We start from the raw sequence: 113570 nt of genomic DNA, 5'->3' as shown, positions 1-113570 counted from the left end.
ACATCTCGACATCCACTGCCGAGATGATGGGAGGCCGGCCACTCATAGGCTGGACGATCTGCGCATCAAAACTCAAGTGTTCATTGGCATAAGCCAGGTAACTGCCGGTGGGAATCAGTAGCGCCAAGGCACTCTTCGGTTGTTTGGCACGCACAAAGAAGACGATGTATTCCTCATCCAGCCCCTGCGTAGTTTGTTTGTTATTGTCTGCCCGCAGCCGGATGGCATAGACGCCACTGCGCAAATCGTCGGGAATGCGCAGGCGCTTGGTTTGTTTCCAATTGCAGTCGATCATGGCATCGGCATGAAACTCGACCCCGCCATATTCCTGCGGCGCCAAGCGGAAGCTGTCATTGCGACCACTCCAGTTCCAGCCGGTCTGTCCACGGACTGGGCGGTTGTATCCATGTGCATGCAGGCCATTGCCCGACACATCCACGACGGTGTCCCCTATCCCGTTGTCGGTGTAGCCTGCCGTGGTGTCCCAGTGTGCGAGCAGACCTTCTGTTAAAGGTGGTTTGCCCGACTTGAGTTCATCGAGCTCGGCGCGCGATAGCGCCCTGCCATACATACCGGGCCGGTCTATTTTCCCGCAGTAGGTCTGGTTGACAAAATGTCCGCGGAGCTCATGCCAATCCTGGGAACCTGCTATAAGAAAAGGAACCTCTGGAATATTCCTTGCCCTGAAGCGCATGACCTCCATCACATGCGAGCGATAATCCATCGGCACGACCTTGCCAAGCAGGCTGTTGTAGCGGTTAGCCACGCTTTCCTGATACAGGGTGGCCTTACCAGTCGAGGCGTCATAGCTGACCGCCACGAAATACCACATCTTGGCAATGAGCGGCACTTCCGCTGCCACATAATCCACTTCCTTGCCATCGCCTAGCCAGAATTCGAGCACCCCCTGCTTGTTGATGCCCAGGCAGTAGCCCTGGTTGTGATAGCAATCCCAGCGCCCCAGCAGCGCCTGCCTCAGGCCAATGGTGGGCAGCGTGGGCCAGATATAGGCATAGAGGGTGAAGCTGCCGTCATGCGCCAGCTTGTTGCCCGGATCCGCCACCCTGAGAAACGAGCCGACCTGGGTGAACTGCTTTTGCACATCCCACTCACCATTGACGGGACAAGGCACTTCCTGCTCGATGAAGCCAGGGCCGTCCGGGTGGGCATCCCCATGAATCAGCCTCACCAGTTGCGCAGTGACTTTTTTCGTGCCATCGACACTCACATGGAATCCGATCTCATCACCAGGCTTAACGGAGATTTTGTCGGTATAGCCAAATATCTTGATTTGAGACATACATATTTCCTGACTGAAGAAAGCGTTTTAGAACCGCTAACCCTGCAGCCTGGAACCATCATCGATGGTCCCAGGCTGAGCAGTTAGAACTGCAGCTGGAGACCAACGACGAACTTGTCGTAGCTATCCTGGTTTTCCGTCTTGTTCTTGGTGTAAACACCACTGATGCGGGCATTGTGGCCATCGATGATGTAATTCAGCCCAATGTCGTATTCCCTGACATCCAGGCTGGCATTGCCATCGGCCGCGAACTTCTGGTAGCGGGTATAAGGCTGGAACCTTCCCCACCCAACCGTCTGCGGAAACATCCAGGACAGAACTCCGAGGTAGGCCTTGCCCGCCTGGACGCGGCTGACGCCATTGATATCCATGCCTGCCAGCACGGCATCATTGTCAAAGTCATAGCGGTAAGCCGCTGCCTCGATGTCCAGCACGCCGCCGGGCAACACTTTTTCCAGCAGGAAATCGACGTTATAGCCTAGGTAATCATCGCGGGCGATTACGCTGCCGACAGCATCTTTCTGGTAGCGGCCCGAAAAGCCCAGGGACAGTACATCCTTGCCGAAATAGGCGCTGCTGGTGTAGAAACCTGGGTCCAGGTTGGCCTCCCAGAAGTCATACTGCAGGCGCCCCGCGTACATGAGATTGTCGCTGCGGTTAGGGTCCAGAATATTGTTGCCGGCAAATGCAGAAGCCTGGTTGCCTTCATAAATGCCGGCGGAATACACCAACCGCTTGTCCAGCACTTTCCCCCAGAACAATATGCCATTGTCTCGCCCGGTCTGCTTGTTCTGGTATTGCGACACAACGCCGGGGAAACTCCAGCCATTCATGAAAAAATGCCCATTCATATTGACGCGATCGGAAGGCGGCAGCAGCAGGCCAACCCAGATATTGAACTCGGGCATGAATTCCAGTTGCCCATAGGCATCGATGACCCTGAAGTCATCGTCTCCTATCTTGTCCAGCGTCACCGTTCCCTTGATATATTGGTTCAACGAGCCAGAAAGGTAGATCCGGGCGATATCCAGCTCGAAATCCTTGCTTCTGGAGCTCGCATTGGGGGCGGCATCTTCCGTACTGGTGAACGTGGTCCGGATACCAAAACCCAGTGATATCCACTTATCCTCACCAAAATTGATGGTGCCGCCTGCTTGCGCAGTCGAGACGAAGCCCATACTGCAGGCCAACATCACGGAGGGTAAGATATTGCTTCCAAGCCTGTTCTTCATCACAAAATCCTTCAAAAATTAACGTGGTTGATTTGCAGATTTTGTTTTAGGCACTAACTCTCCATTAAGTCCTGTACACGGCGCACGAACACGGCATGCAAGGCCTCTGATTCTGATTTATAGATTTTGTCTTCCACGACGCGGGGCGGTACCCCTCGCTGTCCAGACATCGCAATGATGCGGTAGGACTTGAAGGGCTCGATGGCTTCGAGGGCATACTTGTCGCTTTGCGGCTGCCGGCGGAAGTAATTCAGCAGGCGCTCCAATGCCTCGCTGTGCTGCCCAAGCGGGCTGCGCCTGTGTTCCTCGATGACTTCTTCGGATACCAGGGTCTTCAGGAAATCGCGCTGCATCTTGTCGAAGCGACGCAGGAATATCTGGTCTTTGTCATGTGTTTCTGTAGCTTCTTCAGGTAACATTTCCCCACCTTTTTCTGCACGAGTTGAACGGTTTTCACTTTTCTTCTTGTTGCGCCAGGCGCGAAACTGCTGCTTGATCCCGAAGACCCCGCCCTTCAGGAACAACACCACCGACAGCATGATCACGCCGATCAGGATCAATCGCAGCGGGCCCCAATCGATGAAGACCTTGTCGATCATCACGACGACCAGGGTGCCGAACACCGCGCCTTCCGAACGTCCGATCCCCCCGATCACCAGCATGGCCAGGCCAAGCAGAACGGAATCCATGGAAAACAGCGAAGGAGATGCACCGTGGAAGTGGCTGGCATACACCCCGCCCAGCGCCCCCAGGACCACCGAGGTAATGATGAAGACCTGAATGCGCGCCCAGCGGAAGTTCACGCCTGTGGCCTCGGCAAAGGCCTCGCGCTTTTCGGGCGCCATGCGCAGAATCCGTCCCAGACGCTTACCCTGGATGAAGCGGAACATGAAAAGCACCGCAAGCATGACGGCAAAACAGACGTAGTAACTGATGGTCAGGCCGCTGATTTCACTGATGCCGTCGGGCAGGTAGCTGTCTGCACCATAGACGCCGCCAGTGGCTGAGCCGAAGGTGCGCGACTGGATCACGTACACACGGCACAGTTCCACCAGACCCAAGGTGAGCAGCGCGTAATAGAAGCCTTCCAGCCGCGTTGCCGGCAATGCGATCAAGATACCGAACACCAGGCCGATCACCGACCCCACCATGGGCAGCGACCACCACGGCAGCCCGTAAGTCAGGGATAGGTAGGCAGCCCCGTAGGCCCCGGCGCCGACAATGGCCATCGATGCCAGGGAGAAAATCCCTGCAGTGCCGATCACCAGCGTCCAGCATAGGTTGATGGCAGCGTAGATGAAGAACACGGCCCCCGCATTGAGCAGGGTACTTTCGAGCCCGCCGGGCATGAGCAGGGGCGCAATCACCATGGCGATGAAACTCAGCATCCAGTAGACCGGGCGGCGGTCAAGAATGGTTTTTTCCCGGCGCAGGCTCTTGGCGTTGTACTCACCCCGGATGTTCAGGATACGCCTGCGGGTGAAGGGATAACGCCAGCGGTGCCAAGTCCTGGCGCCATGTCCGGGGAATTTGTAGTAGTAGCGCAGGCGCCCTACCTTGTATAGTTTTTGTTTCGCCTTGATTGTCTCAATCCAGGGCTTGATAGGAGAGGTCCATGGAATGGTCGGCACATTGTCCGCCTCTCCCTTGATGCTCCAATTGGCGACGGGATTTTTCCAGATATTTGCCATGATTACGCCTCGCGTTGTTTATCGAGAATGCCGGCGATACCGCGCGGACGGATGATCAGCACCAGTATGATCAGCAGGAACTGGGTGATCAGGATGTATTGGCCACCGAGGATATCGGCCGTCAGCGCCTCATTGACGCCGATCATGACCGCAGCAATCATGGCGCCGCCGACGCTGCCCAACCCGCCGCACAAAGCCACGCTCAAGCCCTTGATAAGCGGCGTGACGCCAGAAAACGGGCTGACGAAGTAAGTTTGCGACAGCAGGACGGATGCGAGGCCAGCCAGCCCGCCGGTCAGGGCCATGACATAGAATCCAGTACGCCTGACGCCTATGCCTACCAGCGAGGCTGCATGCGGGTTCATCATCATGGCGCGAATTTCAAGCCCGCGGCGACTGGAGCGCAGCCACCATAAGGCCAGGGTAAGCATCAGGATGGAGGTCAGAATGGCGCCGCCCTTGTCGGCAGTGAGCACCACTTCGCCCAGCTCAAGTTCCCAGTCGCCAAACAGGGGCGGCAGCGTTTTCGATTGTGGCCCGAAAAAATAAAGTAGGGCCTGGGTGCCGATCAGGCTCAACGCCAGCGATGCAATCAACCCGCGTACCGTAAAATTAGGCTTGTCGTGGATAGGGATGAAGGCCACCGCGCATACCAGCACCCCGACCAGCGCGCCGGTCAGGATGCCGCCAAGGATCACGACCGGGCCCGACGAGGAAATATACTCACTGACGAGCCAGGCGCCGTAACCTGCTGTCGCGAAAGTAAATCCGTAACTCATATTGATTAAGCCCAGGCTGGACCATGTGATCGACACCCCGATAGCCAGGGTGCCGTATATACAGGCCAGCGTGACCGCCGTGATGGCAACAAAACCGATATCAATGTCCATGGCCCTATATCTCCCTCTTCATTTCATGGGCAAGCGAAGTGGATGCCTCGCCTTTCAGTTTCCCCACATGCATGCCGATCACCCTGTCGACCTGCCCTTCGAGCAAAGCCATGTTTTGCTCTGCAATGATCATGGCGGAATTGCCCAGCTCGATTTCCATCAGAGCCTTCATCACCCCCTTGCCGATTTTGGGGGCCAGCCCCAGCGAGGGCTCATCCACCAGCAAGAGAGAGGCATCCGACATCAACCCGCGTCCGAGCGACACCATGCGCCGCTCGCCGCCTGACAAACGCCCGACCGGCGTACTCATCAACTTCCGCAGTGGCGGGAAGATCTCCAGTATCTTTTCCTTGCGCGCCTTGCGGTCGCGCCATGCCGCCGGCGTGAAGGCGCCACTATCCAGATGCTCTTCCACGGTCAGGCCGGTAAATATCTCATCGCCCTGCGGCATGAGCGCCAATCCCTGCCTCACCACCAGGTGGGTATAGCGCCCCGGCCCCTGGCTGCGGGTGCCGCCTACCTCCTTGCCGTTGAGCTTGATCGAACCTCGCTGCCAGTCCGTCATCCCGGCAATCGCGGAAAACAAGGTCGATTTCCCATGGCCGTTCAAACCCACGATGCCGATACGCTCGCCGGCATACACCACCAAGTCGAGGTCATGAATGACCCGCATAGGTCCCCAGCCGGCGGAAAGCCCCTGGATATTGAGGATTTCTCTTCGCTCACTCACCGCAAGTCCCCCATTGAATATCTCCGTTCATCAGCTTGTTCATGCCTTTACTCGACATTCTCGAAATAGGCGGCATGGACTTGTGGGTTGGCGAGGACACTGGCAAGAGAGCCTTCGGCAATCTGCTCGCCCGCGTCCATTACCATGACCCGGTCTGCAATCATTTCCAGCAATTCCATGCGATGCTCCACGATGATGATGGACACGCCCATTTCCTTTGAAAGCATGCGCATCAGGTGATCCAGCTCATCGACTTCGGAATTGATCAGGCCTGCGGCCGGTTCATCCAGCAACAGCAATGGCGGACGCCTCATCAATAGGCATGCCAATAACAATTTGCGGCGGTTCAGCGTTTCCAGCTCGCGGGCATACTGGTCAAAATCCACCTGCAGATTCACCAGGTCCAGCCCCCACTCGGCGTCATGGCTGGTGAGGTAAGGCAGATACGCCTGGCGTGCAGCCTTCAGCACCTCTCCTACCCGGAGCTCGTCCGGGACCAATGGCGTCTGGTAGGTACGCCCGATACCAAGGCGCGACCGCTTGAATAACGGCATGGAGGTCACATCCTGTCCCTGGAACATCACCTGGCCGCTCTTGGGGAATATGCGGCCGCTCAACACCTCAAACAGGCTGGTCTTCCCCGCCCCATTGGGGCCGATGATGCCCATCACCTCCCCTTTTTCCACCGAGAGGGAAATACCCTTCAGGATTTCCCTGCCGCCCAACTCCAGCTTGATGGCCCTGCCTTCAAATAAAGCTGTCATCACTCATACCCATCGAATCGTTTGTGAAAGCCCGGGTTACATCCATGGCGTTGGCTTGAAATCGACTTCCTTGAGTTGCGGGGGATAAATGATCTTGTGTTGTCCGCCCTGAACCTGGAAATAGAGCTGGCTCATGCCGCTATCGATACTTTGCGTACCCAGCGGAAAATGACGGGCTTCCTGTCTGGCATTGCCCATGTAGGACCAGCCGCAGACGCCACGGAATGCGGTTTTGCGGAGATAGTCGTTCACGGCCTTGAAATCATCGGGATTGCCCACGGCATTCCAGGCCTGGGCCAGCATATTGACGATATCGTAGCCGCCGCCGGTGTAGCACAGCCCCATCGTCTTTCCCGGAAAGCGCTTCTGGTATTTGTCGCGGAAAGCCTGGCCTTTCTTGTCGGCATACACCCCGAGCACCGTGCTCCAGACAAACCCTTCCGCCGCTTTCCCGGTCAGCTCCAGGAACTCAGGCTGCGACGGGCCGTATTGCAGGTAAATCAGTGTTCCCTTGAGCGGGTTGGCACGGAACTGCTTGCAGAATGCGGCATACTCGGCAGCCACCCAATGATCCATCATCACCGTACCGGCGCCGGTCTTCTTGATATCCCTGATCACGCTACCCCAGTCCTGCACCGGGTACTGGATATCCGTCACCTTGGCCAGCTCGAAACGGCTGTTTTTGAGCGCCGCCTGGCAAGCGCGGGAAATGGTCTGGCAATAGGCGATCTGCTCCTGAACGATATGCACCTTGTTGTTCTTGGGCTTCCAGCTACCGCTGGCTTCAAGGCTCTCAAGAAACACAGGGAAGGTTTCGCCATAGAACACCTCGGAAGGATCCATCTGGAATATGTGGTTGTACTTTGCAGGGTATTTGGCTACCAGGTCGGTCGCAGCCCGTTGGGTATTGCCATTGACATAGGGACACTTGTAGTTGACCGAGGCGTCCATCGCAGGAATCGGCACGAACAGGAAAGGCGAGCTGATCGCATGCACTTTCAGGTCAACCAGCTTGCGGATGGAAGCTTGGCAGCTTTCTGCCGACAGGAGATCGACATCAATTGGCCGAAGCTCCAACGGGCGGCCGAGAATGCCGCCATTGGCATTGATCTCTTCCTGAGCGAGAATCGAGCCGTTCATGTGGTCGGCATGATCCGCAACCCCGGCAGCAGCGGTTGTCGAAATCGTCAGGCCAAGTACGATAGGCTTGCCAGTGGGCTTCTTCGGCGCACTGACATCAGCCGTCGCCGCAATGGTGCCAATAGGAACCGCGGCTGCGGCCGACGCCGCCGCCAGCATTTGCATGATTCTCCGGCGCTCAAAATTCGTATCCATACTGATTTCCTCGCTCATGACTTGAAATAAGATGAGTCAAAGTCTAGCGAGCGGAAAATCAGAAAAACACCGTACAAATGTACGGTTTGTGTGCGAAAAGTAGAGAAAACCGGGGTAGCGCGACCAGGAAATGGCGCCTATGCACCACGCAATGATAAGAAGACGGGCGGATAGAGCGGCGCCAGGCCACCTTCTGGCCGCTGCCGGTGCAGGGATAAGGGCTTACGGGACGCTAGCGGCGCTGCCATCATTCCTCTGGTGAAAGATCGTCCCGCCGGAAGGTTCCCCCTCTTCGATGACCGCGCCAGTCAGCAAGCGGCATATGCCGATCATCCCGCCGGGTGAACCTTGCCGCTAGTGTTGCCCCAGGCACGCGCCGACTTGTTCGATGCAAGGCCCAGCAACCGCTGTCGTGCCATACAAACAAGAAGAGAAGGCCGGGGATGATCTCTCCAGATGGTCAAATACCTTCGACATAAACTGGACTGAAACGGCTTGCAGGCGCAACACCCACCGGACATTGCGCCTTATTGGCTCCTTAAGCCGTCATCCCATTATGCCTCAGCAAAGCATCAATGCTCGGCTCCCGGCCCCTGAACGCGATGAACGATTCCAGCGCAGGGCGTGAGCCGCCTTGCGCCAGTATCTCGTTCCAGAAGCGCTTGCCGGTTTCCGCGGATAGCACGCCGTTTTCCTCGAACATGCTGTAGGCGTCGGCGGAAAGCACTTCCGCCCATTTGTAGCTGTAATAGCCAGCCGCATAACCGCCCGCGAAGATGTGCGAGAAGTTGTTGGGGAAGCGGTTCCACTTGGGCGGACGCACCACGGCGACTTCGTCGCGGATGGCTTCGATCAGGGTGAGCGCCGTGCTGGTATCGTATTCGCTGAAATCGGAATGCAGGCGCATGTCGAACAGGGAGAACTCGATCTGGCGCACGGTCTGCATGCCGGCCTGGAAGTTCTTGGCGGCGACCATCTTGTCGAAGAGCGCCTTGGGCAAGTGCTCGCCGGTATCGACGTGCCTGGTCATGTGGCGCAGCACGTCCCATTCCCAGCAGAAGTTCTCCATGAACTGGCTAGGTAGTTCCACGGCATCCCATTCCACGCCCTTGATGCCTGACACGCCGTAATCCTCGACGCGGGTCAGCATGTGGTGCAGGCCGTGGCCGAATTCGTGGAACATGGTGATGACTTCGTCATGCGTGAACAGTGCAGGCTTGCCGCCGACCGGCGCGGAGAAGTTGCAGGTGAGGTAGGCCACGGGAATTTCGACGCTTTGGCTCTTCCTGCGGCGGGTGATGGCTTCGTCCATCCAGGCGCCGCCGCGCTTGTTGTTGCGCGCGTAGAGGTCGAGATAGAACTGACCGACCGGCTCGCCTGCCGGGGTGGTGATTTCGTAGAAACTGACGTCCTTGTGCCAGACCGGCGCTTGCTTCTTGCGCACCTGCAGGCCGAAGATGGTCTCGGTGACCTTGAACAAGCCTTGCAACACTTGCTGCTCGGGGAAGTATTGCTTCACTTCCTGGTCGGAGAACGCGTACTTTTCCTCGCGCAGTTTCTCGGAGGCGTAGGCGATATCCCAGGCTTGCAGTTCGGCCAGGCCCAGCTTCTCGGCAGCGTATTGCCTGAGTTCCTGCATGTCACGCTCGGCGAAGGGTTTGGCGCGCTTGGCGAGGTTGTTGAGGAATTCTTCCACCTGGGCCGGGGTTTCCGCCATCTTGGTGGCGAGCGAGGTTTCGGCATAGTTGCTGTAGCCCAGCAATACGGCGGCCTCATGGCGCAGCGTGAGGAGTTTGCTGATGATCTCGGTGTTGTCCCACTCCGGCTTGCCGAACTCGGAGGCGCGGGTGGCGTAGGCGCGGTAAAGCGTTTCGCGCAGCTCGCGGTTGTCGCAGTATTGCAGCACTGGCATGTAGGAAGGGAAGTGCAGGGTGAATTTCCAGCCGGTTTTCTCATCGGCCTTGGCGGCTTCGGCCGCGGCTTGCAAGGCGTCTTCCGGGATGCCTTTCAATTGGGCTTCGTCCTCGATGAACAAGGCGTAGTCGTTGGTGGTGTCGAGCAGGTTTTCCTCGAACTTGGCGGCCAGGGTGGAAAGCTCTTCCTGAATCGCCTTGAAGCGCGCCTTTTTGTCTTCCGGCAACTCGGCGCCGCCGAGGCGGAAATCGCGCAATTCGTTATCGACAATCTTGCGCTGGGCGGTGTTGAGCTTGTCGTAGTCCGCGCTGGCACGCAAAGCGCGGAACTTAGCGTACAGGCGCTCATCTTGCGAGAGGTCGGCATAGAACGCGGTCAGCTTGGGCAGGTTCTCGTTGTAGGCTTCGCGCAGTTCGGGGCTGTTGACGACGGCATTGAGGTGGCCGACTTGCGACCAGGCGCGCGAGATCTGCTCCTCGAAATCTTCCAGCGGCCGCACGAAGCTTTCCCAGGTAGGCGGCGCGGCTTCCGCCACCAGCGTTTCGACCAGCGCCTTGCCCTTTTCCAGCAAGTGGTCTACGGCGGGGGTGACGTGCTCGGCCTTGACTTGGTCGAATTGGGGCAGGCCGGAAAAATCCAGCAATGGGTTGTTGGCAATGCTCACTTGGAATCCTTAACTAATCAATCGCAATGTAAACGGGTAGCGGTATTCCTGCCCCTGGCTCGCAGCAATGGCGGCCAGCACGCAGAGGATAAGGTTGGCGATCCAGAGGATGCCAGCCAGCACGAAACCGACGAGTATCACCATCAATATGGAGCTGATGGCGTACCCTATCAAGAGGGTGATCTGGAAATTCAGCGCTTCGCGCGCTTGCTCGCCGATAAAGGGGCTGCTGTCCTTTTTCAGCAGCCAGACGAAAAGTGCGGGAAACAGGCTGAACACCGTGCCCGCTAGATGGGTGACCACGGCGATGTTCTTTTCGTCCGCGCTGGGAACCGGAATCAGGTTGCTCATGGTGGAATCCCCTCAGAAATGAATGACCGGAACAGCAGTATATGGACTACTGATTGAGTTTTTCCAGCAAAGGTTCGATCTTGTCCATATCGTAGGCGTTCATGATCTTGCGGGCCAGCGCGGCAATGGCCTGCAGTTCGGTCTGCAGCACCTGCCGCTTGATGGTCAGCACGTGCGACGGGTGCATGGAGAACTGGCGCAGGCCCATGCTGAGCAATAGCCGCGTGAAATGGATGTCGCCCGCCATCTCGCCGCACACCGATACCGGCTTGCCCAGCTTGTTGCCGGCCTTGATCGTCATCTCGATCAGCTTGAGCACGGCGGGATGCGAAGGCTTGTAGAGATGCGACACCGAGTCGTCCGTACGGTCGATTGCCAAAGAATACTGGATCAGGTCATTGGTGCCGATGGAGAGGAAATCTAGTTCGCGCGCAAAGGCCTCTGCATTGATGGCCGCGGCAGGAATTTCGATCATGCCGCCCAGCTTGATTCCTTCGTCGAACGGGACGTTTTCCGCGCGCAGGCTTTCCTTGGCGCGCTCCAGCAAGATGGTCGTCTGCCTCAATTCCAGCAGCGACGACAGCATGGGAATCAGGATCTTGATCTTGCCGTAATGCGATGCGCGCAGGATGGCGCGCAACTGGGTATGGAAAATCTGCGGCTCGGACAGGCACAGGCGGATGGCGCGCAAACCCAAGGCGGGATTGGTGCAGCTGCGCGCGGCATCCGGGTTCATCTGCTTGTCGGCGCCTAGGTCGAGGGTGCGGATCGTCACCGGCATGCCCTTCATCATTTCCGCCACCGTGCGATAGGCCGCGAACTGTTCTTCCTCGTCCGGCATCTCGCGCCGGTTCATGAACAGGAACTCGGTTCTGTAAAGCCCGATGCCGGTAGCGCCCACTGCCTTGGCCTTGGCAACGTCGGAAGGCACTTCAATGTTGGCGTGCAGCTCGACTTCAACCCCGTCCAGGGTCACCGCCTTGGTCAGCTTGAGGCGCTTGAGCTTTTGCTGCTCCAGCTCCCATTCCTCCTGGCGCAGGCGGTATTCGGCCAGGGTATCCTTGTCCGGGTTGACGATGACGATGCCATGGTTGCCATCGACGATAATGAGCTCGCCGTCGCGAATCAAGTCGCGAGCGCGGTGCAGCGCCACAATCGACGGGATGCTCAGGCTACGCGCGAGAATGGCGGTATGCGAGGTCGCGCCGCCCACGTCGGTAATGAACGCGGCGAACTGGTGGTGCTTGAACTGGATGGCGTCGGCAGGCGAGACGTCGTACGCCACGAGTATCTGCGCGCTTTCGTCCGGGCGCACCGCCTCGCTGGGATGGCCAAGCAAGACCTTGATGATGCGCTCCACCACCTGCACCACGTCCTGCTTGCGCTCGCGCAGGTACTCGTCCTCGATCAGCTCGAATTGCGCCACCAGTTCGTGCATCTGCTGCTTCAATGCCCATTCGGCATTGCACAGCTCCTGCTCGATGATGGCTTTGGGCTCTTCCGACAAGTGCTTGTCGGCCAGGATCATCAAGTGCGTGTTGATGAAGGCCGCCAGCTCGGCCGGCGCATTGGCCGGCAACTGCTCGCGCACCGTTTCAAGGTCGTGCCTGACGCGTTCCAGCGCTTGTTCGAAGCGGATGATTTCGGCGACGAGCGCCTTTTTCGGGATCTGATAATGCACCACCTCGACCAAGGCGTTGGTGACGAGGTGGGCGTTGCCGATGGCGATGCCACCCGACACGCCGACGCCGTGCATGGAGAAACTGACCTTGCTGCTCTGGGCCATGGCAGGTTATTCCTGAGGGGGGAAGAAAAACATGGTCGGAACGTTATTCCGGCTCACCGAAACGGTCGTTGATGAGTTTCACGAGGGCATCCATGGCGGCCTGTTCGTCGCTGCCGTTGGTTTCAAGCGTCACCTTGCTCCCCTTGCTTGCCGCCAGCATCATCACGCCCATGATGCTCTTGGCGTTGACCCGCCTGCCATTGCGCTCGATCCAGATTTCGCAGGCATGCTGGCTGGCCGTCTGCGTGAGCTTGGTCGAAGCGCGGGCGTGCAAGCCCAGTTTGTTGATGATTTCTATTTCTTGTTTAATCATGATGCTTACATGCGTCCTTGGAAAAATGTACCACCCCGTCTCGCCCGCCGCTGATGGATTTCTCCACCAGGGTCATGATGCCGTTGCCCTGCCGGTAGGTAAGCGCACGCACCAGCATGGGCAGGTTGACCCCGGCCACGCCTTCGACATGGCCCGGGATCAGCAACTTCGTCACCAGGTTGCAGGGCGTGGCGCCGTAGATATCGGAAAGTATCAGCACCCCCTGCCCCTCGTCTAGCTCCCTGATCATTTGCTGGGCCTGCGGCAGCAGCCCGCCCGGGTCGTCATGGGTGCCGACACCGAGCTGCCTCAACAGCGGCGGGCGCGAGCCCATGACATGGCTTGCACAGTGAATCAGGCTTTCGCCCAGCGTTCCATGGGCAATGATGAGTATACCTATCATGCTTTGTATCCCGTATCCTCAGGAGCTCTCCGGCCGGCGACGCCAGCCTAGTTTTTCTCCAGTGACCTATGCCGTACCAGCACGCGGTATTGCTGATGACGAAAATGCGCCGCAAGGCGCTCTGCGAAATAGACCGAACGATGCTGGCCGCCCGTGCAGCCAATCGCCACGGTCAGGTAGCTGCGGTTGTCGGCAATGAAGCTGGGTAGCCAGCGCTCGATAAAACCACGGATATCGTCGTACATGCCGTGCACGCTGTCGTGACATTCGAGAAAGTCACATACAGGCTTGTCTTGCCCCGTCTGCGGCCTGAGCTCCAGATCATAATAGGGGTTGGGCAGGCAACGCACGTCAAACACGTAATCCGCGTCCAGCGGAATGCCATGCTTGAAGCCGAATGAAGAGAACAGCAGGATCAGTTCGCCGTTCTTCTGCGTCACGAATTCCTTGACCCAGTTGCGCAAGGCGTTGGCGCTGAGGCTGCTGGTATCGATGCGCAACCCCAGGTCCACCAACGGCTCCAGCAAATGGCGCTCGTGGCTGATGCTTTCGGCCAGGGTGCTGGTATCGCTGCTCAACGGATGGCGGCGGCGCGTTTCGCTGTAGCGCTTGACCAGGGTCTCGACATTGGCCTCCAAGAAAAGCACCTGTACTTCGATACCCTCGCCCTTGAGCTTGCGGATGTTGCCGGGCAGCGCCTCGAGCGAGGCGCTGCGGGTATCGATGCTGATCGCCACCCGTTCGTGGTTGCCCTGGCTCAGGTGCTCCGAAGCCTGGGGCAGCAAGGTGGCAGGCAGGTTGTCGATGCAATAGTAGCCGCTGTCCTCCAGCATCTTGAGTACGATGCTCTTGCCTGAACCCGAAAGACCGGTCACGATCACAAGCTGCATGGCCTATTCCGCCTCTGGCTTGAGTTTCCGGGAAGTACGCGCCATTTCTCGGTGCTGGCGCTGCATGAACTGCTTGGTGCCGTTGATGCCGCGCAGCAGCAGCATGTGGTTGCGCACGGCCACCTCCACCAGCACGGCGATATTGCGCCCGGCGGCCACCGGGATCACGACCTTGGGAATTTTGACCTCAAGGATTTTTTCATGCTGGGATTTGATCTTGAGCCGGTCCAGCGGCACCATGGTATCGGCCATTTCCAGTTGCACGATCAAGTCGAGCGGCTTGGTCGGCTTGACGGCGTTGTCGCCGAACAAGGCGCGGATATTGAGTACGCCCAATCCACGCACCTCGAGGAAATCCTGCAGCAACGGCGGGCAACGCCCTTCGAGCCGGTCAGGGGCGATACGGTAGAAATCGACGATATCATCCGCCACCAGGCGGTGCCCACGCGAGATCAGCTCCAGCGCCAGCTCGCTCTTGCCGATCGCCGGGGTGCCCTTGATCATGAGGCCGAAGCCCTGCACTTCCATGAACACGCCGTGCAGGCTTTCCGATACCGCCACGGCCTGGGCAAGATAGTGGCTCAATACATCCATGAGGCCGGGGCTGCGCAAGGGGGAGGTAAACAATGGGGTGCTGAACTCGTCGGAGGCGGCCACCAGTTCGTCCGGCGCTTCTTCGCCATTGGCCACGATGATGGCCGCCAAGTCGGCTGAGAACAGGTTTTTGATGGCCTGGAACAATTCTCGCGCCTTGAGGCTGCGCAAATAATCCATCTCTGCGCACCCCAGCACCTGCACTCGGTTGGGATGCACGAAATTCAGGTGACCAACCAGCGCCAGGGATGGCTTGGTCACGGTTTCACTGGTCAGGGGGTTATCGCCGCCGGCTAACCCTGCTACCCATTTCAGCTTGAGCTTGCGGCGCGTATCCTTGTAAAGCTGGGTAACACTGATTTCAGCCATGTGTGCTTAATACCTTGGGAATGAACAAGCGGAAGGATATGCTGCAAGAGCGCCAAATCCATGCATGAAAAACAGACTTGGCACTCTTTTGCAGCATTTCACGAGGAGGTTACTCGACCGCCTGGTGCTTCAGACCTCCGGATGCCTGGTTGTGGTTGCTGACTTTTTCCTTATGCTTCACTACCTGGCGGTCCAGCTTGTCCGCCAGCGAGTCAATCGCGCTGTACATGCTTTCCGCCCCGCATTCCGCGTGCAGGTCGTTGCCCGGCACATGCAGGGTGGCTTCCGCCTTTTGCACCAGTTTCTCCACGCTCAGCGTGACCTTGAGGTCAATCACATGGTCAAAGTGATTGCTGAGTCGGGCCAGCTTGGACTGCACATATTCGCGCAGGGCTGGGGTAACGTCGAGGTGATGTCCGGTCAGGTGCAAATTCATAACGCTCTCCTTACTTGAAAACGCGCAAATCAAAGCGACTTGCGCTGGTTGGCCGCGGGTATCTGTAGAGACTCGCGGTATTTCGCTATGGTTCTTCTTGCAACAACTATGCCTTGTTTGCCGAGGATGTCGGTAATCTGGTTGTCAGACAGCGGCTTCTTCGGGTTTTCCTCGCTCACCATCTGCTTGATCAACGCGCGGATCGCCGTGGCGGAGCAAGCACCGCCAGACTCCGTCGCAACATGGCTGCCGAAGAAATACTTCAACTCGTACACGCCGCGCGGTGTGAGCATGTACTTTCGCGTCGTCACGCGCGACACGGTGGATTCATGCAGGCCCAACTCGTCGGCGATCTCGCGCAGCACCAGCGGACGCATGGCGACTTCGCCATGCTCGAAGAAGTTGCGCTGCCTGTCCACAATCGCCTGCGACACGCGCAGGATGGTGGAAAAACGCTGCTGGATGTTCTTGATCATCCATTTCGCTTCCTGCATCTGGCTCATGAGGTATTGACTGGAGCTATCGCGATTACGTTTCAGGATGCCGGCATAAAGCTGGTTGATGCGTAGCTTGGGCACCACTTCGTCATTGAGGCTGGCGATCCAGATACCCTTGACCTTCTTCACCACGATTTCGTGCTGGATGTAGTGGTCCGAGGTGATATGGCTGAACTCGCCGCCCGGGCGCGGGTTGAGCTGGATCACCAGCTGCTGCACCGTTTTCAGGACGTCGTCGTCGCAATGCAGCAGCTTGCGCAGGCGCGTGTAATCGCGGCTCGCCAGCAAAGGCAAGTGTTGCTCTGCAACCTTGATCGCCAGATCAACAAAAGGCGTTTCTGCGGGCAGGGCGCGCAGTTGCAATGCCAGGCACTCCGCAAGGTTGCGGGCGCCAATACCAGGGGGATCCAGGTTCTGGATATGCTTGAGCGCGGTTTCGAGTTCGAGCAGGTCGATTTCGAGCTCTTCCGGCAGCAGCTCGGCCAGCTCTTCCAGCGACTGCTCGAGGTAGCCGTCGTCGTTGATGGCGTCCACCAGCACCATTGCCAAGGTCTGGTCGCGTTCGGACAACGGCAGCAGCTTGATCTGGCTCAATAGGTGCTCGCGTAGGGTAAGGTTGACCGCTTCCTGGAAGCTGAAGTCGTTGTCGTCGTCATTGTTGGCGCCGCCCTCTTCCCAGCGGTTGCTGCCCTGGAAAGATTCGAAGTAATCGTCCCCTCCGCCGAATTCGTCAACGCGCGGCAACTCCTCGCTGGCTGGCGCAGGTGCCTCGCTGGCGGGAGCGGCGACCGCGGCATCCGGAGCGGGACTGTAGCTTTCGGACATCTCGGCAGCCCCGTCCGGACCGTCTATGCGCTCCAGCAAGGGGTTGGCCTGCAGCAGCGACTCCAGCTCCTGGTTGAGTTCCTGCGAAGACAGCTGCAACAGCTTGATCGACTGCTGCAACTGCGGCGTCAATGCCAGGTTCTGGGAAAATTTTAGCTGTAGACTTTGTTTCATCTCTCTAATTCTGCGTTGACTACAGGCGGAAATCCTTGCCCAAGTAAACTTCTCTTACACTTTCGTTATGTATGATCTCGCTGGGCTTCCCCGATGCGAATACGCGGCCTTCATTCACGATGTAGGCGCGATCGCATATGCCCAATGTTTCACGGACATTATGGTCCGTGATCAGTACCCCGATATTGCGCTCGGTCAGGAAACGCACGATCTTCTGGATGTCCAGCACGGCAATCGGGTCGATCCCGGCAAACGGCTCATCCAGTAGGATGAAGCTGGGATTGGTCGCCAGACATCGGGCGATTTCCACCCGGCGGCGCTCGCCGCCCGAAAGGCTTACCGCCATGTTGTTGCGTATATGGGTGATATGGAGCTCCTGCAGCAGGGATTCAAGCTGTTCCTTCTGCTGCTCGGCCGTCATGTTCTGCAATTCGAGGATGGCCTGGATGTTTTCCGTCACGGTCATCTTGCGGAAGATCGACGGCTCCTGCGGCAGATAGGCCAGGCCCATGCGCGCGCGCTGGTGGATGGGCATCCGGCTCAGGTCCTTGCCGTCCAGCAATATGCGTCCGCCATCGAGTGGCACCAGGCCCACCATCATGTAGAAACTGGTGGTCTTGCCCGCGCCGTTCGGCCCGAGCAGCCCGACCACCTCGCCGCTGTTGAGCTGCAGGGAAATATCCTGCACCACGGTGCGAGACTTGTATTTCTTGCGTAAGCTTTCTACGATCAATTCACTCATTTATGCAATATCTATCGATGCCGTCTCTATAAAGCGCAGTTGCTTCGGCCTGCATCAAGCACAGGCCCTCCAATAGCCATCGAGCTCAGGGAGTTTCTGCCGCGGGTTTCTTCTTGGGCTGGATAATGGCACGCACTCGGCCAGTGGGTGTTGCAGGTGTCGCCGCTTGCGAGCCGCCGCTGATGACTTCCGCATATTCGGCATTGGCGTCATACATGATGTAGTCGCCATGCACGATATCCTCGCCGCGCTTGACCCATGCCTTGGTAAACAGCTGCACCTTGTCCATGCGTCCATCATACTCTATCCGCTGGGCGCTGCCCTCCATGTATTCGTTCTTGCCGTCGCGCTTCTGCCTAAAGGTGGTGGGATTGCCGTAGGACGTGCTGTGCTGGAAGCCTTCCTTGTCCTCGCGCACGATCAGCCTGTCGCCGCGGATCACCAGCGTGCCCTGGGTCAGGATAACGTTGCCGGTATAGGTGCTGGTCTTCTTGGCATCATTGACCTGCACGGAGTCGGCCTCCAGCTCGATCGGCTTTTCCCGGTCGGCCTTTTCGGCATGTGCCGTTGCAGACAGCATGCCGGCCAACATGGCAAGCAATAATGAATAACGCAGGTTGCGCATAGGGTCTCCGCTGAAGAATGTCGTTCTACTTGGTTTTAGTGGGCTGCTTGGCATTGTTGCTGTTACCGGATGTCGTCTTGCTGTTCTTGGAAGCCGCAGGCTTGGCTGCCGCCTGCTTGGTCTTGCTTGCCGCTTTTGGCTTGCTGCTCGTGCGCTTGCCGGCGGCCGGGCGCTCATAATGGCTGCGCACCCGCTTGTTGAGCTGGATGGTCTGGTTCTTCTTGTCGTAGACCATCCCGACCGCGCGCACCACGCTCTTTGGCCCCTGGGTAATCACCACAGGCTGGTCGGTCGACGCGATCTCGCTATCCGGCTCCACGCGCAGGTATTCCGTCGTCAGCGTCATTTCCTGCCGGTCGCCGAACGCCGGCCGCACCACGCGCACGTCATCGCGGAACTCCACGACATCGCCCTTGCTGGACACATGCCCGCGCTTGCCCTCTATCGTCGTGGTGGGCTTGCCCACCCCAAACTGGGTGAAATGCGGGTTTTCCAGCTCGGTAGTGTCGTCGTCCGGGTAATGCCGCATTTCAGAAGCCTTGAGGATGTGGCTGATCGACCCTGTCGCATCCGTCTTGGTCGTGACGAAATTGTTCAGGATGTAATCAGGGTCGTGACGCGTCGTCCCATCCACGCGCAGCTCCGGCGGCTGCACCGTGCGGTCGATCCACAGCGTAATCAGGGCCAGCAGCCCGAGTACGGCAAGCGGAAACAGGATGGTATTGCTACGTCCTTGCATATCTCGTATTTACTTTAAATAAGGCGCCATTTGCGCATCGAAGGTGCCTTGCGCCTTCATGAGCAGTTCGCAGACTTCGCGCACGGCGCCGAACCCGGCCTGGCGCTCTGTGGTGTAATGGGCATACTCCTTCACCAGCGGCATCGCGTGCGGCACGGTAATCGCCAGCCCGGCGCGGCGCATGGGCGGAATGTCGATCACGTCGTCCCCCATGAACAGGCACTCCTCGGCGGACACTCCCTGCTTCTCGAGCAAGTCGTTGAAAGCCTCGAGCTTGTCGTCTATGCCCTGGTAGATGATCTGCACGCCGGTATTCTCGGCGCGCTTCACCACAACATTGGACTTGCGGCCCGTGATGTAGGCCATGCGGACGCCGGTATGCTTGAGCATCTTCATTCCCAGGCCGTCCTGGGAATGAAACACCTTGTATTCCAGCCCGTCATCCCCCAGCATCAAGCCGCCATTGGTCAGGACACCGTCAACGTCAAACACTGCAATTTTGATGCGCTTTGCGCGTTCTTCTAAGGAAATCAACTTCTAAACCACCTTTGCCATGAGTAAGTCGTGCATATTAAGTGCGCCGACCAGGTTGCCCTGCCGGTCGACGACCAGCAGGCTGCTTATTGAATATTGCTCCATCAAGGCCACGGCATCGACTGCCAGTTGCTCCGGGGCAATGACCTGCGGATGTTCATGCATGACGTCGCCCATGCTGGTGCCGTGGATGTCGATCCCGGCTTCGAAAGCCCGGCGCAGGTCGCCGTCCGTGAATATGCCGACCGGCTTGCCTGCCGCATCCAGCACCGCGGTCATGCCCAACCCCTTGCGCGACATTTCCAGCAGGCCGTCCTTGAGGCTGCTGCTGCTTGGTATGCCGGGGATGTCGTTTCCGCTGCGCATGATGTCCTGCACATGCAGCAGCAAGCGCCGCCCGATCGAGCCGCCAGGATGGGCCAATGCGAAATCCTCGCGCGAGAACCCGCGCTGGTCCAGCAAGGTCACGGCCAGGGCATCGCCCAGCGCCAGCGCTGCGGTCGTGCTCGCCGTGGGGGCGAGCCCCAGCGGACAGGCCTCCTGCGATACTTGGGCGTCGAGGAAAATCGCAGCCGCCTTGGACAAGGTCGAGTGACGGTTGCCCGAAATACTGATGATGGGGGCGCCGATGCGCTTCAATGGCGGCAACAGCGCCAGCAGTTCATCCGCTTCGCCGGAATTGGACAGGGCGATCACCACGTCATCCCGGGTGATCATGCCCAGGTCGCCATGGCTCGCCTCGGCGGGATGCATGAAAAAAGCCGGCGTGCCGGTACTGGCCAGCGTGGCGGCGATCTTGTTGCCGATATGCCCGGACTTGCCGATGCCGGTCACGACAACTCGGCCCCGGCATTGTAAAATAAGCTCGACTGCGTTGACGAAGTTCTCATCCAGGCGCTCGGCCAATGCCTGCACTTCCCGCGCCTCGATGGACAAGACCTCGCGCGCAAGTTGCAGTGGTGCGGTTGCGCTATTGCTCGTCTTTAACTTGGAAATTCCCATATGCGCCAAGTATAAAAGGGAATGTTCCCTGAATAAAGGATATGCCGGCAAAGTCGGCATAATTTTTGCGTGATTAATTTATTCCAGCCTAGCCGCCTCCATACTCCCATCCCCCGGAAGCACACATCATGAGCCAGCACGTACTGATCGCCGGCGGCGGCATCGTCGGCTGCCTCACCGCCATGGAACTGGTTTCCCGCGGCTGCAAGGTCACCATCGTCGAGCGCAACAAGATCGCAAGCCAGACATCGGGAGAGTCCTCCTGGGCAGGCACGGGCATCATGTTCCCGCTGTTGCCATGGATGTATTCGGACCACGTCAACACCCTCACCCACTATGGCGCATCGCGGTATACGGAGATCTGCGCACGCCTGTTCAGCGAGACCGGCATAGACCCGCAAATGCTCAATTCCGGCTTCCTGCTGCTGCCGCCATTCGACCGCGAGGCGGCGCTGACCTGGTGTAACCGTTACCAGCTCAAGGCAGAGGCGACCAGGGCCGGAGACTTTGGCGTGCAATCTCCCAGCGGGCAAGATGCGCTGTGGCTGCCCGAGGTCAACCAGGTCCGCCCTCCTTGCCTCATGCATGCCCTGCGCACATGGCTGGAGAACAACGACGTGCGGCTGCTGGAGCACACCGAGCTCATGCCGCTTTCCTCCGATGTGACCAAACTCGCCGCGTGGCGTACCACGGCGGGTGAATTGCTGGAGGCCGACCGCTTCGTCGTCACCTCGGGAGCGTGGAGCTTCGACCTCCTCAAGGAAGTCGCCAGCAAGCTGCAGATCAAGCCCATGCGCGGGCAGATCCTGCTCTACAAACCGGAACGCAACCCGGGCGCCGTGGTTTTCCGCGAGGATTTCTACCTGGTGCCGCGCCGCGATGGCTACCTGCTGGCCGGCAGCACCCTGGAAGACGTCGGATTCGATCCATCCGTGACGGATGCGGTCCGCGACGAAATCCGCGCCAAGGCCGAAGCCTTGATGCCGGAACTTGGGGCGCTCCCCATCATCAAGCACTGGAGCGGCCTGCGCCCCGGCACACCCGAGAACCTGCCCGTGATCGGTCCGCACCCAGGCGTGGAAAACCTCTACCTCAATACCGGGCATTTCCGCTACGGGCTGACCATGGGTCCTGCAAGCGCCAGCCTGGTAGCAGCGTTGATCTGCGGCGAAACGCCCTGGACCGACCCGGCTCCCTTCTCCCTGCCTCAATAACCCACAGCGCAGATATAGATCAAGCGCCGACCTAGCCGCCACCTGATTGATTTCGAGAATGATTCGCTCTACCTCAGCTATTTTCTTCTTATGGCAAAATGCCGGCCAAATCCTATCAACCCAACAAAAAAAGGAATAAGCATGGCGCATCAGCTCCCTCCATTACCGTACGCCAAGGATGCCTTGGAACCCGTCATTTCGGCCGAAACCATCGACTTTCACTACGGCAAGCACCACCAGGCCTATGTGACCAACCTCAACAACCTGATCCAGGGAACCGAGTTCGAGAACGCCAGCCTGGAAGAGATCGTGAAGAAATCCTCCGGCGGCATCTTCAACAATGCGGCCCAAGTGTGGAACCACACCTTCTACTGGAATTGCTTCAAGCCTAACGGCGGCGGCGAGCCTACCGGCGAGCTGGCAGCGGCGATCGACAAGGCGTTCGGCTCTTTCGAGGAATTCAAGAAGCAATTCACGCAAAAAGCCATCACCACATTCGGCGCCGGCTGGGCATGGCTGGTCAAGAACGCGAACGGCAGCTTGAGCCTGGAAAGCACCAGCAACGCCGAGACTCCCTTGACCAAGGGCCAGACCCCGTTGCTGACCATCGACGTCTGGGAGCATGCCTATTATGTCGATTACCGCAACGCGCGCCCGAAGTATGCGGAAGAGTTCTGGAACATCGTGAACTGGGACTTTGTGGCCGCCAACTTCAAGGCATAAAGGCTCGCAACCAACGCGCGTCAACCGCCCGGAGCCGCTAAATTCAGTGCGGCAATTCTGGCTAGGCACCCTTCCTAGGCAGCAGAGGTGGTAAGGCAAGGCAGTGCAACAACGCCTGAAGGAGTTTGTTAACGGTCCCAAGGCAAAAAACGGCTAGGCCATTCTTGGTGCTAGCCGTTTCTTTTTTTCACGATAGCCTGCTAAAATCGCAACCATGTTGCGCAAAATCCTGCTTGGTTATGTACTTTCGTTCTTGCTGCTATTCAGCCAGCAAAGCATTGCCGCGCACGAAATTTGGCACATCCACGACCAGCTTACCCATGCCAAGGACCAGGCGCCGCAGCACAATGCCTGCGAACAATGCCTGGGGCTAGGCAGCCTGGAAAGCTTTATTCCCGCAACGCAGCCAGCGCTCCATTTCAGCGCCAGCCACACCGGTTTTGTTGCGCATGCCAATATCGAACTACGCAGCGAACGCACTGTTGCCTATGTCTCGCGCGCGCCGCCAGCAATCTCCATCTAGCCAGCCCCGGCATATCCTCGCCTGAGTCAAAGGATATGCCTGCCATTGCGCTTCCCCGGCTTGGGGAAGCCGCGGTCGTGCTTACGCACGGCCTGTTGAATAGATTGAAATGCGAGATTCGAGATGCAGAGCCCTGAGACAAAAACCATCAATACAGCAGTTGCGCCCGCACCAATTGCGCCAAAGAAAATCCTAACCGCCATCACCATGGCCTTCAGCAGCACCCTGATCTCCATTCCTGCGCAGGCGGCAGGGGAAATCGAACTGCCTACCGTCGCCGTCACCGCGAACCCGCTAGGCGTCGCCTCCGACGACATGGTCGTCCCGGTCTCCACCTTGAGCGGCCGCGAGCTCTCGCTGCAGCGCGAAAGTACATTGGGCGAAACCCTGAAATCCATTCCCGGCGTTTCCTCCACCTATTTCGGCCCCAACGCCTCGCGTCCCATCATCCGCGGCCTGGATGGGGAGCGCGTGCGCATGATGCAGAACGGCGTCGGTATTTTGGATGCCTCCAGCCTGAGCTTTGACCATGCCGTAGCGCTGGACCCGCTGGTGATCGAGCAGATCGACGTGGTACGCGGCCCTGCGGCCCTGCTTTACGGTGGTAGCGCAGTGGGTGGTGTGGTGAACGCGATTGACCACCGCATTCCAAAGGAGGCTATCGACGGCGTCACCGGACGCAGCGAAGTGCGGTTCGGCGGCGCGGAAAACCAGAAAAATGGCGCGGTCGTCGTCGATGCCGGCAATGGCGTGCTCACCGTGCACGCGGATGCCTACAAGCGCAAAACCGACGATCTCGATATCCCTGGCTACGCCATGTCCCGCCGCAAGAGCGAGCAGACCGGGGAGGCGCGGGAACACAAGGGCCGCCTGGTTAACAGCGGCTCGGATGCCGACGGCGGCGCGATCGGCGCTTCGATAGCGCTGGAAAACGGCTATGTCGGCATGTCCTACTCCACCTTCAACAGCAAATACGGCACGGTGGCGGAACCGGATGTTCTCATCGATATGAAGAGCGACCGCTGGGACTTTGCCTCCGAACTGCGCGACCTGGGCAGCATCATCAGCAAGGTCAAGGTGCGCATGGCCTATACCGACTACGAGCACCAGGAGCTGGAAGACGGCGAAGTGGGCACCACCTTCAAGAACCGCGGCGTGGAAGGCTCGATCGAAGCCACCCACGGCAATATCGGCCCGCTCAACGGCGTGGTCGGCATGCAGTTCCACAACTCCCGCTTCCAGGCGCTGGGCGAGGAAGCCTTCGTGCCGTCCAACCGCACCAATACGCGTGCGGTCTACCTGTATGAAGAGCTGCCGCTGGACGCGCTCAAGCTGACTTTCGGCGGCCGTGTAGAGCACGCCAAGATCGAATCCAAGGGCGGAGACGAGTTCGGGCCCAGCCAGTCGAAATCCTTCACGCCATACAGCTTTGCCGCCGGCGCGCTGTTCAAGCTGGACGAACAGTGGTCCGTCACCGCCAACCTGTCGCACAACGAACGCGCGCCCAGCTACTTCGAACTGTATGCCGACGGCGAGCATGTGGCGACCGACCAGTATGAAGTCGGCTCCAGCGACCTCAAGAAAGAGCGCTCGAACGGCATAGACGCCCAGTTGCGCTGGAAGCAGAACCACGACTCCTTCCACATTGGCGCCTATTACACCCGGTTCAGCAATTTCATCGGGCTGTTCAACAGCGGAGAGCTGGTAAACGAGGACGGTATCCCGGGACAGGCCGATTCCGAAATAACCGAAGCGAGGTTCACGGGCGCCAAGGCGACATTCAAGGGCCTGGAGGCCGAAGGCAAGTTCCGAGTCTATGAGCAGGTCGGCTCGCTGGACCTGAACCTGCGCGGCGACTACGTGCGCGCCACCAACCGCGACACCGGCGATTCGCTGCCGCGCATCTCGCCATTGAAGCTGGGCTTCGGGCTGGATTACCGCTTCAACCGTTTCGGCTCACGCCTGGACGTATTGCGCGCCTTCAAGCAGGACCGCACCGATGCGAACGAGCTCGCCACGGATGGGTACACCCTGGTCAACGCCACGCTGACCTACAAGCTGCCCACCTCGCAATATTTCCAGCTAGAGGCTTTCGCCAAGGCATACAACCTGCTGGACCAGACCATACGCGACCATACCTCCATCCTCAAGGACATCGCGCCCATGGGCGGCCGCTCGCTGCTGGTCGGCCTGCGCGGGGAGTTCTAGCCACAGCGCTGCCCGCGGCCGCGGTATCGCCGCCGCGGGCAGCTTGCGCTATGATGTCGGTCTTGATTCACTTCAACAAAGATCGACATCATGGCACGTACCGTTTTCTGCGTTAAGCTGGGCCGCAATGCTGACGGCCTGGACTTTCCCCCTTATCCCGGCGAGCTCGGCAAGCGTATTTTCGAACATGTCTCCAAGGAAGCCTGGGCCGGCTGGCTCAAGCAGCAAACCATGCTGGTGAACGAAAACCGCCTGAGCCTAGCCGACCCGCAAGCACGCAAATACCTCGCGCAACAGACCGAGGCCTATTTCTTCGGCGATGGCGCGGATACCGCTTCAGGCTACGTCCCGCCCAATAGTTGAACCATTTTTCATTAAAATGTCATATTGCGGGCATACAGTGAGGTTTTCATCATGTTGCCCGTCAAATTGAGTCCCGAATATTTCATCAATCGCGAACTAGGCATCCTGGCCTTCAACCGTCGCGTATTGGCCCAAGCTGAAGACGAAAACGTTCCCCTGCTTGAGCGCCTCAAATTCCTCTGCATTTTCAGCAGCAATATGGACGAGTTCTTCGAGGTGCGCGTGGCGGGCCTCAAGAACCAGATCAAGTACAACTCCCCGCACGTAGGCGCCGACGGCATGCTGCCCAAGCAGGCGCTCGCCAAGGTCAGCAACCTGGCCCACGAAATGGTGGACCACCAATACAAGATTCTCAACGAGGTGGTGCTGCCCCAGCTTGCCGCCCAGGAAATCCGCTTTATCCGCCGCGGGGACTGGAGCGATGTGCAGCGCGAGTGGATCGCGGCTTACTTCTTCCGTGAGCTGATGCCCATCCTCACGCCCATCGGGCTGGATCCGGCGCACCCTTTCCCGCGCGTGCTCAACAAGAGCCTGAACTTTGCCGTCGAGCTGGAAGGCAAGGACGCGTTTGGCCGCAATTCCGGCGTCGCCATCGTACAGGCGCCTCGCGCGCTGCCGCGCGTCATCCGCCTGCCGCGCGACATCGCGGGTTGCGACCACGGCTTCGTGTTCCTGTCCTCCATCCTGCATGCCCACGTCAACGAACTGTTCTCCGGCATGACGGTGAAAGGCTGCTACCAGTTCCGCGTTACGCGCGACAGCGACCTGATCCTGGACGATGAGGAAACCAAGGATTTGCGCCTCGCCCTCCAGGGCGAATTGACCCACCGCCAGTATGGCGATGCGGTGCGGCTGGAAGTGGCCGACAGCTGCCCGACGGAAATGTCCGCTTTCCTGCTGGGGCAATTCGGCCTGAGCCAGGATGACCTTTACCAGGTCAACGGCCTCGTCAACCTCGTCCGCTTGATGCAGATCCCGGACAGCGTGGACCGCCCGGACCTGAAATACCCGCTCTATACGCCCAGCCTGCCGAAGGAAATGGCCAAGGACCCGGACATCTTCAAGGCCATCCGCAAGCAGGATATCTTGCTGCACCACCCGTTCCAGTCGTTCAACCCGGTCGTGGAGTTCATCACGCAGGCCGCCGAAGACCCGCAAGTACTGGCGATCAAGCAGACGTTCTACCGCACCAGCGCCGACTCGACGCTGATGCAGTCCCTGATCGACGCGGCGCAGCGCGGCAAGGAAGTCACCGTGGTCGTGGAGCTGCTGGCGCGCTTTGATGAAGAAGCCAACATCAACTGGGCGGCCAAGCTGGAAAATGCCGGCGCCCACGTCGTCTATGGCGTGGTCGGGCACAAGACCCACGCCAAGATGGCCATGGTCGTGCGGCGTGACGAAGACAAGCTGCGGCGCTATGTGCATATTGCCACCGGCAATTACCACCAGCGCACCGCGCGTCTATATACCGACTTCGGGCTGCTCACCTGCCAGGAAGAAATCAGCGAGGACGTGAACGACGTATTCGCCCAGTTGACTGGCCTGGGACGGGCCAGCAAGTTACGCCATCTCTGGCAGTCGCCGTTCACCCTGCACCAGCGCACGATCAAGGCGATCCAGAATGAAGCCGAGATTGCCAAGTCCGGCAAGAAAGCGCGCATCATTGCCAAGATGAACGCCCTGCTCGATCCCGACGTGATCCGCGCCTTGTACGATGCCTCCTGCGCCGGCGTTCAGATCGAGCTCATCGTGCGCGGGGTTTGCGCCTTGCGTCCCGGCATCCCCGGCGTATCGGAAAACATCAAGGTGCGCTCCATCGTCGGCCGCTTCCTCGAGCATACCCGCATCTTCTATTTCTACGACAACGGCGCCGAGCACATCTACCTGTCGAGCGCAGACTGGATGTACCGCAACTTCTTCCGCCGCATCGAAGTATGCTTCCCATTGCTGGATGCCAAGGTGAAGAAGCGCGTTTTCAAGGAAGGCCTGGAGCCCTACCTCAAGGATAATTCCAACGCCTGGGAAATGCAGCCGGACGGTAATTACGAGCTCAAGCCAGGCCGCCGCGCCAGCTTTTCAGCACAGCAGTTCCTCATGGCGGAGTATGGCCAGGAAATATTGCCTGACGCCTGAGCGAGTACGCATTTTAGTAACAGAAAAGGCCGGAACACCCGGCCTTTTTCTTGTTATTACGCATGTGCAGCAAGATGCTGTCTCAGGAAACCAGCTCCAGGCTCAGGCCGATCTCTTTCCAGTAGGCCACTTCATTGAATAGCTCCGCTTCCGTCAGAGGGTTCTCCTTGAGCCATGCAGAGTCAATATTGAGCTGGTAGCCGGACTTCAGGATCGACAATGCTGGCTCCGGGTAATGGTCGGGCTGTCGATTGCGGTGGAACAGCACGGCCAGTCGCAAAATCAGGATCAACAGCAAGCGGTCATGGTGTCCGATCAGGTCGGCCTCAAGCTTGGCAAGGGAGCGCCGGTGCGCTTTGACCAGCAGGCCCAGCGTCTCCTGCTCCATGTTGGAGAAGCCCGGCATGTCGGCATTCTCGACTATATAGGCGGAATGCTTGTGATAACCCGCATGGGCGATGGAGACACCAATCTCGTGCAGGTATGCGGCCCAGGTCAGGTATTGTGCCGCCGTTTCTTCATCCCATTGCTGCAATTGGCCGGCGCATTGCGCCAGCAGGCGCAATGCCATTTCGCGCACGCGCTCGGCCTGATCGGGCTCTACATGGTAGCGCCGCATGAAGCTTGAAACCGTGATCTCGCGGACATCCTGGTCATGCAGGCGGCCGAGCAGTTCATAAAGCACGCCTTCGCGCAGGGCACTGTTCGCCGTTGTCATGCGTTCGATCTTGAGGGCGTCGAATGCCGCCGTCATGATGGCCAGCCCGCCTGGCAGCACCGCCGCGCGGTCGGCACTCAAGCCAGGCAAGTCGATCTTTTTGATGTCCTTGACCTTGATCAATTGCTCGCGCAGAAACTCCAGGCCCTCCCTGGTAATTTCGCCTTCGCTCAAGCCGCTCAGGCGGATGATCTCGCCCAAGGCCTTGGCCGTCCCGGACGAGCCGACCGCTTCGTCCCAGCCTTCCGCAATGAAATGCTTACGTATGCTCTGGATTTCCGCGGCAGCGGCAATGCGTGCGCGCTCGAATGCATTTTCCGTCAGTTTGCCGTCAGGAAAATAGCGCAGGCTGTAGCTCACACAGCCCATATACAGGCTTTCCATTTCGATGGGATCGATACCCTGCCCGATGATGAACTCGGTAGAGCCACCGCCGATGTCGATCACCAGGCGCTTGTGCGTGGCAGGGGGCAGGCTGTGGCTGACGCCGACGAAAATCATGCGCGCTTCTTCACGGCCTGCGATGATTTCGATGGGGAATCCGAGCGCGGCCTGCGCTTCTTCCATCAGGTTGGGTGCATTGCGCGCAACGCGGAAGGTATTGGTGGCAACCGCACGCACCGCCTGCACAGGCAATCCACGCAGGCGCTCGCCAAAACGCTTGAGACAGTCAATTGCCCGTTGCTGGGCATCGGCACTGAGGTTGTTCTTCGCATCCAGCCCCGCGCCCAGGCGGACGGCTTCACGCAAGGAGTCATGGAAAATGAGGTGGCCGTCTGCAACCCGTGCGAGCTGCAGACGGAAACTGTTGGAACCCAGATCGACTGCCGCGATCTCAGGAAAATCCGATTTTTTGGTAGGCAAGTTCGACCTTCTTGTAAAACGCTAAACCGTTTGCCGCCATCGCGGCGGCTGACATCAGGGTTCCTGAGCTTCGCGCTCCATCTCCTGCACCGTGGTATGGCGTACGTCCTTACCTTTTACCATGTAGATCACGTATTCGGCAATATTCTTGGCATGGTCGCCGATGCGTTCGATGGCCTTGGCGACGAACAGGACTTCCAGCGACATGGAAATGGTGCGCGGGTCTTCCAGCATGAAGGTGATCAGCTGGCGCATCGCGGCACGGAACTGCTCGTCCACCTGCTCGTCCTGGCGTGCCACGTCCACGGTCTTGGTCACATCCAGGCGCGCAAAGGCGTCCAGCGCGGTGCGCAGCATTTCGCGCACATGGCCGACCATGGTCTTGATCTCGTTGAATCGCGGCGTATAGAGGCGGCCGGACTCGGACACTTTCTGCGCCACGCGGGCAATCTTGGTCGCCTCGTCGCCGATTCGCTCCAGGTCGGTAATGGTCTTGACCACCATCATGATCATGCGCAGGTCGCCCGCGGCAGGCTGGCGGCGGGCGATGATGTGGCTGCAGTCCTCGTCCACCTGTACTTCAAGCGCATTCACCTTGTGGTCATTCGCAATCACCTTGTCGGCCAAGGTGAGGTTGACAGTCACCAGGGCTTCCAGCGCATTGACGATTTGCTGCTCGACCAAACCGCCCATTTCGAGCACTTTTGCACGGACTGATTCCAGCTCGGCATCGTATTGCTTGTATGTATGTTCAAATTGCATAACGCGATCCCTTCCGTGATTGAAACTGACCGGACTGCGCTAGTTCCGGCCAGTGTTTTGAGTCAACGTTGTAGTGTAATTGCCGATTATGACAATTTCATGTTGAACTGGCGCGTGTCGATTACTTGGCGGTCAATGTCTTGACGCCGTCCGCTGTCGCCAGCAGCAGCACATTGGCTGGACGGGAAGCGAACAGGCCGTTGGTCACGACGCCGACGATGGCGTTGATCCTGGTTTCCAGCTCCACCGGGTCGGCGATGGTCAGGCCGTGCACGTCCAGGATCACGTTGCCGTTGTCAGTGGTGAAGTCGCGCAGCTTGGGCTGGCCGCCCAGCTTCACCAGCTCGCGCGCCACGTGCTCTCGCGCCATCGGGATCACCTCGACGGGCAGCGGGAACTTGCCCAGCACGGGCACCAGCTTGCTCTGGTCGCAGATACAGATGAAGTCCTTGGCACAGGCAGCCACGATCTTCTCGCGTGTCAGCGCGCCGCCGCCACCCTTGAGCATGTGCATCTGCTCGGTGATTTCGTCCGCGCCGTCGACGTAGATTTCCATGCCGTCCACGTCGTTGAGGTCGAACACTTCGATGCCATGGCCGCGCAGGCGCTGGGCAGTCGCTTCGGAGCTGGCGACGGCGCCGTCGATGCGGTCCTTGACCTTGGCCAGCTCATCGATAAAGAAATTGGCCGTGGAGCCCGTGCCCACGCCGATGATGCCGCTCTTCACATACTCGACGGCCGCCTTGGCAACCTGTTGCTTCAATTCGTCTTGTGTAGCCATTTATTTAAACCTTTTGCTTATTTGTGACCAAATCGGGGCTTGCAAACGCTGTATGAGCCAGCGCAACATTTTGCAGGCCCCGTGTTTTCTTTATAATTCAGGTTCTTTGTGAACCAAACCCCTCAATCATACACTGCCGCACTATACAGTGCAGCCCTGGACAGCGTCCCCAATGAAAATCGATTACCTGCAGAAAATCAAATCCGCCCGCGTTTACGATGTCGCGAGCAAGACCCCGTTGGACCTGCTTCCCAACATTTCCCGACGCATCCACAACCAGGTACTGCTCAAACGCGAGGACATGCAGCCCGTGTTTTCATTCAAGCTGCGCGGCGCCTATAACAAGATGGCGCAGCTTTCCACCGAGGCATTGTCGCGCGGCGTGATCACCGCTTCGGCAGGCAACCATGCGCAGGGCGTAGCCCTGGCCGCCAAGAATGCAGGCTGCCGCGCCGTCATCGTCATGCCGGTCACCACGCCCGGCATCAAGGTCGATGCCGTGCGCAACCGCGGCGCCGAAGTGGTGCTGGCTGGCGAATCCTACACGGATTCGTACAACCATGCGCTGAAGCTCATGAATGAGCATCAGCTCACGTTCGTCCACCCTTTCGACGACCCGGACGTGATCGCGGGACAAGGCACCGTGGCGGTGGAGATATTGCAGGACAACCCCGGCCCTATCGAGGCCGTTTTCTGCCCAGTCGGCGGCGGCGGCCTCATCGCCGGCGTGGCTGCCTATATCAAGGCGGTACGCCCCGAGATCAGGATCATCGGCGTCGAGGTCAACGACGCCAATGCGATGACGGTTTCGCTGCAACGAGGCGAACGGGTCACATTGGACCAGGTCGGCCTGTTTGCGGACGGCAAGGCGGTCAAGCTGGTCGGCGAAGAGACTTTCCGCCTGTGCCAGCAATATGTCGACGACATGATCCTGGTCGACAACGACGCCATCTGCGCGGCCATCAAGGACGTATTCGAGGATACGCGCGCTATCCTCGAGCCGACGGGCGCCCTGGCGCTGGCCGGCCTCAAGGCCTATGCCCAGCAGCACAACCTGCAAGACAAGACATTGGTGGCGGTCGCCTCGGGCGCTAACATGAGCTTCGACCGCCTGCGCTTCGTCGCCGAACGCGCGGAAATCGGCGAGAAGCGCGAAGCGGTGCTGGCCGTGACCATTCCCGAAACTCCAGGCTCATTCAAGAAGTTCTGCCGGCTGATCGGCAACCGCAACATCACCGAGTTCAACTACCGCTATGCCGACGCCACGGCCGCGCATATCTATGTCGGCGTCGCCATTCAGGACCCAAGTGAATCCGGCATGCTGGTCAGGCAATTGCAGGAGCACGGCTTGCCGGCATTGGACTTGAGCGAGAATGAAGTGGCAAAACTGCACCTGCGCCACCTGGTAGGCGGCCATGCGCCGCAGGCCGAGCACGAGCAGGTCTACCGCTTCGAATTCCCGGAAAAACCCGGGGCGCTGATGAACTTCCTCGACAGCATGCGCCACGACTGGAACATCAGCCTGTTCCATTACCGCAACCATGGCGCGGATTTCGGCAGGGTGCTGGTCGGCATGCAGGTGCCGCCCGGCGAGGAACAGGCATTCACCGATTTCCTGCAGAACCTGGGCTACCCGTACTGGGAGGAAAGCAACAACCCGGCTTACAAACTGTTCCTCGGCTAAGTTCCGACACCCAAATGAAAAGCCCGCCGATTGGCGGGCTTTTTGCATATCCTAAGCTTGAATCAGGCTTTGTCAGCCAAAGGCGTGCCGTATGCGGTGATATCGTAATCGGTGAGCTCGTAGCCTAGCTCGCGCACGATCACCTTGAGGCGCTCTTCGATGCCGAGGTCATAGAATTCGCGCACTTCACCGGTGCTGGTGCTGACCAGGTGGCCATGGTGCTCTTCGCCGTCGTTCAGCTCATACACGGCCTTGTTGTTGCCCAACTGGCTTTTCTTCAAGAGCCCGGTCTGCTCGAATTGCGCCAATACGCGATACACCGTAGCCAAGCCGAACTCGGAATGCTCGGTGATCAGGATCCGGTATACATCTTCAGCCGCCAGGTGGCGTTGCTCGCTGTTACGGAAGATATCCAGCACCTTGAGACGTGGCAACGTGATTTTCAGGCCACTGTTTCTCAAATCCTGATGCGGATCCACTATTCCGTCTTCTTTTTTCGTTCCCACTATCATCTCCTTAATCAATTGAATCCTGACGCCGCAATAGCATATCACGCATTGCGATGATGCCAAGCATCAGGCAAGCAGTTTCATGATGAACTCCCAGTCCCTGGGGTCCACCGGCGTAATCGAGAGCCGGTTGCCGCGTTGCAGGATGCGCAGGTTCTGCAGCTCCGGCGTTTCACGCAATTCTTTCAAGCTCAACAAGCGCGTCTTGCGCACCAGCTTCACATCCACATTGAACCAGCGCGGATTCTCGGGCGTCGCCTTAGGATCATAGTACTTATGGCCCTCGATAAACTGCAGGCGGTCGGGATAAGCCAGCTTGCTGACTTCGGCAATGCCCACGATGCCAGGCTCCGCACAATTGGAATGATAGAACAATACGCCATCGCCGACCTTCATCTGGTCTCGCATGAAGTTGCGCGCCTGGTAATTGCGCACCCCGTACCAATCTACAGTTTGGCCTGGAAAGGCAGCCAGGTCATCGATCGACACATCGGACGGCTCGGATTTCATCAACCAGTAACGCATGAAATTCTCAAATCAACACAGATTCCGTATCATAACCCGAGTCGCATTCAAATTCAGAATCTCCAGCATGGCCCGCAACGTCCTTGGCACCACATTACAACCTTGCAGTATGGACCCGATCACGGGCTTCACCCGCAACGGCAGCTGTGAAACCGGACCCGAAGACATCGGCAGCCATACCGTGTGCGCCATGATGACCGAGGAATTCCTCGCATTCTCGCTCTCCAGGGGCAACGACCTCAGTACGCCGCGGCCGGAATACGGCTTCCCCGGGCTGGCGCCGGGCGAGCGCTGGTGCCTGTGCGCATCGCGCTGGCACGAAGCTGCCGAGGCAGGCTATGCCCCGCCAGTGGTACTGGAAGCGTCCCACGAGCGTGCATTGGAGATTGTCAGCCTTGCCGACCTGGAATACAACGCCTTGAGATAAGGGCCTGCCCATGAGGCGTGACAACTGAATGGAGTTCCCCGCAAATGCCATCCGGACCGGCATCCTGAACCTGTACGGTTCAAGTGGTAACGACCTAAAGCTACGTTAGGTACACCCGCATCGGAGCGCGCACACTGTTACTTAACAGACCGAAACCAAAGCCAAATTTATGGTTCAAGGAATCTATGGCCCGAACAGCACCGCAGGGAACAAAGGGAAGAAGCCGGGATCCGTCAGGCCTCTGAAAACTTGTGGCAGTTGAACTGTCTTGGATTAAAAAACCGCTTTAAAACAGCTGGTTTTGATCGTCGCCGACGACAGTGTCAATCTGCTCCTGCATGGAAGCAATTCTACGCTTGAAATCGCCAATGTCAAAACCGCCGGCATCGGTCGTCAATAGCTCATGCGCGATATTGAGCGCCGCCATGATGGCAATCTTCTCGGCACCCACCACCTTACCGGTGTCGCGGATTTCGCGCATTTTCTTGTCGAGATAATCGACCGAGCGCAACAAGGCCTCGCGCTCGTCGTCGGAACACGCGATCGTCAGCTCGCGCCCCATGATGCTGACATCGACGCCGCGCACGCTGCTCATACGGTTCCCTCCGGAAGACGCTCGATCAGGGCCTGCAGCTTCTGGCTGGCAAGCTCCATGTTTTCCTTCATCTGCTTGTTGTCATCCTGGGAGCGCACAAGCTCCTGACGGAGCTCAAGATTTTCAGCCCGCAACAATTGGCATAGGGATATCAACTGCGCGAGCTTTTCTTCCAACGTGATCAAATCAGCATTCATGGCGCCACTATAATTGCAAAATCAGCACATGGTCAACTGCACCCAAGAATTTATGGCATGTTTACAATATCTTATATTGAAAACTTATTTCACCGCATAAAGAGCGAATCATTTATAATCAATAGCAAGTTTTGAGGTGTCCTTGGCCTGTTCATGGCGCAAGGGTGAAACTGGGAAACAGGTGCGTGGCATCCCGACGATGCGATCCACAATGCCTGTGCTGCCCCCGCAACGGTAAGCAAGCCGGTATGCCAACATGCCACTGTGAGAAGTTTTCATGGGAAGGCGGCATATCACTGATCTTGCAAGCCCGGAGACCGGCCTGAAGACGACTAGGAAGTGCTGCGGGGATGCGGCTGACCGATGACCATCCGGCGACGGATCATGCCCCCTGCACACTCTCATTCGTTACCAGCTCTCGCGGGGCCGCGAGAGCTTTATGGAGTTTGCAGTTTGATGTTCCGATTTTCCCTGGGCACCGCCCTTGCCGCAATCTATTCCCTACCCCTGGCGGCCAATGCTGCCGATCTCCGGCTGGAAGACACTATTGTCACGGCTTCGCGTACTGAACAGAAAAGCAGCGAGGTAATCGGTGATGTATCCGTCATTACAGCCGAGCAAATACAAAAGGCTGGCCAGTCCACGCTGGCAGAGTTACTGGCGATGCAGCCTGGCATCGAAATGAGCAGTAACGGCGGCGTTGGCAAATCGACCAATATCTACATGCGCGGCGCCAACACTACGCACACTCTGATTCTGATTGACGGCGTACGCATCAGCTCTGCCACTACCGGCGAAACTGCCATTCAACACATTCCCCTGAGCCAGATTGATCATGTGGAAATCCTGCGCGGACCGGCCAGCAGCATGTATGGAGCTGACGCCATTGGCGGCGTCATCCAGATATTCACCAAGAAAGGCCAAGGCGCGCCTAAATTCAATGCATCAGTAGGACTCGGCACCTACGGTACGGCAATCGGTGAAGCAGGCGTAAACGGCCGCATAGGCAATACCAGCTACAGCCTGCAAGGCGGCATGACCCATGTGCATGGCATCAATGCCGTTCGCAACAAAAATGTGGTCAGTTATAACGCAGATGCCGATGGTTTTCGCAACCAGAACCTCAGTGCGAACATCAGCCAGCACCTCACGGAAAACCACGAAATTGGGCTGAACATTCTGGTGACCGACAGCCGGAATTTCAATGATGGCGGATCCTCACGCACTACCGCCAGATATGATTACTTCCTTGACCAGACCTTGTCGAGTTATACCCTATTCAGTAAAAACCGTTTCACCGATGCATGGGCCAGCACATTCAGCATTGCAAGAAGCATTGACGATCTATCGTCCTACACCAAGCGTCCGGCATCAACCACCGAAAGCATGATCAAGACCACCCAGGATCAATACATCTGGCACAACATATTGACTACGAAAGCCGGGGTATTCAACATCGGCGTGGAACGGCGGGAGCAGAAAGTCGAATCCAACGCCACGCCCGCCCTGCTGGTGACGGAGCGGGATATCCAATCCTATCTCGCCGGCTGGCAAAGACAATTTGATCAACACCGCGTCCAGATCAACCTGCGCAATGATGACAACTCCCAGTTTGGCAACAAAACCACTGGCAATATCGGCTACGCCTATCAAATCACACCACAGTGGAAAGCCAGCGCCAGCTTTGGCACCGCTTTCGCCGCGCCAACATTCAACCAGCTCTACGCTCCCGCGACCGCGTTCGGTGGCGTGACTTATGCCAGCAATCCCGACCTCAAACCTGAAGAGTCCCGCAACAAGGAAATCGGATTGCAGTATGAAAACGGCCAGCATGCGGCCGGCGTGTTGTATTACCACAATGATATCGACAACCTGATTACCCGCACGGCATCGGGCAACTTCCGGCAAACAGTCAATATCGACCAGGCAAGGTTACGAGGCCTCACATTGAATCTGCGAACATCAATTGCAGGATTTATTATTAGAGCAAATGCTGATTTCCAGCGTCCTGAAGATGCCGGGAATGGTAACCTGCTACCTCGCAGAGCAAAAGAGCATGGGACACTGTCTCTCGCCAAATCATTTGGCGCTTGGGAGTGGGGAAGTGAAATTATCACATCCGGTCATCGTTTCAACGATACGTCCAACACTGAACGCCTCTCCGGCTATACCCTGGTCAACCTATACGGCAACTACCGCATCAACGACGACTGGTCCGTGAATACGCGCGTCAACAACCTGTTCGACCGCAAGTACGAATTGGCAAAGGATTACGGCACGTTTGGCGCCAACCTGTTTGTATCCGTGCGCTATGCGCCTACGCTGTAAATCCTCTGGCGGCTGCGGATTTCGGTTAAAATTCAGTGTTTTTGATCATTGACCCAGCCCCAAGGAAGACAACCATGCTGACACTCAACAAGAATCACCAGATCATGATCGGCCTCGTACTGGCCGCCTTGCTCATCGTGACCCGCGGCCATCATTTCGCCGCGATCAACCACCTGCCCAGCGCATCCTGGGCGGTATTCTTCCTGGCCGGGGTCTATCTGCGCCCGGCCTGGACATTCCCTGCCCTGCTCGGCCTGGCCGCCGCGCTCGATTTCGCCGCCGTGACCTGGGGCGGCGTGGATAATTTCTGCACTTCACCTGCCTACGGTTTCCTGTTGCCTGCCTACGGTACGCTCTGGCTCGGCGGGCGCTGGTTCGCCAAGTACTACCAGTTCGCTTTCAAGAGCCTGGCCACGCTGGCTGCTACCGTGGTCGCCAGCAGCTTCGTCTGCCATCTGTTCTCCAGCGGTGGCTTCTATTTCTTCTCCGGCCGCTATACCGAGCCAACTCTAGCCGAATTCCTGCCGCGTATCGCCAAGTACTACCCATCCTCGTTGGGCACATTGGCGTTTTACGTGGCGACTGCCGTCATCATCCACATCGTGGTGAAGGCGGTATACGCTGATCACAAACGTACCGCATGACCGACCAGGAAAAACCAGACCTCAACCAGCGCCATTCCGAAAGAATGGCGCGCAAGAAAACCGTCATCGACGCCAAGATAGAGGCCGCCCGTATCGAGCGCGGCCTGTTCCTGGTCAATACCGGCAACGGCAAGGGCAAGTCCACCGCCGCCTTCGGCCTACTCGCCCGCGCGCTCGGCCATGGCATGAAAGCCGTGGTGGTGCAGTTCGTCAAGGGCCGTTCCGACACCGGCGAGGAAGCCTTCTTCCGCCACCAGCCCAATGTCAGCTGGCATGTGATGGGCGAAGGCTTCACCTGGGAAACCCAGAACCGCGAGCGCGACGTCGCCGCCGCCCAACAAGGCTGGCAGGCTGCGCAAGCCGCGCTCAGGGATGAAAGCGTGGGTGTCGTCATCCTCGACGAGCTCAACATCGTCCTCAAATACCATTACCTCGACCTGCAGCAAGTGCTGGCCGACATTGCCGCCCGTCCCGCCATGCAGCATGTAGTCGTCACCGGCCGCGCCGCGCAGCCCGAACTCATCGAGCAGGCCGATACCGTCACCGACATGACCATGGTCAAGCATGCCTTCAAGAACGGCGTACAGGCGATGCCAGGGGTGGAGTGGTAGGCTCGTGGCAGCCCGTTGCCCGGCATTGCTGCTGTCCGCGCCAGCCTCTAACCAAGGCAAGACGCTGGTATCTGCCGCGCTGGCGCGTGCCTGGCGCAACCAGGGCCTGACAGTCCAGGCCTTCAAGTGCGGGCCGGACTTCCTCGATCCGATGATCCTGCATACCGCGACAGGCAGGCCGGTTTACAACCTCGATCTTGCCATGTGCGGCGCGGACGACATTGCCGCCCGGCTATGCCAGGCTGCGCAGGAGTCCGACCTCATCCTCGTGGAAGGCGTGATGGGCCTGTATGACGGCAGCCCGAGCAGCGCCGACATCGCGGCACGGTTCCAGCTCCCCGTTGCGCTCGCTATCGACGCGAGCGGCATGGCGCAGACTTTCGGCGCATTGGCTGCGGGGCTGTTTGCCCACCGGCCTGAACTGATCCCCGCAGGCGTGATCGCCAACCGCATCGGCAGCGCCGGGCATGGCGTCTTGCTGCGCGACAGCCTGCCGACGGATATTCCCTGGCTGGGCGCATTGCAGAAACAGGAAGCGCTTGCGCTGCCGGAACGGCACCTGGGCCTGTTCCGCGCCGATGAAATCGACGGCCTGGAGCAGCGCATCGCGCAGGCCGCGGCGTTGCTGACGGAATCAGGCCCGTTGCCCTTGCCGCCTGAAACCGTTTTCGCGCCCCTCCCCCCTGCCAACAATGTGCAGCAATTGCTCGCAGGCAAGACCATCGCCATCGCGCGCGACGAAGCCTTTTGCTTCATCTATCCCGCCAACCTCGATTGCCTGCATGCGCTAGGGGCGGACACCATCTTCTTCTCGCCGCTGCATGACGAGGCATTGCCGGCAGGCATAGACGCCGTCTGGCTGCCGGGCGGCTATCCGGAGCTGCATCTTGAACAACTAGGCAGCAACCAAGCCATGCGCACGGCCTTGCAGCAGGCTTGGCGGCAAGGGCTGCCGATATTGGCGGAATGCGGCGGGATGATGGCGGTGACGGACAGTATCAACCAGCAGCCCGGCTTCGGCCTGCTGCCGGGCAATTGCAGCATGCAGCCGCGCTTCCAAGGGCTGGGCGTGCAATTCGCCGAGTTGCCGGAAGGCAGGCTGCATGCGCATACCTTCCATTACTCCAGCCTTGAGACGGCGTTGACGCCCTACGCACAGGCAATCACCCAGCGCGGCAAGCCGGGCGAGGTTATCTATCGCCACGGCAGCCTCACGGCGAGCTACCTGCATTTCTATTTCCCATCCAACCCTGCGGCAGTTGCCCGGTTATTTGCCTCATGAAGCATTTCTTTCCAGCCCTGCTCGGGATTGTTCTCGTCACCAGCCAGGCACCTGTCCAGGCCGCCACGTTGTTCGGCATGGTGTCCGACCGCACCGCCCCTGCCGCGGCCGAGGCGGCAAAGCAAGCCCTGCAGCCATCCGGCAAGCAGGACCGCATCATCCTGCGCACGCAATCCCAGGTGCTCGCTGCCGACAGCAAGACCCTGCAGCGCTGGCTGCGCGACGCCGATGCGGTATTTGCCGTGGCGGTCTACGGCGAGGCATCTCAGCAACTGCAAAGCCAATTGCAACAGCTTGGCGCCAGCAAGCCGCGTACCTTCATCGCCTTCAACGGCGAAAGCGCACTCTCGCTGCAAAGCCGCTGGCAAGGGGAAGCCGTCAGCAGTTTTTCCCATGCCAAGAGCCTGACGCTGACGCAGAACAATCTTTCTGAAAAAATCGCCAAACTCGCGCAGCAACACGCTGCCGCGCGGCAATGGCTGGGCCTGCACGACCTCTGGCAGGCGGGAGGCAACGGCAACTTCAGCGCTTTCATGCGCTATCTGCTGCACCCTTCCGCCAGCTTGCCTGCAATACAGCCTGAGCCGCTGATGCGATTGCGCCAGGGCGGCCGGGAAGTCAGCCGGCCCAGGATAGACAACAATCAGCCTGTGCTTGCCGTGCTGGACCTCAGCACCAGCGACCCGCAACCCGTGGATGCCATCTGTGCCGCAAGCGAGAAGCAGAGCCAGCCCTGCATCGCCATCATGGCGCGCTGGGGCGAGGCTTCGCGCGACGCCATCGCCAACCTGAAAACCCTGCTTGCGCCGGCCGCACCTAGCGGGCTGGTGGTATTGCAGGACTTTGTCGTCGGCGCCGCCGAGGGCCGCGAGGCCGTGACCGAGCTGCTGGGCCAGCTCGACGTACCGGTGTACAAGGCCATCCGCCTGACCGACCGCGGTGCCAATGCCTGGCAGCTTTCGGAAGACGGCCTGCCGATCAACTCGGTGCAATACCGCGTCGCCATGCCGGAAATCCAGGGCAGTTCGCAGCCGCTGGTGGTGGCTGCCGCCGGACCTGCCGCCATAGACAAGCTGACCGGTGTCGAACTGAAGCTGCCGCAGATTTTACCTGCCGAGGTGCAGTCGCTGGTCAGGCGCAGCATCAATTGGCAGCAGTTGCGTAGCAAGCCGAACGCCGGGAAGAAGGTCGCGCTGATCTACTACAACCATCCGCCCGGCCGCCAGAACATCGGCGCGGACAACCTCGACGTGCCCGCCTCGTTATTCGAGATGCTGCATGCATTGAAGCGTGCGGGCTACGACACCGGCGAATTGCCCGCGTCGCCGGAAGCGTTGCTCGACCTGATGCAGGAGCGCGGCGTCAACCTGCCGGAAGACCAGGCCGCACTGGCCGAGATGAGCCGGCACGTCAACAAGCTCGATACTACCGCCTACCTCAACTGGTTCGGCACCCTGCCTGCGCAAGTGCGCGGGGAGATGGTGGAAGGCCCGCTCGGCAAGCTGCATGCCGACCTGGTGGCGGCGCAACGCGCCGGGGAGATCGACATCGCGCGCAACCGCCTCGACAAGGCCATGCACGAGCTGCGCCACCTGCTCGAAGGCGCGGACCATCCGCAGCGCGACAATGCGCTCAAGCAGCTTGAGACGCTCAACCACGGCTATTTGCAATGCCTGGAAAAGCACACCGACTGCAACGCGCTGGCCTTGCAGAAAACCCGGCTTGCAGGTTTGGGCATCGAGGGCATGCGCGGCTGGGGGCCCGCGCCGGGCAAGGTCATGGTGCATGACCGCCAGATCCTGGTTCCCGGCGTGCAGTTCGGCAACATTTTCATCGGCCCGCAGCCGCCGCGTGGCTGGGAAGTGGACGAGGAGTTGCTGCACGCCAACACCACCATTCCGCCGCCGCACCAATACCTGGGCTATTACCATTGGCTACGCAGCGTGTTCAAGGCGGATGCACTGGTGCATATCGGCCGCCACTCCACTTATGAATTCCTGCCCGGCAAGGCGGTCGGGCTGGCAGCGAGCGATTACTCACGTTTGATCGCGGGCGACCTGCCGGGCATCTATCCCTATATCGTCGACGGCGTGGGCGAAGGCACGCAATCCAAGCGCCGCGGCCTAGCCGTGATGGTGGACCACCTCACGCCGCCGCTGACCTCGACGCCGCTCTACGACCGCCTGCTGGAGCTGCGCCAGGTGGTGGAAAGCTACGAATCCTCCAGCTCCGAAACCATGAAGGTGGAGGCCGCGCGCGAAATGCGCCGCCTGGTGGAAGCGCTGCAACTGCGCGCCGAGCTGGAAGCCAGCATGGCCGACGTGCTGGAAGTGCGCGGCATCGGCTACGAGCAGACCGACGACGACCTGCTCGCGCATGAAATCGGCCACTACTTGACCAAACTGCAGGAGAAATTCATGCCGCATGGCCTGCATATCTTCGGCAAGGATTGGCCGGAAGAATCGCTGGCATTGATGTTGGATTCCATGGCGCGCGGCCATGAGCAGGGCGTCAGCGTGGAAACCCGCGACAAGCTGGCGGCCTCGCCGCGCCTGGAAATGCAGAGCCTGCTGCATGCGCTTGAAGGCGGCTTCGTGCCGCCCGGCAAGGGCAACGATCCCTTGCGCTCGCCCGATGCCCTGCCCACCGGGCGTAACTTCCATGCACTGGACGGCGACGTGCTGCCGACCCGCCTCGGCTTCCAAATTGGCGCCAGCATGGCCGCCAAGGTGCGTGAGCGCGACAGCGTGCAGGACAGCGAAGGCGTGATCCTCTGGGCATCGGACGCCGTGCGTGATGAGGGCGTAATGGTGAGCTTCATCCTCAGTCTGATGGGCATAGAACCGGAATGGAACGCGCGCGGCATCGTGCAGCGCATGCAGCTCAAGCCGGGGATTGCACGTCATGACGTGATCGTTACCACCTCCGGCTTGTTCCGCGATCTCTACCCCAACCTCATGCAATGGATAGATACCGGCGGCCGCCTCGCGCTCGCCGCTTCTGCCAAGGCCATCCGGGCGCAATATCCTGCCTTGCAGCCTGCGCTGGAAGAAGCCTTGTCGCCGTTGGGTGCTGGCATGGCGGAAGGCGACGAGCCGCTTTCGGGCAACGGCGTCGCTTTGCAGTGGATACGCCGCACCCAGGCGCATCAACAACAAGGTATGGCATTGCCGCAGGCTGGGCGCGAGGCTGCGTGGCGCATTTTCGGCGACGCGCCGGGCGCTTACGGCACCGGCGTCAACCGCCTCACCGAGCGCTCGGGCACCTGGAAGGACCGCAGCGAGCTCGGCCAGGCCTATCTCACGCGCATGGGCCACGCCTACGGGCTGGATGCCCAGGGCCAGCCCGCGCAGGATATATTCAAGACCGCGCTCACCAGCATCGCCAACACCTATCACGGCCGCGCCTCCAACCTCTACGGCTTGATGGACAACAACGACGCCTTCGACTACCTCGGCGGCCTGTCGCTCGCGACTGAAACCGTGACCGGCAAGCGCCCCACCGCGCGTATCCTCAATCACACCGATCCGGACAACCTCAGCGACGACCCGCTGGAAACTGCCTTGCTGATGGAATTGCGCGGGCGCTACCTCAACCCGGCCTGGATACGCCCGCTGATGCAGCACGGCTATGCGGGCGCGCGCACCATGGGGCAGGAGTTCATGGAAAACCTCTGGGGCTGGCAGGTCACGCGCCCAGACATCATCAAGGACTGGGCCTGGGACGAGGTGAAGAAAGTCTATATGGACGACAACCTGCAGCTCGGGCTCAAGCCTTTCCTCGAACAAAAGCACAACGCGCAGGTCAAGACGCACATGCTCGCCATCATGATGGTGGCCGCGGAAAAAGGCTTCTGGCATGCGGATGAACAGACCTTGCGCCAACTGGGCGGCGATCTGGCAAGGCTGGTCAACAAGAACGGCCTGCCCGGCAGCGGGCATACCTCGCCCAATCACCCGATGTGGCAATGGCTAGGCCAATACCTCGACGGCGATACTGCCGCCGCCTTGCAGCAAACCTTGGCCAAGGCGCGCGGCGACGCAACGCCCGGTTATGCGGATGCAGGTGCCTCGGTTGCGGAGCAGACTGTAATCGAGGCAGAGCAGGCCGCACCTGCGCCGGAAGAGGCCGCACCGGCGCAACAGCAGCAAGCCAAACCGGTTGCGCAGCCGAAACCGCAACCCGAGTCTGCCAAGCCAGCACCGCCGCAGCGCGCCTTCGAGGTCGCCATCAAGTCGGTGCAGGAATACTGGTATTGGTGGCTGGCATTGCTGCCTGTATTCGCCGCCGGGCTCTGGTTCGGCACGCGCAAGCCAAAGTTGTAATCCATACACAGGACGGAACATCATCATGTCATTTGAACTCGACACCCTGCACCACGCGATCACCTGGCTGTTGAAGCCGGTCATCGCCATCCTGGCGCTCAGCGTGATTATCGCCGTGCTGGAAGCCGGGCTGGCCGTGGGCGAACGCCTGTTCGGCCTCAAGGCCATGCGCAATTCGGGCAATGCCGATGCCGTGGTCAAGCTGGCCCGCCACCGGCTGGAACGCGCCGACCTCCTGTCGCGCATCCCGCCCATGCTCGGCCTGATGGCGACCATCATCCCGCTCGGACCTGGCCTGGCCGCGCTCGGGCAGGGTAATCCTGCGCAATTGGCGCAAGCGGTCACTACCGCCTTCGACGCCACGGTGCTGGGACTGATCGCAGGCATTATCGGCCTGGTGGTCGGCAAGCTGCGCCGCCGCTGGTACGAAGACGTGCTGGAAACGCTGGAGTCGCAACAGTGAGCAAGGCCAATATAAACAAGCTGCGCCTGAAAAGCCGCTTCGACCATGAGGACGAAGACCCGCGCGCCAGCCTGGTCAACCTGGTGGACGTGATGCTGGTGTTCGCCTGCGGCCTGCTCGCTGCCTTAAGTGCCGGAGGGCAGGCCATGCTGGTCAAACCCAAGGAAATCGAGCAAGGCAAGGAAATCGAGGCACCAGAAACGAGCAGCAGCAATGCCGCCGGCAGCGGATATCAGGCTGTCGGGCAGGTCTACCGCGACCCCAAGACCGGCAAACTGGTATTGATCGAGAATCCGGCAGCCCAGCCTTGAGGGTAAGCCGCCACCAATTGATTAATCGCTTTATACTGGCTGCTTGAATATCCAACTTCGCTCCAATCACGCAATGTCCAGCAACGAATTCGCCTTTACCGAGCCCGAGATCGCCGGGGTCTACCGCGCTATCCACCAGCGCCGCGACATGCGGCACTTCAAGCCCGGCGCGATAGAACCGGAAATCCTGCACAAGCTGCTGGACGCCGCGCATCATGCGCCCAGCGTCGGGCTGATGCAACCTTGGCGCTTCATCCGCATCACCAGCGATCAAGTACGCCGGGCCATCTACGACCTGGTGCAGGAAGAGCGCATGCAGACCGCCCATGCGCTGGGCGAGCGGGAGTCGGAATTCCTGCGCCTGAAGGTGGAAGGCATCATGCAATGCGGCGAGCTTTTGGTGGCCGGATTGTGCGACCATCGCGAGCGCTATATCTTCGGCCGCCGCACCTTGCCGGAGATGGACCTGGCTTCGGTCGCCTGCGCCATCCAGAACCTTTGGCTGGCGGCGCGCGCGGAAGGATTGGGCATGGGCTGGGTGTCCATCTTCGACCCCGTCAAGCTAGCCAGGCTGCTCAATATGCCCGAAGGCGCCAAGCCCATCGCCATCCTCTGCCTGGGCCATGTCGACGAATTCTATAAAACCCCGATGCTGGTGGAGGAAGGCTGGGCCAAGGAACGCCCCTTGTCGGAATTGATGATGGAAAACAGCTGGATAGACAGCGAATGAAAGGCCCGCGGCGCATTGCCTGCCTGACGGCGGAAACTACCGAAGTGCTGTACCTGCTGGGCGAGCAGGAGCGCATCGTCGGCATCTCCGGGTTCACCACCCGCCCGGCGATTGCAAGGCAGGAAAAACCCAAGATTTCAGGATTCAGCAGCGCCAAGATCGAGAAGATTCTCGCGGTAAAGCCGGACCTGGTGCTGGCCTTTTCCAACCTGCAGGCCGATATTGCCGCCGACCTGGTACGCGCCGGGACGGAAGTGCATGTGTTCAACCAGCGTTCGGTACAAGGCATCCTGGACATGATTGCGACGCTGGGCGCCCTGACCTATGCCGCCGACCGTGCAAACGCACTGATTGCCGGATTGCGCCAGCGCATGCAGCAAGCTGCCGAAACCGCGCGCTACCTGCCTGTTGCCCCCAAGGTGTATTTCGAGGAATGGAATGATCCTTTGATCAGCGGCATCCAGTGGGTGGCAGAGCTGATCGAGATTGCGGGCGGCAGCGACTGCTTTGCAGAATTAGCCGCCTGCAAGTCCGCCAAGGAGCGCATCATTGCCGACCCGGGCGAAGTCGTCCGGCGGCAGCCGGACATCATCATCGGCTCATGGTGCGGCAAGAAATTCCAGCCGGAACACGTGCTGGCCCGGCCGGGATGGCAGGCCATTCCCGCCGTGCGATCCGGGCAGGTGCATGAAATCAAGTCGGCCGACATCCTGCAGCCCGGCCCTTCCGCCATCCAGCATGGGCTGCCGCAATTGCAAGCCATCATGCAGCGCTGGGGCGTGAGCCAGGCGCACAGCAAGCATTGGAGTTGAACATGAACGCACACGACCACCACCTCATCCTCGGCGGCGCACGCTCGGGCAAGAGCGCCTATGCAGAGAAGCTCGCCCATGAAAGCAGCCTGGAAGTGGTATATATCGCCACTGCCCAGGTGTACGACAACGAATTCGGCCATCGTGTCAGCCAGCACCAGCAACGCCGCCCTGCGCACTGGCAGACCATGGAAGTGCCGCACAAGCTGGCGGAGGCCTTGCAGCAGCAGGCCGCGCCGGGCCGCTGCCTGCTCGTCGACTGCCTGACGCTGTGGCTGGCCCAGTGCATCTGCCCGGACTGCGCGCCGCCCGAAGGCGTGGACTGGCAACGCGAACGCGCCGCCCTGCTCGATGCGCTCCCGTCACTGCCCGGCAAGATACTGCTGGTGAGCAATGAGGTCGGCATGGGCATCGTGCCGCTGGGAGAAATCAACAGGCAGTTCCAGGACGAGGCGGGCCGCCTCAACCAAGCAGTAGCAGCCATTTGCAACAAGGTCAGCTTTATTGCGGCGGGCTTGCCGCTGGCATTGAAAGCCTAACGTTTCAGGCTAATGACGCGTGCGCCAGTATATTGTGCAAACAACGCAATGGCCTGCTCGACGATGAGGTCGTGATCGGGCTGTAGCCGCTCATCCAACACGACCTCCGACAAACGATAAAGAGGCGGCTCGTCCGAATTGGCCGAGCCGAGGACACGGAAGCGCAACTTGCCTGCCTCCAGGCCTGTCAACTGCACCAGCACATCGTGCAGGACTATTCTGAGCAATGCCTCCCCCACGGGCAAAGCAAGCTGCCGCTCACGCAGGCTCACAGCCAGCCTTCCTCCGTCATCACTTCCTGGATCAGCGGCACCAGCGCCTGGGGCAATTTCACCTGGGTCAGCAAGGCCTGGTGCCCGGCTTTAGATACCTTGCGCAAGGTCTTGCGCAGGATATCCTTCCATTTCGGCACATCGTATTCCGGGTGCTGGCCGACGAACTCTTCAAGGTAATATTCGACGAACACCATCACGACCACGTCCTCCAGCACCTGCATCTCGGCATCGGCCAGCGGCGCTTCCTTGCTGACCAATGCAGCCACGCGGAGTATCGTTTCCTCGTCATATCCGGCCTGCTGCATGATCTCGCGCGCGACTTCGGCATGGTACTGCTTGAGCTTGCGCCGCCACTGGTGATAGCCCGGCTTGGTCATCGGGTAGGCGTCGCGCGGCAAGATCCAGCGCTCGATATGCTGGCAGCGCGCGGCCAATTGCAATGCCTCGGAGGCATCCGGACGGTAGCGCTGCAACATCTCCGTCATGCGCCGGGCGTAAGCCAATTCCTTGGGAACAGCCACGCCGTTTACCAGCGTCTGGTTGGGGTCCTGGGCATTGCGTGCATCAAAGGCCTGCATCGCCTGGGAAAATGCTGGGCCGAACTGGGCATCGACTTGCATGGAATACTTTCCTGAATGGGTTGATGCCATTTTACGCGAAACACCCGCCCTGCTCGTTTCATTGCCATGCAAAACATGGTGTAATCGCAGGCATTCAATTCAAGGCATCATCATGGAATTCACGCTGCGCGACGACTATATCGAACTTTGCAACCTGCTCAAGCTGACAGGCATCGCCGACTCAGGCGGCCAGGGCAAGGCCATGGTAGCGGGAGGGCTGGTGCAAGTGGACGGTCAGCCGGAAACGCGCAAGACCGCGAAAATCCGCGCAGGCCAGGTGGTGGAATGCATGGGGCATACGATCAAGGTGCTTGGCCGATAGCCATAGAGTCACTAACAACATCCTTCTGGCATTGTTGCGCTGCCCTACCATAATCGCTTAGCTGGGTTTTGTTAGCGATTTAGATAAATAAAAAGGCCGGAAACCCGACCTTGCGAACACAAGCTGCTAATGCCTAGCTCGCGTACTTGATGGAGCATCCGTAAGGCTTGGTAACGGCATGCGAAACCTTCTTGCCGCTCGCGAGCTCGGAAAGCGCCAGCTTGACATAGTTGTCCGCCTTGGCAATGTCTTCCACCTTGGCTGTCGCGATGCTATCTATGCCGCCTTTGTAGACCAGCACGCCTTCGGGATTGATGATGTAAAGATGAGGGGTCGTCTGTGCATCGTATTGCTTGCCAACCTTGCCGTCATAATCGAGCAATACCTTGCTGGGCGCAGCGCCACGGTCCGCGTTGAGCTTGAGCGCGGTCTGCGCATCGACATGGCCTTGCGCGCCAGGGGCGGAAGAAATCACTTGCAGCCAGACCACGCCTTGAGCAGTCGCTTCCTTCTGCAAGTTAGGAATGTTGCCGCTACCGTAATGCTTCACGACATAAGGGCACTCATTGTTAGTCCATTCCAGTACCACGGTCTTTCCCTTGAGTGAATCGAGGCTCAATGTTTCCCCAGTGGCAGTCTTGACCGAGAAAGCAGGAGCAGCCTTGCCAATATCGGCAGCAGCCTGTGCCGACATTGGGAGAAAGGCCAGGCTGGCACCACAAATAGCAACATTCAGTAAACGGCGTAATAACATGATGATCTCCTCGATTAGTTAGGTTAATGGCTAGTGAATGATCACAACTTCTGTACTGCATTCAATACGATTTCCGGCGTCAGAATCTGCGGCAGCACTTGCGGCTTGGCTTCCTTGCCGGGGGGATAAAGGATGTACAAAGGGACACCGCTGCGTCCGAACTGCTTGAGCAGCTGCGTGATCTGCTGGTCCTGGTTGGTCCAGTCGCCCTTCAAGTAGGTAATACCGGAATTGCTGAACGCATCCACCACCCTGCGCTGGCTCAATGCGACTTGCTCATTGACCAGGCACGTAATGCACCATGCGGCAGTCAGGTTGACGAAGACCGGCTTGCCTTCCGCCCGCAAGTCTTGCAGCTTCTGCTGGCTGTAGGCTTCCCAATTCTTCTCGACGGTTCCGGCATCGGCAGCGACGGCGGCATTGACCGAGGCGAACAACTGGATGCCGCTGTAACTGCCGTAGATCAATGCCACAAACCCGAGTACCGCAACGGTATTGGCAACATGGCGTACGCGCTCGCTGCCGTGCCGCGTGATCTCATACAGCCAGGCCAGCAAGGCGATGGCCAGCATGCCGGACAGTGCGAGCGCAATTGCATTGGGCCCGGCCTGTTGCGCCAGCACCCAAACCAGCCATACCGCCGCGCCGTACATCGGGAAGGCCAGCGCCTGCTTGAAGCACTCCATCCAGATGCCCGGCCTGGGCAGGAAACGCTGCAGGCGCGGCCAATGGCTCAATAACAGGTATGGCAACGCCAGGCCGAAGCCCAGGCTCAGGAAGATGGCAAGCAGCACTCCGGCAGGCTGGGAGATCGCATAGCCCAGCGCTCCGCCCATGAAAGGCGCGGTGCAAGGGGTTGCCACCACGGTCGCCAGTACGCCGGTGAAGAAGCTGCCGCTGTATCCGGGCTTGTCGGCTAGGGAGGAACCGATGCCGCTCAGCGAACTGCCGATGGTCAGCAATCCGGACAGGCTCAAGCCCACCGCGAACATGAGGTAGGCAACCAAGATAACGAAAATAGGCGACTGGAACTGGAATCCCCACCCAATCTGGCCGCCTGCCGACTTGAGCACAATCAACGCAACCGCCAAGACGGCAAAACTGGACAGCACCCCGGCGGTATAGGCCCAGCCCTGCAGTTTCACCTGGGCCTGGGATAGTTTGCTATGGTGCAGCAGGGAAAGCGCCTTGATCGACAAGACCGGGAATACGCAAGGCATCAGATTGAGAATGATGCCGCCGAGCAATGCGAACGCCAGGGCGGAATAAAAACCGATATCCTCGGTCACGGCAAGCAGCGGATTATCAGCGGCCGATCCGTCATCCACGATGGTTTCGGCGATTGCAGGCTCCAGCTTGACTTCCACTCGATACCCTTGAGCCAGCCTGCCGTTGTTGGTCTCCTTGCTGAGCACCAGCACACCCTTCAATAGCTCTCCCTCGCCCAAGGGATTGTCGCCCGCGGTCAACTGCAACAACAGGGCTTCCGGATCCACGCGCCTGGGTTGCGCAGCCTTATGGGATACCCTTCCCCACTCTTCAGGGAAGAACCACGCTTCTACCTTGCTGCCGTTCTCCAGCACCTTGCCGTTCACCTTGAGCAAAGGACCTTGTTGCTGGTGATAAGCATTGAATGCCCAAGGGCTCTCGACCGGCAACCTCTCCGAGGACTTGGCAATCAAATCGCTGCCCTTGCCGCCATCCACGCCTGCCGCAACTACCTTCAGCGGCAGCGTCAATGTCACTTCCTGTGGAATGCAGACATCATCGCATACCAGCCAGTTGACCAATGCCGTCACCGGGAAATTGTCGCCCGGCCTGGCGGATTCCGGCACGCGTATCTTGGCCAACAAGGTGACGTCGTCCGAATAGCCGTAGTTGGTAATGGGGCCGACCTGGAAGCGGCTGGGGATGGGCCAGATGATATCGCCGGCTTGCGCGCCTTCCGGCAACGTCCAGGCGATCGAGGTCGACATGCCGGAATCGCCCGGGTTAATCCAATAGGTATGCCAATGCGGGATGATGCGCTGGTTAACGCCTACCGTGATTTCCTCGCCCGCGTGCACCGCGTCCACCGACGCCACCAGCCTGGCCCTGACTTGCTCGGTAGCCGCCTCCGGCCCGTCGGCCAGCGCTTCGCCAAAAAACGCGAGCGAAAGCATCGCCACCAGCAGCCATTGGACCACCGGGCTCATCGTTTGCGGATTGCTCGACCTGTTGTTCATAACCTGGACTGTATCTTTTCCAAACCTGCAAGCGCGCATTCTTCATCTATCTTGGCGCCGCCTATGCCGATCGCTCCCAGCACCTGCCCGTTTGCCTTGATCAATACGCCGCCAGGACGGCTGTTGTATGCGGGATTCCCGGCAACCCTGGCCGCAAGCGCCTTATCCGTCTCGACGTGCTCGTGCAAATAGCTGGTGTCAACACCGAAAGCCAGCGCAGTTTGCGCTTTTGCCGTGCTGGAACTCACGCCTCGCGGCGTTGCGCCGTCCGCGGCCAGCAATACTTTCAGTACGCCTGCGCTATCTATGATGCTGACCCCGATGAGCCCATCTTTGCGGGCGCATGATTCTATGCTTGCCCGAGCCGCCTCCTGGGCCAGCTCCAGGGGAATACCCGGCAACCCGCCAGGGGCAGGCTGCTGTGGAGTATTTTCCGCTGCATTCAGCGCAACTGCTGCGGACAGGAAACCTGCCCATGCGATGGTGTTAAACAACTTGCTACGCTTCACTTTCAACCAGCCCCCTCAAGCACGGAGGCGCTGATTGAAGAATGCAATGGTGCGTTGCCAGGCCAGCTTGGCTGCCGCCTCGTCATAGCGCGGAGTGGTGTCATTGTTGAAAGCATGCTGAACCCCAGGATAGATATACGCCTGGTATTTCACATTGGCAGCCTTGAGCGCACTTTCATACGCGGGCCAGCCGGATGTAATGCGCTCATCCTGCTCCGCCAACTGGACCAGTAGCGGCGCCTTGATCTTGGCAACATCTTCCGCGGGCGGGTGAGCGCCGTAGAACGGCACGGCAGCGTCCAAGTCCGGCAGCCGCGTCGCCAGAAAATTGGCAATGCCGCCTCCGTAGCAAAAACCGACCACACCCAGCTTGCCATTGCCTTCTGGCAGTTTCTTTAGTGCCGTGGCAGCGGCAATGAAATCCTCGCGGGTCTTGGTTTGGTCTAGCGTGGCAAACAATTCGCGGGCCTTGTCCTCATCCCCGGGATAGCCGCCCAGCGGCGCCAATGCGTCAGGCGCGAAGGCAATGAAGTTATCCAGCGCGACACGGCGGGCGATATCCTGAATATGGGGATTGAGACCCCGGTTCTCATGCACCACCAGCACAACTGGCAACTTGCCTTCTACCTTGGCAGGCTTCACCAAATATCCTTTTACCTTGCCGTTGCCATTGGGAGAAGGAAATTCCACCCATGATGTTTGGATGCGTTTGTCATCCGCAGGTATCTGCTCAGCCGCTGCAAACTGGGGAGAAAGTGCAAACAATAACGCCTCGGCGGATAAGCCAGCCACGCCCAACTTGGCCACAGTATTCAGGAAACCCCGCCGGCTGATTTCGCCATGGGTATAACGATCGAATGCCTTCAATGCCTCTGGCGGGAAATCTTTTGCTGTTTTACGTGCCATGCTTGCTCCTCTGTGCGCATCGGGAATAATTAGAATCCAATGTTCTGCTTCTTAGATGTCAATGGAACAATGGTTCTCCATCAACTTGAAAGTAACAGCAGATATTGTGCCAGCATTGCATGCGTAACCAGGTTGAAGGAACCATCGGGAGAGGGATTCGGAATAAGCTTCTGAATCATAAATTAGAATTTTTAATAATCAATGCATGCCACCATCATGGCGGACATCAAGAAAACCAGGCATCTGTTGATATATCAACAGATAATGCATTGCATAGTGTTGGCTGAGAAACAGCAGAGGCGCGGCCTGCGCCCCGACCGTCGGGGACACAGGCAATCTAAAGACGATTTATTTTTGTGCAGCTGCGGGTGGTTCAATGCGGGTCAGCTTGCCACCTTCTTCTTCATAGTTCTGGACGCCGATCGCTCCTGCCACATTGAAGCCCTTGTCGATCAAGACATCTCCAGTCTTCAAGGCCCTGCCGGCGTGATTTGAAACCGTCACGACCTTACGATCCTTGGGGATATAAGCCAGATATTTCTCCAGATCAGCCAATTGGATACTTAAATAGACAGGCAAACCGCCGATCTTTGTCAGTTCGTCAGGACGGCGCACATCAATCACCACCAATTTCTCCGGCTGCGCCAATAATTGATCGATCTCAGCTTTTCCCAGCTTCTTGGTTTTATAAACCGGGGCAGCCGGCTTCGCTTCATCAGCGGTCTGAGCCAGAGCAATATTGAATGTAACAGCCATGCATAAAACACTCAGCAGAACTCTCATAGATTTCCTTCAATCAATAATAGTAGTATGGAAGTCCAACTGAATAGCAGCTTATGTGCCAACCCTCCCCTTTACCGAGCTTCCACTATTGTCATATTTAATAATTTTTTAATAATCATCCACATAAGCGATCTTCAGGCAGTTTCGCCCCATCAACCGCACCTCCCACGCCAGTCACCAGCTGCTCTCCAGGCAACACAATTCGATATAAATGTTGATTAATCACCAAACCAAATGATCAGAATCGGCCATTTATCAACAGCCCCCTCTCTTACGCCCCTAACATCCCTCCATTAGGATTTCCGATCAAGCATATAAAAATCAATGCGTTAAAAAATCTCATCACCTGACTGCCCATCTTTGGCATGCATGTTGCCCTCAGAGTTAACCCTGTAATCCTTAAAGTAACCAAAAGGGGAAATTGTTAGATGTCGAACTATTCCAAGCTTGGGCATTTGCGTAAAAAGCCTATAGCCAAACTGCTGTCACACATCGGTGCACCGGCTGTCGTAGCGGCAGGATTCCTGCTCGGCGTACCGCACTATGCAACGGCCGCAGAGAACGACCCGAAATCCGTGGAGACTCTCCAAGCAGAGAATGCAAAACTGATCCAGGAGTTGAACGAGCTTAAGCAGCGCTATAACATTCCGGTGACCGAAACCGGCGCACAGCCTCAACCCGTAGCCGTCGCACCGGCCGCCTCCGTGGCACAGCCGGAACAATCCGCGACGGATAACGCCGCAGCACTAGGTGTTGTGGTAGTGACCTCGCGTAACCGTGAAGAAATTGCCCAGGACGTGCCTATCCCGATTTCTGTTATCGGTGCTCCCAAACTTGATCGAGAGCGTATTTTCACGGTTGACGATTTGACGCGCGTAGCACCCGGCCTTACCGCTACCACGCCCAATGCACGCCGCTCTGGCATTTCCATTCGCGGTATAGGCAAATCGACTGGCGATGAATCCCTAGAAGCAGCGGTTGGCGTCATTATCGACGATGTTTTCCTGAGCCTGCCCGGTATGACTTACCAGGACTTTACCGATCTAGATCGTGTTGAAGTGCTACGCGGGCCCCAAGGGACCTTGAAAGGCAAGAACACTACCCTTGGGGCAATTAACTACGTTACCAAGGAACCTACCTTTACTAGGCAGGCTTATCTTGAAACCGAAGTTGGAGCCAATCAGAACGGTAGTGATTTTCCAGGGGCATTGCGTGCACGTGGTTCGATTTCCGATGCATTGGTTGATGATTTGATCGCTTATCGCGCTTCCTTCTTTGTTGATCGTCAACAAGGCGATATTGAAAACATCAATGACTCGCAACAAGGTTCCATCGCTGACAAGCGCTTCCACGAGCGTAACCGGTATGGAGGAAAAGTCCAGCTTCTTGTTACGCCAACAGAAACTTTTAGGGCAAAGATCAGCCTGGATTATTCCGAGTCAAACGAATACAGCAACACGAAGCCGTTCCAAGACGATCCAATTAATTACACTATCGGAGGAGCAAGGTATAGGCCAGGGACAAATACTCCCAACAATCATACTTATAGCTCAAGATTAGCACGCAGTTATTTCGGAGGCTATGTACCAATCATTGGTTCCAAAGATAAAATTGATATTGGACAAGCCGAGCCATTGCTTACCAAGAACTATGGTATTTCTGCCAAATTAGATTGGGATATCGGCACCTATACTCTTACTTCAATTACAGCATATCGTGGATACAATTTTGATGCCGTCAATGATAGTGAGCAGACACGCTTTGATATTGCGCAAGGTGGTACTCTGGTTGATCATAAACAGTATTCTCAGGAGTTCCGTCTGACTTCTGACATTGGCAAGTTACTTGATTATCAAGTCGGCTTCTTCTATTTACATAGTGAAACATCCCAAACCAATCGCTCCGCCTATGGTTTAGATGCAGGTGCATTTTATGCCACCGATGTTCAATATAACAATCTAGCAGCCACACCTGCCTTATTACAGCAAGCCCTTAATAAAGTACGCGTTAATACGCGCTTTACTCCGGAAACGGATAGCTATGCTTTATTTGGCCAAATTAATTGGCATTTGACAGACAAGACAACATTGACCACAGGCTTAAGAAAAACTTATGAATACAAAAACAATAGCGCCGAAAAATGGAGTACAGGTGGCGATGCGTTAACAGATTCAAATGCTATTGCAATTCGTAGCGCCCAAGTAGGGACTTCTTATACAAAACAAACAGCAGATGAGTTGAGCGATAACTCTTACTCGTGGTTGGTTAGTCCTAGTTACAAAGTAAATGATGACCTGATGTACTATGCCTCTGCCGCAGGTGGCGAAAAATCACCGGCAATTTCATTTAACTCAAACACTGGGGCAGTTGTTCCTATCGATCCAGAGAAATCGGTCAATTTTGAATTGGGAGCTAAAGGTTTATTTCTAGATCGTAGGTTGCAGCTTAATGCAAACGTTTATCACACTATAGTCAAGGGCTACCAAGCCACCACTAGCGTCGTCGATCTAAGCCAGTCTTCAGGCTTTCGTTCTCAATTAGGTAATATTCCTGAAATTACAGCAACTGGCATTGAGTTGGAAGGAGGCTACCTCTACTCCGACCGCCTCAGCTTTACTTTTGGAGCCGCATACAATCGTGCTAAATACACCGATTGGGATACTGCCACTTGCCCAGCAGAAATTCGTCTAGGTTCTTGCGATAATACAGGAAAGCAAATTGTTGGTGCGCCCAAACTCACCGGCATTATTGGTGCTCATTATGTGCAACCGATCTGGGGTGACTTGAAGGCACAAGCATTCTTCAGCACCGTTATCCGCTCCAAACAGAACGTAGAAAATCTGCTCTCAGAATTTGGCGAACAATCTGGCTATTCTGTCACCGATGCCGGCTTCGGTATCATTGGCGGCAAAAAAGATAACTGGGAATTCAATGTCGTAGGTAAAAATATTTTTGACAAGGTATATACCACCAGCGTCAATACCTATAACAATAACTCCCCTGTTGGCTATGACGGTCTCGGTCAGCGCCGATACATAGGTGTCGTCTTGCGCAACAAGTTTTAATCTTCTATTGCAGTATCAATGCCGGCGTAAGCCGGCATTTTTTATTCATTGTCCACTCCCGAACAACTGTACAAATCCAAACAGATTTCCACACAAACTCTGTTGAATATCAAACATATTGAGTAGTTATTACCTTCGATTCTTAGGGCTCATCCTGCAAACATACCAAACCAGATCAACCACTTAATACTCACCTTGATATGACTGGCTCTGAAAGCCAGCTTTGGCATGATAAATGCACACGATATCTCAGACTTTGCATGGGCTTTCCGCCCATGCATCAAGCAGTATCTTGCGCAACCAGTTTTATTTAAGGAGTGTTCAGTGAAGTTACTGAATTCGAAATTAGCCAGTTCTCTCGGCGTGACCATGATCTATGCTGTTCTAGCCTCTACCCCAGCCAATGCCCACCATGCGTTTTCTGCCGAATTCGATAGCAATCAACCGGTGCAGGTAAAAGGAAAAGTCACAAAGCTGGAGCTGGTCAACCCTCATAGCTGGCTATTCTTGGATGTCCAGGATAGCTCGGGAACCGTCACCAACTGGGGATTTGAATTCGGCACGCCGTTCAGCCTCAAGCAAAAGGGATTGGCTAAATCCACCCTCCCGATTGGCACCGAGGTCACCATCAAGGGTTATCGCGCCAAGAGCGGAAAAGCGTTTGGCTATGCCGTCATTACAACCTTAACTGATGGCCGCTCGTTTGAAACTGGCGGCGCGCAGGATGCCCCAACGGCAAAAGAAGTTTCTCAATAGCAGTTTTTCTTCAGCAATTGATCAGAATTTAGGAGAAATTTCTTGAGCATTTTTGCAGCCGCTGGCGTAGCCGGTTTCAAGCGCTTGGCATCGCTGGCTTTTGTTTCGCTGATTTTCATCACCAGCCATGCACTGGCGAAGGATGATATTCCCAGGTTAAAGGGCAAACCGGATTTTTCCGGCATCTGGCAAACGACCAGCGCCGCCAATTACGACATCGAGCCTCATGCCAAGCGCATCGACGCGCCTCCCGGCCCGGGGATAGTAGAAGGAAACTTCATCCCTTACTTGCCCAAGGCGCTTGAGCAAAAGAAGAAAAATTTTGAAGCGCGCGCCACTGCCAACCCGGCTACCAAGGGCTGGACACTAGGCACGCCACGGGGCATTTATTATCCGGAACCGTTTCAAATCCTGCAGAGGCCGGAAGACTTGACCGTCCTGTTTCAGTTCGGGCATTCGGTACGCACCATTTTCACCAATGGCACGGAACACCCTGACGACCCGAATGATTATTGGCTGGGGGACTCGCGCGCCCATTGGGAAGGCGACACCCTTGTGGTGGACGTCAAGCACTTCAATGACAAGACCTGGCTGGACAATGCGGGCAATTTCCACAGCGATGCCCTGCATGTGGTAGAACGCTGGACATTCCTCGACCGGAACACCATTGAGTACAAGGCCACGCTGGAAGACCCTCAAGTATTCAGTCGGCCATTCAATATCAGCGTCATCCTCCATCGTCACCGCGAAAAGAATTTCCAGTTGATCGAGGATTACCGCTTCACCCTGGATTACGACCAATACTATCCGCCCAGGCCCGATAGCAAGTAACCCGGGATAGCAAACAGAACAGGTAACTCAGCATGAATCCATGGAAACCTAGCCTCAAACCCGCTGCATATATTGTCATCAGCGCCTTGTCATTGCTTTCGTTGACAGGCATGGCGGAAGACAAAAAAAGCGAACCGGCGCCGGCTCCCCGCCAAAACAATAGCGGCATAGACCAGGAAAGCTCATTCCCCAAGATCGCCTCCGGCAAATGGACCGGTCCGGTCCTCCCGGACGGCCAGCCGAATGTACAGGGATTTTGGTCGAATACCATCGCCAACCATAATAACTTCACCGACCCGCAAGGCGGTATTCCCGGCTCCGGCCGGCAGCCGAAAACGCCTCGCGACCAGCGCGCGCCTAGCCGCGTGAGCGATCCCGCCAGTGGGGAAGTGCCTTTCCAGCCCTGGGCCCTGGAAAAGGTAAAGGAATTCCAGGCGCATTTCCATGACCCGGTAGAGCAACAATGGGTGGAGCCCCTTGCCAGGTGCGCGCCGGGCGGCATCCCGAAGTCTTTTTATTGGCATGGCTACGAAATCCGCCAATACCCGGGTTATGTATTGTTCTATTTCGGATCCGGCACCCGCTTGATCCACCTGGACAACAAGCCCCACCTGCCTGACAACATCAAGCTCTGGAATGGGGATTCCCGCGGGCACTGGGAAGGCAATACCTTGGTGGTGGACGTCAAGAACCACAACGGCAAGGCCTTGTTCGGGCGTACCGGCGAATTCATCAGTGAAAACGGCCATATCCAGGAACGCTTCATCTTCAGTCCTGACGGCAATCGCTACAACTATGAAGCCGTTTTCACTGATCCCACTGTCTATACCCGCCCATTTACCGTCACCATCCCGGCGCGCAAATGGACCGAGAGGGACGAACCCAACGGCTGGCATTTCGAGACGCGCCATGCCAAGCATAAGGGCAGGGAAATCATCGTGGAAAGCGATGAGCGTATTTGTGCGGAAAATAATGCCGCATTCGGCATGGGGGCCGCTGCCAACCAATAGGCCATTGCGCTACATACACCCATGAAGCGCTTGTTCAACGATCGTGCCATCCCGCCTGGGAAACACGATGTAATATTTAAAAGGCGACAATGTCAGTCTTAACCTTTGCAGAACTGCTTTACGATTCCGAAATCGGGACTTCCCTGCGTGAATCGCTTTTTGCCTTTCCTATTGTCGAAGGCGTACACCTGATTGGACTTGCGCTTTCCGTAGGGCTGCTTTTTTTCATCGATTTGCGCCTTGTCGGCGTTTTGTTCCGTAATGTGCCGATCCCGCAAATACTCCAGCAATTGCGGCCTTGGCTGCTCGGCGGCTTTGCCGCGACCATGACGACCGGCGCCCTGCTGTTTGCAGCCGCGGCGCCCAAGCTCATCGTGCTGCCAGTCTTCTTGTGGAAATTGTCATTCATCGCCTTGGCCGGGCTGAATGCCGCATGGTTCGAGTTCAAATGGGGCCGTCATGCGCATGACTGGGGTCATGGTGCATCCGCCATTCCGGCCGGGGTCAAGTTTGGCGCCTGGGCATCGCTCATCCTGTGGAGCCTGGTCGTCATTACCGGCCGCCTGATTCCTTACCTTAGCTATTAACCGGATTCCAACGGCAGCCATCATGACCAGTCTCGAACTATTCAACGCCATCCAGAACAGCAGCATCGGTGTTTTCATCGGAAAACAGGACCGCATGCTGTGGGCCGTGGCCCAGATCATTCATATTGCGGGCATTATCCTATTGCTGGCGCCGATTGTGCTCGTCAGCTTGCGGCTGTTTCGCTTCAGCCTTTATCAACAACCATTGCCTAAACTCGCTCGGGAAAGCAACCGGCTGATCTGGCTGGGCTTGGGCCTGTTGCTCTTTTCAGGCTTGCTGATCTTCATCCCCGCGGCCTTGCACTATCATGACAATCCCGTATTCTGGATCAAGCTATACCTGATCCTTGCTGCATTGTTCTTCCAGTTTACGCTTTATCGCATCGTCACCCGGCTCGAGAAGCCGAATCCATGGCTGGGTGGATTCACTGCTGTGTTGACTCTCGTCTTATGGTTTGGCGTGGCATTTGCAGGCCGCTTCATAGGCTTTGTCTAATGGTGAAAAAGCCCTTCCATTTCCTGCTGCATATTGGATTGCTTATTGCACTAGGGCTTAATCTGGCCGGCTGCAACAAGCCTGACGCGAAGGAGGAAGCAGCAGCATTCAAACCTGGCGCCTCCTTGCAGGAAATCATGCTGTCGATCATCGACCCCAATGCCGACCATGTGTGGAATTCCGTTTCCATCATCATTACCGATAAAGGCGTGGAAGAACACAGCCCCAAGACCGACGAGGAATGGGCCGAAGTGCGCCAGCACGCCATTACCCTGGCAGAAGCCGCCAACCTGCTCTTAATCACCGGCAGAAAAGTAGCCCATGAAGGGGCGGAAACATCCACCCATCCCGTAGAGCTAGGGGCGGAACACATCGAACAGGCGATCGCTAAGGATCGGGCAGCCTTCATTGCAAGTGCGCACCTGCTTCACACTGCGGTGTATGAGGCCATTATTGCCATTGACAAGAAAGACCCGGACGACCTCATGCGTGCCGGAGAGCATATCCAACAGGCATGCGAGGCTTGCCATGCGAAATTCTGGTATCCGGATGAAAAAACGCCAACTTTTCCTTCTCTTTCCGGGAGCTAATATTGATTGATTTAACAACGAATAGAAATTAACATTTCTGGGCTTACGGTTTCTCCCTGCCACCGTCAGGGAGAATAATAGGGAATCCGGTGAAGACACGACGATCGTAATCCGGAACTGCCCCCGCAACTGTAATCGGTGAGTCTGTTTGCCACTCTTGCCACTGGATAATAATCTGGGAAGGCTACAAACAAGACGATGACCCGAGAGTCAGGAGACCTGCCGCAAGTCAGCTATGTTGTTCGAGCAAGGGCGGGGTGTCCTGGAATCGGCGAATGTTCACCATTTTCATTCGACATTATTGATGCATTGCAGACTTGGGTTGCCATTGGCGCCTCAGGTCGAATTGCCGTTGCAGCCGCTTTGCATGCATTTCTCTCCCTGCTCCGACCATATGGCTGATTTACACATGACAGTTTGTCATGCTGAACCATCAATTTGGGAGCAATAATGAAAAATAGCAACTACATCCTGGCAACAGCCTTAATGGCCATATTCTCCAGCGGGGCGCTGGCGGAAGATGCTACCTTGGAAGAAGTACAAGTCAAGGCAACACAAGACAAGCCTGGACTTAACCTGAAAAAGAAAAACACCACAGGCAGCCGCCTGGGACTGACAGCAAAAGAAACCCCCGCAAGTGTTGAAACACTAGATGCACAAACAATCCGCCAACGCGGCGACATTTCTATCCGTGAAGCTGTGACGCGGACAACGGGAATTACTGATATCAGCACTCCAGGCAATGGCCAGGCATTTTCATCTCGTGGCTTTACTGGCAACAACTCAGTAGCACAAGCAGAAGATGGTGTGCGACTGATGACCGGCGCAGGTACACTGACCTATCCATCCGACACATGGGGCTATGAACGCATCGAAGTCTTGCGCGGCCCGGCCTCCGTATTGTTTGGCGATGGTGCGGCAGGTGGCATTGTCAATAGCGTCCGTAAACAGGCAAGCCGTGAAACATCCATTGAAGCGCTCGTTGGTGCTGGTTCCTATGGCGCTTATCGTGCAGCATTGGGCGGCACTGGTGCCATTGGCGAAATCGGCGCATTCCGTATTGATGCGTCCGTATTAGGTGGCGACGGCTATATCAGCCGTGGTGATTACGACAGCAAAAAACTCATGACTTCATTGCTGTTCACACCTACGGACAACCTCAGAATTGGCTTTACTCTGGATCATGCAGAAGATTCCCCTACCGCAAACTATGGGTCTCCTCTGCGCTATGGAAAAATCACGCATTCTCTTCGTAGCAAGAACTACAACGTCGCCGATAACAAAATGGATTTTGAGGATACGCGCGCACGTGCCAAGATTGAGTGGGAAATTTCAGAGCGTCTGAAACTACGTAATGAAACTTATTGGTTCAAATCTGACCGCGAATGGCAGAATGCGGAAAGTTATACCCTGAACCCCATAGCCCAGACAGTAAGCAGGGGTACTTTTCTCGCCATCACACATTCCCAGAAGCAAATTGGCAATCGCCTGGAAATCATTCACGAAGACACATTATGGGGTAATTTGAACCGTTTTTCTGCAGGATGGGAAATCTCAAAAACCGATTTCCGGCATGCAAGCAACTCCGGCAATAGCGCAACTGACGTCATTCCTGTAGCTGGATATACCGGCACTTTCCTCAGCACGACTTCAGTTTTGCGCAATTACGATGCAGATCTCAAGCAACAGGCTTTCTTCCTTGAAAATGCGTGGAATGCAACCGACCGCCTCAAATTGGTTGCCGGAATACGCCGCGATTACATTGATACTGAACGGCGCGACTATCGTGGCGCAGCAGATAGTGACAAACAATTCACTCCTGAAACCTGGAGAGTCGGAGCAGTATTCGACTTGACTGCAGATACTTCGCTCTACGCCCAAACCAGTCGAGGAACCGATCCGATCACAAACCTATTGGGACTCAACCTTGCCAATGGCGAATTCGACCTGACACGTTCACGTCAGGCCGAAATTGGTATCAAACAAGCATTGCAGAACCTCAAGGGAGAGTGGTCTTTGGCTGCCTACCATATCGCCAAGGACAATATCATTACCCAAGACCCCGTTACCCCTTCCATTTCCGTGCAAGGCGGTCAACAATCCTCGCGAGGAATTGAATTCTCCACCACGTTGTACCCTGTTGAACACTGGCGTCTGGATTTCAATGCTGCATTATTGAATGCGAGATATGATGAGTTGAGAGAAGGTAGCACCGGCATTTCACGCGCAGGCAATACCCCAACCAATGTCCCAGAAAAAGTGGTAAATGCTTGGCTCTATTATCAGGCATCTGAATGGGAAGCTGGCATAGGTGCGCGTTATGTAGGCAAACGCTATGCAAACAATGCCAATGAGATTACCCTTGCGAGCTATACCGTGTATGACGCAAGCGCGGCCTGGCATGTCAACAAGCAAATGACGCTACGCGCCAATATCCGCAACCTGACTGACAAATTCTATGCAGCATTGGCCTACGGCAGCACCCAGCAAATCATCGGCGCACCGCGTCAACTCGAACTGACTGCGGAATTCCGTTACTAGGCTCCTGAGTACGTACGGCACCATGAAACTCTTCACCATGCGCAACCTCCACCTCTGGCATCGCTGGCTGGGGATAGCGCTTGGGGTGCTGGTGCTGCTTTGGTTCATTTCCGGGGTGGTCATGCTGTTCGTGGCCTACCCCAAGCTCATGCAGGAAGAACGGATTCCTCGCCTGGAGGCGGTTGCACCTGGCTTGGTGCGCATAGCGCCGGCCCAGGTGGGGGTCATGCTAGGCGGGGAGCCGGACAAGCTCCGGCTTGCCATGCATAATGGGCGGCCGCTTTACCATGCCTTATACCAGGACACTTGGCACTCCGTCTGGGCAGACAGCGGCGAGAAGCTGAGCGTCACGCCCAATGACGTCCGCATATCTGCCCAGGCATTCCTGCCTGGCGCATCCATCATCAATACAGAATTGATCGAGCGCGACCAATGGTCGATCTCGTCCTCTCTCCATGCCCACCGGCCTTTGCATCGCGTGACTTTCAGCAACGGGAATGTGCTGTATTTGTCCAGCCACACGGCCGAAGTCGTGCTGGATACCTCGCGTAGCGAGCGCGCCTGGAACTGGCTGGGCTCCGTCATCCACTGGATATATTTCACTCCGCTCCGCTTCGATTATACCCAGGCTTGGCGTCAGGTCGTCATGTGGCTGTCGTTCCCCGCCACGGCGATGAGCCTGATGGGCATCTGGCTGGGGATAGACCGCCTGCGCCTGCGTCGCCGCTACAAGGGAGGCCGCATGACGCCATATCGCGGCTGGGCAAAGTGGCACCATGTTTCCGGCCTGCTCGCAGGCCTGCTGTGCCTGACATGGCTGTTCAGCGGCTGGCTGTCGATGAAGCCGTTCGACATGTTCGCAGCCAGGAAGCTGAGCGCGGAAGAATCGCAGCATTGGGCAGGCAACTCGCCTGACGGGCCGCCGCCGGCATTGCCAGCGCAGATAGGCGCTACAGAGAAAATTGGCGAGATTGAATGGGTATATTTTGCTGGCAGGCCTATCCTGCTCGGCCTTGCACAGCATCGCACCTGGATGCTGGACGCCGCCAGCGGGGCGCCGCTCGCCCCGTTCGCGGCGGCAGCGTTCACGACGCAGGCGGCAGGCATGCTGCCGCATGCAGGGATCAAGGCTGCCACCTGGCTGGAGCATGGCGACAGGTATTACTACGGCAAACGGTTGGAGGCTGCCTCTCCGGTCATCCGCATCGACCTGGATGACATTTCCGCCACCAGCTATTACATCGACCCGGCCACCACGCGCATCGTGGCATCGCAGGACAATAACAGCCGCACTTATCGCTGGCTGTTTGCGGCGCTGCACCGCCTCGATTTCGCACCGCTCGACAATGCCGAGATCCCGCGCTGGATCGTCGTGATCCTGTTCTCGATCGGCGGCGTCATCCTAACCGCCGCAGGCATGGTCATGGGCTGGCGCCGTCTTACTCGCGCCTAGCCGCCATGTTGGTGCAGTTGCCAGCTACCAACGGCGGGTTGCCTGAGCCCGGCCTGAGGATGGCGCCGCTGCCCACGCCGTTGGACGCCACGCAGGCCTGGAAGCCCACGCGCGTGCTGCGAGGTGTCGCCGTATTCACCAGCACTTCGCGCTGCTCATCAGTCAAAGCCAAAGCGCCGCGCTCGGAAAGCAACTGGCCGTAGGAAGGGTAGGCGCCATGCGTTTCGCGGAACGCTTCCAGCTTGCCATGCAGCTCCTGGGCGATACGGTCGGTATCCACGGGGCCATGCCGCTGCAAAGCCAACGCTTCAAGCGCCTCTTCCTGTTGCTGCTGCTCCGCTTTTCCCTTGGATACATAGTTGGCGCTGACCAGGAATAGTACCAGCAGCACCGTATAGGCCAGGTTGATGCCAATGGCGAGGATGGCAAACAAATTGCCTTGACCCGCTGCGCGCGATTTGAGCAGGGCGAATATCCCCACCACGACACCAAGCAACGGCACGCAGAAGACAGACAACAACAAGGCGATGATGCCGGCCTTCTTGCCTGGGTCATTTGTTTTCCTGGTTTCTGGCGATGTTTGTGCAACGGTCATGAGGGCTGTTCCGGTCATTGAAGCAAGGTGAGATTAAACCATGCCGGCAAGCACTGTGTCCCGCCAAGATAATATACAATATATAAACGAAACGTATATTTTTGATATGATGCGCTAGTTATCCGGTTTTTTAACCAAGCAATGCGCAATACTAGGGAATACAAATGAAAATACTCAACGATTCAATCAAGGCCATGCTGGCCAAGGAACTGCCGGTTCAAGCCACGGTAAGCAAGGATGGACTGCCGGACATAGGCCCCAAGCGTTCGCTGCGGGTCTATGACGACCAGACCTTGATCTACAATGAGAACACCGGCGGCCAGACCTTGCAGAACATACGCGACGGCTCGAAAATGGCGATTGCCGTGATTGACCGCCCCGCCCTGGATGGCTACCGCATCGTCGGCACGCCCGAGCTATTCAGCGCAGGCACTGCGCCTTATGACAATGCGCTGGCATTCGCGGAAAAGAACGGCATGAAAACGCCGAAATTCGCGGTCCTTATCCATATCGACGATATCTATACATTGAGGTCCGGTCCGGACGCAGGCAAGAAAATCGACGAGCCAGCCAGCGCCAAATAAGCCCGGCCAACAAAAATCCAGCCAGTCAATTGGGCCGCTCAATACGCTGACCTGTACTGGCTGGATAGTTTCCACACTGCTGCTGGTGAGCGGCCCACTCGCCCAATGCGCGCGTCATGTGCCTGGCCGCGAAAAGGCGCAAACCTTCAGGCGCGGCCACGTCTTTACATAAGGCATCCAAGCGCTGAAAAGCTTCCTGGTAATGCCCTCCCGCCAAAGCCTGCGCATTTTTCCTACGGTAAATATCGGCGAGATTATGTTGAGCGACGACATAAGCCGCAACCACCGCATCGCCGTATTGGGCGACCTCGTCATCGCCTGCGACACTGCATGCCTCCAGCATTTCCTCGGCCAGCACCAAGGCGTGCTGGTAACGGATGCCAGCTTGCACGCCATCCTGATCGAGCACGGCAGCAGCCATGCCCATCAGTTTTTCCCAGGCACGCAAAGCGCCATAAAAAGACATGCAAGCTGGAGATCGCATCATGCAATTTCCTGATAGGGTCCCAACCCATCCGGCCAATCGGTCAGCAGCTCAAATCCTTCCTCGGTCACTGCCACCATATGTTCCCACTGGGCCGACCAACCCTTGTCCTGCGTCACAACCGTCCACTCGTCCTGCAATGTCCTGGTAGCGGCCTTGCCGGCATTGACCATGGGCTCTACCGTGAAAATCATGCCAGGCTTGAGCCTGAGCCCCTTGCCCGGCTGACCGTAATTCAGCACCTGCGGCTCGTCATGATAGACCTGGCCGACACCGTGGCCGCAATATTCACGCACCACGCTGAACCCCTGCGCATGTGCCGCCTGCTGGATTGCATATCCCACGTCGCCCAGGGTATTGCCCGGCTTCACCTGCAAAATGCCGGCCCGCATCGCGTCATAGGCAGCCTGCACCAGCCGCCCCGCCTCCGGCGCAGCATTGCCGATCAGATACATGCGGCTGGTATCGCCATACCAGCCATCCTTGATGACCGCGACATCGATATTGAGGATATCGCCATCCCGCAACACTTGTTTCCCGGAAGGAATGCCATGGCAGACCACATGGTTGACGGATGTGCAGATGGTCTTGGGAAAACCGCTGTAGCCAAGGTTGGCGGGAATCGCCTTCAGCTCATGCACGATATATTCGTGGCAAATGCGGTCAAGATCTTCCGTCGTCACGCCCGGCGCCACATGCTCCTTGACCATGGCAAGCACCTGGGCAGCCATTTGCCCGGCTATGCGCGCCTTTGCAACATCATCCGCCCCATGCAGCACAACCCCCATCACACAGTCCGCTTAAGACTGATCACGGAAGCCACATCGCCCCCGGCCGGTTTCAGGGCATTGCCCACCTCGCCCCCACTCTGCTCGATCTGCAACAACAAGCGGCAGATGTCCGTATAACTCAACTGCGGATGCATCTCGGCCAGCATGCCTACGCGCAACCAATGCTCCGCCTGGGAATTGATCGAACGGCTGAACGCATTGCTCGCGGAACGGATGTTCTCATGCATTGAGTCGGAAATCTTGACGATGCCCATGGCTTGCTCCTGGTAAATATTATGTATACGAAACGTATAATAGCAAAAAGACTTGCGGATGACAGATTTTTCCTCATCGTCAAAAATAAGAAATGGCATGCATGCAAAAACAGCATCAATAAAAAAGCACGCCCAAGGGCGTGCTTGAATTTGCAGTGCTAATAATGCTTAGAACTGATAGCGCAGCGTCAACATTGCATTGCGTGGCGTCCCATAGAACACAGTGTTGTAATTGCCAATACCGCTGAAGTAATGCTTGTCGAACAGGTTGTTCACTTGCAGCAGCATTTTCAACTTGGGATTGATGTCATATGCAGCATTGATACCCACCACTGCATAGGTATCTTGCTCAAACTTCCAAGTAGCATTGTTCGCAGCAAAGTTGAAATAAGTACCATTCTGCCAATTTAAGTTGCCCCCCACTGATAGTTTGTTAAGCACACCGGGAAAGCGATAGCTAGTAGCAAATCTAAATAAACTGAGCGGCTGATTGGTGCTCACACGTTCGTCATTGGCATCCACGGAATGGCGATAGGTATAACCTGCCAGCACTTGCCATCGCGGTAGCACTTCACCGGACATTTCCAGCTCTATGCCCCGGGTTTCAACGCCTTTGGCTGCAATCATCGCTGAGCCGCCAGTAGGCGTTGCCGCACCACTAGGATCCAGAATGGCAAAATTATCCTGTTTGATCTGGAAGTAGGCCATGCTGGCATTCAGCCTACCATCGAAATATTCTCCCTTGCCTCCTATTTCATAGCTTTTACCGGTCAATGGGTCAAGCTGCTGGCCTGCGGCGTTGAAATTGTACGCCTGCGGTTTAAAGATGTCAGTGTAGCTGAAGTACACAGAATGATGTGAATCAACATCCAAGGTCACACCGGCATAGGGTGTGACCTCGCCACTGACCTTGGTATCATATAGTGCTGTTCTAGGCAGAGCGTTGTTGCTCAGCAAAGACCATTCATAATTGGTGACGCGCGCACCGAAAATCACGGAAAGGTAGTCAGTAGACTTTAATGCAGTAGCTGCATAAAATACATTCTGCTTCACATCAACATCATGGGTAATCCACCACTCAAAACGACTTGGTTCAGTAGCATTATTATTCCAATTGAAGACATCGTTGATCGTGCTGTCCGTATCACCATCATAGCGGCGTGACTTGGCTTCGGTCTTGGCAAAGTTGTAGCCGAATACCAATTCATTGTTGCGACCGAACAGAGAATATTCACCCCTAGCCATCAGGTCTATGCCGTTTTCTTTGGTATTAGTGTTAAACCTAGCTGCTCCTCCAACGTAGAAACCGTGCGGAGCGCTATGATCCACTACGTTAATCAAGCCAGTCGAAGAAGGATTTGCCATCCCTGAAATCAGCTCTCTGGAAGTATAGTCTCGATGACTCACGGTTGCTTTGACTACCCAATCGTTGTCGAAACGGTGCTCTAGGTCGGCAAATATCCGCTGGGTTTTTTGATCGCGATACGCCCACTTATCTGCTGGATTGGTATCGCGCTTAAATTTGGCAATCGACCCATCAGTGAAGAAGGTCGGCAAATGCGAGTTGGTAGTCGCATCGTTATTGTTCTGTTGGTAGTCTAGTCCCAGCGAGAGTTTGGTCTTCTCAGTCAGGTCAGCCTCCAGGATGCCATAGAAAATATTCTGTTCGCTACGCGCATAATCCATGAAACTGCCTTGATCCTGCACCACAGAGACTACCCTTCCCCTGATACGGCCATCCTCAATTAATGCCCCTGACAAATCCAGTTCAGCACGATAGTTATCCCACGAGCCGGCCCCCAGCATGAGATGTCCCTGGAACTCGGCCGTTGGACGCTTACGAACAAAATTAATTACACCTGAGGGATAACCCGCACCATTCAATAATCCAGTTGCCCCTTTGAGCACTTCGACGCGGTCATAGATTGCAGCATTGGTGATACTGTAGTTATCACGCACATTACCTCCATCACTGGATAAGCTGGGCACTCCATCAAACTGGAAATTCTCTACCTGAAAGCCTCGTGCGTAAAAACTATACCCTTCCGTATTCTCACGATTCACGGTAATGCCTGGCGTCTGCTGTAATACATCCGCAATATTGGTTAGCCCTTGATCATCCATTTGCTGACGCGTAATGACACTGACTGATTGCGGCGTTTCACGCAGGGAGCGATTGAATCGTGTCGCGGCCGCTGATGATTGCACGGTATAGGAACCCGTTCCTTCGCTCATGGTGTTTTTATCACTGGCAGCAGAGACCTGCACTTCTGGCAGTGTTGCTGCATCGCTTGTCTTTTCGCCGGAAACTGTCTGGGTTTTTTGCAACAGATAAACACCCGTTGTTGTGTTGACAGCTTGCAAGCCAGTGCCGGCCAGAAGTGCATTAAACCCCTGCTGCACGCTATAAGAACCGCTCAATCCTGGACTCGTTTTACCATCCACCAGCGCTGGCGGCAACGTAACACTAACGCCTGCAGCGCCTGCAAACTCACTGAGCGCCTGCTCCAATGGGCCAGCCTTGACATGATACTTGCCAGCTTGACTATGCTCCTCTGCAAATGCAGTAACAGCAGAACACAAGGCAGTGCTGGTCATGGCAAAAATAAGAAGCGCACCTTGTACCGCCTGGCGCAGAAGATGGCGTTGATGTTGCGGTTGCATGAATTCCCCTTTAGTGAATATGAATAAGAATTGCTTTCAATTCACTTCACACGCCAGATCGGCAAAGGGGACAACAATTGGAAAATTTTCTGGCTATATTGCCGTGGGATATCAAGCTCCGGCACTGGGCGCATTGAAAGTGACCCAATACCGCGTGAGGTAGCTGACTCTCACAGGCAATACCATGGGCAGGCTGGCGAATACCTGGTCAGTGTCGGCAAGCTGGAACGCACCAGAAATCTTTAGCTCCGCCACTTCCGGCGCACAGCGCACCACGCCCGGCCGGTAGCGTGCTAGTTCGGCGGCGAAATCGGCGAGGCGCATTTCGCGCGCATGGAGGATGCCTTGCGTCCAGCTATCAGCATTGGGCGCCACTGCCGAAGGCGGCATGATGGCCTCGTCATTGAAGCGCGTTTGCCAGCCTGCCTGTATCACGCGCCGCTCGCCCTCGCGCGTGGTGATTTCCACCGCGCCTTCCAGCACGGCAAGCTGGATCTCTTCCGCAGACTGCCGCACGATGAAGCGCGTGCCCAGCGGCTGCAATTGCCCATGCCGGGTGGCGACCACCAGCGGATGGTATGCCGCATGCCCCGCGGGCGTTTGGCCCTTGCCGGTCTGGATCAGCACTTCGCCCGTTTCCAGCGCTATCAGGCGCCGGTTGGCATCCATTATGGTATTGATGCCGGTGGAAGTATTGAGGTGAACTGCAGTGCCATCGGCAAGCTGGATTTGCCTGCGCTCCCCGGTGCGCGTGCTGTATTGCGCCAACCGCAGACACACAGGCTCGCTGCGCCAGCCCTGCCAGCCGGCCGTCCCTGCCACAACCAGCAACGCCAAGGTCTTGACCGCGCGGCGGCGGCTTTCCAGGTGGCTGCGCTGCAAGGTGGCATGCGCTAGCTTGCCTGGCAATGCTCCCAACGTGGCGCTCACCTGCTGCGCCCGCTGCCAGGCGGCCTCGTGCATGGGGTCCGCCTCGCGCCATACAGCGCATGCCTGACGGTCTGCTTCAGTGGCTTCAGGCTCCTGCAGCCGGAAAAACCATTCCGCCGCTTGCAGGGCAATCGTTTCATTCATTGCCGTCATGCGGAGAGCAATATGCAACGCGCCATCGCCTGCACCATGTAGCGCTTGATGGTGCGTTCGCTGGTTGCCAGCTGCTGAGCGATCTGGGCGTAAGTCATGCCTTCGAGCTGCGCCAGCAGGAATGCCGTCCGCACCTTGGCAGGCAAGCCATCGAGCATGCTGTCGATCTGCTGCAGGGTTTCGAGGATCACCAGCCGGTGCTCGGGAGAAGGCGCGGACAAGTCAGGCATGAGCGCCAGGGAATCGAGATAGGCCTGCTCCAGGGCACGCCTGCGGTAGAGGTTGGCCACCAAGCGCTTTGCCACCACGGTAAGGTAGGCGCGCGGCTCCTGCAATTGCCAGCCTGACTTTTTCTCGGCAATATGCTCCGGCGCCGTCAGGATGCGCATGAAGGTATCCTGCGCCACGTCTGCCGCATCCGTCGCATCGCCCAATTTGCGCCGCAACCAGTCCTGCAACCAGCCATGATGGTGGGTATAAAGAAGTTGCAGCGATCGCCGCTCCTGGTCGATAGACATTTGCCTAGCCAAAAATAAGAATTGTTCTCATTTTAATGCAAATTCAGGCCAAATGCATGAGGCGAAATAGTTGTCCGTTTCGCTTTAAGGCAGGTATGGCTGCAGCTTGCTCCAATCCAGATGCTGCTCCACTTCATCGGCCAGCCGCTCCAGGCTGGCCTCGCGCACGGCGATGTAATCGTAATGGGCGATTTCTTCCTGCGTCTGTTTAAGCTGGTTGTAGCCTGCCCAATCCAATAAGGCCCGGGTCGCTTCGGCATGGTCGAACAGGCCGTGCAGGTAAGTGCCCGCTATCTGGCTGTCTTCGGACAGTGCGCCTTCTGCCTGCGTACCGATATAGAGCAAAGGCCGCTTCAAGGCTGGGCCGTTGCTGACGCCCATGTGAATCTCATAGCCAATCACGGTAGCGTCGGCAAAGGTAAGCTTGCCCTTGACTTCCTTGAGGTGTTTTTCCTTGGTGAGCGTGGTTTCCATCTCCAGCCAGCCGAAGCCGTCGCTGGATCCCGCATCGCCTTCGATGCCATGAGGGTCGTGGATTTTGCGGCCGAGCATCTGAAAGCCGCCGCAAATGCCCAGCAGCTTGCCGCCGTAGCGCAGGTGGCGGGAGATTTTCTCGCGCCAGCCGTGGGACTCCAGCACTGCCAGGTCGCCGCGCACGTTCTTGCTGCCCGGCAGGATGATGAGGTCGGCTGGCGGCACCGGCTCGTTGAGCTCGATGAACTGGAAATCGACATGCGGGTGCATGCGCAGGGCATCCATATCGGTATGGTTGCTGACATGCGGCAGGACCGGGGCGATCACGCGCAGCCAGGTCTGCGGCTTGTCCGGCGTATCTCTCGCCACGGAATCCTCGGCTTCGAGATGCAAGTTGCGCAGATAGGGCAACACGCCGAGCACGGGAATGCCGGTTTCCTGCCGCAGCCAGTCTAGCCCGGGCTGCAGCAACGCGATATCGCCGCGAAAACGGTTGATGACGAAGCCGATAACGCGCTTTCTCTCCGACTCGGAGAGTAGCGCCAGGGTGCCGACGATATGGGCGAACACGCCGCCGCGGTCGATATCGGCGATCAATATTACCGGGCAATCCGCCGCCTCGGCGAAGCCCATGTTGGCAATGTCGTTCTGCCGCAGGTTGATTTCCGCCGGGCTGCCCGCGCCCTCGACAATGATGCATTCATATTGCTCGCGCAGGCGCTGCCATGAAGCCAGCACGGCTTCGCGCGCCTTAGGCTTGTAGGCGTGGTAGGCCGTTGCTTCGAGGTTGGTCAGCACCTTGCCGTGGATGATCACTTGGCAGCCGGTGTCGGTATTCGGTTTGAGCAATACTGGGTTCATGTCGGTATGCGGCAACAGGCCGCAAGCCTGCGCCTGCACGGCCTGCGCGCGGCCGATCTCGCCGCCGTCGCTGGTCACGGCGGAATTGAGCGCCATGTTCTGCGGTTTGAATGGCGCGACGCGCACGCCCCTGCGGTACAATACTCGGCATAACGCAGCCACCAGCGTGCTCTTGCCCGCATCCGAGGTGGTGCCCTGAACCATCAATGTGTTGGCATATGTCATTGGCCCATTATCCCATTACTTTTCTTGCAACCCCAGCCCTGCTGCTCGCTGCATTGCTATTGGATCGGCTGCTGGGCGAGCCAGGGCGCTGGCATCCGCTGGTGGGGTTCGGCAACCTGGCATCCGCGCTGGAAAAGCGCCTCAACCGCCAACATGCGCCTTTCATCGCGCGCCTGCTGGGCCTGCTGGCCTGGCTAGCATTATTGCTGCCGGCGTTTGTCTTGGCCGTCTGGCTCACGCACCTTGCCCAGCGATGGCTACCCGCTTTTGGCTGGCTGCTCGACATCGCGCTGCTGTATCTCTCCATTGGCGCGCGCAGCCTCAAGGAGCATGCCCTACGGATCTACCACGCACTCGCACAACAGGATTTGGCCGCCGCGCGCCATGCCGTGGGCATGATCGTGAGCCGCGACACGGCAACGCTTGATGAACGTGAAATTGCCACTGCCAGCGTGGAATCGGTGCTGGAGAACGGCAATGATGCGATTTTCGGCGCGATTTTCTGGTTCGTGTTGCTCGGCGGCAGCGGCGCACTGCTGTTCCGCCTCGCCAACACGCTGGATGCCATGTGGGGCTACCGCACGCCGCGCTTCCTGTATTTCGGCTGGGCCGCCGCCCGGCTGGACGACCTGCTCAACCTCATTCCCGCCAGGCTGACCGCCTTGAGCTACGCGCTTTGCGGGCATGCCAGGAGCGGATTCTCGTGTTGGCGGCAACAGGGCGGGCGATGGTACAGCCCGAATGCAGGCCCGGTGATGGCGGCAGGGGCAGGCGCGCTGCACGTGACGCTGGGCGGCAAGGCGCGCTACCACGGGCAGGACAAGGTACGCCCCACGCTTGGAACCGGGCCAGCCGCCTCGGCTGCCAGTATCCATGCCGCGGTGCGGCTGGTGGATCGCAGCATCGCGCTCTGGTGCCTGGTCATTTTCGTCATGTATGCATTGATCGGGGGATACCATGCTTGAGCACGGCGGCAACCTGCATGCAGCCAGCCGGCAATACGGCATTGCACGCGAGGATTGGCTGGACCTTTCCACCGGCATCAACCCGCACGGCTACCTAGTGCCGGACATTCCCCCATCGGCGTGGCAGCGCCTGCCGGAAACCGACCAGCAACTCGAGCGCATCGCGGCAAACTATTATGGCGCCCAGTACCTGCTGACCACCTCCGGCTCGCAGGCCGCGATCCAGGCGCTTCCGCGATTGCGCGGACCATGCCGCGTCACGGTGCTTGGCCCCATGTATGCGGAGCACGCCCACGCATGGCGGCAGCAAGGGCACCAAGTCAATGAAATCGACAACTTGCCTGACGCGAGCATCCTTGCTGAAACCGATGTGCTGCTAGCGTGCAACCCCAACAATCCCACTGCCCGCCTGATTGCGCCCGGCGCGCTCCTGGAGTGGCATCAAGCCCTCTCGCAGCACGGGGGCTGGCTGATCTTGGACGAAGCCTTCATGGACAGCACCCCGGAATATAGCCTGGCGGCATACAGCCATCAGCCCGGGCTCATCATCCTGCGCTCTCTGGGGAAATTCTTTGGCCTGGCCGGCGCGCGCGTGGGCTTTCTGCTGGCAGAAGCATCACTATTGAACCGTGTTGCCGATTTATTGGGACCTTGGGCCGTTACTGGTCCGGCCAGGGTCGTGGCCCAGACCGCGCTGGCCAACCATGTGTGGCAAGAACATAACCGCGCAAGGCTGCTGGCTGAAAGCCAACAATTGGCGGATATGCTGCAGCAGTCCGGCCTGTCGCCGCTCAATGGCTGCGCGTTGTTCCAATGGTTGAGGCTGGAGCATGCGGAGCACCTGCATGTGCAATTGGCGCATCAAGGCGTCTGGACGCGGCATTTCCCGGCACGGCAAGGATTGCGGATTGGCTTGCCCCCTGCGGACGGTTGGCAGAAACTGGCAGCGGCGCTAGCCAACTTGCACATTTAAACCATCGCAGCATCGACATCTCAGCGATTGACGTAGGCCACCCTGGTCAACCGTTCTTCCACGATGATCTTGCTCACGCTGGCATAGTCGATCTGTAGCTTGAAGGTATGCACCAGCGGCAGGTCCAGCGCATAGCCGGCCAGCGCCCGGATGACGCCCGCATGCGTGAACACCAGGGCCGGCCGTTCATGATGCTGCAAATCTGCAATAAAGGATTGCGCGCGCTGGGAAAGCTGCAGGAAGGACTCCCCATTCGGCGGCACGTGCCGCACATGGTCCTCCGCCCATACGTCCACCAGCCCGCGCGGGATATCGTTCCAGGATTGCATTTCCCAATCGCCGAAGTTCAGCTCCTTGAGCCTGGCATCAGCTTGCACCGCCACCCGCGGGCTGAATGTGGCGGCTACCGACTCGGCCAGCTTCATGCAGCGTTGCAAGGGGCTGCTGTAAATAGCAGGATGCTTAAGGTGCTTGAGCTTGGGGTACAACGCATCGAACTCGGCAAGAAACGTCTCCGTGACGTCAATGTCGCTATGCCCGTAGCATGTGCCGGGCAGAACATCCGGCGTCGTATGACGCACCAGGTAAATTTCCAATTACATACTCCACATATCAGGATGCCAGAATCAAAACGCCGAGATAAAACGCCAGCTCAGTGAGCTGCTGCATGGCGCCCAGGCAATCGCCCGTATAACCTCCCAGGCGCTGCCTTAGCTTGAAGCTAAACCAGAGCCAGACAAGCACGACCGGCAGCAACGCCAGCCACAGCCTGGCCGGCAGCAATACCATTGGCGCCAGGCCCGACACTGCGGCAATCCATAGGCCCGCGACCGACGGCTTGGCCGCCAAAGGCTTGGCTTTGCCCTCCTCCCGCACGTATTCCTGGGTAGCCATCACCAGCACGGCGGCAAGCCGGCTCGCGGCATGGGCCGCTAAGAGGACGAACGGCACCAATTCAATCCTGATATGGTCAAGGCTGGCAAATTTAAGCAGCAAAGCCAGGAAAAGCGCTATCGCGCCATAGCTGCCGATGCGGGAATCCTTCATGATGGCCAGCGCTTGTTCTTTCGCCCAGCCGCCACCCAGGCCGTCCATGGTATCCGCCAACCCATCCTCATGGAACGCGCCGGTCAACCATGCCGTCGCCGCCATGCTGAGGACGATAGCCACCGTTGCGGGCAATATTTGCAAGCTCAAATACAATACCAGCGCCGCCACCAACCCGACGAGAATGCCCACCAGCGGGAAATAGCGTGCCGCATCGTTCAGCTCGGCGGAATCAAAATTCTGGATGGCGGGCACCGGCAGGCGCGTGAAAAAACCCAGGGCCAGAAGGAGCAAGCGCCACTGCTGGCTCATGAAGCACCCTGCCGGCTGATGTTGGCAGAGTCGAACGACGCCATCTCATTGAGGAAATTTACTGCAGCCTGCACCAGCGGATACGCCAGCGCAGCGCCAGTCCCCTCTCCAAGGCGCAAGCCAAGGTTGAGCAAAGGCTTGGCCTTCAGTTGCTCCAGCACCAGTTTATGACCCGCCTCGTCGGAACAATGCGCGAAAATACAGTACTCCAATATAGCGGGAGCTATCCGGCTCGCCACCAGCAAGGCCGCCGTCGCGATAAAGCCGTCGATCAACAGGGCGACCCGCTGTTCTGCAGCGCCCAACATCGCGCCCACCATCATGGCGATCTCGAATCCGCCAAAAGTCGCCAGCACCGCCGAAGGATCTTTATTGTCCACCTGGTGGCGTGCTATCGCCCGACGGATCACGTCCGCCTTGTGGGCCACGCCGGCGTCATCCAGGCCCGTGCCGCGACCGACGCATTGCTCCACCGGCAAATTGCACAGCACCGCGACAATGGCCGAAGCGGAAGTGGTATTGCCGATTCCCATCTCACCGAACCCCATCACATTGGTGCCGGCATCGGCTTCCGCCTGTGCGAGCTTGTAACCGTTGACCAGGGCCTGGTTGCACATATACGGGCACATGGCGGGCATCTTGAGGAAGTTACTGGTTCCCATGCTAACCTTGGCACGAATCAGCTCCGGATGCGCCGAAAACTCATGGCACACCCCGGCATCCACAATCCTGATCCGCATCCCATACTGGCGCGTAAACACATTGATCCCCGCGCCGCCATTCAGGAAGTTCATCACCATCTGCCGCGTGACTTCCTTTGGATATGGGCTGACGCCTTCCTCGACCACCCCATGGTCGCCCGCGAACACCAGCATGGCCGGACGTTGCAGGACAGGCGTCAATGATTGCTGGATCAGGCCAAGCTGCAACGCCAGGCCTTCAAGCTGGCCCAATGCACCTCTCGGCTTGGTTTTATTGTCGATCTTGGCTTGCAGCGCGGCTTTCAGACCGTGATCCAATGGGGATATCGCAAATTCTGGCAATGGCAGTGGTTGGTGACTCATGAAATTTACTTTTTAAATCAAGCCTGGAGCATACCCGAGCACGCAACTTTTTTAAACCACGGGAATAAAACACGAATTTTTTCGATCCCAGCTGGACGAAACGCCGAAGTTTGCTATAATGCTGGCCTTGCGTGAGCTCAAGAGCCAACGTAATAAGTAAGTAGTATGGCCAGGTAGCTCAGTTGGTAGAGCAGCGGATTGAAAATCCGCGTGTCGGCAGTTCGATTCTGCCCCTGGCCACCAAGGAATACCAAAGGGTTAGCTTCAGTGATGAGCTAGCCCTTTTTCATTACTAGACAATGCCTGATAAACACCCACGATTCCTGAGCAATCTTTCAGCCTATTCCGGCCCTAGAGTCTGCGCAATTGAAAGCGCATGCAGTGACAAGAGAATCGACCACTGATTCATACCTTTTGCCACTCTCCATCAAGAATGGTCACATAATCTTGCGATGAGTTATCAACCATTACACGCATTCCTTATCAATATATTGCCTGCCACACACGAAATGTGCTCTCGATAAAATCACTCCGACATCCAATAACATGCAATGGGTGCCGGAATAGCCACGGCCTCTCCAATGGCTGAATTTTCTTCCTGAGGCTCCTTACTATGTTTGCCTGGCTTCATTACAGGAATACGCCTGAAATCTTCCCAGCGCTGGGTAATCACATACCCCTGCGACGCCTGCCTTTCCGTCATCAGCTGCCGCATGCCTTTCAGGCGAGCTGGCGTGATTGGAGTATCCTGATATTTCACTTCAAACGGCACGAGGCGGTCTGCGATGCTGGTGACGATATCCACTTCCTGCTTGCTCTTGCCATCAATCCAGTAAGAAAACTCTGGAGTTTCACGCCAGTATGTTCACACCTTCCAATTGCCCACACAAGGTGGGAATGTCGAGAATACCGCCATCATGACCCGGTAAAGGCACGCTAGGCACCAACACCTTGATCTTCCGCAAGCAAGGCAACAGGTTGAAAAGCAAGAACGAGATCCGCATTGCGGCACTTTTTCGCGATGCGCCGGAAGCATTCCTGCGCATGATCGTGGTGCATGAACTCTCTCCCCTGAAAGAACACGACCACAACAAGGCGTTCTACCAGCTATACCACTATATGGAGCCTAGCTATCTCCAGTTGTAATTCGATATGCGGGTATGGCTGACTTGGCGCGAGCACAAGCATGTTTAGCTACCAATGGGCGGCAACCGCATCAATGGCTCAAGAAAAGACTAGTGTATGGTTATGGTAAGATGGCGCGCTCTTTCTTCAGTTGTTTGGATTTCTCATGGTCAGCCACACCGACATCGACGCGCAAGAGCTGCATGCGTTGCTTTCCTCGCAAAAAGCCATCCTCGTCGATGTGCGTAACGATGACGAGGTGGCGCGCGGCGTGATCGAAGGCGCCATGCACTTGCCCATGATGGTGATTCCCGGCATGGGGAGCCTATTATGCGAGCATGAGGAAACCCCGCTGGTATTCTATTGCCATAGCGGCATCCGATCCGCACAGGCAGCGGCATTCATCGCAGGCAACATGGAACGCGGGAATGTGTATAACCTGCGTGGCGGCACCCTGGCCTGGGCCAATGCCGGCTATACTTTTGTCACAAAAACGGATTGATCATGGAATTTCATCAAGAACTCGATGCGCGCGGCCTCAAATGTCCGCTCCCCATCCTGCGCTGCAAGAAGGCGCTGGCTGATGTTGGTTCAGGAGAGATACTGAAAGTCATCGCCACCGATCCCGGCTCAGTCAAAGATTTCCAGGCCTTTTGCAAACAGACCGGCCATGAAATGCTGTCTGTCGGTGAAGATGGCAATGCTCCTCAGAAAGAGTTCATCTTCCATATCAGAAAAAGAGTGGCGTGACTGCTTAGTGGGGTACAGCCGCCCTGCCGTGGGTTGCCACCACCAGGGAACTCAGCAAGGTCGTGAACAATACCTTGCGCCAGATCGCAGGGATGATGGAGCCCTTAAGCGAGTACAGCAAGACACTGGCACTGGGATTTTGCGGTTGCGTAATCATGAAACTTCCTTTTATCCAGCGCCCGGCCTGCCTTATTTCAGCTTGACAAGCTGCGCCTGCAGTTTTGCCAATGTGTCGCTGAATGCCGCCAACCTGGCTTTCTCCTGCTCGACCACGGCGGCCGGCGCGCGCGCCACGAAGCTTTCATTGCCCAGTTTGGCCTGAGCCTTGGCGATTTCCCCTTCGAGGCGGCTGATTTCCTTGCCCAGGCGCTCCTTCTCGGCGGCGACGTCGATCTCGATCTTGAGCATGAGCTTGAAATCGCCCGCCAATGCCACCGGCGCTTCCGCCTCGGGTAGGTCGGCCATGATCTCGACTTCGCTCAGCTTGGCCAGCGCCTTGAGGTAAGGCGCATAGATTGCCAGCTTGTCGTTGTCGCCCACAGCGATCAGCGGCACGCGCGCGGCGGGCGATACGTTCATCTCGCCGCGCAAGCTGCGGCAGGCATCCACGGCTTCCTTGAGCAAGGCGACCCAGGCTTCGGCCTGCTCGTCCAGCTTGGCCGGCTGGCTGATCGGGTATTGCTCCAGCATGATGCTGGGGCCGGTGCGGCCGGACAGCGGGCCCACGGTCTGCCAGATTTCCTCGGTAATGAACGGCATCAGGGGATGCGCAAGGCGCAGGATGGTTTCCAGCACGCGCAGCAGGGTGCGGCGCGTAGCGCGCTGCTGCGCCTCGCTGCCGTTCTGCAATTGCACCTTGGCCAGTTCCAGGTACCAGTCGCAATATTCATCCCAGACGAACTTGTAGATGGCTTGCGCCACGTTGTCGAAACGGTATTCGGCAAAGCCGCGCTCGATGTCGGCCTCGGTGCGCTGCAACAGGCTGACGATCCAGCGGTCGGCCTGCGAGAAGTCGAGGTAGCCCTCGGGCTGGGTCTTGCAGTCTTCCAGGCCGCAATCCTTGCCCTCGGTGTTCATGAGCACGAAACGCGTAGCATTCCATAGCTTGTTGCAGAAGTTGCGGTAGCCCTCGCAGCGCTGCAGGTCGAACTTGATGTCGCGGCCCGGAGAGGCCAGCGAAGCAAAGGTGAAGCGCAAGGCGTCGGTACCGAACGCGGGAATGCCTTCCGGGAATTCCTTGCGCGTTCGCTTCTCGATCTGCTCGGCCTGTTTCGGGTTCATGAGGCCGGTAGTGCGCTTCTTTACCAGTTCCTCGATGCCGATGCCGTCGATCAGGTCGATCGGGTCGAGCACATTGCCCTTGGACTTGGACATCTTCTGCCCTTCAGCATCGCGGATCAGGCCGTGCACATAGACGTCGCGGAACGGAATCTTGCCGGTGATGTGCTTGGTCATCATCACCATGCGCGCCACCCAGAAGAAGATAATGTCGAAGCCGGTCACCAGCACCGAGGACGGCAGGAATTGCTGCAAGGCTAGGTTGGCCTTGTCCTTTTCCTCGTCGCCGGTCCAGTCCAAGGTAGAGAACGGCCACAGGGCGGAGGAATACCAGGTATCCAGCACGTCTTCGTCACGCTTCAGGTTGCCGCGGTAACCATCGTTGGCGGCGAGCTGGATCGCCTCGGTTTCGTTGTGCGCGACATAGACCTTGCCGTCATCGCTGTACCACGCGGGAATCTGGTGCCCCCACCAGAGTTGGCGCGAGATACACCAATCCTGGATGTTGTTGAGCCACTGGTTGTAGGTGTTGACCCAGTTTTCCGGCACGAAACGGATTTCGCCGTTGGCGACCACTTCCAGCGCTTTTTCGGTAATGCTCTTGCCGTCCGCGCCCGGCTTGCTCATGGCGACGAACCACTGGTCGGTGAGCATGGGCTCGATCACGACGCCGGTACGGTCGCCACGCGGCACCTTGAGTTTGTGTTTATCGACCTTGACCAGGAAGCCCTGCGCTTCGAGGTCGGCCACCACCTGCTTACGCGCGGCAAAACGCTCCAGGCCCTGGTATTGCGCCGGCGCGGCATCGTTGATATGGCCATCCAATGTGAGGATGCTGATCATCGGCAGCTTGTGGCGCTGGCCCACGGCATAGTCGTTGAAATCGTGCGCAGGCGTCACCTTGACCACTCCCGTGCCGAACTCGCGGTCCACGTAGTCGTCCGCAATCACCGGAATCTCCCGGCCGCACAACGGCAGCTTGACGTGCTTGCCGACCAAGTGCGCATAGCGCTCGTCCTCGGGATGCACCATTACGGCGACGTCACCGAGCATGGTTTCAGGACGCGTCGTGGCGACGGTCAACTCGCCATTGCCGTCCGCCAATGGATAGCGGATATGCCAGAGGTGGCCGTCCTCTTCCTCGGAAACCACTTCGAGGTCGGAAACAGCCGTGTGCAGCTTGGGGTCCCAGTTCACCAGGCGCTTGCCGCGATAAATCAGGCCCTCGTTATACAGGCGAACGAAGGTTTCCGTCACGGTGCGCGACAAGCCCTCGTCCATGGTGAAGCGCTCGCGGCTCCAGTCCGGCGAGGTACCCAGGCGGCGCATTTGCTTGGTGATGCTGCCGCCGGAATATTCCTTCCACTCCCAGACCTTTTCGAGGAATTTCTCGCGGCCGAGGTCGTGGCGGCTGACGCCTTGCGCATCGAGCTGGCGCTCGACGACGATCTGCGTGGCGATGCCGGCATGGTCGGTGCCCGGCTGCCACAGGGTGTTGTCGCCGCGCATGCGGTGATAGCGCGTCAACGCGTCCATGATGGTCTGGTTGAAACCGTGCCCCATATGCAGCGTGCCGGTTACATTGGGCGGCGGCAGCAGGATGCAGAAATTGTCTTGTTTGCTGGAATCCAGCCCGGCTGCATAGTAGCCGCGCTCTTCCCAGAATTGGTACCAGCGGCTTTCTATGTTCTTGGGTTCAAAGGATTTATCCAGGGTTTGGCTTGCAGTGGTATCGGTAGTCATAGGGGTGGGATTTTAGCATAGCGCATTCATGCGAAAACGCTGTCACGCTAAAAACCGGCCCGACTGCAAACGCAGCAACGCCAGCATGAGCGCCACGAACACCAGCCCATGCAGCCAACATAACAATAAATAACGCCGCTTGAGGCGCTGCGGCGACAGGCTGGAAAGCAGAAACAGGCGGCCGTCGGCTGGCGCCCGCATTACATGTACACCGGGTGCGGCACGCAACTCGCGATGCTGCCTTTCCACCGCGCGCGCGGCGGCCCGGCGCGCCAGCTCCCACTCCTTGAGGTCGATCTCGCCGTTGCCATCGAGGTCAAAGCGTTCCAGCAAACCGGCTTTGTCGCGCTTCCATTCCGCGAGCAATTCGGAAACATCCTCCCTCTGGTTAAGCGGCATATTCGCGCCGCCCACCGTGGTGAATTCGCCCAGCACGTAAATCGACCCAGCAAACAGGATTTCCTCCACGCGCTTGTAGTCCCCGGCATAGCTAACCCTGCGCTCCGGCCCGATCACTTCCGCATGGTCGGGGTCGACAAAGCACTGGCCGGTACCGTCGCTGATGACAAAGGTTTCATGGCTGGCGCCTTCATGCGTCAGGCGCCAATGCCTGTGGTCATGGCGCTGGAACACCTGGAAGCGGTACCAGACGCAGCGCACAGCGGAAAACGGGCTAACGATCAAATGCTCGGGATCGGGCAATGCCCGCCCATACAGCTCGACATAGCCCTGCGCGGCAGAACCGATGCGTGAGGTGGGCAGATCCGAAATCGCGCGGTTGCGCCTGTAGTTGCCGGCCCAGGCCACCAGGCTGACCAACGCGGCGAGTGCCAGGCAAACCGTCCATACCCGGAGGTTGTTCGACTGGGCGGCCACCGCAAGCAACAGCAGATACGTAGCGCCGCCTAGGCAATCCAGATAATAGCTACGCCAGCCGCGCCACAGGAGCCGCATCGGGTTGATTCAGCAACTATTGCTTGAAACGCGCCGCGATATCGACATCCTTGAGTTCGCTGCGGGCGAAACGCAGCATGGTCTCGCGATTGAAGCCCAATGTGCGTGCCACCAGCAGGTCGGGAAATTGCGCGATGCGCACATTGTGCAGGTTGACACTCTCGTTATAGAACTCGCGCCGGTCGGCAATCGCGTTTTCCAGGCTGCTGATGCGCGCCTGCAGATGCAGGAACTGCTCGTTGGCCTTGAGCTCGGGGTAGGACTCCGCCACGGCAAACAACGTCCCCAGCCCGGCGCGCAATGCGCTTTCCGCCGCGCCCAAAGCCGCAACATCATGATGCTGGCTCGCCTCCTGTACGCGGGAGCGCGCCTGGATCACCTGTTGCAAGGTGGCCTGCTCATGTTGCATGTACTGCTTGCAGGTATCGACCAGCTTGGGCAACTCGTCATGCCGCTGCTTGAGCAATACATCGATATTGGCCCAGGCTTTTTCGACATTGTTCTTGAGGTTGACCAACCCGTTGTACACCATGATGAAATACACGACAGCAACCACCAGCAATGCCAGCAAGAAAATCTGCATACTCCCTCCCCTTTTTGCAGGCAGTGTAATCCGCATCCTCTCACTCAGGCAACGCCGTCAAACAAAAAGCCAGCAATGCTGGCTTTTTGTCTTCGTGGTTCAAACCCTAGCTAAGCATTTTGCGCCGCGCAGCAAACCCTATCAGTCCCAGGCCAGCAAGCATCAACCCATACACGCTAGGCTCCGGCACTGGGGCCAAGGTCGCCGTGAATGCCAGGTCGCCACCCAGGGTGGTATTCCAATCCGTCCCGGTCAGCTGGCTGCGATCGTTGCCGTTATTCAAGTAAACAAACGTACCGCCTTCATATGCCGTATCGGGAGCAAAACCCCATTCATTGGTGCTTTCCACGCCGCCCTGGATACCGGAGGTAGTGAAATACAGCACATATTGGCTATTGGCTTGCAAATTCACGGAAGGATACGCCGTGATCTCGGTATATTCGCTCGAACCAGTAAAGCGGAACGGGTCGGATTGATAAACAATCTCCCCAACCCTTGAACCTGTCCAAGTCCCTACTTCAATGGTGAATGGCGCATTCAGGTCCGTCAGGATAAAAGAAAAAGACTCCAAGACCTGGGCCTGATCGCCAATGGTAATGGTCTGACCGTAGGTAGCCGTATCCGGCGTACCGAATGGCGAGACTTCTCCATCCCATTGGTCTAGCGTGCTGATGGTAGTAGCGGCATGGACTGCCGGTGTAAATGCCAATGTTAAAACAAAACCCAATGCGGGAAATTTCATCACGACCTCCTTGATGTTGAATGAACTTAAGCCCTAATGACAACTCGTGCTTAAAATTCCCCCCCCGTTGGGTGACCATATTGCCAGGGTAAAGTTCTGGTACGATGACGGACTAAACACTCAACGGGACACAATCAAGATGCTGGAACCGCTCTGGATATGGGGCATACTCGGATTAGCCCTGATCGCGCTGGAAATACTTTCCGGGACACTGTACATCCTTTGGTTTGGCAGCGCCGCCTTAGAGATTGCCTTGCTCATCTATTTATTCCCTGCATTGGGCACGGCTTGGCAGCTAGTCATTTTTGCCGTGTTATCCCTGGGCTCGCTCGCGATCTGGAAGCAGTTCTATCGCCGCGAACAGGACGATTCCAGCATCGGGCAATCGCGCGGCGATGAAATCGGCCGCACCGGCGTCATCATCGAACCGGTCAGCCCAAGGCAGAACGGCCTGATCGAGTTCGCCCAGGGCGTGCTGGGCAGCCGCCAATGGGTCGCTATCGCCAATGAGGAAATCGAGGCTGGCGCCGAAGCCGTCGTCGTGGCGGTGGAAGGCAACCGCCTGCGCGTCAGCAAGAAAACCACCGGATAATATCCACAAGGAGAAACCATGTTCGAATTCGCATTTGTATTGATCGCCGCCGTCGCCGTCCTGGCGTGGAAAGGCATCCGCATCGTGCCGCAGGGCGAGGAATGGGTGGTGGAACGCCTGGGCAAGTTCAATGCCGTGATCACCCCCGGCCTGCACATCATCAACCCGATCTTCAGCAAGGTGACCTACAAGGTCACCACCAAGGACATCATCCTCGACGTGCCCGAACAGGACGTCATCACCAAGGATAACGCCGTCATTCTCGCCAACGCCGTCGCTTTTATCAAAGTGACCAACATCGAGCGCTCCGTCTACGGCATCGAGGATTTCCGCGAAGCCATGCGCAACATGGTGCAGACCAACCTGCGCTCCATCATCGGCGGCATGGACCTCAATGAAGCCCTCACTTCGCGCGAGCGCATCAAGAGCGAACTGAAGAATGCCATTGCCGACGAGGCCGCCGACTGGGGCCTCACGGTCAAGTCGGTGGAAATCCAGGACATCAAGCCATCCGTGAACATGCAGAACGCCATGGAGCAGCAGGCATCGGCGGAGCGCGAGCGTGTTGCCGTGGTGACGCGCGCCGAGGGCGACAAGCAATCGCTTATCCTCAATGCCGAGGCAAGGCTGGAAGCGGCCCGCAAGGATGCGGAAGCGCAAAAGGTGGCCGCCGAGGCTTCCGCGGAATCAATCCGCCTGATTGCCGAAGCCGTGAAGCAGAACGACACCTCCGCCACTTTCCTGCTCGGCGACCGCTACATCCAGGCCCTGCAGCGCATGTCCAACGCCAACAACAGCAAGATCGTCGTGATGCCGGGAGACGTGGTCAGCGCTGTCAAGGCATTGGTGGGCGGCAGCAAGTAAACAAAATATCGAAGAAAAAGGGAGCACTTGCTCCCTTTTTTATTAATCAATAAATAGATTCACTACTCAGCGATGTTGTATAAGTTAGCTAGAAAATCTGCTGGGTAACAATTACACCGGAATAACCTCCAACCGATGCAAGGCAATTGTTTCTTCTTTGAGCTTGTCTTGCGCAACCTCAAGATCATACTGAGTCTGCAAATTCATCCAAAAATGTGCGGTTGTTCCTAGCGCAACACCCAGCCGAATCGCCGTATCAGCAGTAATCCCTCTGATCCCGTGAACAATCTCATTAATGCGACGCGGTGGAACTTGCATTGCCGTAGCCAACCCACGTTGACTCAGCCCGAATGGTTCAATGAATTCGTAAAACAGGATTTCTCCTGGATGAATTGGCGATAACTTGACCATATCACTCTCACTCCTTTGTCAGTGATAATCAACAATCTCAACATTTTCTGGTCCGCTGTCCGTCCAGACAAAACAAATACGCCACTGATCATTAATGCGGATGCTATGCTGACCTTGACGATCACCCTTCAAAGATTCCAACTTGTTTCCTGGTGGCGCTTTCAAATCTTCCAAGGTAACAGCAGCATTCAACATATTGAGCTTACGTCTGCCCACTCGTTCAATATTCACGAATTTAGGCACCCGATCCCGGTTGAATAATCCTTCAGTTTTCTGGCAAGCAAAGCTCTTAATCATGACGCACTTTCAATCTCGCACACGCAAGTGTAACGGAATTCGTTACACTTGCCAAGCACGAACTCAACATGCTGTCTTGTTACAAAGTCCAATGCTTATTGACTAGCACACACCGGACAAGTCGGGTCTTTTGCCAGCTTGAGGCTGCGCCATTCCATATTGATCGTATCCAGCAACAGCAACCTGCCCTGCAAGCTCTTGCCCAGGCCCAGCAACAGCTTCATCGCCTCTGCGGCCTGGGTAGTGCCTATCATTCCCACCAGCGGCGCAAACACGCCGTTCTCAGCACAGCGCAGCCCTTCGTCGCCGCCGAGGTTGGGGAACAGGCAATGGTAGCAGGGGCTGTCGTCATGCCGCATATCGAAGACCGTCACCTGCCCCTCGAACCCGATCGCGGCCCCTGACACCAACGGCTTGCGCAGCTCTACGCACACCTGGTTCACGGCATAGCGCACCGTGAAGTTATCCGTGCAATCGACCACGACATCCGCAGCCTGCACCAACTCTCGCAGGCTTGCCTCGTCCATGCGCTGCTGCAGGGGATTCACCGTCACTTCAGGATTGAGCGTCGCTATTGTTTCCGCAGCCGAGACCGCCTTGTTGCGTCCCACCGCAGCCGTGGTATGAATGATCTGCCGCTGCAGGTTGGTGAGGTCCACCTCGTCAAAATCGCATATCGTCAGCCTGCCCACGCCGCCGGCCGCAAGATAAAGCGCCACCGGGGAACCCAGCCCGCCGGCTCCGATCACCAGGACATGGCTGTTGACAAGCTGCTCCTGCCCCTCGTAACTGATCTGCGGCAGGAGGATATGGCGGCTGTAGCGGAGAAGCTGGTTATCGTTCATGGAGAAGTTTGCCAGGGATTCACGAGTTGCAATCCCGGAATATTAAGAAAATCCTTGGTGTTGCGAGTAGCGAGTGCCAATTGATGACGCAAGGCAATCGCAGCGATCTGCGCATCTTCAGTCGTCATCACGACTCCCTTCAACTGCGACCCTGCCACCAGCAATGCATATTCCTGCGCGGCAACATGGTCGAAAGCCAGGCAAGCACCGGCAAAATCCTCCTCGAACATCTGGCTGACGGCTGTCGCCAAGGCGTGCTTGCGCTTGCCTTCCGGCAACAAGGCCACACCCAGCAACATTTCCGCCTGTGTGATCGCGCTTGTGTAAAGGTTCGCAACCGGTTGCCGGGCAAACCATGCCATTACCTCAGGGGCTGGCAGCGGAAGCATCAACTCCGACAACACATTGGTATCAAGCAGAATCCCGCCCTGCGCCATTATTCATCCATCGATGTCATACGCGCCGGCTGCCGCTGCGGAACCGGCAATGCGTCAACTTCAATCCCGGCAAACCGCTGGCGCACCCGCTCGGCAAAATTCACCTGCGGCTGGCCTGCATGGCTGACAGCCCGCAGCAAAATCTCCCTAGCCTCTTGCTCCATGGACCTGCCATGCGCCGCAGCCTGCAGCCGCAGTTTGCTTTTCACGCCCTCATCCAGGTTTCTGATTGTCAAACTCGCCATCATGCCACCTCACAAAATGATTGCAATGCAATCATTGTAATCATTCATGGCAAGACGAGCAATCCACGCCAGATTATGGCAATTGCCCGGCTTGGATCATGGCGTTGTAGAGGACGTAGGGGGAAATCCAGGTGACAATATGGTTGAAACTGCCATTGGGATCATTAGTCCGAATGTCATGACTGACGAAAATATTGTCATTATTGAGATTAGCCTGTTCATCGACACCACCCGGCGCAGTTCCTGCCAGAACCTGAGCACCAGTGCTGCCTAATGAATAAACAACCGCGACAGCATTATTAATCAACGTCTGACTATTAGCAGGACATTGATCTGTAGGCGCATTGGCACAAAGTACTACCAAATCTGGCCGCAAAGAAAGTACTGTCTTTCCATCAATAATTTCTGTCTTAGAAAGCCCAATTCGCCCCAACTCTCCAGAAGTCGTAAAGTCAGGAGCATTTCTGATGCCAAATTCATTACCTGGGAAAACATCTAGTCCCTTAGGGTTATCAAACTGGGTTACAGCATAAAATATTGGATTACCCCAACCGTCTATAGCTTGCTTTCTATCATCAATAGGTTTAATTCCTAATGTTGTCGCAGGCAATAATCCAACTAGTCTTTCACATATCCCACCACCAACTGGAGACTCAACGCCTGCGCTTTCGTTGGTTGCAGGACAAGGCAAGCGCCCATTTACCTGAGCAAAACCAATCAAGGCTTTCTGGGCAATTTCCAGCTGAGTTTCTGTCTGGCGTAAAAACCCAACTTCTCTTTGTGCGGTCACTGGCAGTATTAAGGCTGTAATCACAAAACCAAGAATGACCAAGACCACAGCCATTTCTACCAAGGAAAAACCATCATGCTTCTTATATTGAGATATCATTTATTGCTCCCAATGTATTGCAATAAAATCCGATATCTTTTCATCAAAATCCGGTAATTTTGCGCCACCGATCCCTACATTGTCCTTTCTCACAGTAACAAGCAGCCTGACATTTCTTAACTTTTCCCCTCGTTTGCGGGTGATAGTAAAGCACACTTCGCTACTACAATCTGTTCCTTTACGAAAAGCCGGTGATTCATTTATATCCGTATAATCAGACCACTTATTTTCGAAATACCAATTAGACACGGCTAATTGTTCATCACCCAAAATAACATCTGCAATGTCAATATTTAGAATGCCAGATGTTTCAGTAGGAAACATACTCCCAACCACTACATCCTGATCCTCCTGATTTTTTTTAACTGTCTGAATGACAGCTTTTACTGTCCTAATCTTTTCATTTGTCTGAACTTGCTGAGTCTGGGTTTTATTCAACATTAATCCCAGATACGAGTCATCCAGGGGAATATTCAAATGAATTCCAGAATCTGATTCCGTCACCTCATCACATTCAAGCGAAAACTCCTTGCGTGTACAACGAAACTGCTTAGCGGTATCTAGATCGCTAACCGGTGGCTGACCTATCGTAACGTAAGGTTTCGATATATTCCAAGTCAATTGGATGTTACGCAAATTGCAATCGCCAGCTCGAATGCAATTGGCAATAACCCCATTAACAGGAAATTTTATATTCTTCGCTTCTCGTGCAACTCGCTTTGCTAATCCCACAATCAACTCATCCACTGTAATATAAATTAATCGATCATTAAAACTATCACTTTCTGGAGCTTGGATAAAATCCTCGTCATCAACCTGATAATTAGCATTTGAATAATCACCAAAAGTATCCAAATATGCTGAAGCAGGAGGAGTATCTGATGATCTATTTTGCCCTGATAAAGCCCTCCCTGGAGCAATAATTACTGCTGCCACACGATCTGACAAAATATTGCCTTGCCCATCTCGCACTATCATCCAAGGATAATTGTTGTTAGTTAGCAACTTTGGATTAATTATAGGGTCACGAGCAGGAGGTACGTAGTTTCTCACTAAATTGCGAGATACTGCATACCATAACTTATTGCCATAGGCATCCTGATAATGTCCTATTCCAGGATAAATACGGCATGGAGCAGTAGAAGGCAAAGATGGCAATTGACCAAGAAAGTTAGCTTCACCCTGTTGGTTCACTAAATCAAATGATGAATTAGAGCAATCGCTCCTGCCATCATAGTTAGGATTACTGGTTTCCCGTCTGTCAGGCCATGGCATTTGGCCAGGTGTATCAGAATGCGTCACCGACCACGCAATCAACGCCTCCTTCGCCTCCGCCAAAGCCTTCATGGTCTTTTCTTCCTGACGCGCCTTCATTCCGGCAGCATCGTAAGATCTCACCACCAATGCCGTGACTGCCAATCCGATAATGAACATGGCAAGAAGCAACGCCGCCCCTCGTTGAGCATGGCGAGAATGGGGGCGATAAGCGGCTGGCATTAGCGCTCCTAGCGAATCACGCCCTGCTCAGCCGGGTTGGTCGCCGGCTCTGAAGTCGTCGTGTGTACGTTGCGCTCGATAATCTCCCCTGTGTCCGGGTTGAATATCTGTCCGGCCTTGAGACGCACTTGGCGGCCGCTCTCATGAATGGTGAGGGGAATGCCCTGCTGGTTGACCTTGCCCACTTGCACCTGGCCATTGTTGCTGCCTTCCTGCAATGGCTGGTGGTTGATCCAGACCGTGCCCTTGCCGCCGTCGCTGCGCTGTATATAACCTTGGACGCTGAATTCCTGAGGCGTCAAAGACATGGGAACCTGTTCGGCATCGGCCAGCGTTTCCGGTATCGGCTGCTGCTCCAGCAACTGGCCGCGCTGGCTTTGTCGCAACCTATCCAGGCTATCCCGTTCGGCGGGCGTGGTGAACAACCGGCCAAAGGATTCGGCCGCCGCACTGGCATGGACGCACAACAACAGGGCCAATAGCAGGGCTTTCATCATGGCGTGGCTCCTGGCGTGGATTCGCGCAAGGTCAACCAGTCTATTTCGCAGGCCACCGACGCCACGGGCGCGAGCATGGTGGTGACGGCGATGCCGCTGCGCTCCATGGTGCAATCCCGCACCAGGAAAGGGGTGCTCTGGTTGCGCTTGAGGCCGTCCAGCAACACCAGCAGGTCGCCCTCGTGCAACAGCGGCAACTCGAGCTTCATGATGGAGCGGTACAGGGTGAAGGGCGCCGTATTGCCGACGAAGCCCGGCTGGTAGGGCGCTTGCGCGCCAATGCTGTACTTGATGCCGAACAGGCGCTGGGATTGGTGGGTATTGCGCAAGGCGTCCACCCACTCGATGCGGTGCTCTTCGCCGATAAACCCTTCATTGATCAGGCGTTGGTAGACTGGCAGGTAACGGATGATATTTTCGCGCTCCTGGTCCGAGGACAACAAGCGGGAGCGTGCCTGCATCAGCTGGCTCTGCTGTTGCTGCAGCCGCTGCCCGACTTCATCCCGGTAAGCCTGGGCATACGCCACAATGCCGACGGCAAAGACCAACGCCACCAGCAAAGCGGTTAATGGCAACGCCAGCCTTTGCCAATCCTGGCGGTTCAGTTTCATGGCGGCGCTCCCGGTCCAGCTTCAGATGGTCCCGTCTCGGGTTTCAGTACCAGCTTGAGCTTGAACACGGCTTTTTCGTTCCGCGCCGTACGCTCGTCGGTGGTGCTGCCCTGCAGGCTGGAGTAAGAGCTTACATTCACCGGCTGCTGCATGACAGTGGCTTCTTGTACGGCACCGTCAGCCTTTAGTGCTTCGGCGAAACGATGCACCGTTTCCAGTGCTGCGCGGTAATCTCCGTTAAAACCGCGGATTTCACCGGTCATGAACCCAATCTGGTATGCAATCTCTCCCGGCGCTGCGGATTGTGCCGGCTGGGTAGCAACGGCATTTGCCTCATCCTTGATGCCCAAGTCCTGGCTCACTACCCAGCGCAAGCGGTTCAATTGGATGTTGCCCATCTGGTCCATGACGGTGCCCAGCACCTGCATCATCCTGGCCGGACTGGCCGCCTGCTTGAGGATGGCGTCATGCACGCTGGCAGCCACGTGCAAATCCATGCCCTGGATAGGCGTTGCCGGGAAGTTGTTGGCGATTTCGTTATAGCGTTGCTCCTGCTGGCGCGTTTCGACAGCCAGCTCGTTGAGCTGCTTCACGTCCTCGACCGCTTGCGCCAGGTACAGCAAGGTCAGCAGCAACCCCAGGATGGCGACGATTAACGCGGAAAGCACCAAGCCTTTGCGCAGGAATTCCATCCTGTAGGTTTTGACCAGCGGCTCGGGCGCCAAGTTGTCCGGCCTGTGCCCGCGGGCAAGCAATTGCATATGCACCAGTTCGGGCAGCTGGCGCACTTGCTCCAGCGACAATCCGCTGCCTTTTGCCAGCCTGGCCAAGTCGATGTGCTCGCATTGCAAGCCCTGCTCTTGCTGGATATTGCGGCTGATCTGCTCCGCATCTTCCGCTGGCGTCAATACCACCACGCGCAGGGATGTATCGCGCGCAATCAGGCGCTGGCTTAACAGGTAGAGCCTTGCCTTGTCCGTTTCCACCAGGTGGAAATACGAGATCTGCTGATAAGCCTCGGGCGGTATTTGCACCAGGCGGCTGACGCGCAAGCGCCCCTGGTTGAGATAGCTCTGGCGCAAACCTGAAGATAGTTGCTCGCTGAGCAGGATATCGTTGGCCTTGAACTTGAGTTTGTGCAGCAACAGCTGGCTGACCATCGGCAGGCTGTACACGCCTGCAAGCGGTACCTGCTGGCCGATGAGCGCCTCCAGCCAGGGCTGCAGGGATTCCGTATTGCTCAATGCCACGAAAAGGAAGCGATCGTCGCGGCGCTTGTCGCGCTCCCGGTTGAGAAACTGCGCCGCCTTGAACGTATTGCCGCGGTATACCTGGTTGAGCTTGCGCTGCAACAGTTCCTTGCGCGAGCGCCCCGAGGTGTGGGGCAGGACTTCCAGGTGAAAATCCTCTTCCAGCGCATCCACCATGAGATACGTCGGGATGTAATGATGGTGCATCAGGAATTCCGTGAATTCGAGATGCCCTTGCGGCTGGTTGGCGAATATCTCTATCCCGCGCAAACGGCCAAAACGCCAGCGGCCGGCAATCAGCCGGTCATGCGTTGCGCAAAGAATGAGGCGTTCGAACATAGGGCTATAACTTGAGTTGGCTAAAGGAATCGTACACCGGACCGAGCACCGAGAACATGATCAAGGCCAGGATGGCGCCCAATATCACGGTCAATGCCGGTTCGATCAGCTTGAGCAATTTTTCCACGGACTCGTTGACGTCCCTGTCATAGAAATAGCTGACGTTGAGCAACGCCTTGTCCAGCCCGCCGGTGCTCTCCCCCACGCGGATCATGCGCACCACCAGCGGCGGAAACAGGCCGACGTTGCGGAAACTGTCGCTCATGCTCTCCCCGGCGTTGATCTGCTGCAAGGCGCGGTTCAATGCCTCTGCCACCACGAGGTTGTCCACGACCTCCTCGCAACTGCGTATGCCGTCCAGTACGGGGATGCCGGTCTGGTACATCAGCGCAAAATAGCGCGAGAAGCGCGCCAGGATGATTTTATTGAGGATATTCCCCGTCACCGGCAGGTGCAGCTTGATGAAGTCGTAGCGGTAGCGCACTTCCGGGCTGCGATGAATGGCGATGCCAATGATGATGGCTGCCGATACCGGCAAGCCCAGCATCAGCCACCAGTAATCCACCACGGCGTTCGACACCGCAATCAGGATGCGGGTCTGTAGAGGCAGCGCTTGGCCCATATTGCCCAGGAACGATACCATCTGCGGCACCAGATAGGCCATGAGGAAAATCACTGCCGCCATGACGACCACCAGCACGAACATGGGATATGCCAGCAGCTTGCGCGTCTGCGCGATCAGCTCGTCCTGCCATTTGAGGGTATCGGCCAGGTGGCGGAAGATTTCCGGCAGGCGACCGGTCTGCTCCCCGGCCTTGATCAGGCTGACGAATACGCGATTGAATACGTAAGGATGCTCCGCCAACGCCTGCGAGAGCATCTTGCCGCCCTCCACCGACGACACCAGCGAGCCGATGATCTTCTGGAAATGCGGGTTGGTGGTGCTGTCCCGCAGGTCCACCAGCCCTTCGAGCAGCGGGACACCGGCCGTGGTGAGCTGCTCGAGCTGGAAGCAGAAAATCACTAAGTCCTGCAAACTGACCTTGCGGCGGCTTAGGATCGATGGCCGCAGGCTGGAAGGCCGGAAGGTGATCAAGTCCAGGCCCACGCGCTTGAGGCGCAGCTCCAGGTCGATCTCGTTCAGGGCATCGATCTGGCCGTGTGCCGCCTTGCCTGTTTGATCCACTGCCTTGTAGTTGAATGTCGGCATGCGCTGGCGCTTTAACTGATGCGGCTGGTGAGATCGATCACGCGCATTACCTCGGACAGGCTGGTATGCCCTTCGAGGATGCGCCGGATGCCGTCTTCCGCCAGGGTGACGAAGCCTTTCTGCAAGGCCAGGTCGCGCAATTCGTCAAAGTGCGCGCGGCGCGCCACTAGCGCATCCATCTCGCTATCCACGCGCAGGAGTTCCATGATGGCCATGCGCCCGTGGAAGCCGGTATAGCCGCATTGCTTGCAACCGGCTGCCCGGTGGATGCGTAAGTCCGGGCGGACATTCTTGCCCAGCAGCTTGCGCTCTTCGTCATTCGGGGAATAGGCTTCCTTGCAGTGCTGGCACAACACGCGCACCAGGCGTTGCGCCACCACGCCGATGATGTTGCCGGCCATGATGTCGGGAGAAATGCCGATATCGAGCAAGCGCGGGAACGTGCCCAGGGCGGAATTAGTATGCAGCGTGGTGAAGACCTGGTGCCCGGTCATCGCGGCGCGGAACGCCATGGTGGCGGTGTCGGCGTCCCGCACCTCCCCCACCAGAATGATGTCCGGGTCCTGGCGCATGATGGAACGGATGCCGTTGGCAAAATCCACCTTGTTCACTTCCGCCACCGAGGTCTGGCGCATCATGGTCACGGGATATTCGACCGGGTCTTCCAGGGTCATGATATTGACCCCCTCGGTATTGAGGAAGGACAGCAGCGAATACAGGGTCGTGGTTTTACCGCTGCCGGTAGGGCCGGTGACGATCACGATGCCTTCGGGCCGCGTCATCATCAGTTGCAATTCATCCAGCGCCTGATCCCGCAGGCCCATGCGCTCTAGCGGGATGATCGACTTTTCCCGGTCGAGCACGCGCAGCACGATATTCTCGCCATGGATGGTGGGATGGCTGGCGACACGGAAATCGATCGGCCTGCCGGAGAGGTTCATGTTCAGGCGTCCGTCCTGCGGCGACCGCGTCTCGGCGATGTCCATGCCGCTGATTACCTTGAGGCGCACGGCAATGCCCGGCCAATAGGTCTTGTGCAGGCTGCGCACCTGCTGCAATACGCCGTCGATGCGGTAGCGGATGCGCAAGAAGGCATATTCGGGCTCGAAATGGATATCCGACGCCCCGCGCTTCACCGCATCCATGAGCAAGGCGCCCACCAGGCGCACCACGGGCTGGGTGTACTCGTCGCCGCCCGCCTGCAGGCTCTGGTAATCGATTTCCCCGGTCTCGATCTCGCGCAGGATGCCGTCGACCGACAATTCATAGCCGTAGAACTGATCGATGTAGTCCTCGAGCTGCGCCTCCGCCGCCAGCACCGGCTTGACCTGCACCTGGGAGCCCACGGTAGCCCGCAACTGGTCCAGCGCCACCACGTTGAACATATCGGACATCGCCACCGTCAACTGGCGCGTATTGGCATCGAAAGCCACCGGCAGGATATGGTAGCGGCGCGCGAACCCTTCCTGCACCATCTTCAGCGCCTCGGCATCCGCCACCACCGTGGCAAGGTCTATGCTCTCCTGGCCTATGGTATGCGCCACCAGGTCGCGCACCATCGCCTCGGTGACGAAGCCCAGGCGCACCAGCTGGCGGCCCAGGGGAATATTGCTCTGCTCCTGCTCCATGAGGGCGATGCGCAGCTGGTCCTGGCTGATCAGGCCCTGCTGCACCATCAATTCCCCCAAGCGGAGCTTGCGACGTTGTTCTACCATGAATGATCTTGCATCCGTTATGTGTTGGCCTGGGCAAACCGGGCCATGAGCATATCCTATAAGCGGAAATGGCTACTGAAGCTGGCGTATCCTGGCGGCCAACTGCGCCTGATTCACGCTTGGCGAATCCTTGCCGGCCAGCAATGCCTGCGCCTGTTGGTAATATTGCAATGCCAAGCTGGATTTTCCCAGCTGGTCGAGGCTCACCGCCAGGTTGAATACATATTCGGGATTGGCGGCATCAAGGTGATGCGCCTGGAAATAAGACTGCTGCGCCAGCGGCCATTGCCCCTGGTCGGCATAATGGTTGCCCAGCGCGGCATGCAAGTAGGCTGCCTCCGGCTGCTGGCTGATGAGGTTCTTGAGCCGGATTTCGCTGTTCAGCGGATCGGCCTGCCCCTGCAAATCCAGCAATGCCGCCTGTGCCATGCCGTTGCGCGGCTCCACCTGCAGCACCTGCTGGTACCAGCCCACCGCATCCTGCTGCCGGCCCTGGCGCACAGCGATCGCCGCCATGCCCAGCAACGCATCGATATTGCGCACGTCCGCCAGCAACGCCTGCCGGTAAGCCTGCTGCGCGGCGGCATCGTCGCCGCGGTTGAATGCCTGGTAGGCATCGAGCACATGCTGGTTGACCGTGACCGCCGGACGGTTACGGGTGACCAACACATGGCTGTTGGCAGGCTCTTTCGGCGGCTCGCCGAATACCTGGGGCAATGCTTGCTGCTGCATGGTATTGGCCCGCGATGAAGTGGCAACTGGCGCAGGCGATACGATCGCCTCCACTTGTGCCGGAGCATTATTGGGCTCTTCAGCCACCTCAGGCTCGGCGGCAGCTTCCTCTGGAATATCTTGCTCTTGCTGGCTGCCGTCCGGTGCAGTGTTCAACACGACGGGCTTGGGCACGATGACCTCAGGCTGGGTCAAGGAGCTCACATACCAGAACACGCCGCCTCCCACCAGCAACACCAGCAATAGCAACAAGAGTCCCTGGGTAAACGGCGACAGCAGCGACTCCCGCTTGGCTGCGCCAGACCTGGCAGCCAGCAACTGGGCAGCCGCACGCTGTTGCGCAGCAGGCTCCATTGCTGGCGGTACGCTTGCTGCCGCAGCTGCGGAAGGCTGGCTGGCCTCGCCCCCGTGCACAGGCTCGGCCGGTGCGATATCCAGCAAGAACTCCTCGATCTCAGCCTTTTCCAAAGGCTGTTGCTTGGCTTGTTCCGCTTTTTGCAATGCGCTAATTAACAGACTCATTAATTAACCTTTGCAATTGCTGGGCGGGCAGGTACTGTTTATATGAATTGAGCTCCTCGCTTTCCAGACTGGCGTTCTGCACCACGATAGGCCGCAGGAAAATCACGAGCTCGGTCTTCACGTTGAAATTGCTGCGCGCGGTGAACAGCTTGCCCACCAGCGGCACCTTGGCGAGGCCCGGCACATTATCCGTGGCCTGCTGGATGTTATCCTGCATCAGCCCTCCCAGTACCGCAGTGTCGCCACTGTTCACCCGCAAGACGGATTCGAACTCACGCACCTGGATTTGCGGAATCCGACTTTCAATTCTAGTGGTAGTACCCGCATTTATTAACGTCAATTGCGGGTTCGGATCGTCCACATAGCTCAGCACGCGGGAAATGGTCGGCCGCACATTGATGTTGACCTGCCCCGAGTCATTGATTTGCGGCGTCACGCTCATCACCATGCCGACAGGCACCGTATTCGGCGTCGTCGTCACCGATTGCAAATTGGTCGAGCCTTGCCCCACGCCCTGAGATACCTGGGATTGAATCGTGAAGTACACCAGGTTATCCACCACCTTCATGACCGCAGTCTGGTTGTTCAGCACCATCAATTTGGGGCTGGAGAGCACCTTGGTATCGCCGAATCTCTGCAATAGCCGCAGATTGAAATCCACGCTGCTATTATCGCTTGAATACCCGATACTGAAGGGCACCGTCGTGCCCGCAGTCCCCGCGATCCCGGCCGGCGTCAGCACGGTGCTCAGCCCCAATTGGTTGGTCATCCTTAAACCATTACCTACCTTCGTCCAATCGATGCCGGCCTGGTAGGTGTCGTTCAATGTGACTTCCACAATGGAGGCCTCGATCAATACTTGGCGTTTGGCGCTGTTCATGACCTTGTCCAGGAATTCCTGCACCTTCTCGTGCTGACGATGGGTGGCGCGCACGCTGATAATGCCCGTCTCCGGGCTGGCGATCACCGTGGCCGCAAACAACGTCCTGTACTCCGTTCGGGCATCCTCGCGCTCTTGCGTGGCGTTACGCGGCGCGGCCGCCTGTTGCTGGGCTGTCGTACCGTCTCCTGACTCTGCAGGCGGAGCTTCCGTTGACTGAGGTGCCGTAGCACCGGTACGGGTAATAATGACTTCCTTGTCTGTTTCGGCAAGGATGTCCTTGAGGTTCTGGATCAGGGTTTCCCAGAAATGATTGGTCGCCACGCTATTCACTGCGGTACGCGAGCTATTTGCCGCTCCCGTCCCCGTACCGGAAGACGTACTAGTGCCGGAAGTGCCGCCGGCGCCGCTCGTGGTGGATGCGCTGCGCCCGGTGCTCGCGATCTCCGCCGCCGCACCGATGAAGCCCGTGGTATCGCGCGACATGTTCACATAATCCACCTTGTAGCTTCGCAGCACGGGCATATCCGGCGTAATGCTCAGCACATTGCCGTCTACGCGGTAGGTGAGGTCGACCTGTTTCGCCAGGCGCTCCAGGATGGCGGGCAAGGTCTGGTCGACGGCATTCAGCGTCGCGCGCCCCTGGATGGCAGGATGGATGTCGATATTCAGCTTGCTTTCGCGCGCTAGCGCGAAGAGGATTTCCTTGACCGGCACATCGTTGACCACCACGCTGTAGGTCTGCTCCTTGGCCCTGGGCTTGGGCGGCGGCAGGTAATTGCCGCTCTTGACCGGCTTGGGAATGTCCGCAGATGCGGTTGGCTTGGCGGATGGCTGCTCGTCGATATGGCCGGTGGAAGGGGAAACCGTGGATTGATGAGCGCAACTTGTCAGGCCAAGCACAAATGGCAATATCAGAATGCTGGCAACTTTGGGCAACTGGCCGGACAAAATGCAACTCCCTTTGTTAGTAAATTCTGGGTTAGTGATTCTGGTTTCGGGATTTATCCCATAATCGCTACTTGAATGCAACCAAGCTATTGATGTTGCTTCATTTCTTCCATGATACCGGCAATGGTGCGCAAGTGCGCACCGGCCTGCAGCTCCTCGGGTAGAAGCTTCAACTCGGCCAGTGCATCCTGGCGGCTTTCATACGCGCCATATAATATGATAACGCTGCCATCCGCATTAACTTTAGTGTCAACGGCATATAGATTATCCAGCACCAGCTGCGCCAATACCGGCTGTAGCTGTTTTTCCAGATCATCCTCGGCAAGATGGCGCGCCAGTTCTATGGTGAGATAGTGCGGCGGCAAGGTCGCAAGCCAGGCGCCTGTACGCTCCTCGCGCTGCTTGATGAGTTGGCTGATGGAAGCAGCAGGGGCTGGCCCGGGCTCCAGCTCGACGGGGGAAGGCGCGGCAGATTGCACCATTGGCTCGGCCGGCGGTGTATGCGGCACAAGCACTTTCTCGTTCCACGCTACAAAAACGGCCCATGCAGCGGCCGCAATCAGCAATATCCAAAGCACCGCTGACGAACGTTTGGAGGGACGAGGCCTCTCGCTGGCAAACTCGCTATCGCGGATTGCAGCCCTCACATGCCGAGGCGTTACCTGGTAGGTATTGGCGGCAAATGCAGCCAGCAACGACTTGTCCGCCAGGATATTGACGCGACGCACCAACCCCTGGGCCTTTTCCGCCAGTTGCTTGATGGCACGCCTGGCAAACAATGGCGGCCCGTAATATCCGGCAGCCCGCAGGCGAAACATCAGGTATTCAGCAATTTCATCCTGGTTCAGCGGGCCAAGATAAAAACTATGGGTAATCCGCTCCTTGAGCTGGCGGATTTCGCGCCGGTTAAGGTTATCATCCAACTCAGGCTGGCCGAACAGCACAATTTGCAGGAGCTTGTCGTGGCGGGTTTCTAGGTTAGTCAGCAAGCGGATTTCTTCCAGCGTCGCCAACGGCATGCCTTGCGCCTCTTCCACGAACACTACCACTTGGCGCTTGGCCTCGTGCTTTTCCAGCAACGCCTGCTGCAGCCGCTGCATGACTTCCAGCCTGCCCAGGCCGGCAGGAATATCCAGCCGCAGCTCAAGCGCAATCGCATGCAGCACATCTTCCGGCGCCATGCTGGGATTGGCCAGGTAGACATTGTCCACATGGTCCGGCAGCTGCGTTTGCAGCATGCGGCACAGCATGGTCTTGCCGCTGCCCACCTCGCCGACTACTTTGACTATCCCTTCGCCATGCAGGATGGCGTAGCGCAATGCTTCCAGCACTGCGCCGCGATTGCCGCCAGGAAAGAAAAAGTCGGTATTGGGGGTGATCTTGAACGGCGGCTCTTTCAGACCAAAGTGTGCGTAATACACTATTCGCCTTTGTAATCCTGCTGCAGCTGGATGCGGCTGTAGAGCGTCGTGCGGTTGATGCCCAGCAGCTTGGCGGCCTGGCTCAGGTTGCCGTGGGTGATTTTCATCGCGGCATCGACATACGCGCGCTCCCAGGACTTCAGCACTTGGTCCAGGTTGACATTGGCCTGCGTTTGCAAATGCTTGTGCGCCTGGCTTGCCATAGCGTTTTCGTCCGTTATCAACGGCGCTTCGGCGCCATTGCCGGCAGCCTGGCCCAGGCCTGTATGCATCAGGTCCAGCTCCGAGGCCAGTTGCGCATCTGTCACGACCTGGCCGGAATATTTGGCCACCAGCCGGATGATAATGTTGCGCAGCTCGCGTACGTTGCCCGGGAAATGATAGTCCAGCCAGCGCTGCCTGGCCTGCTCGTCTAGGGCAAAGGGTTGCTGCCCGGTTTCACGCGCATAGAATTGGTTGAAATGCTCCAGCAGCACATAGCGGTCCTGCTCCAGGTCCCGCAGCGGCGGCACGCGCACTGAAAACACGCTCAGGCGATGATAGAGGTCGATGCGGAAATGGCCTGCGCGGACTTCTTCGCGCAGGTCACGGTTCGTCGCTGCCACGATGCGTGCACGGCTGCGGCGCGCCTGTGTTTCGCCGATGCGCTGATACTCGCCGTTTTCCAACACTCTTAACAGCTTGGCTTGCAACTCAAGAGGCAGCTCGCCCACTTCATCGAGAAACAGCGTCCCTTCGCCGGCATCCTCGAAATAGCCGCTATGCGCGTTCGCCGCCCCCGTGAACGAGCCTTTGCCATGTCCAAACAGGATGGACTCGGCAAGGTTCGGTGAAATCGCGGCGCAATTCAGGGAAAGATAAGGCTGTCGCGAACGGCGGCTGAAACGGTGCAGGCAATTGGCGACCAACTCCTTGCCGCTGCCAGACTCCCCTTCTATCAGCACCGGGAAAGGCGCATCCGCAAACTGCGTAATCTGCGTGCGCAATGTCTGCATCGGCAGGCTGCTGCCGAGCAAACCCCATCCATCCTCGGCGCTTGCCGTCTCGCTGAGTTCGGCATCCTGCAGCTTCAAGGCGTTATGCAGCAATTGGCGCAAGCGCTCGACATCGCAAGGCTTGGGAATAAAGTCCACGGCCCCCAAGGCCAGGGCATGCTTGACATTGGCCTCTTCATTCTGGCCCGAGAGCACGAGGATTTTCATGGTGGGCGCATGCGCGAGCAGCTCACCGATCACCTTGAAGCCCTCGTCAGGCTTATGCGGCACTGGTGGCAATCCCAGATCCACCAGCGCGAGCGGCGGAGGGTTTTCAAGCTGACGCAACAGGCTCCTGGCCTGCATACGCGATTCGGCGACATAGACTTCGAAATCCTTGCCCAGCAGGAAATGCAAGGTATCGGTGATCAAGGGATCATCATCAATAATGATCAACGCAGGAAGCTGTGCAACCATCAGAACGGCTTTCCGTGAATCATGCAGGGGGAGAAATGAGTACAAACCATGGCGCTACTATAAGCATAACGCCCTGTTGACACAAGATTGCAGAGAGAATGGGGTGGCTGATCGGGCTCGAACCGACGACAACTGGAATCACAATCCAGGGCTCTACCAACTGAGCTACAGCCACCATTGAAACTGGATTATAAACCAGTGAATGGCCTGCCCGACAGGAATCGAACCTGTAACCCCCAGCTTAGAAGGCTGGTGCTCTATCCGGTTGAGCTACGGGCAGATTGTCGGACAATCATCTTGGGAAAAATATGGTCGGGGTGGAGAGATTCGAACTCCCGACATCCTGGTCCCAAACCAGGCGCGCTACCAGGCTACGCTACACCCCGAGGGCGAGAAATATAGCGCACTCCAGCAGGAAGGTCAAACTGATTCTGCTAAAATATCGCATTATTTTTGAAAAAATTTGTCATGACCGCCCAAATCATCAACGGCAAAGCCATTGCCGAAACCACGCTAGCCGAAACAAAATCCTTAATAGACAAAAGGTTGGAAAAAGGCTTGCGCGCGCCGACGCTGGCCGTGATCCTGCTTGGCGCAGATCCGGCATCTGCCATCTATGTACGCAACAAAAGGCTGGCTTGCGAGAAAACCGGCATCCGCTCCCTAGCCTACGACCTGCCCGACACCACGAGCGAGGCTGATTTGCTTACGTTGATCGAGCAGCTCAATCAGGACGATACAGTGGACGGCATCCTGGTGCAGTCTCCCCTCCCCGCGCATATTGAGGAAAAGAAGATCATAGAAACCATCAGCGCGGCCAAGGACGTCGATGGCTTTCATCCATACAACATCGGCAGGCTGGCCGTGCGCCAGCCAACGTTGCGTTCATGCACGCCTTATGGCGTGATCCGGCTTCTGCAATCCACAGGGATCAAGCTGCTGGGACTGGATGCCGTGGTCGTCGGCGTTTCCAACCATGTTGGCCGCCCCATGGCCTTGGAGCTGCTGCTTGCTGGCTGTACCGTCACCAGTTGCCACCGCCATACCAAGGACTTGCAAGCGAATGTGGCACGTGCCGATATCGTGGTAGCGGCAGTAGGCAAGCCTCACCTGATTAAGGGCGAATGGATCAAGCCTGGCGCAATCGTGGTGGATATCGGCATCAATCGCCTCGCGGACGGCAGTTTGTGTGGGGATGTCGGGTTTGAAACCGCCAAAACGCGTGCAGCATGGATTACGCCCGTCCCGGGCGGCGTTGGCCCCATGACCGTTGCCACATTGATGCAGAACACGCTCACGGCGCTTGAATTACGTGAATCCAGACAACTCATGGCTTAGGCTGCCGATTCTTCTTCATTAGCGAGTTCAAGCCTTGCGGCACAAGGCTTTTGCATCGCTGAATTATTCAGTGTACACTTGCGCCTGCTTTATTTTTCTGTTAATCGAAAATTAACTCTTAAGGCGCACATGGCTGAAGCAATTACAAGACAATTTGTTCCTTACCAACCCAAGGCTGGCGAGGAATACATGAATGAGAAGCAGCTTGATCATTTCCGGAAAATTTTGAACGACTGGAAAGCAGAGCTTAGTCATGACATTGACCGCACGGTCCATACCATGCAGGACGAAGTCACCATGTTTGCCGATCCGAACGATAGGGCAAGCCAGGAATCCGACATGGCATTGGAATTGCGCAATCGCGACCGCGAACGCAAGCTGATCAAGAAGATTGACGAGACCCTGTCCAAAATTGACGAAGGTGATTACGGCTATTGCAATGGTTGCGGCATCGAGATCGGCCTTAAACGGTTGGAAGCTCGCCCTACTGCGACGTTGTGCATCGATTGCAAAACGCTGGATGAAATCCGCGAAAAGCAGGTTGCCAAGTAATTCATTCTGTATCCAGATCCGTCACATTAGAATGTGACGGGTTTATCGCGTCCTGATTTTCCCGCACTAGATCACACATTGTTTTTGTTTTGAAATCCCAAATAAAAAGGCCGGTTTGAAACCGGCCTTTTTATTGAGCTAATGCAACTGATTACTGTTGGTCAGCCACTGTTGCCGAGTCTTCTGCCTTGTCTTCCGCGGCAGGCGCCTCGATCAATGCTTTGGCACTCAGGCGCACACGACCCTTGTCGTCCACTTCCAGCACCTTGACCTTGACTACTTGGCCTTCCTTAAGGAAGTCAGCCACGGCATTCACACGCTGGTGTGCGATTTGGGAGATATGCAACAGGCCGTCTTTGCCCGGCAGCAAGGAAACAATCGCGCCGAAATCCAGCAGCTTGAGGACGGTGCCGTCATAGACTTGGCCTACTTCCACCTCGGCAGTAATCACTTCGATACGCCTCTTGGCCTCTTCGCCGGCTTCCGCACTGATGCAGCCGATCTTGATGGTGCCATCTTCCTCGATGTCGATAGTCGTGCCGGTTTCTTCGGTCAATGCGCGAATCACTGCACCGCCCTTGCCGATCACATCGCGAATCTTCTCAGGATTAATCTTCATGGTGATGATGCGTGGCGCGAATGCGGACAGCTCCTGAGGCTTCTCGCCAACGGCTTCCTTCATCAGGCCGAGGATATGCAGGCGGCCTTCTTTGGCTTGCGACAAGGCGACACGCATGATTTCCGCAGTGATGCCAGTGATCTTGATATCCATCTGCAGCGCAGTGATGCCGGACTCGGTACCAGCCACCTTGAAGTCCATGTCGCCCAGATGATCTTCATCGCCCAGGATGTCGGTCAATACGGCAACGCGGTTGCCTTCCTTGATCAGGCCCATCGCAATGCCAGCCACTTGGGCTTTCAAAGGCACACCAGCATCCAGCAAGGACAGGCAGCCGCCACAGACAGAAGCCATGGAGCTGGAACCGTTGGATTCGGTGATTTCAGAAACGACGCGGATGGTATAGCCAAATTCTTCCTGACTTGGCAGCACTGCCAGCAACGCACGCTTGGCCAAGCGGCCATGGCCGATTTCACGGCGCTTAGGCGTACCGACGCGGCCAGTTTCGCCTGTAGCGTAAGGAGGCATGTTGTAGTGCAGCATGAAGCGGTCTGCATATTCGCCCTGCAGCGCGTCGATGATTTGCTCGTCACGGCCAGTACCCAGCGTTGCCACTACTAATGCCTGGGTTTCACCACGCGTGAACAGTGCGGAACCATGGGTGCGCGGCAATACGCCGGTACGGATACTGATGGGACGCACAGTGCGTGTATCGCGGCCATCGATACGCGGCTCGCCATTCAGGATCTGGGTACGCACTACCTTGGCTTCCAGGTTGAACAGCGCGCCCTTGATTTCGTTGGCTTCGGCAGTGGAAGTTTCTTCCGTGATCAATTCGCCCAATACACGATTCTTGATTTCATCCAGTTTGCTGGAGCGGGCGCCCTTGGACTTGATTTTGTACGCTTCGTTGATATCAGCGCCAGCCAGCGCTTCTACCTTGGAGATCAGCTCGGTATTGGGTTCTGGAGGCGCCCAGTCCCAAGGCTCCTTGCCGACTTCGGCAGCCAGTTCATTGATCACATTGATCACAGCCTGCATTTGTTCATGGCCGTAGACCACGGAACCCAGCATGACATCTTCAGGAAGTTCCTTGGCCTCGGACTCCACCATCAATACGGCGCTGTCAGTCGCTGCCACTACCAGGTCAAGCGCAGTTTCCTTGAGCTGGGAAGCGGTCGGGTTGAGGACATACTCGCCATTGATGTAACCAACGCGTGCTGCGCCAATCGGGCCATAGAATGGAATCCCGGAAATGGCCAGTGCTGCGGATGCGCCAATAATCGCTGGAATATCGGCATCGATTTCGGGGTCGGAAGACATGACTGTCGCCACCACTTGCACTTCGTTATAGAAGGCTTCAGGGAACAGCGGGCGCAACGGGCGGTCGATCAGGCGGGAAGTCAGGGTTTCCTTTTCGGAAGGACGGCCTTCCCGCTTGAAGAAGCCGCCAGGGATTTTGCCGGCAGCATAGGTTTTTTCCTGATAATCCACGGTCAGTGGGAAGAAATCCTGGCCAGCCTTCACTTCACGCTTGCCAACCACGCTCACCAGAACTACGGTGTCGCCATAGCTGACCATCACGGCACCATCCGCCTGACGTGCGATTTCTCCGGTTTCAAGTGTCAGCTCATGCTGACCATAGGTAATCGTTTTCTTGATTGCCGTCACAATTTTGTCCTTTATAAAAAAATAAGCCGACAAGCATTGCGTCTCCGCTTTGCTTTCGGCTTATCCTATGAATTCACAAGTGCGCGATGATTACTTACGCAGACCCAAGCGTTCGATCAATGTACGATAGCGGTCGGCATTCTTGCGCTTGAGATAGTCCAGCAGCTTGCGGCGCTGACTTACCAGCTTCAGCAGACCACGACGGGAGTGGTGATCCTTGGCATTGCTTTTGAAATGCTCGGTTAAATAAGTAATACGGGCGCTAAGAAGCGCAACTTGAACTTCCGGGCTGCCTGTATCGTTTGGAGCTTGTTGGAAATCAGCAACAATCTTTGCTGTTTCTTGAACTGTAATTGCCATAACTTAATCCTAATGTTGTGAGATGTGTTTTGCGTCAATGCAAATGCAGGCTACATCAATCCCGCTAGAGCATTCATTTACAATCAACTCCATATTATAACGCTATTTCAATATGAGTTCAATGAAGCAGTACTAGGGCGATTTTCCGCTTACCGCCTCTTAAAAATGCCAAGCTTTCATTCGCTACTACAAGGCGAATCAATCAATCGTTATCGATCAACCTGCCTGGCGCAGCAAGCGCTTGGGGGCAATGGAGCCCCGGGAGGTCTGTTCGCCAATGCCTAGGAAAACGCCCTGCTCGGAGTAAAGCCTGAACAATCCTTCGATTCTTACACCTGACTTCCAGACTTCCTGCCCGCGCAACAGATAAAAAGCACTGTCATCATCAAGAGTAACTTGAGGCAAATCCTCAATCGCGGCATCAGCCCCTAGCAGGACTTCGTCACGCTGTTCCAGCGACATCTGCTCGAGCTGCTCGATCGTGACCGCATCCTGTAGATTGAAATGTGCCGTCGTCAGTCGTCTCAAGCCACCGAGATGGGCGCCGCACCCCAACAGCTTGCCAATGTCTTCCGCCAGCGTCCGTATATACGTGCCCTTGCTGCATGACACGACCATCTCGAACTGCTCGCCTTCAAACCGCTCTAGTTGAATCGCATGTATGGTCACTGGCCGGGGCTCGCGGACAATTTCCACACCATCCCGAGCATACTCATATAGTGCCTTGCCGCCATGCTTCAAGGCGGAATACATGGGAGGCACCTGCAGAATATCGCCGAGCATCTTTTTTAGCGCGGCTTCCAACCCGGACTGCGTCGTGGTAACAGGCAATCGCTCCAGCACCTCGCCCTCGGCATCGCCTGTCGTGGTTGTACTGCCCAGCGTCACCAATGCGCGGTAGCTTTTATCAGCGTCCAATAAGAAATGGGAAAACTTGGTGGCCTCGCCCAGGCAGATCGGCAACAAGCCGCTTGCCAAGGGGTCAAGGCTGCCGGTATGGCCAGCCTTGGCCGCCTGGTAGAGCCGCTTGACGATCTGCAAGGCCTGGTTGGATGAAATACCTAATGGCTTGTCCAGCAATAGCACGCCATCGATATTGCGCTTGATTCGCCTGAATTGTTGCACAACCGCTTTACTCAGGCAGACTCGTCGTCTTGGTCAGGCGCGGAGGGAGGCAATACCTCGTCGATCAGCTTGGCGATGTGCATGCCGCGGTCGATCGAGGCATCGTAACTGAAATGCAGTTGCGGCACGGTCCTCAACAGCAAACGCTTGGCAAGCTGGCTACGCAGGAAGCCAGCCGTCTTTTCCAGGCCTTTCTGCAGCTCAGGCGTGCCTTGCGGCGCGGTGTAATAGATCTTGGCATGCGCCATGTCGCCGCTGACCTCGACTTCGGTCACAGTCACCATGGAAGAAACCCTGGGGTCCTTCACCTCGAATTGCAGCAGATCAGCGAGTTCACGCTGAATCTGCTCGGCAACACGGTCGCTTCTGGAAAATTCCTTAGCCATGCTTACAGGGTCCGCGCGACTTCCACGACTTCGAATACTTCCAGGATATCGCCCACCTCGATTTCGTTGTAGTTCTTCAGGGAGAGACCGCACTCGAAGTTCGACTTCACTTCCTTGACGTCATCCTTGAAGCGCTTGAGCGAATCCAGTTCGCCGGTATGGATCACCACATTGTCGCGGATCAAGCGGATCTTGGAGTTACGGCGCACCACGCCATCCTGCACGTAGCAACCTGCAACCGCGCCCACCTTGGAAATGCGGAATACTTCGCGGATTTCCACGGTGCCGATGACGTTTTCCTTCTGCTCTGGCGACAACATACCGCCCAGTGCCGCCTTCACTTCATCCACAGCCTCGTAGATGATGTTGTAGTAGCGCACGTCCACGCCGGAGCTTTCGATCAGCTTGCGCGCGCCTGCGTCGGCACGCACGTTGAAGCCGATCAACACGGCCTTGGACGCAGCCGCCAGGTTGACGTCGGACTCGCTGATGGCGCCCACGCCTGTGTGGATGATGTTGACCTTAACCTCATCGGTGGACAACTTCTGCAGCGACGTAGCCAGCGCCTCGTAAGAACCCTGCACGTCGGACTTGATAATCAATGGCAACACCTTGACCTCGCCCTCGCCCATTTGCTCGAACATGCTTTCCAGCTTGGCGGCTTGTTGCTTGGCCAGCTTCACGTCGCGGAACTTGCCTTGACGGAACAGGGCGATTTCACGCGCCTTGCGCTCATCATTGAGCACAATGACTTCTTCACCGGCGCTCGGCACATCGGAGAGGCCGAGAATCTCCACTGGAATGGAAGGGCCAGCTTCTTTCACATCCCGGCCGGATTCATCCAGCATGGCACGGACGCGGCCGTAGGCGGTACCGGCCAGGATCATGTCGCCGCGCTGCAATGTGCCGGACTGCACCAGGATCGTCGATACCGGGCCGCGACCCTTGTCCAGCCGGCCTTCGATCACCAGGCCCTTGGCCGGGACGTTCTTAGGCGCCTTGAGCTCAAGCACTTCGGCCTGCAGCAGTACGGCTTCCAGCAGGTTGTCGATACCGATGCCGGTCTTTGCAGACACTTCGACGAACATGGTGTCGCCGCCCCAGTCTTCCGGCACCACTTCATGCGTGACCAGCTCCTGCTTCACACGCTCAGGATTGGCTTCGGATTTATCAATTTTGTTCACCGCCACGACCAGCGGCACATTCGCTGCCTTGGCGTGGTGCACCGCTTCAATGGTTTGCGGCATCACGCCGTCATCCGCCGCCACCACCAGGATCACCACGTCGGTTGCCTTGGCGCCGCGTGCACGCATCGCAGTAAACGCTTCGTGGCCCGGAGTATCGAGGAAAGTCACCATGCCGCGCGGCGTTTCCACATGGTAAGCGCCAATGTGCTGTGTAATGCCGCCGGCTTCGCCAGAAGCCACGCGGCTGCGGCGGATATAGTCCAGCAGCGAGGTCTTGCCGTGGTCGACGTGACCCATGACCGTCACCACTGGTGGACGCGGCTCTTGCGTCGCTTCTGCATGTTCTGCTTCATCGAGGAAGGCTTCCGGATCGTTGGAAGCGGCAGCCTTGGCATTATGGCCCATCTCTTCCACGATAATGATCGCGGTTTCCTGGTCGAGCACCTGGTTGATCGTCACCATCATGCCCATCTTCATCAGGGTCTTGATGACTTCACTGGCCTTGACCGCCATCTTGTGGGCAAGATCGCCCACGGTAATGGTTTCCGGGACCAATACGTCATGCACGATCGGCTCTGTCGGCGCCGTGAATGCATGCTGCTGGTTTTCATTGCCCTTGGATTTGGACTTGCCGCCCTTGGCGCGCCAGCCCTGGCCGGCAGCGCCTGCATCGCCACGGGCTTTTACGCCGCCACGCTTCTTGCCGTCGCTATCATTCCAGTCCTTGGCACCGCTCTTGCCAGTCTTCTTGGCATTCTTGTCTTCAGGCTTGGGAGCTTCCTTGACCGCAGGTTTATGCAATGTGCCTTCAGACAGCTTGCTCGCGGCAGCTTCAGCTGCACGTTTGGCCTCTTCCTGACGGCGTTGGGCCAGTTCCTGTTTCTTGCGTAACTCTTCAGCCTGGATTGCCATCAACGCAGCCTGGCGCTTCGCTTCGCGCTCGCGCAAAGCCAATTCATCAGCTCCGAGCAGTTCCTTGGCTGTCAGTTTCGGACGTGCATCTGTTGCGGGCTTTTCCTCTGCAGGTGCAGCGGTCTCCGCCGCTGCAGGCTCAGCCTCGGCAACAGGTTCCGGCTCTGGCTCCACTTCAGCCTGTACGACGACAGGCTCCGGCTCTGGCGCCGCCTCAACTACTGGCTCAGGTACGTGTTCGACAACCGGCGCAGTTTCCACTATTGATTCATCTGCAACCGCTTCCTGAACAGGCTCTTCTTCAACCACCGGCTCCAATGCGGGATCGCGGCGCACAAGCACGCGCTTCTTTCGTACTTCCACCTGGATAGTACGCGCCTTGCCGCTGCTGTCCGATTTCTTGATTTCAGTAACTTGCTTGCGGGTCAGCGTAATCTTGTTCTTAGGCTCTTGGGCGCCATGTTCCTTGCGCAGATATTCCAGCAAAGAGGTTTTATCCTGCTCTGTGAGTGTGTCTTCATATGCAGTCTTGTTGACGCCCGCTCCTTTTAATTGCTCCAGGAGCAGTTCAGCCGGCAGCCCTAATTCACTGGCAAACTGTGCTACGCTCGATTGTCCCATTCTGTTACTCCAATCTCTTTCACTTGCACTGTCAGCCAGTGCATTTCTTCTTAGCTACGCTAATCTATACACGCCTCAAGCAAACCAAGGGGCACGCGCAGTCATGATCAATTGCTTGGCACGCTCGACATCCATTCCGGTCAGTTCAACCAGGTCATCAACCGCGAGGTCTGCAAGGTCATCCATCGTGGCCACGCCCTTGCCGGCCAAGGTACGTGCGGTCGCCTCGTCCATGCCTTCCATGCGCAGCAAGTCTTCAGATGCCTCACCCACCTTCTCCTCCTTGGCAATCGCCTCGGTCAGCAAGGCAGCGCGAGCACGCTTGCGCAACTCATTGATGGTGTCTTCGTCGAACGCTTCGATTTCACTCATCTCAGCCAAAGGCACATAGGCGATTTCTTCCAGGGTGCTAAATCCTTCTTGCACCAGGATATCAGCAACCTCTTCATCCACATCCAGCTTTTCGACAAACAGTTGCAGGATGCTGCTGTGCTCTTCTTCGTTCTTCTTGGCAGCTTCTTCCTCGGTGAGGATATTCAATGTCCACCCGGTCAGTTCCGAAGCAAGGCGCACGTTCTGGCCATTGCGCCCGATCGCCTGGGCCAATTGCTCCTCATCGACGATGACATCCATGCTATGGGCATCCTCGTCCACCACAATGCCTGAAACTTCGGCAGGGGCCATGGCGTTGATAACGAACTGGGCGGGATCCATGGACCACAACACGATATCCACGCGCTCGCCTGCCAACTCACCGGTGACGGCCTGCACGCGCGAGCCGCGCATGCCAACGCAAGTGCCGACAGGATCCAAACGCTGGTCATTCGACTTCACCGCGATCTTGGAGCGCAAGCCGGGATCGCGGGCTGCCGACTTGATTTCCAGCAACCCCTCTTCAATCTCCGGCACCTCGAGTTCGAACAACTTGATCAAAAACTCGGAGGCTATTCGTGACAGGATCAGTTGCGGGCCACGGCCACCGCGCTCGATACGCGAAAGGTAGGCGCGAACCCGGTCGCCAACGCGTAGGTTTTCCTTGGGAATCATTTGCTCTCGAGGCAGCACCGACTCGAGACGCCCCACTTCGATGATGGCGTTGCCCTTCTCCATGCGCTTGATGACGCCGGTCACCAAATGCTCCTTGCGCGCGAGGAAGTCATCCAGAATCTGCTCACGCTCGGCTTCGCGCACCTTTTGCAAGATAACCTGCTTGGCGGCCTGCGCCCCGATGCGGCCAAATTCCACCGACTCCAAAGGCTCTTCGATGTAGTCGCCGACAGCAAGGCCTTCAGCACGTGCATCATCCGTGGCAACCTGCGCATCCGGGTTTTCCAGCTCCTCAGCCTCAACCACCTGCCAGCGGCGGAAAGAATTATATTCTCCGCTATCGCGGTCGATTTCTACGCGGACATCGGCATCTTCAGTAAAACGCTTCTTGGTAGCAGAGGCCAGAGCCAGCTCCAGTGCCGTAAAAATAACGGTTTTAGCCACATTCTTCTCATGGGCCAATGCATCGACCAATAACAATATTTCGCGACTCATTTCAATCTCCGCCAAAAAATTGGTGTTTAGAACTCAGGGGACAATCTTGCCTTGTCAATATTGGAAAATGGCACGCGTTGTTCCACGCCTTCACACTCCAATACAAGATGCTCCTGATCCACGCCACGCAATATGCCTAAAAAATTCTTCCTGCCTTCAACCGGCACCCGTAATTTCACTTGGGCTCGCTCACCCACGAACCGTACAAAATCCGATTCTTTCTTCAATACCCGATCCAAGCCAGGGGAAGAGACTTCCAGCCTGTCGTAATCTATATCGTGTTCGACAGCCAATAAGTTGCTTAAGTGATTGCTCACCAACACGCAGTCGTCAATATCGATGCCTTCCGGCTTGTCGATGAACAAGCGGATCAATTTTCCGCGATTGGCCAACTCCATGTCGACCAGTTCGTATCCAAGCTGGTCGAGGGACTTTTCCAACAATGCGTTTAAATCCTGCATAAAAACCTTATTGCCTGATTCTACAAATAAAAAATGGGCTCAACGCCCATCCCCAATGGTCGCTATTATAGCAACCAGCCGCTAATAACACAAAAACAAAAGCCCTCTTTTAGAGGGCTTTTGTCATCATCCAGAGAGCTCTGGATGCTAAATAAAAGTCTGGCGGTGACCTACTTTCGCATGCGAGGTGCATACTATCATTGGCGCGGAATCGTTTCACGGCCCTGTTCGAGATGGGAAGGGGTGGTTCCAATTCGCTATGGCCGCCAGACATAAC

113 protein-coding genes, 4 tRNA genes, 1 rRNA gene, 1 other RNA gene, 1 pseudogene and 2 riboswitches (1 of these 122 running past the window's edge) are annotated in these 113570 nt (G+C 57.2%); of the genes and pseudogenes, 39 read left to right on the top strand and 81 right to left on the bottom strand.

Going from position 1 to position 113570, the window contains the following annotated elements; all coding sequences use genetic code 11:
- From ACJSDX_RS09400 to ACJSDX_RS09300, 21 genes are all read right to left on the bottom strand, one after another.
- Window positions 1-1300: the 5' portion of a N,N-dimethylformamidase beta subunit family domain-containing protein gene (locus ACJSDX_RS09400; protein ID WP_407994478.1), read on the bottom strand. The gene continues 1034 nt to the left of window position 1, outside the view; 1300 of the gene's 2334 nt are visible here — the first part of the coding sequence; it begins with the start codon at window positions 1298-1300; its stop codon lies beyond the left edge, outside the window.
- An 83-nt stretch (window positions 1301-1383) separates the two neighbouring features.
- Window positions 1384-2532: a porin gene (locus ACJSDX_RS09395; protein ID WP_407994477.1), complete on the bottom strand. Its 1149-nt coding sequence runs from the start codon at window positions 2530-2532 to the stop codon at window positions 1384-1386.
- Window positions 2533-2585: 53 nt separating this feature from the next.
- Window positions 2586-4223 carry a branched-chain amino acid ABC transporter permease gene (locus ACJSDX_RS09390; protein ID WP_407994476.1) on the bottom strand — a complete coding sequence of 546 codons (1638 nt, stop codon included), beginning with the start codon at window positions 4221-4223 and terminating at the stop codon, window positions 2586-2588.
- Between the two features lie 2 nt (window positions 4224-4225).
- Entirely contained in the window at window positions 4226-5113 is an 888-nt protein-coding gene (locus ACJSDX_RS09385) for a branched-chain amino acid ABC transporter permease (protein ID WP_287110563.1), read from the bottom strand.
- Between the two features lie 4 nt (window positions 5114-5117).
- A complete protein-coding gene (locus tag ACJSDX_RS09380) occupies window positions 5118-5843 on the bottom strand; it encodes an ABC transporter ATP-binding protein (RefSeq protein WP_407994475.1) in 726 nt (241 codons plus the stop codon).
- Between the two features lie 47 nt (window positions 5844-5890).
- Window positions 5891-6607 carry an ABC transporter ATP-binding protein gene (locus ACJSDX_RS09375; RefSeq protein ID WP_309566901.1) on the bottom strand — a complete coding sequence of 239 codons (717 nt, stop codon included), beginning with the start codon at window positions 6605-6607 and terminating at the stop codon, window positions 5891-5893.
- 36 nt (window positions 6608-6643) lie between these two features.
- Window positions 6644-7942: an ABC transporter substrate-binding protein gene (locus tag ACJSDX_RS09370; RefSeq protein ID WP_407994474.1), complete on the bottom strand. Its 1299-nt coding sequence runs from the start codon at window positions 7940-7942 to the stop codon at window positions 6644-6646.
- Between the two features lie 538 nt (window positions 7943-8480).
- A complete protein-coding gene (locus tag ACJSDX_RS09365; protein WP_407994473.1) occupies window positions 8481-10520 on the bottom strand; it encodes a M3 family metallopeptidase in 2040 nt (679 codons plus the stop codon).
- Between the two features lie 9 nt (window positions 10521-10529).
- Window positions 10530-10871 carry a DUF4870 domain-containing protein gene (locus ACJSDX_RS09360; RefSeq protein ID WP_309566895.1) on the bottom strand — a complete coding sequence of 114 codons (342 nt, stop codon included), beginning with the start codon at window positions 10869-10871 and terminating at the stop codon, window positions 10530-10532.
- A gap of 46 nt (window positions 10872-10917) precedes the next feature.
- Window positions 10918-12657, bottom strand: coding sequence for a phosphoenolpyruvate--protein phosphotransferase (ptsP, locus tag ACJSDX_RS09355; RefSeq protein WP_407994472.1), 1740 nt, complete (start codon window positions 12655-12657; stop codon window positions 10918-10920).
- Between the two features lie 43 nt (window positions 12658-12700).
- Window positions 12701-12970 carry an HPr family phosphocarrier protein gene (locus ACJSDX_RS09350; RefSeq protein ID WP_309566893.1) on the bottom strand — a complete coding sequence of 90 codons (270 nt, stop codon included), beginning with the start codon at window positions 12968-12970 and terminating at the stop codon, window positions 12701-12703.
- Complete coding sequence (locus tag ACJSDX_RS09345; protein ID WP_309566892.1) at window positions 12963-13373, bottom strand: PTS sugar transporter subunit IIA; 411 nt, start codon at window positions 13371-13373, stop codon at window positions 12963-12965. The genes ACJSDX_RS09350 and ACJSDX_RS09345 overlap by 8 nt, the downstream gene beginning before the upstream one ends.
- A gap of 47 nt (window positions 13374-13420) precedes the next feature.
- Window positions 13421-14263, bottom strand: a complete 843-nt coding sequence (gene rapZ / locus ACJSDX_RS09340; protein ID WP_309566891.1) for an RNase adapter RapZ — start codon at window positions 14261-14263, stop codon at window positions 13421-13423.
- 3 nt (window positions 14264-14266) lie between these two features.
- Window positions 14267-15226 (bottom strand): HPr(Ser) kinase/phosphatase, encoded by a 960-nt coding sequence (hprK, locus tag ACJSDX_RS09335; protein WP_309566890.1) that lies wholly within the window; start codon window positions 15224-15226, stop codon window positions 14267-14269.
- A 109-nt stretch (window positions 15227-15335) separates the two neighbouring features.
- Entirely contained in the window at window positions 15336-15662 is a 327-nt protein-coding gene (gene hpf, locus ACJSDX_RS09330; protein ID WP_309566889.1) for a ribosome hibernation-promoting factor, HPF/YfiA family, read from the bottom strand.
- A 29-nt stretch (window positions 15663-15691) separates the two neighbouring features.
- A complete protein-coding gene (locus tag ACJSDX_RS09325) occupies window positions 15692-17158 on the bottom strand; it encodes an RNA polymerase factor sigma-54 (protein ID WP_407994471.1) in 1467 nt (488 codons plus the stop codon).
- 19 nt (window positions 17159-17177) lie between these two features.
- Window positions 17178-17900: an LPS export ABC transporter ATP-binding protein gene (gene lptB / locus ACJSDX_RS09320; RefSeq protein WP_309566887.1), complete on the bottom strand. Its 723-nt coding sequence runs from the start codon at window positions 17898-17900 to the stop codon at window positions 17178-17180.
- A gap of 85 nt (window positions 17901-17985) precedes the next feature.
- Window positions 17986-18492, bottom strand: a complete 507-nt coding sequence (gene lptA / locus ACJSDX_RS09315; protein WP_309566944.1) for a lipopolysaccharide transport periplasmic protein LptA — start codon at window positions 18490-18492, stop codon at window positions 17986-17988.
- 58 nt (window positions 18493-18550) lie between these two features.
- The gene (lptC, locus tag ACJSDX_RS09310) at window positions 18551-19264 is read right to left on the bottom strand and encodes an LPS export ABC transporter periplasmic protein LptC (RefSeq protein WP_407994470.1); all 714 of its coding nucleotides are present in this window, start codon (window positions 19262-19264) and stop codon (window positions 18551-18553) included.
- A 9-nt stretch (window positions 19265-19273) separates the two neighbouring features.
- On the bottom strand, window positions 19274-19798 hold the full coding sequence (locus ACJSDX_RS09305) for a KdsC family phosphatase (RefSeq protein WP_309566885.1): 525 nt from the start codon (window positions 19796-19798) through the stop codon (window positions 19274-19276).
- 3 nt (window positions 19799-19801) lie between these two features.
- Entirely contained in the window at window positions 19802-20800 is a 999-nt protein-coding gene (locus ACJSDX_RS09300; RefSeq protein ID WP_407994469.1) for a KpsF/GutQ family sugar-phosphate isomerase, read from the bottom strand.
- 128 nt (window positions 20801-20928) lie between these two features.
- Between ACJSDX_RS09300 and ACJSDX_RS09295 the strand changes: the two genes are divergently transcribed.
- The 3 genes from ACJSDX_RS09295 (at window position 20929) to ACJSDX_RS09285 (ending at window position 23260) form a co-directional block, all read left to right on the top strand.
- On the top strand, window positions 20929-22014 hold the full coding sequence (locus ACJSDX_RS09295; RefSeq protein ID WP_407994468.1) for an NAD(P)/FAD-dependent oxidoreductase: 1086 nt from the start codon (window positions 20929-20931) through the stop codon (window positions 22012-22014).
- Window positions 22015-22155: 141 nt separating this feature from the next.
- Window positions 22156-22737 (top strand): superoxide dismutase, encoded by a 582-nt coding sequence (locus ACJSDX_RS09290; RefSeq protein ID WP_407994467.1) that lies wholly within the window; start codon window positions 22156-22158, stop codon window positions 22735-22737.
- A 214-nt stretch (window positions 22738-22951) separates the two neighbouring features.
- Window positions 22952-23260 carry a hypothetical protein gene (locus ACJSDX_RS09285; RefSeq protein ID WP_407994466.1) on the top strand — a complete coding sequence of 103 codons (309 nt, stop codon included), beginning with the start codon at window positions 22952-22954 and terminating at the stop codon, window positions 23258-23260.
- Window positions 23261-23286: 26 nt separating this feature from the next.
- On the opposite strand, the gene ACJSDX_RS09280 is transcribed toward ACJSDX_RS09285, so the two are convergent.
- The gene (locus ACJSDX_RS09280) at window positions 23287-23484 is read right to left on the bottom strand and encodes a hypothetical protein (RefSeq protein WP_407994465.1); all 198 of its coding nucleotides are present in this window, start codon (window positions 23482-23484) and stop codon (window positions 23287-23289) included.
- On the opposite strand from ACJSDX_RS09280, the gene ACJSDX_RS09275 reads away from it, so the two are divergent.
- The 3 genes from ACJSDX_RS09275 (at window position 23468) to ppk1 (ending at window position 27964) form a co-directional block, all read left to right on the top strand.
- A complete protein-coding gene (locus ACJSDX_RS09275) occupies window positions 23468-25468 on the top strand; it encodes a TonB-dependent receptor (protein WP_407994464.1) in 2001 nt (666 codons plus the stop codon). The genes ACJSDX_RS09280 and ACJSDX_RS09275 overlap by 17 nt on opposite strands.
- Window positions 25469-25558: 90 nt before the next feature.
- Window positions 25559-25831, top strand: coding sequence for an oxidative damage protection protein (locus ACJSDX_RS09270; RefSeq protein ID WP_309566872.1), 273 nt, complete (start codon window positions 25559-25561; stop codon window positions 25829-25831).
- A gap of 51 nt (window positions 25832-25882) precedes the next feature.
- Window positions 25883-27964, top strand: coding sequence for a polyphosphate kinase 1 (ppk1, locus tag ACJSDX_RS09265; RefSeq protein ID WP_407994463.1), 2082 nt, complete (start codon window positions 25883-25885; stop codon window positions 27962-27964).
- Between the two features lie 82 nt (window positions 27965-28046).
- Here ppk1 and ppx read toward each other — a convergent pair whose 3' ends face one another.
- The 3 genes from ppx to rpiA all read right to left on the bottom strand — a co-directional run bounded on the left by ppx (window position 28047) and on the right by rpiA (window position 31089).
- Window positions 28047-29546 carry an exopolyphosphatase gene (ppx, locus tag ACJSDX_RS09260; protein ID WP_407994462.1) on the bottom strand — a complete coding sequence of 500 codons (1500 nt, stop codon included), beginning with the start codon at window positions 29544-29546 and terminating at the stop codon, window positions 28047-28049.
- Window positions 29547-29600: 54 nt separating this feature from the next.
- Window positions 29601-30308: a phosphate signaling complex protein PhoU gene (gene phoU / locus ACJSDX_RS09255; protein ID WP_226757426.1), complete on the bottom strand. Its 708-nt coding sequence runs from the start codon at window positions 30306-30308 to the stop codon at window positions 29601-29603.
- A 121-nt stretch (window positions 30309-30429) separates the two neighbouring features.
- Window positions 30430-31089, bottom strand: a complete 660-nt coding sequence (gene rpiA / locus ACJSDX_RS09250; protein ID WP_407994461.1) for a ribose-5-phosphate isomerase RpiA — start codon at window positions 31087-31089, stop codon at window positions 30430-30432.
- Window positions 31090-31261: 172 nt separating this feature from the next.
- Between rpiA and ilvA the strand changes: the two genes are divergently transcribed.
- On the top strand, window positions 31262-32773 hold the full coding sequence (gene ilvA / locus ACJSDX_RS09245; protein WP_407994460.1) for a threonine ammonia-lyase, biosynthetic: 1512 nt from the start codon (window positions 31262-31264) through the stop codon (window positions 32771-32773).
- Window positions 32774-32835: 62 nt separating this feature from the next.
- Here the strand turns inward: ilvA and ACJSDX_RS09240 are convergent, their stop codons facing one another.
- Both ACJSDX_RS09240 and ACJSDX_RS09235 read right to left on the bottom strand, forming a co-directional pair.
- The gene (locus ACJSDX_RS09240; protein ID WP_309566867.1) at window positions 32836-33285 is read right to left on the bottom strand and encodes a ferric uptake regulation protein; all 450 of its coding nucleotides are present in this window, start codon (window positions 33283-33285) and stop codon (window positions 32836-32838) included.
- A 63-nt stretch (window positions 33286-33348) separates the two neighbouring features.
- Window positions 33349-33807, bottom strand: coding sequence for an EVE domain-containing protein (locus tag ACJSDX_RS09235; protein ID WP_309566866.1), 459 nt, complete (start codon window positions 33805-33807; stop codon window positions 33349-33351).
- Window positions 33808-33874: 67 nt separating this feature from the next.
- On the opposite strand from ACJSDX_RS09235, the gene ACJSDX_RS09230 reads away from it, so the two are divergent.
- Window positions 33875-34234, top strand: coding sequence for a DUF2237 family protein (locus ACJSDX_RS09230; protein ID WP_407994459.1), 360 nt, complete (start codon window positions 33875-33877; stop codon window positions 34232-34234).
- 31 nt (window positions 34235-34265) lie between these two features.
- On the opposite strand, the gene ssrS is transcribed toward ACJSDX_RS09230, so the two are convergent.
- From ssrS to ACJSDX_RS09220, 3 genes are all read right to left on the bottom strand, one after another.
- Window positions 34266-34446: non-coding RNA, 6S RNA (ssrS, locus tag ACJSDX_RS14355), on the bottom strand.
- Between the two features lie 74 nt (window positions 34447-34520).
- Window positions 34521-34829, bottom strand: coding sequence for a cell division protein ZapA (locus ACJSDX_RS09225; RefSeq protein ID WP_309566864.1), 309 nt, complete (start codon window positions 34827-34829; stop codon window positions 34521-34523).
- Complete coding sequence (locus ACJSDX_RS09220; RefSeq protein WP_309566863.1) at window positions 34826-35026, bottom strand: hypothetical protein; 201 nt, start codon at window positions 35024-35026, stop codon at window positions 34826-34828. The genes ACJSDX_RS09225 and ACJSDX_RS09220 overlap by 4 nt, the downstream gene beginning before the upstream one ends.
- A 117-nt stretch (window positions 35027-35143) precedes the next feature.
- A riboswitch (cobalamin riboswitch) is annotated at window positions 35144-35366 on the top strand.
- Between the two features lie 116 nt (window positions 35367-35482).
- On the opposite strand from ACJSDX_RS09220, the gene ACJSDX_RS09215 reads away from it, so the two are divergent.
- From ACJSDX_RS09215 to cobU, 10 genes are all read left to right on the top strand, one after another.
- Window positions 35483-37354: a TonB-dependent receptor domain-containing protein gene (locus ACJSDX_RS09215; protein WP_407994458.1), complete on the top strand. Its 1872-nt coding sequence runs from the start codon at window positions 35483-35485 to the stop codon at window positions 37352-37354.
- 74 nt (window positions 37355-37428) lie between these two features.
- A complete protein-coding gene (locus tag ACJSDX_RS09210) occupies window positions 37429-37998 on the top strand; it encodes a hypothetical protein (RefSeq protein WP_407994457.1) in 570 nt (189 codons plus the stop codon).
- The gene (gene cobO / locus ACJSDX_RS09205; protein WP_407994456.1) at window positions 37995-38609 is read left to right on the top strand and encodes a cob(I)yrinic acid a,c-diamide adenosyltransferase; all 615 of its coding nucleotides are present in this window, start codon (window positions 37995-37997) and stop codon (window positions 38607-38609) included. The genes ACJSDX_RS09210 and cobO overlap by 4 nt, the downstream gene beginning before the upstream one ends.
- Before the next feature lie 4 nt (window positions 38610-38613).
- Window positions 38614-39891, top strand: coding sequence for a cobyrinic acid a,c-diamide synthase CobB (locus ACJSDX_RS09200; protein WP_407994455.1), 1278 nt, complete (start codon window positions 38614-38616; stop codon window positions 39889-39891).
- The gene (locus ACJSDX_RS09195) at window positions 39888-44216 is read left to right on the top strand and encodes a cobaltochelatase subunit CobN (protein ID WP_407994454.1); all 4329 of its coding nucleotides are present in this window, start codon (window positions 39888-39890) and stop codon (window positions 44214-44216) included. The genes ACJSDX_RS09200 and ACJSDX_RS09195 overlap by 4 nt, the downstream gene beginning before the upstream one ends.
- 25 nt (window positions 44217-44241) lie before the next feature.
- Window positions 44242-44679 carry a MotA/TolQ/ExbB proton channel family protein gene (locus ACJSDX_RS09190; RefSeq protein ID WP_407994453.1) on the top strand — a complete coding sequence of 146 codons (438 nt, stop codon included), beginning with the start codon at window positions 44242-44244 and terminating at the stop codon, window positions 44677-44679.
- Window positions 44676-44990: a DUF2149 domain-containing protein gene (locus tag ACJSDX_RS09185; protein ID WP_407994452.1), complete on the top strand. Its 315-nt coding sequence runs from the start codon at window positions 44676-44678 to the stop codon at window positions 44988-44990. The genes ACJSDX_RS09190 and ACJSDX_RS09185 overlap by 4 nt, the downstream gene beginning before the upstream one ends.
- A 73-nt stretch (window positions 44991-45063) precedes the next feature.
- The gene (bluB, locus tag ACJSDX_RS09180; protein WP_407994451.1) at window positions 45064-45720 is read left to right on the top strand and encodes a 5,6-dimethylbenzimidazole synthase; all 657 of its coding nucleotides are present in this window, start codon (window positions 45064-45066) and stop codon (window positions 45718-45720) included.
- Window positions 45717-46532, top strand: a complete 816-nt coding sequence (locus ACJSDX_RS09175; RefSeq protein WP_407994450.1) for a cobalamin-binding protein — start codon at window positions 45717-45719, stop codon at window positions 46530-46532. Before bluB ends, ACJSDX_RS09175 begins: the two co-directional genes overlap by 4 nt.
- 2 nt (window positions 46533-46534) lie before the next feature.
- A complete protein-coding gene (gene cobU / locus ACJSDX_RS09170) occupies window positions 46535-47071 on the top strand; it encodes a bifunctional adenosylcobinamide kinase/adenosylcobinamide-phosphate guanylyltransferase (RefSeq protein ID WP_407994449.1) in 537 nt (178 codons plus the stop codon).
- On the opposite strand, the gene ACJSDX_RS09165 is transcribed toward cobU, so the two are convergent.
- A complete protein-coding gene (locus ACJSDX_RS09165) occupies window positions 47068-47343 on the bottom strand; it encodes a hypothetical protein (RefSeq protein ID WP_407994448.1) in 276 nt (91 codons plus the stop codon). The two genes, cobU and ACJSDX_RS09165, sit on opposite strands and share 4 nt — an antisense overlap.
- Window positions 47340-47966, bottom strand: coding sequence for a DUF4202 domain-containing protein (locus ACJSDX_RS09160; protein WP_407994447.1), 627 nt, complete (start codon window positions 47964-47966; stop codon window positions 47340-47342). Before ACJSDX_RS09160 ends, ACJSDX_RS09165 begins: the two co-directional genes overlap by 4 nt.
- Before the next feature lie 112 nt (window positions 47967-48078).
- On the opposite strand from ACJSDX_RS09160, the gene ACJSDX_RS09155 reads away from it, so the two are divergent.
- Window positions 48079-48288: an RNA-binding S4 domain-containing protein gene (locus ACJSDX_RS09155; protein WP_407994446.1), complete on the top strand. Its 210-nt coding sequence runs from the start codon at window positions 48079-48081 to the stop codon at window positions 48286-48288.
- 133 nt (window positions 48289-48421) lie between these two features.
- Here ACJSDX_RS09155 and ACJSDX_RS09150 read toward each other — a convergent pair whose 3' ends face one another.
- The 5 genes from ACJSDX_RS09150 to ACJSDX_RS09130 all read right to left on the bottom strand — a co-directional run bounded on the left by ACJSDX_RS09150 (window position 48422) and on the right by ACJSDX_RS09130 (window position 53465).
- On the bottom strand, window positions 48422-49042 hold the full coding sequence (locus ACJSDX_RS09150; RefSeq protein WP_407994445.1) for a redoxin domain-containing protein: 621 nt from the start codon (window positions 49040-49042) through the stop codon (window positions 48422-48424).
- A gap of 41 nt (window positions 49043-49083) precedes the next feature.
- The gene (locus ACJSDX_RS09145) at window positions 49084-51237 is read right to left on the bottom strand and encodes a protein-disulfide reductase DsbD family protein (protein WP_407994444.1); all 2154 of its coding nucleotides are present in this window, start codon (window positions 51235-51237) and stop codon (window positions 49084-49086) included.
- 26 nt (window positions 51238-51263) lie between these two features.
- Window positions 51264-51776, bottom strand: a complete 513-nt coding sequence (locus ACJSDX_RS09140; RefSeq protein ID WP_407994443.1) for a GlcG/HbpS family heme-binding protein — start codon at window positions 51774-51776, stop codon at window positions 51264-51266.
- A gap of 15 nt (window positions 51777-51791) precedes the next feature.
- Window positions 51792-52682 carry a dienelactone hydrolase family protein gene (locus ACJSDX_RS09135; RefSeq protein WP_407994442.1) on the bottom strand — a complete coding sequence of 297 codons (891 nt, stop codon included), beginning with the start codon at window positions 52680-52682 and terminating at the stop codon, window positions 51792-51794.
- A 348-nt stretch (window positions 52683-53030) separates the two neighbouring features.
- A complete protein-coding gene (locus ACJSDX_RS09130; RefSeq protein WP_407994441.1) occupies window positions 53031-53465 on the bottom strand; it encodes a rhodanese-like domain-containing protein in 435 nt (144 codons plus the stop codon).
- Window positions 53466-53893: 428 nt separating this feature from the next.
- Here ACJSDX_RS09130 and ACJSDX_RS09125 point away from each other — a divergent pair, with 428 nt between their 5' ends.
- From ACJSDX_RS09125 to ACJSDX_RS09085, 9 genes are all read left to right on the top strand, one after another.
- On the top strand, window positions 53894-56530 hold the full coding sequence (locus tag ACJSDX_RS09125; RefSeq protein ID WP_407994440.1) for a TonB-dependent receptor: 2637 nt from the start codon (window positions 53894-53896) through the stop codon (window positions 56528-56530).
- Between the two features lie 324 nt (window positions 56531-56854).
- Entirely contained in the window at window positions 56855-57286 is a 432-nt protein-coding gene (locus ACJSDX_RS09120; RefSeq protein WP_407994439.1) for a DUF6152 family protein, read from the top strand.
- 42 nt (window positions 57287-57328) lie between these two features.
- Entirely contained in the window at window positions 57329-58117 is a 789-nt protein-coding gene (locus ACJSDX_RS09115; RefSeq protein ID WP_407994438.1) for a hypothetical protein, read from the top strand.
- 32 nt (window positions 58118-58149) lie between these two features.
- Window positions 58150-59127 (top strand): hypothetical protein, encoded by a 978-nt coding sequence (locus tag ACJSDX_RS09110; protein ID WP_407994437.1) that lies wholly within the window; start codon window positions 58150-58152, stop codon window positions 59125-59127.
- An 89-nt stretch (window positions 59128-59216) separates the two neighbouring features.
- On the top strand, window positions 59217-59714 hold the full coding sequence (locus ACJSDX_RS09105; RefSeq protein WP_407994436.1) for a DUF6644 family protein: 498 nt from the start codon (window positions 59217-59219) through the stop codon (window positions 59712-59714).
- A gap of 22 nt (window positions 59715-59736) precedes the next feature.
- Window positions 59737-60210 carry a DUF6644 family protein gene (locus ACJSDX_RS09100; protein WP_407994435.1) on the top strand — a complete coding sequence of 158 codons (474 nt, stop codon included), beginning with the start codon at window positions 59737-59739 and terminating at the stop codon, window positions 60208-60210.
- Window positions 60210-60800, top strand: coding sequence for a hypothetical protein (locus ACJSDX_RS09095; protein WP_407994434.1), 591 nt, complete (start codon window positions 60210-60212; stop codon window positions 60798-60800). Before ACJSDX_RS09100 ends, ACJSDX_RS09095 begins: the two co-directional genes overlap by 1 nt.
- Before the next feature lie 29 nt (window positions 60801-60829).
- Window positions 60830-61041, top strand: a riboswitch (cobalamin riboswitch).
- Window positions 61042-61250: 209 nt separating this feature from the next.
- Complete coding sequence (locus ACJSDX_RS09090) at window positions 61251-63341, top strand: TonB-dependent receptor (RefSeq protein WP_407994433.1); 2091 nt, start codon at window positions 61251-61253, stop codon at window positions 63339-63341.
- Between the two features lie 22 nt (window positions 63342-63363).
- On the top strand, window positions 63364-64794 hold the full coding sequence (locus ACJSDX_RS09085) for a PepSY domain-containing protein (protein ID WP_407994432.1): 1431 nt from the start codon (window positions 63364-63366) through the stop codon (window positions 64792-64794).
- Here the strand turns inward: ACJSDX_RS09085 and ACJSDX_RS09080 are convergent.
- Window positions 64781-65389 (bottom strand): hypothetical protein, encoded by a 609-nt coding sequence (locus ACJSDX_RS09080; RefSeq protein WP_407994431.1) that lies wholly within the window; start codon window positions 65387-65389, stop codon window positions 64781-64783. The genes ACJSDX_RS09085 and ACJSDX_RS09080 overlap by 14 nt on opposite strands.
- Before the next feature lie 164 nt (window positions 65390-65553).
- On the opposite strand from ACJSDX_RS09080, the gene ACJSDX_RS09075 reads away from it, so the two are divergent.
- Window positions 65554-65973 carry a pyridoxamine 5'-phosphate oxidase family protein gene (locus ACJSDX_RS09075; protein ID WP_407994430.1) on the top strand — a complete coding sequence of 140 codons (420 nt, stop codon included), beginning with the start codon at window positions 65554-65556 and terminating at the stop codon, window positions 65971-65973.
- Window positions 65974-65998: 25 nt separating this feature from the next.
- Here ACJSDX_RS09075 and ACJSDX_RS09070 read toward each other — a convergent pair whose 3' ends face one another.
- From ACJSDX_RS09070 to ACJSDX_RS09040, 7 genes are all read right to left on the bottom strand, one after another.
- The gene (locus ACJSDX_RS09070) at window positions 65999-66460 is read right to left on the bottom strand and encodes a DUF2753 family protein (RefSeq protein ID WP_407994429.1); all 462 of its coding nucleotides are present in this window, start codon (window positions 66458-66460) and stop codon (window positions 65999-66001) included.
- Complete coding sequence (gene map / locus ACJSDX_RS09065) at window positions 66457-67245, bottom strand: type I methionyl aminopeptidase (protein WP_407994747.1); 789 nt, start codon at window positions 67243-67245, stop codon at window positions 66457-66459. Before map ends, ACJSDX_RS09070 begins: the two co-directional genes overlap by 4 nt.
- Window positions 67245-67502 (bottom strand): ParD-like family protein, encoded by a 258-nt coding sequence (locus ACJSDX_RS09060; RefSeq protein ID WP_309566998.1) that lies wholly within the window; start codon window positions 67500-67502, stop codon window positions 67245-67247. The genes map and ACJSDX_RS09060 overlap by 1 nt, the downstream gene beginning before the upstream one ends.
- Window positions 67503-67670: 168 nt before the next feature.
- On the bottom strand, window positions 67671-70166 hold the full coding sequence (locus ACJSDX_RS09055) for a TonB-dependent siderophore receptor (protein ID WP_407994428.1): 2496 nt from the start codon (window positions 70164-70166) through the stop codon (window positions 67671-67673).
- 111 nt (window positions 70167-70277) lie between these two features.
- Entirely contained in the window at window positions 70278-71240 is a 963-nt protein-coding gene (locus ACJSDX_RS09050; RefSeq protein ID WP_407994427.1) for a FecR domain-containing protein, read from the bottom strand.
- 5 nt (window positions 71241-71245) lie between these two features.
- Entirely contained in the window at window positions 71246-71767 is a 522-nt protein-coding gene (locus tag ACJSDX_RS09045; protein ID WP_309566995.1) for a sigma-70 family RNA polymerase sigma factor, read from the bottom strand.
- An 84-nt stretch (window positions 71768-71851) separates the two neighbouring features.
- Complete coding sequence (locus ACJSDX_RS09040; protein ID WP_407994746.1) at window positions 71852-73306, bottom strand: cobyric acid synthase; 1455 nt, start codon at window positions 73304-73306, stop codon at window positions 71852-71854.
- 14 nt (window positions 73307-73320) lie between these two features.
- Between ACJSDX_RS09040 and cbiB the strand changes: the two genes are divergently transcribed.
- On the top strand, window positions 73321-74292 hold the full coding sequence (cbiB, locus tag ACJSDX_RS09035; protein WP_407994426.1) for an adenosylcobinamide-phosphate synthase CbiB: 972 nt from the start codon (window positions 73321-73323) through the stop codon (window positions 74290-74292).
- Window positions 74285-75265 carry a threonine-phosphate decarboxylase CobD gene (cobD, locus tag ACJSDX_RS09030; RefSeq protein WP_407994425.1) on the top strand — a complete coding sequence of 327 codons (981 nt, stop codon included), beginning with the start codon at window positions 74285-74287 and terminating at the stop codon, window positions 75263-75265. Before cbiB ends, cobD begins: the two co-directional genes overlap by 8 nt.
- A 20-nt stretch (window positions 75266-75285) precedes the next feature.
- On the opposite strand, the gene cobC is transcribed toward cobD, so the two are convergent.
- From cobC to cobT, 3 genes are read right to left on the bottom strand one after another with little or no spacing between them, the layout of a single operon-like run.
- Complete coding sequence (gene cobC / locus ACJSDX_RS09025) at window positions 75286-75861, bottom strand: alpha-ribazole phosphatase (protein ID WP_407994424.1); 576 nt, start codon at window positions 75859-75861, stop codon at window positions 75286-75288.
- 16 nt (window positions 75862-75877) lie between these two features.
- Window positions 75878-76624 (bottom strand): adenosylcobinamide-GDP ribazoletransferase, encoded by a 747-nt coding sequence (locus ACJSDX_RS09020; protein WP_407994423.1) that lies wholly within the window; start codon window positions 76622-76624, stop codon window positions 75878-75880.
- Window positions 76621-77688 (bottom strand): nicotinate-nucleotide--dimethylbenzimidazole phosphoribosyltransferase, encoded by a 1068-nt coding sequence (cobT, locus tag ACJSDX_RS09015; RefSeq protein WP_407994422.1) that lies wholly within the window; start codon window positions 77686-77688, stop codon window positions 76621-76623. Before cobT ends, ACJSDX_RS09020 begins: the two co-directional genes overlap by 4 nt.
- A 167-nt stretch (window positions 77689-77855) precedes the next feature.
- On the opposite strand from cobT, the gene ACJSDX_RS09010 reads away from it, so the two are divergent.
- A tRNA-Phe gene (locus tag ACJSDX_RS09010) sits at window positions 77856-77931 on the top strand.
- Between the two features lie 283 nt (window positions 77932-78214).
- Here the strand turns inward: ACJSDX_RS09010 and ACJSDX_RS09005 are convergent.
- Window positions 78215-78529: pseudogene (locus ACJSDX_RS09005) on the bottom strand (DUF4143 domain-containing protein); the annotation flags it as partial.
- Window positions 78530-78666: 137 nt separating this feature from the next.
- On the opposite strand from ACJSDX_RS09005, the gene ACJSDX_RS09000 reads away from it, so the two are divergent.
- From ACJSDX_RS09000 to ACJSDX_RS08990, 3 genes are all read left to right on the top strand, one after another.
- Window positions 78667-78834 carry a YgjP-like metallopeptidase domain-containing protein gene (locus ACJSDX_RS09000; RefSeq protein ID WP_407994420.1) on the top strand — a complete coding sequence of 56 codons (168 nt, stop codon included), beginning with the start codon at window positions 78667-78669 and terminating at the stop codon, window positions 78832-78834.
- Between the two features lie 145 nt (window positions 78835-78979).
- Window positions 78980-79315, top strand: coding sequence for a rhodanese-like domain-containing protein (locus ACJSDX_RS08995; protein ID WP_407994419.1), 336 nt, complete (start codon window positions 78980-78982; stop codon window positions 79313-79315).
- Between the two features lie 2 nt (window positions 79316-79317).
- Window positions 79318-79563 carry a sulfurtransferase TusA family protein gene (locus ACJSDX_RS08990; RefSeq protein ID WP_309566980.1) on the top strand — a complete coding sequence of 82 codons (246 nt, stop codon included), beginning with the start codon at window positions 79318-79320 and terminating at the stop codon, window positions 79561-79563.
- Window positions 79564-79567: 4 nt separating this feature from the next.
- Here the strand turns inward: ACJSDX_RS08990 and ACJSDX_RS08985 are convergent, their stop codons facing one another.
- The 5 genes from ACJSDX_RS08985 to ACJSDX_RS08965 all read right to left on the bottom strand — a co-directional run bounded on the left by ACJSDX_RS08985 (window position 79568) and on the right by ACJSDX_RS08965 (window position 84863).
- On the bottom strand, window positions 79568-79720 hold the full coding sequence (locus tag ACJSDX_RS08985) for a bestrophin family ion channel (RefSeq protein WP_407994418.1): 153 nt from the start codon (window positions 79718-79720) through the stop codon (window positions 79568-79570).
- A gap of 32 nt (window positions 79721-79752) precedes the next feature.
- Window positions 79753-82584, bottom strand: coding sequence for a valine--tRNA ligase (locus tag ACJSDX_RS08980; RefSeq protein WP_407994417.1), 2832 nt, complete (start codon window positions 82582-82584; stop codon window positions 79753-79755).
- 42 nt (window positions 82585-82626) lie between these two features.
- Window positions 82627-83538, bottom strand: coding sequence for a hypothetical protein (locus tag ACJSDX_RS08975; RefSeq protein WP_407994416.1), 912 nt, complete (start codon window positions 83536-83538; stop codon window positions 82627-82629).
- A gap of 16 nt (window positions 83539-83554) precedes the next feature.
- Complete coding sequence (locus ACJSDX_RS08970) at window positions 83555-84121, bottom strand: LemA family protein (protein ID WP_407994415.1); 567 nt, start codon at window positions 84119-84121, stop codon at window positions 83555-83557.
- Window positions 84122-84227: 106 nt separating this feature from the next.
- Window positions 84228-84863, bottom strand: coding sequence for a PEP-CTERM sorting domain-containing protein (locus ACJSDX_RS08965; protein ID WP_407994414.1), 636 nt, complete (start codon window positions 84861-84863; stop codon window positions 84228-84230).
- A gap of 139 nt (window positions 84864-85002) precedes the next feature.
- Between ACJSDX_RS08965 and ACJSDX_RS08960 the strand changes: the two genes are divergently transcribed.
- On the top strand, window positions 85003-85455 hold the full coding sequence (locus tag ACJSDX_RS08960) for an NfeD family protein (protein WP_407994413.1): 453 nt from the start codon (window positions 85003-85005) through the stop codon (window positions 85453-85455).
- 18 nt (window positions 85456-85473) lie between these two features.
- Window positions 85474-86319, top strand: a complete 846-nt coding sequence (locus ACJSDX_RS08955) for an SPFH domain-containing protein (RefSeq protein WP_407994412.1) — start codon at window positions 85474-85476, stop codon at window positions 86317-86319.
- 111 nt (window positions 86320-86430) lie between these two features.
- Here the strand turns inward: ACJSDX_RS08955 and ACJSDX_RS08950 are convergent, their stop codons facing one another.
- From ACJSDX_RS08950 to ACJSDX_RS08860, 19 genes are all read right to left on the bottom strand, one after another.
- Window positions 86431-86730 carry a HigA family addiction module antitoxin gene (locus ACJSDX_RS08950; RefSeq protein ID WP_407994411.1) on the bottom strand — a complete coding sequence of 100 codons (300 nt, stop codon included), beginning with the start codon at window positions 86728-86730 and terminating at the stop codon, window positions 86431-86433.
- Window positions 86731-86748: 18 nt separating this feature from the next.
- Window positions 86749-87027, bottom strand: coding sequence for a type II toxin-antitoxin system RelE/ParE family toxin (locus ACJSDX_RS08945; protein ID WP_407994410.1), 279 nt, complete (start codon window positions 87025-87027; stop codon window positions 86749-86751).
- Window positions 87028-87122: 95 nt separating this feature from the next.
- The gene (locus ACJSDX_RS08940) at window positions 87123-87872 is read right to left on the bottom strand and encodes a HesA/MoeB/ThiF family protein (protein WP_407994409.1); all 750 of its coding nucleotides are present in this window, start codon (window positions 87870-87872) and stop codon (window positions 87123-87125) included.
- A complete protein-coding gene (locus tag ACJSDX_RS08935) occupies window positions 87869-88309 on the bottom strand; it encodes a type II toxin-antitoxin system VapC family toxin (RefSeq protein ID WP_407994408.1) in 441 nt (146 codons plus the stop codon). The genes ACJSDX_RS08940 and ACJSDX_RS08935 overlap by 4 nt, the downstream gene beginning before the upstream one ends.
- Window positions 88309-88554 carry a FitA-like ribbon-helix-helix domain-containing protein gene (locus ACJSDX_RS08930; protein ID WP_407994745.1) on the bottom strand — a complete coding sequence of 82 codons (246 nt, stop codon included), beginning with the start codon at window positions 88552-88554 and terminating at the stop codon, window positions 88309-88311. The genes ACJSDX_RS08935 and ACJSDX_RS08930 overlap by 1 nt, the downstream gene beginning before the upstream one ends.
- A gap of 73 nt (window positions 88555-88627) precedes the next feature.
- Complete coding sequence (locus ACJSDX_RS08925; protein ID WP_407994407.1) at window positions 88628-89443, bottom strand: type II secretion system protein; 816 nt, start codon at window positions 89441-89443, stop codon at window positions 88628-88630.
- Window positions 89444-90940 carry a hypothetical protein gene (locus tag ACJSDX_RS08920; protein WP_407994406.1) on the bottom strand — a complete coding sequence of 499 codons (1497 nt, stop codon included), beginning with the start codon at window positions 90938-90940 and terminating at the stop codon, window positions 89444-89446.
- A gap of 8 nt (window positions 90941-90948) precedes the next feature.
- Window positions 90949-91437: a hypothetical protein gene (locus ACJSDX_RS08915; RefSeq protein WP_407994405.1), complete on the bottom strand. Its 489-nt coding sequence runs from the start codon at window positions 91435-91437 to the stop codon at window positions 90949-90951.
- Window positions 91434-92048: a hypothetical protein gene (locus tag ACJSDX_RS08910; protein ID WP_407994404.1), complete on the bottom strand. Its 615-nt coding sequence runs from the start codon at window positions 92046-92048 to the stop codon at window positions 91434-91436. The genes ACJSDX_RS08915 and ACJSDX_RS08910 overlap by 4 nt, the downstream gene beginning before the upstream one ends.
- Entirely contained in the window at window positions 92045-93637 is a 1593-nt protein-coding gene (locus tag ACJSDX_RS08905) for a hypothetical protein (RefSeq protein ID WP_407994403.1), read from the bottom strand. Before ACJSDX_RS08905 ends, ACJSDX_RS08910 begins: the two co-directional genes overlap by 4 nt.
- Window positions 93638-93641: 4 nt before the next feature.
- Entirely contained in the window at window positions 93642-94847 is a 1206-nt protein-coding gene (locus tag ACJSDX_RS08900) for a type II secretion system F family protein (protein ID WP_407994402.1), read from the bottom strand.
- A gap of 11 nt (window positions 94848-94858) precedes the next feature.
- Window positions 94859-96562: a GspE/PulE family protein gene (locus ACJSDX_RS08895; RefSeq protein ID WP_407994401.1), complete on the bottom strand. Its 1704-nt coding sequence runs from the start codon at window positions 96560-96562 to the stop codon at window positions 94859-94861.
- A 72-nt stretch (window positions 96563-96634) separates the two neighbouring features.
- Window positions 96635-97816 (bottom strand): tetratricopeptide repeat protein, encoded by a 1182-nt coding sequence (locus ACJSDX_RS08890; RefSeq protein WP_407994400.1) that lies wholly within the window; start codon window positions 97814-97816, stop codon window positions 96635-96637.
- Complete coding sequence (mshL, locus tag ACJSDX_RS08885) at window positions 97800-99647, bottom strand: pilus (MSHA type) biogenesis protein MshL (RefSeq protein WP_407994399.1); 1848 nt, start codon at window positions 99645-99647, stop codon at window positions 97800-97802. Before mshL ends, ACJSDX_RS08890 begins: the two co-directional genes overlap by 17 nt.
- Window positions 99648-99733: 86 nt before the next feature.
- Complete coding sequence (locus ACJSDX_RS08880) at window positions 99734-101068, bottom strand: ExeA family protein (RefSeq protein ID WP_407994398.1); 1335 nt, start codon at window positions 101066-101068, stop codon at window positions 99734-99736.
- Window positions 101068-102519, bottom strand: coding sequence for a sigma-54-dependent transcriptional regulator (locus tag ACJSDX_RS08875; protein WP_407994397.1), 1452 nt, complete (start codon window positions 102517-102519; stop codon window positions 101068-101070). The genes ACJSDX_RS08880 and ACJSDX_RS08875 overlap by 1 nt, the downstream gene beginning before the upstream one ends.
- Window positions 102520-102618: 99 nt before the next feature.
- Window positions 102619-102694 (bottom strand) — tRNA-His (locus ACJSDX_RS08870).
- Between the two features lie 28 nt (window positions 102695-102722).
- A tRNA-Arg gene (locus ACJSDX_RS08865) sits at window positions 102723-102799 on the bottom strand.
- Between the two features lie 29 nt (window positions 102800-102828).
- A tRNA-Pro gene (locus ACJSDX_RS08860) sits at window positions 102829-102905 on the bottom strand.
- Window positions 102906-102987: 82 nt separating this feature from the next.
- On the opposite strand from ACJSDX_RS08860, the gene folD reads away from it, so the two are divergent.
- Window positions 102988-103857 (top strand): bifunctional methylenetetrahydrofolate dehydrogenase/methenyltetrahydrofolate cyclohydrolase FolD, encoded by an 870-nt coding sequence (gene folD, locus ACJSDX_RS08855; protein ID WP_407994396.1) that lies wholly within the window; start codon window positions 102988-102990, stop codon window positions 103855-103857.
- 129 nt (window positions 103858-103986) lie between these two features.
- Entirely contained in the window at window positions 103987-104409 is a 423-nt protein-coding gene (gene dksA, locus ACJSDX_RS08850; protein ID WP_309567014.1) for an RNA polymerase-binding protein DksA, read from the top strand.
- 151 nt (window positions 104410-104560) lie between these two features.
- Here the strand turns inward: dksA and pnp are convergent, their stop codons facing one another.
- The 8 genes from pnp to rrf form a co-directional block, all read right to left on the bottom strand.
- The gene (gene pnp, locus ACJSDX_RS08845) at window positions 104561-106699 is read right to left on the bottom strand and encodes a polyribonucleotide nucleotidyltransferase (RefSeq protein WP_407994395.1); all 2139 of its coding nucleotides are present in this window, start codon (window positions 106697-106699) and stop codon (window positions 104561-104563) included.
- Window positions 106700-106789: 90 nt separating this feature from the next.
- Window positions 106790-107059, bottom strand: a complete 270-nt coding sequence (rpsO, locus tag ACJSDX_RS08840; RefSeq protein ID WP_015829110.1) for a 30S ribosomal protein S15 — start codon at window positions 107057-107059, stop codon at window positions 106790-106792.
- A gap of 216 nt (window positions 107060-107275) precedes the next feature.
- Window positions 107276-108184 carry a tRNA pseudouridine(55) synthase TruB gene (truB, locus tag ACJSDX_RS08835; RefSeq protein WP_407994394.1) on the bottom strand — a complete coding sequence of 303 codons (909 nt, stop codon included), beginning with the start codon at window positions 108182-108184 and terminating at the stop codon, window positions 107276-107278.
- 11 nt (window positions 108185-108195) lie between these two features.
- A complete protein-coding gene (gene rbfA / locus ACJSDX_RS08830) occupies window positions 108196-108570 on the bottom strand; it encodes a 30S ribosome-binding factor RbfA (RefSeq protein WP_407994393.1) in 375 nt (124 codons plus the stop codon).
- 2 nt (window positions 108571-108572) lie between these two features.
- On the bottom strand, window positions 108573-111290 hold the full coding sequence (gene infB, locus ACJSDX_RS08825; protein WP_407994392.1) for a translation initiation factor IF-2: 2718 nt from the start codon (window positions 111288-111290) through the stop codon (window positions 108573-108575).
- 75 nt (window positions 111291-111365) lie between these two features.
- A complete protein-coding gene (nusA, locus tag ACJSDX_RS08820) occupies window positions 111366-112832 on the bottom strand; it encodes a transcription termination factor NusA (protein ID WP_309566946.1) in 1467 nt (488 codons plus the stop codon).
- 26 nt (window positions 112833-112858) lie between these two features.
- Complete coding sequence (gene rimP / locus ACJSDX_RS08815) at window positions 112859-113293, bottom strand: ribosome maturation factor RimP (protein ID WP_407994391.1); 435 nt, start codon at window positions 113291-113293, stop codon at window positions 112859-112861.
- Window positions 113294-113450: 157 nt separating this feature from the next.
- A 5S ribosomal RNA gene (rrf, locus tag ACJSDX_RS08810) occupies window positions 113451-113564 on the bottom strand.
- Window positions 113565-113570: the final 6 nt, after the last annotated feature.

Origin of the sequence: Methylobacillus draconifructus (genome assembly GCF_045984355.1) — a bacterium.
Classification (GTDB): domain Bacteria; phylum Pseudomonadota; class Gammaproteobacteria; order Burkholderiales; family Methylophilaceae; genus Methylobacillus; species Methylobacillus flagellatus_A.
This window is presented reverse-complemented; position numbering and strand designations above follow the sequence as displayed.

Bases quoted from the DNA above. Each gene is read 5' to 3' on its own strand.
- ACJSDX_RS09090 (WP_407994433.1), top strand. From the start codon at position 61,251: ATGAAAAATAGCAACTACATCCTGGCAACAGCCTTAATGGCCATATTC.
- ACJSDX_RS09075 (WP_407994430.1), top strand. From the start codon at position 65,554: ATGAAAATACTCAACGATTCAATCAAGGCCATGCTGGCCAAGGAACTG.
- rbfA (WP_407994393.1), bottom strand. From the start codon at position 108,570: ATGGCTAAGGAATTTTCCAGAAGCGACCGTGTTGCCGAGCAGATTCAG.
- lptA (WP_309566944.1), bottom strand. From the start codon at position 18,492: ATGTTGGCCGGCATGCTGTCTGCAACGGCACATGCCGAAAAGGCCGAC.
- ACJSDX_RS09230 (WP_407994459.1), top strand. From the start codon at position 33,875: ATGGCCCGCAACGTCCTTGGCACCACATTACAACCTTGCAGTATGGAC.
- ACJSDX_RS09240 (WP_309566867.1), bottom strand. From the start codon at position 33,285: ATGATAGTGGGAACGAAAAAAGAAGACGGAATAGTGGATCCGCATCAG.
- ACJSDX_RS08960 (WP_407994413.1), top strand. From the start codon at position 85,003: ATGCTGGAACCGCTCTGGATATGGGGCATACTCGGATTAGCCCTGATC.
- ACJSDX_RS09350 (WP_309566893.1), bottom strand. From the start codon at position 12,970: ATGATTAAACAAGAAATAGAAATCATCAACAAACTGGGCTTGCACGCC.
- ACJSDX_RS09095 (WP_407994434.1), top strand. From the start codon at position 60,210: ATGGTGAAAAAGCCCTTCCATTTCCTGCTGCATATTGGATTGCTTATT.
- ACJSDX_RS09150 (WP_407994445.1), bottom strand. From the start codon at position 49,042: ATGTTATTACGCCGTTTACTGAATGTTGCTATTTGTGGTGCCAGCCTG.
- ptsP (WP_407994472.1), bottom strand. From the start codon at position 12,657: ATGGCCCAGAGCAGCAAGGTCAGTTTCTCCATGCACGGCGTCGGCGTG.
- cobU (WP_407994449.1), top strand. From the start codon at position 46,535: ATGAACGCACACGACCACCACCTCATCCTCGGCGGCGCACGCTCGGGC.
- ACJSDX_RS09175 (WP_407994450.1), top strand. From the start codon at position 45,717: ATGAAAGGCCCGCGGCGCATTGCCTGCCTGACGGCGGAAACTACCGAA.
- hprK (WP_309566890.1), bottom strand. From the start codon at position 15,226: ATGGCTGAAATCAGTGTTACCCAGCTTTACAAGGATACGCGCCGCAAG.
- ACJSDX_RS09225 (WP_309566864.1), bottom strand. From the start codon at position 34,829: ATGAGCAGCGTGCGCGGCGTCGATGTCAGCATCATGGGGCGCGAGCTG.
- hpf (WP_309566889.1), bottom strand. From the start codon at position 15,662: ATGAATTTGCACCTGACCGGACATCACCTCGACGTTACCCCAGCCCTG.
- map (WP_407994747.1), bottom strand. From the start codon at position 67,245: ATGGGGGTTGTGCTGCATGGGGCGGATGATGTTGCAAAGGCGCGCATA.
- ppk1 (WP_407994463.1), top strand. From the start codon at position 25,883: ATGTTGCCCGTCAAATTGAGTCCCGAATATTTCATCAATCGCGAACTA.
- rapZ (WP_309566891.1), bottom strand. From the start codon at position 14,263: ATGCAGCTTGTGATCGTGACCGGTCTTTCGGGTTCAGGCAAGAGCATC.
- ilvA (WP_407994460.1), top strand. From the start codon at position 31,262: ATGAAAATCGATTACCTGCAGAAAATCAAATCCGCCCGCGTTTACGAT.
- ACJSDX_RS09045 (WP_309566995.1), bottom strand. From the start codon at position 71,767: ATGTCTATCGACCAGGAGCGGCGATCGCTGCAACTTCTTTATACCCAC.
- cobT (WP_407994422.1), bottom strand. From the start codon at position 77,688: ATGAGTCACCAACCACTGCCATTGCCAGAATTTGCGATATCCCCATTG.
- ACJSDX_RS08945 (WP_407994410.1), bottom strand. From the start codon at position 87,027: ATGATTAAGAGCTTTGCTTGCCAGAAAACTGAAGGATTATTCAACCGG.
- ACJSDX_RS09385 (WP_287110563.1), bottom strand. From the start codon at position 5,113: ATGGACATTGATATCGGTTTTGTTGCCATCACGGCGGTCACGCTGGCC.
- cobD (WP_407994425.1), top strand. From the start codon at position 74,285: ATGCTTGAGCACGGCGGCAACCTGCATGCAGCCAGCCGGCAATACGGC.
- ACJSDX_RS08940 (WP_407994409.1), bottom strand. From the start codon at position 87,872: ATGAACGATAACCAGCTTCTCCGCTACAGCCGCCATATCCTCCTGCCG.
- ACJSDX_RS08950 (WP_407994411.1), bottom strand. From the start codon at position 86,730: ATGGTCAAGTTATCGCCAATTCATCCAGGAGAAATCCTGTTTTACGAA.
- ACJSDX_RS08905 (WP_407994403.1), bottom strand. From the start codon at position 93,637: ATGTTCGAACGCCTCATTCTTTGCGCAACGCATGACCGGCTGATTGCC.
- ACJSDX_RS09105 (WP_407994436.1), top strand. From the start codon at position 59,217: ATGTCAGTCTTAACCTTTGCAGAACTGCTTTACGATTCCGAAATCGGG.
- ACJSDX_RS09055 (WP_407994428.1), bottom strand. From the start codon at position 70,166: ATGCAACCGCAACATCAACGCCATCTTCTGCGCCAGGCGGTACAAGGT.
- ACJSDX_RS09375 (WP_309566901.1), bottom strand. From the start codon at position 6,607: ATGACAGCTTTATTTGAAGGCAGGGCCATCAAGCTGGAGTTGGGCGGC.
- ACJSDX_RS09130 (WP_407994441.1), bottom strand. From the start codon at position 53,465: ATGAGAGTTCTGCTGAGTGTTTTATGCATGGCTGTTACATTCAATATT.
- ACJSDX_RS08925 (WP_407994407.1), bottom strand. From the start codon at position 89,443: ATGATATCTCAATATAAGAAGCATGATGGTTTTTCCTTGGTAGAAATG.
- cobO (WP_407994456.1), top strand. From the start codon at position 37,995: ATGACCGACCAGGAAAAACCAGACCTCAACCAGCGCCATTCCGAAAGA.
- ACJSDX_RS09275 (WP_407994464.1), top strand. From the start codon at position 23,468: ATGGCCTTCAGCAGCACCCTGATCTCCATTCCTGCGCAGGCGGCAGGG.
- ACJSDX_RS09325 (WP_407994471.1), bottom strand. From the start codon at position 17,158: ATGAAACAAAGTCTACAGCTAAAATTTTCCCAGAACCTGGCATTGACG.
- ACJSDX_RS09195 (WP_407994454.1), top strand. From the start codon at position 39,888: ATGAAGCATTTCTTTCCAGCCCTGCTCGGGATTGTTCTCGTCACCAGC.
- ACJSDX_RS09145 (WP_407994444.1), bottom strand. From the start codon at position 51,237: ATGAGCCCGGTGGTCCAATGGCTGCTGGTGGCGATGCTTTCGCTCGCG.
- lptC (WP_407994470.1), bottom strand. From the start codon at position 19,264: ATGCAAGGACGTAGCAATACCATCCTGTTTCCGCTTGCCGTACTCGGG.
- phoU (WP_226757426.1), bottom strand. From the start codon at position 30,308: ATGCAATTTGAACATACATACAAGCAATACGATGCCGAGCTGGAATCA.
- ACJSDX_RS09070 (WP_407994429.1), bottom strand. From the start codon at position 66,460: ATGATGCGATCTCCAGCTTGCATGTCTTTTTATGGCGCTTTGCGTGCC.
- rpiA (WP_407994461.1), bottom strand. From the start codon at position 31,089: ATGGCTACACAAGACGAATTGAAGCAACAGGTTGCCAAGGCGGCCGTC.
- ACJSDX_RS09210 (WP_407994457.1), top strand. From the start codon at position 37,429: ATGCTGACACTCAACAAGAATCACCAGATCATGATCGGCCTCGTACTG.
- ACJSDX_RS09155 (WP_407994446.1), top strand. From the start codon at position 48,079: ATGGAATTCACGCTGCGCGACGACTATATCGAACTTTGCAACCTGCTC.
- ACJSDX_RS09290 (WP_407994467.1), top strand. From the start codon at position 22,156: ATGGCGCATCAGCTCCCTCCATTACCGTACGCCAAGGATGCCTTGGAA.
- ACJSDX_RS08900 (WP_407994402.1), bottom strand. From the start codon at position 94,847: ATGCCGACATTCAACTACAAGGCAGTGGATCAAACAGGCAAGGCGGCA.
- ACJSDX_RS09395 (WP_407994477.1), bottom strand. From the start codon at position 2,532: ATGAAGAACAGGCTTGGAAGCAATATCTTACCCTCCGTGATGTTGGCC.
- ACJSDX_RS08995 (WP_407994419.1), top strand. From the start codon at position 78,980: ATGGTCAGCCACACCGACATCGACGCGCAAGAGCTGCATGCGTTGCTT.
- ACJSDX_RS09080 (WP_407994431.1), bottom strand. From the start codon at position 65,389: ATGACCGTTGCACAAACATCGCCAGAAACCAGGAAAACAAATGACCCA.
- rimP (WP_407994391.1), bottom strand. From the start codon at position 113,293: ATGCAGGATTTAAACGCATTGTTGGAAAAGTCCCTCGACCAGCTTGGA.
- ACJSDX_RS08990 (WP_309566980.1), top strand. From the start codon at position 79,318: ATGGAATTTCATCAAGAACTCGATGCGCGCGGCCTCAAATGTCCGCTC.
- ACJSDX_RS09390 (WP_407994476.1), bottom strand. From the start codon at position 4,223: ATGGCAAATATCTGGAAAAATCCCGTCGCCAATTGGAGCATCAAGGGA.
- ACJSDX_RS09190 (WP_407994453.1), top strand. From the start codon at position 44,242: ATGTCATTTGAACTCGACACCCTGCACCACGCGATCACCTGGCTGTTG.
- bluB (WP_407994451.1), top strand. From the start codon at position 45,064: ATGTCCAGCAACGAATTCGCCTTTACCGAGCCCGAGATCGCCGGGGTC.
- infB (WP_407994392.1), bottom strand. From the start codon at position 111,290: ATGGGACAATCGAGCGTAGCACAGTTTGCCAGTGAATTAGGGCTGCCG.
- ACJSDX_RS09050 (WP_407994427.1), bottom strand. From the start codon at position 71,240: ATGAATGAAACGATTGCCCTGCAAGCGGCGGAATGGTTTTTCCGGCTG.
- ACJSDX_RS08930 (WP_407994745.1), bottom strand. From the start codon at position 88,554: ATGGCGAGTTTGACAATCAGAAACCTGGATGAGGGCGTGAAAAGCAAA.
- ACJSDX_RS09160 (WP_407994447.1), bottom strand. From the start codon at position 47,966: ATGCAAGTCGATGCCCAGTTCGGCCCAGCATTTTCCCAGGCGATGCAG.
- folD (WP_407994396.1), top strand. From the start codon at position 102,988: ATGACCGCCCAAATCATCAACGGCAAAGCCATTGCCGAAACCACGCTA.
- ACJSDX_RS09270 (WP_309566872.1), top strand. From the start codon at position 25,559: ATGGCACGTACCGTTTTCTGCGTTAAGCTGGGCCGCAATGCTGACGGC.
- ACJSDX_RS09040 (WP_407994746.1), bottom strand. From the start codon at position 73,306: ATGGTTCAGGGCACCACCTCGGATGCGGGCAAGAGCACGCTGGTGGCT.
- ACJSDX_RS09300 (WP_407994469.1), bottom strand. From the start codon at position 20,800: ATGGGAATTTCCAAGTTAAAGACGAGCAATAGCGCAACCGCACCACTG.
- ACJSDX_RS08965 (WP_407994414.1), bottom strand. From the start codon at position 84,863: ATGAAATTTCCCGCATTGGGTTTTGTTTTAACATTGGCATTTACACCG.
- ACJSDX_RS09220 (WP_309566863.1), bottom strand. From the start codon at position 35,026: ATGAATGCTGATTTGATCACGTTGGAAGAAAAGCTCGCGCAGTTGATA.
- ACJSDX_RS09060 (WP_309566998.1), bottom strand. From the start codon at position 67,502: ATGGGCATCGTCAAGATTTCCGACTCAATGCATGAGAACATCCGTTCC.
- ACJSDX_RS08910 (WP_407994404.1), bottom strand. From the start codon at position 92,048: ATGAAACTGAACCGCCAGGATTGGCAAAGGCTGGCGTTGCCATTAACC.
- ACJSDX_RS08980 (WP_407994417.1), bottom strand. From the start codon at position 82,584: ATGACTACCGATACCACTGCAAGCCAAACCCTGGATAAATCCTTTGAA.
- lptB (WP_309566887.1), bottom strand. From the start codon at position 17,900: ATGAGTGAATTGATCGTAGAAAGCTTACGCAAGAAATACAAGTCTCGC.
- ACJSDX_RS09125 (WP_407994440.1), top strand. From the start codon at position 53,894: ATGTCGAACTATTCCAAGCTTGGGCATTTGCGTAAAAAGCCTATAGCC.
- ACJSDX_RS08915 (WP_407994405.1), bottom strand. From the start codon at position 91,437: ATGATGAAAGCCCTGCTATTGGCCCTGTTGTTGTGCGTCCATGCCAGT.
- ACJSDX_RS09135 (WP_407994442.1), bottom strand. From the start codon at position 52,682: ATGGCACGTAAAACAGCAAAAGATTTCCCGCCAGAGGCATTGAAGGCA.
- nusA (WP_309566946.1), bottom strand. From the start codon at position 112,832: ATGAGTCGCGAAATATTGTTATTGGTCGATGCATTGGCCCATGAGAAG.
- ACJSDX_RS09370 (WP_407994474.1), bottom strand. From the start codon at position 7,942: ATGGATACGAATTTTGAGCGCCGGAGAATCATGCAAATGCTGGCGGCG.
- cbiB (WP_407994426.1), top strand. From the start codon at position 73,321: ATGTCATTGGCCCATTATCCCATTACTTTTCTTGCAACCCCAGCCCTG.
- ACJSDX_RS08975 (WP_407994416.1), bottom strand. From the start codon at position 83,538: ATGCGGCTCCTGTGGCGCGGCTGGCGTAGCTATTATCTGGATTGCCTA.
- ACJSDX_RS09295 (WP_407994468.1), top strand. From the start codon at position 20,929: ATGAGCCAGCACGTACTGATCGCCGGCGGCGGCATCGTCGGCTGCCTC.
- ACJSDX_RS09345 (WP_309566892.1), bottom strand. From the start codon at position 13,373: ATGATAGGTATACTCATCATTGCCCATGGAACGCTGGGCGAAAGCCTG.
- ACJSDX_RS09085 (WP_407994432.1), top strand. From the start codon at position 63,364: ATGAAACTCTTCACCATGCGCAACCTCCACCTCTGGCATCGCTGGCTG.
- ACJSDX_RS08875 (WP_407994397.1), bottom strand. From the start codon at position 102,519: ATGGTTGCACAGCTTCCTGCGTTGATCATTATTGATGATGATCCCTTG.
- ACJSDX_RS08920 (WP_407994406.1), bottom strand. From the start codon at position 90,940: ATGCCAGCCGCTTATCGCCCCCATTCTCGCCATGCTCAACGAGGGGCG.
- dksA (WP_309567014.1), top strand. From the start codon at position 103,987: ATGGCTGAAGCAATTACAAGACAATTTGTTCCTTACCAACCCAAGGCT.
- ACJSDX_RS09100 (WP_407994435.1), top strand. From the start codon at position 59,737: ATGACCAGTCTCGAACTATTCAACGCCATCCAGAACAGCAGCATCGGT.
- ACJSDX_RS09020 (WP_407994423.1), bottom strand. From the start codon at position 76,624: ATGAGCCAGCAGTGGCGCTTGCTCCTTCTGGCCCTGGGTTTTTTCACG.
- ACJSDX_RS09215 (WP_407994458.1), top strand. From the start codon at position 35,483: ATGTTCCGATTTTCCCTGGGCACCGCCCTTGCCGCAATCTATTCCCTA.
- ACJSDX_RS09235 (WP_309566866.1), bottom strand. From the start codon at position 33,807: ATGCGTTACTGGTTGATGAAATCCGAGCCGTCCGATGTGTCGATCGAT.
- ACJSDX_RS08890 (WP_407994400.1), bottom strand. From the start codon at position 97,816: ATGAGTCTGTTAATTAGCGCATTGCAAAAAGCGGAACAAGCCAAGCAA.
- ACJSDX_RS08970 (WP_407994415.1), bottom strand. From the start codon at position 84,121: ATGCAGATTTTCTTGCTGGCATTGCTGGTGGTTGCTGTCGTGTATTTC.
- ACJSDX_RS09285 (WP_407994466.1), top strand. From the start codon at position 22,952: ATGTTGCGCAAAATCCTGCTTGGTTATGTACTTTCGTTCTTGCTGCTA.
- rpsO (WP_015829110.1), bottom strand. From the start codon at position 107,059: ATGGCAATTACAGTTCAAGAAACAGCAAAGATTGTTGCTGATTTCCAA.
- ACJSDX_RS08955 (WP_407994412.1), top strand. From the start codon at position 85,474: ATGTTCGAATTCGCATTTGTATTGATCGCCGCCGTCGCCGTCCTGGCG.
- ACJSDX_RS08895 (WP_407994401.1), bottom strand. From the start codon at position 96,562: ATGGTAGAACAACGTCGCAAGCTCCGCTTGGGGGAATTGATGGTGCAG.
- ACJSDX_RS09360 (WP_309566895.1), bottom strand. From the start codon at position 10,871: ATGAGCAACCTGATTCCGGTTCCCAGCGCGGACGAAAAGAACATCGCC.
- ACJSDX_RS08935 (WP_407994408.1), bottom strand. From the start codon at position 88,309: ATGGCGCAGGGCGGGATTCTGCTTGATACCAATGTGTTGTCGGAGTTG.
- ACJSDX_RS09110 (WP_407994437.1), top strand. From the start codon at position 58,150: ATGAATCCATGGAAACCTAGCCTCAAACCCGCTGCATATATTGTCATC.
- ACJSDX_RS08985 (WP_407994418.1), bottom strand. From the start codon at position 79,720: ATGATTACGCAACCGCAAAATCCCAGTGCCAGTGTCTTGCTGTACTCG.